We start from the raw sequence: 115,343 nt of genomic DNA on the forward strand, positions 1-115,343 counted from the left end.
TTATTTAGATTATTTAATGTTAAAAAATGTTAATTACATGTTTTTTAAATCATATAAATGATTTATTAGTAATTAATTTAGTAGTGGTCTTTAATTGTTTTAATTAATTATAGCTAGAACTTCATGTCATTATATTGAGAACTAATCTGGAAGAAATTTTGGAATTAAAACAATAAAAACCTCTTGAAATTTTTCAAGAGGTCTGATTAATTACTTTTGATATATTTCTTACTATTATTCGTAAGCTCCAATTTCGGGCATTGCTATATAAGGTTGGGCGTCATGACTGCTATAGAAAACAATACGGAGGTATCTGCAGTTTTCTTTTTGGGCAAATGCGGTATATTGTTTGTCTATGGTATTTGTTAGATTAAAAGTCCCTTGATGTTTCCAGCCGTCATTTGTGGTTGCTCTTGTATATATTACAGTTGTTTTTGCGGTACGCACAAGTCCTTGGTGCTGGGTGAATGATAATCCGGATATCCCTTTGATTGCCCCCATATTAATATCAAAGTAATAAGGAAAATTTTGTGGTTGCCCCGCAATAGGATCGGTTTGTACAGAGCCTGCACTGTAATTGGTATGCCAATAAGTATTGATATTGTCATCAATGGCAAGTGAAGCAGGATAAGCTGCGTATTGAGAACTGCTGCTTACCGTCCAGTTGTCTTTATTTACCGGAAAATTAAGATCAGGTATATTGTTTTTAAAAGTAAATGGAAAGGTAACCCAATTGGAGTTTCCATTAACGAACTGTGCTTGTAATACAAGGCTATAAGTTTTTTCTGTAAAATAAAGATCTGAAACATCTACATAAGTGGAAAAAGTATTTGTACCATCAGTATTGCTTGAGCCTGATACAGCGTGGTAATATGAATCTTTGGGAATGAAATAAGAATTTATTGCATTGATGGGTGCGTCTACACTGTAAGTACCCCAAATATTGATACGCCCGTTTATGTAGCTATGATTGATGCTGGTAATTTTAAATCCATTACTGCCTGTGTAAAAATAACCCGTCGGCTTGGCACTCGTTGAAAACAACTGGGTGTTGTTGAGGATGGCGCAGCTAGCCTTGGTAAGAATAGTAGAAGAGTAGCCGTAGGTTTGATTACCCCAGCTCATAAGTGAAGTGCCGTATCCTGCAACATTGGTAAGGCTTTTTGCAAGTGCATCGTGAGGTAATCCCAGGCCGTGTCCCAATTCATGAAGAAATCCACCCATATAGGCTTTAGCTTGGTTTCCTCTTGCGCTGTTTTCATTGAAATATTGAACATCGCTATCTTCGTTATCGCCAACAAAGAAGTTTCTGCCTAAGCCATAATATGGTATTTCGGTATTTATGGAAGGTGTAGCAGTTATTATTACATTATGGTCACTTGTCTTGTCGGCTGGATGGTTTGCGAACCAAGCATTTACTTCTGATAATATTTGGTTTCCAGATGAGTAAGGATAAGAAGATATAGGCAGAGCTCCGTTAACAATATTTATTTTGATCCTATTGGTTGTGGGATTTTTTAGTAATCCGAAAGTACGATTTCCATAGCCCCAATTATACATCATTTGTCGATAATATTCCTGTGCATGGAGTAGGGTTTCGCTTACTCTTCTTTCGTAATCGGGGCGTGCACTTACATCGGAAGGAATAAAATAAACCACATTTAGGTTATATGGCATTTCAGATTCATATATGCCGGAGGTTACTTTACTCGCTCTCTGGGTTGATGCTACTGGGTTTTCCTGTTGGCTTAAATCTTCCTCTCGGCAGTTTATCAAAAGTAAGATAAGGCAAGTAGTTAAAATGTGTAATTTTTTTTTCATAAGAGGTTAGATTAAAATTATTAATTTGATATTGATGATGTTTTTGTATTACAAACTTAATTTATTTTCTCTTTTGTTTTGATGAATATTTGTTAAATTGTATTAATTACGTATTTTATTAATTGAAAAATTGTATTATTTGTAAATAATTAATATTTTTAACATATTGCTTTAATTATTTATAAGTAAATACAAATGCCAAGTTGTGAGAATGAAATTAATTGAAAATTTAATAATATAGTATAAAAGTAGATTGCAAAATAAAGCCTCCCGAAATTTTTCAGGAGGCTTTTATATTAATAAAAAATCAAATTCAGACTTGAGGAGTTTGATTTTTATGACTTTCTTCATAGAGCTTTGCAGCGCTCCATTTTGCGTGTTTTGATGGAACGATTTTATACCCTTTTTTATACGTGTAGACCTTTGTAAATTCGGCTCCAAAGAAGACGAGCATACAGGAATAATTAATCCACATCATGATCAAAATTACGGTTCCGGCTGTTCCAAAAGCGGAAGTAGGTTTGAAATTTCCAAAATAAAGGCTTAATAAAAATTTACCTAATGTAAATAAAAGTGTCGTTAAAAAAGCGCCTTTCCAAACAGGTCGCCAGCTGATTTGTACATCAGGAAGAAATTTGAACATTAATGCAAACATCAACATTACCAATCCGAAACCGACCCCAAAATTCACTAATTCTACGAGTAAATAAGTCTCAAAACCGAAATATTTAGTAATAATATTATTGAAAACACTTATCAATGAAGATAAAATCATGGTGATCATTAATAAAAATCCGATCATAAGGATCATTCCTAGTGAGTTGGCTCGGTCTAAAAGAAATTTAACCAAAGCTTTTTTCGGAGCAGACTGTACGTCCCAAAGACTGTTCAGTGAATGCTGAAGCTGAAAAAATAGAGTAGTGGAACCAAAAACTAAAGAACCAATACCCACAATTTTCATAAAAATATTTTGTTTATCAATCAAAGCGCCGGCAATCATGCTTTCTACACTTTTTGAAACTTCAGCTCCCATTATTCCGCTGATCTGGTTGCTTATTTCACCACGAATAGCTTCTTCACCGAAGAAATTACCTGCAATCCAGATAATAATAATCAACAAACCCGGAATGGAAAATATAGCATAATAGGCAAGACTCGCAGAATCTCGTGATGCGTTGGAGTTATTCCATTCGTCGAAAGTTTCTTTTAAAACTTCCCAGAAAAATTTTGCGTTTTTTACCATACATTTGTGTTTAAAATATTAAAAATCAGAACCTTAAAAAGGATATCCGATTGCGATATTCAATACAAGATTGTCTTTTCTCCAACTTGGATCTCCGAAATTAATTCTGTCAAATGCCCAACGGTCACCTTTTTCATAATAAGGAACTCTCAAAGGCATTGCTAAGTCTAATCTTAAAACCAGGATAGAGAAATCAAGTCTTAGACCAACTCCGGCTCCAACGGCAATTTCGCTTGCAAAATCTTTTGAAAATGTAGCACCAGGTCTGGAAGAATCATCATTTAAGAGCCAAATATTTCCTGCATCTACAAAAGCGGCAACATTTAAAAATTTATATAAATTAGCACGATATTCAGCATTTAATTCTAATTTAATATCTCCTGACTGATCTAATAATGTTCCTTTCGGAATCGTTCTTGGATCAAAACTTCCCGGTCCTAAAGTTCTTGCACGGAAAGCACGAACACTGTTACTTCCTCCTGAGAAAAACTGTTTAGAGAAAGGGACAAACTCTGAGTTTCCATATGGATAAGCGATACCGCCAATAAACCTGCTGGCAAACGAACTCTTTTCCGTAAACTTATGATAGAACCTGAAATCATTTTCAATTTTCGCATATTGACTGAACGGAATTCCGAAAATCTCTTTCTGTTTATCTTTTTTTACATTAGCTCCCGTTACCAAACCTGTAATATTTCCTGCAAGATCCAACGTCCCTTTATAATAGATCGTATTGGTTTTGGGAAGCATTGTATTGGTGTAGGTATAAGTATAAGTTGGTCCAAAAATTAACTGCTCTGCGACGACTCTTCTTGCAGCGGGAGTTGTTGCCTGATCCCAAAATGCCTGAGTTACATTCGCAGGAGATACAAGAGTGATATCAATGACTTTTAAATCATGCTCTTTTCTTGCATTTTCTTTCCAGACGTATCCGAATGATGCATTAAAATTATTTAACTTATAAAATTCTGTACGGTTTAGCAATTCATACCCTAAAGTAATATTGGTTCGCGGAACAAACGCACTCGAAGAATTAAAACGGAACGGCGCAACAATTCTCGGAATAGAAAGCTGCACATTCGCTCCGGCACGGAAAATATTTTTTGCATTTTCCTGACCTCCCATCTGCACGTCAAAAGCTCCATAAACAGCTGCTTTAAATTGTTCTGCTCCTTTGAAGAAGTTTCTGTGTGTCCAGTTAAGGTTCAATTCACTACCTGCATAATTTGCGGAGTTTGTTCTTCCTAAAGCTTCTAACCTAAGTGATTGAATTTGTCTCGGAGTTAATAAATAGTACGCATCAAATTTATGATTTAAAGAATCTGAAACTACAAATTCATTTTTCACAAATTTGAAAACTCCCAAACTGATCAAACGGTTCAACGTAAGATTATGATTGGAACGGTTGTATAAGTCGCCTTTTTTGAAATATAATGCTCTGTCGAAAATTTTCGGTTTAAATTTATGCTGAGGATCAATTACATAAATATCATCATAAGCATATTTTGAAAGCGAATCCGGATTCATCGGAACGCTGTATTTCCCTTTTTTTACATCCTGAATATTGTAAGTTGGAAAAACAATCACATTATTAATGCTGAATTGTTCTGTTGCCAAATCAGGAGTGTCTTCTTTCAGTTTTACATTCAGTTCAACTTTATGGGTTTTACTCACCGTACTGTCGGCCTGAACAATAATATTGTCCCCACTGAAATAATAAAAACCTCTTTCTTTTAAACCATTATCAATTCGTTCTCTTTCACTTTTAATAACGTCAAGGTCAAAAGGCTGTCCGGCTTTTAAGATGGTTTTATTTGTTAAAGTTTGAATTTCTCTGTTGACAAGCGTAGAATCCTGTTGAAATTTAACATTACTGATTAAATATCTTGCACCAGGTCTTACGGTGTAAATTACCTGTGCTTTTTTATTTTTAGAAACAGTGTCGTAAGTCGCTTTTGCGTTAAAATATCCCTTATTTTCAGAATAATTCTGAATGATATCTTTATTAAATTCACGATCAACATCTCCCAATAAAACAGGTTTTTCACCTACTTTATATTTTAGCCAATAATTAAAACCTTTGTCTTTTTTAGGTTCTTTAGCGATGTTGTAAAAGTATAATTTCGGACGTAATCCTAATATTGTTGAGTTGGGTTTCGGAACTAAATTTTCTTCCAAAGCAGACTGAAGTTCATTTTTTTCCTTTTTCGAAATTGTATCGTTTTCAATCTTTACTTCTGCGCTTGTGTACAACATTTGTCCCTCCTTCAGATACTTGGTATTGCTACACGAAAGACTTATCGCGGCAAATCCCGAAGCGAACAAATATTTATAATATATATTAAATTTACTTTTCATATTTACATTTTAACACTGTGATTAAGTCTAATAGTTTCTACGTCTATTTATTAAATTCTACCACCTGGTTATTTTTATTTTCTTTTTTACGTCTGTCTTTCTTAGCTTTTTGGAAAATCTCACGGAATTTGTCATAATCTAAAGTGATAATAAAACCAACTCCCGTTTCTATGATCTGTCCCTGAAGAGCCACCTGATATTCATCTTTACGATACGCACGAAGCATATATCTTCCGTCTTTTGAAAGGTTATAGTCTACGGTTACATCGCCAGCAATATTAGTTGTACTTTCATTTTGTCGGGCATCACCTTCCAAGGCGAAATTACTTCCAACAGTAACTTTCAGACGGTCGTTTAATAATTTTTTGCTTAAACCAACATTAAGATCGGTTCTTGTATTTTTTTCTCCTGATGAATAATCTTCCGACGAATCAAGACCTAAATCGATATCAACTCCTTTAATAAGCCCTGATGCAAGATTGTTCAACTGCTGTGAAAGAATTTTACTCACACTCTGTCTTGCCATCGCTTCTGCCGACATTCCCGCACCGGATTCGAACGGATTTTCACCAATGAAACGGTTCAGTAAAAGAAGAGCGAAGACCTGTTTATTCAATTCAGATTCTTCAGTTCTAAGCTGGGTAAGTTTAGCATCTACAATATCTGTTACTGTTGATGAAACAGCGTTGTTTTTTTCATCAGTTGTAATATCAAACGAAATTTCAGGTTTCAACAATTCACCTTTCATCTTTAATAAGGTATTGAAAGGAATTCTTTGTTTAAACTGATTCAATATTGAAGCATCTTCTCCGCTTACCTGTTGCTCAACAAGGTCGATAGGAGGGGCTTCTGTTTTATAAACGGCCGTGATGTCCATTGTTGCCGCGGTTGGCTCTCCTGTCCAGGTAATAGTACTTCCTTTTTGGATATCGAATTTACGTTTCAGTAGACTCACAGAAAGTTCGTAAGATCCTTTTTCCACTTCATAAACTCCGACAAGAGTTGTTTTTCCTGATGGATCGACACCGCCTGTTAACTCAGCTTCACCTTGAAGTTTTACAAAATCACCGTTGGCTTTGTCAATAACGATCGACATTTTAGCTTCTTTGCTTACTTCGATATTTACACTTACATCCATTCCTTTGATTCGGCTTTGAGCTTTCAGAGAATCTGCTTTGATGGTTTTGTTTAAAACTACCTGATCCTGATCGATAAACTCAACAATTCCGTCTCTTTCCTGCAATGATGGACTAGTTTGCGGAAGTACAAAAGTGAAATCCGTATCATCAGAAACAGCCAGTCTTCCGTCAACTTTTGGTAAGTCTAAATTTCCGCGAATGTGAAGTCCTGCGTCAATAGCAAGAATTCCGTACATCATCGCATCGTTGGATTTCTCTGAATTTACTACTTTGAAATCTTTCGCATTTACATCTAAATTGAAAGCAAAATCTCTGTAGGTTTGAGTAAGAACCTGTCCGTCCACAACCAATGAATTTCCGTCTTTATCGTTTATTTTAAATTTATCAAACTCAATTCCTCTGCTTGTAAAGTCGATCTCATCATTCAGTTTTCTGAAATCACTTCCTGTTTTTGCGATCTCCAAACCAACATCATTGAATTTTACTTTTCCTAAAATATTAGGTTTGTCGGCACTTCCTGTAATTTTCAGATTTCCTGAAAGATAACCTTCCGTATTGGTAATCGCGTTCATCGAGAATCCTTGTGCAGATTTCATTTGAAGTTTATTGATCGCCATATTCAGGTCAAATGTGCTTGAAGAGGTGTTGTAATCTCCCAAGATTTTCACATCATTATCGTTTCCGGAAAGGGCAATATCAGCATTTAAAAGATTAGGTGAAGTATTGTTGACTTTCACAGCAAGATTTCCAACCGGATTTCCATAAACGAATAAATCTGAAACCGTAAGATCAGAATTGAATGTCATGTTTTTCGTTAAATCTCGAAGCTGAGCGGTTCCGTTAATGGTTCCTTTTGCTAAAACCGTATCTTTTTTAATAATTTCAGTGATGGTTTCAATTTTGAAATCTTTCAACGAAACATTTAGAGGACTGTTTGGAGATTGAGTCTCGGATTGAAGTAAAATTTCACTTCCTCCATTTGAAAGTCTGAAATTATCAGCCAAAATTCCTTTGTTGCTGATCTGGATTTTATTTCCTTCGCCAACGATCCAATCGCTGTAATTTAATTTTAAACCATTCGGATTTAAAGATATTTCTGTAATATCGTTCAGTGATTTTGCATTTCCTGCGATCAGGAATTGAGTCACATCTTTTTCATCTTTTGTTGTAATATTGTAATTGATAATATTATTGGAAACATCCCCGTTGATATTCACTTTGTTTAAAGCTAAACTTGAACTTTTTAAGGCTGCTACACCAAGATTATACTGTAAAGCCTGATTTTCATTCGTGACTTTTAATGAAGCATTTTCAATAGAATTTTCACCATATAACAATTGTGGAATTTGTCCGTCGATCTCAATTTTCTGAGAATCTGCGTCATAATTTCCAACTAAATTGATCGTTTCAAAACTTTTCAGATCCGGAACAAATTTTCTGATCAAATCATCATTTTTAATTTTAGCATTAAAAGTAAAATGTTGTCCAGCATCAATTTTCTGAGCCTTACCGGGTTTTTGAAACTGATAATATTGATTAATTGTATTGGCTAAAGATCCAAAGATCTGAGTCAATTTATATTTTCCTGCAAGTTCAACATCTGCAATTTGCGAGTTGAAAATAATTTTTGTTGAATCATGGGTTGAAGAAGCCCTCAAATTAACTTCCTGAATTGGATACACTTCTTTCGTATCAGAGAAAGCAAAATTTTGAAGATTTAAATATCCATTAAGATTATCAGGATCAAGATTGGTGAAATCAGCGTCAATTTTTCCTCCGATGATCATTTGTTTATCATAGAAACCAAGCTTGTTTAAGTCTAATTTGATGATGTCTCCGTTTACTTTTACAGTAGGATTTTTTTCGTTATAAACTCCGGAAGCGATTAATTTTAAATTAGCATTCGGGTCTTTTGAGTTTAAAACAATATTATAAACGCCACGGTTGATCTTGCCTGTAAGATCCATGTTCTGATAACGGTAACCTTTATAAACTGCCGATGCAACATGACCTTTCAAGTCAGCATTTGCATTTTTGAAGTCAAAACTTTCTCCTTTTGCTGAAATTTGAGCCGTGATTGATCCGATATCTTTATTTTGAATAAATTTTCCGATCTGTAAACCTTGAAGATTGGCTTTCACATCATACAGCTCATGGTTTTTTCTGCGCATATCTACTTGAGCAATAATTGCTGCATTTCCAAGAGTTGAATACAGATTTAGATTGGCATCTACGACTTTCGTTGTGCCTTTTGCGGTTCCTTTTATACTGAAATTTGATGGCAGAGAAATGTTTGAAGGGATTGTATTTTTCGGAACTAAATTATAGATCGTTTTTGCCGATGAAGACAATTCTGCAATTCTCAGATCGTAATACAGATTGTCAGGATTCATCGCGTTTTTAATTCTTCCTGATGCGGCAACTCGCAATTGATCCAATCCTGAAACTTTCAGATCCTGAATCAAAAGATCGTTCACAATTCCTTTTACATTGGCGTTTACACTCAATATCGCGTTTGGATATTTGTTGAATGGAACGGTATTTCTTAACGTCGGAACCAAATTTAAAATATCAGAAAAACCAATCTTAGAATCTTTAATATTCGCTGAAATTTTTACGGTTCCCGGGTTTGAACTTAACTGTTCGATTGAATTATAATTTAAAATAACCTCATCTCTGATAAGCGTTTTTGGAGTCTGTAAGTAAAGATCTTTCAAATAAGCTTCTTTTTCACCATACACAAAATCGGTGTTGAATTTTTGAATATCCAAACCTCTCGCTTCCTGAATTTCCGCTGAATTTACTGTTCCTGCGAAAGTATTATTCTCCATTTTAAAGCTTCGAACCTCAACATTCATTTTAGAAAAATTCATGTGGTTGAAATCCATTCCCTGTTTTGTAGGAGCGATCGCGGTGTTGTTGTAAGCTACTTTTACGTCATTTAAAACCAATTTTCCTAAAAGCAGTTTCATTGCTTTTTCTTTGTCGGGATTGGTTGATGGTTCAGGTTCTTTCGTATTTTTTGGATTGGCATTTTGTGCCGGAAGATATAAGTTGGCGTTGATATCTGCTCCCGAAAGAACTACATTTCCAACGTTATAAGCATTGTTTTCAAGATCAAGTTTGTTGACTTTCGTGCTTAATTCTTTAAATAAAACTTTTGCAAATGTTTTGGTATTGTCGTCTCCGTAATCGATGTCGAAATTGGTTAATTTAATTCCTCTTAACCCAATCTGCATTGGTTTTTGATTGTTGAGAGAATCCACTTTTTTCTCTACTTTTTTGGAAACTTCTTTTACAAGATCTTGTTTAAGTTTTAATTTTAATCCGTCAAGATTAATGTCATTAACGGCATAAGTATTTTTAGTTAAATCGAAAGTTTTAACTCTGGTGTCGAAGGATTTGAAATATAATTTAATGTCATTATTCGATTGTTGATCGTTAAAAGTAACGCCAATATCTTTTAAATTAATTTTATCAAGAGAAATAATGAATGGTTTTGACGGGCTTTCTTCTTTATCAGTTGTCGCAAAAGCATCCATGATATAATCGAAATTGAATTTCCCGTCCGGCTTTCTAATCACATTCGCGCGAACGCCTTCCAGATCAACAGAAGTAATATCTGCAGTGGAATTGATTAGTTTAAGCATATTTAAACCTACATCCAGTTTTTTTACGGCAAGAAGCGTATCGATATTTTGGCCTTTTAAATACAAATTTTCCATAACAAGACTGTTTGGAAACCCTATATAAACCTTTTCTAAGCTTACTTTTGTTTTGATTTTTTTCTCAAGATAGACAACCAATTTGTCTTTGATGAAGTTTTGAACCGCCGGAAGCCTTAAGCTGAATATAAGCAAAGTGAGGAAAACCAATATTGAAATAAAGGTTATTGCAATACGCTTTAGGATCTTTCTTTTGTTAAATTTAAGTTTCAAATGTAAGTGGTTTGTAACAAAGATAATAAATCATTTTTCATTGAATATTAATTTTCTTTGTTGTATTAGCACTTTGCAAGTACAAAAATCCTGCCTTGGCCGACTATTATGGAATTTAGTTTAGCTAGTCAAGTGAATTAGTTGATAAGAACAGCCAAGACATGGATTTAGGTTGATATTTTTAAAAGCCCTCTTTCTAATCATTTTTTTTCGTTGAAAAGGTGTGATGCAAAAATGAAATCAAATGTTAGTTTTTAAAAGAGGGCATGGTTGATATTTAGGTGTAAATTTTATTCGTTATTATTTTCCCATTTTACTTCTTCGCCCTGAGGTGCGGCACCTCCCTGAGCTTCTGTAATAGGCGTTGTTTCCTGATTGATGTGATAAACATACGCCGCAATTTTTTCGGCATCTCTTCCTGTGATCGTTCCTTCTTTGATGAAAGGTCTCATGGTTGGATTATTTGGAGATCCGTTTTCGAGCATCCAGAATACATTTTTAAATAAACTTTTTTCTTTGATGTTGATCCAGTGCGTATCGGTAAGATTCGGACCGATTCCTCCTTTTGCTCCGTCTCCGTGGCAGGTTACGCAATTTGTTTTAAATAATTGTTCGCCTTCTGCGATGTTGTCTGCGCTGTATTTTGCAGTTTCCAGATTGATCTGTGGAGCTGTTTTTTCATATTCTGTGATTGATGCCAACATGGTTTTGGTTTCTTTGTTTAATTCGGCTTCGGGATGGGCGTAATCTGTAAAAGCAAAAGCGAATAAATAGACTGCACAGAAAATACATCCGAACCAAAATAAGCCGATCCACCATTTGGGTAAAGAATTATCAAGTTCTGTGATTCCATCGAAACCGTGATCGATCAGAATATCTTTTTCCTCGGTTGCAGATTGTTTTTTAAAGGCTGAATTCCAAAGTTTTTGATAATAAGGAACATTTTTTTCGTTTAAATATTCTTTTCTCTCATCTTCTGATAACCTGCTGAATCTTTCGTTCTCAACCAAATCTCCAATGGAATTCATGATGAGAAGTAAAATGGTCGTGATCAATATTAATGCCCAGAAAAAAGGTGAAGAAAAATATCCTGAATCTTGAGCAAACATTTCGAATGCCATGATCGTTAAACCAATTGTTGCAGCAATATATATTGAAATTGGGGTTCTTGTTTTCATTGTAATAAAATTTAATGATTACTTTATGCTTGCTGTTTTGATCTCTGTTGTCTTGATATCGGTTCCTAATCTTTGCAGATAGGCGATCATTGCTATAATTTCTCTCTGCTCAAGCGGAACGAATGAAGATCCTTTCGTTGATTTGTCTTTTTCAACCTGATCTCTTACATCGGTAGCTTCAGAATAAATTCTTTTAACGATGGCTTTCGATTGATTATCTGCCCATTTGCCGGCTGAATCTATTTCAGCTTTTGTGTAAGGAACATCGAAACTGTTTTTCATTAATTTCATTTTATCCACCATTTGAGAGCGATCCAGTTTATTGGTAATCAACCAAGGGAAACGTGGCATGATAGAACCTGCAGAAGTAATTCTTGGGTTATACATATGTTTAAAATGCCATGAATCCGGATTTCTTTCTCCTTCTCTGTGTAAATCTGGCCCGGTTCTTTTTGATCCCCATAAAAATGGTCTGTCATAAACGAATTCTCCCGCTTTTGAATACTGTCCGTTTTTACCGTCAAACCTCATCACTTCATCACGGAAAGGTCTTACCATTTGTGAATGACATGAGTTACAGCCTTCACGGATATACAAGTCCCTTCCTTCCAATTCCAATGGTGAATAAGGTTTCACGGCGGTAATTTCAGGAACGCTTTGTTTAAGAGATAGGGTAGGGACAATCTCTATCAATCCTCCAATTGAAATCACTACAAAAGCTAGTATGGATAATAATTTTGGTGTTCTTTCCAGCCAAAGGTGTGCGCCTTCGCCTTCTTTTCTGCTGCTTCCGATATTGGCTAAAGCAGGTGCTTCTGCAGGTACATTTTTTTGGAATGATCCGGCTTTGATTGTTTTAATAACATTCACAACCATTAAGATTGCCCCTGAAAGATAAAGCAGCCCTCCTACAAACCTCATTTTAAAGTAAGGAATAATTGCAGTTACGGTATCTAGCCAGTTTTTATAGAGTAAAGTTCCGTCCGGATTAAATTGTTTCCACATTAATCCCTGTGTAAATCCTGAAATATACATTGGTACGGCATAGAAAATAATTCCTAACGTTCCCAGCCAGAAATGCCAGTTAGCTAATTTTTTAGACCAAAGTTGGGTTCTCCACATCACTGGAATCAAATAATAGATAACTCCGAAAGCCATGAAACCATTCCATCCAAGTGCACCTAAGTGTACGTGACCAATCACCCAGTCTGTGTAATGACCAATTTTATTTAAAGATTTTGTTGCTAAAAGTGGGCCTTCAAAAGTTGCCATTCCATAACAGGTAACGGCTACGACGAAGAATTTAAGGATAGGATTTTCTCTTACTTTATCCCATGCACCTCTTAAGGTTAAAAGTCCGTTCAGCATTCCTCCCCAAGACGGAGCGATCAGCATGATGGAGAAACCTGTTCCCACTGCCTGAGCCCAAGCCGGTAAAGCGGTATATTGAAGGTGGTGCGGACCTGCCCACAGATAAACGAAAATCAAAGACCAAAAGTGAATAATGGAAAGTTTATATGAAAAGACAGGTCTGTCAGCAGCTTTAGGCATAAAATAATACATCAAGCCTAAAACCGGAGTCGTTAATACGAATGCAACCGCATTGTGACCATACCACCATTGAACCAAAGCATCTTTTACTCCTGCATATACAGAATATGATTTCCAGCTTGTGAATGATAACGGAACTTCAAGATTATTAAAGATATGGAGCATTGCCACGGCAATCCAAGTTGCGATATAAAACCAAATGGCAACATACAAATGTCTTACTCTTCTTTTCGCAATCGTTCCAAACATATTGATACCGAAGATGATCCATGAGAATGCGATTAAAATATCGATTGGCCATTCATGTTCCGCGTATTCTTTAGAAGTATTAATTCCCATTAAGAAAGTGATCACAACGCTGACGATCATTATTTGCCAAGACCAGAAATGTAACCAAGATAAAGTATCGCTGTACATTCTTGTTTTTAATAGTCTCTGCATGCTATAGTAAGCTCCACAAAAGAATGAATTACAGACAAATGCAAAGATCACGGCGCTGGTATGAAGCATTCTGATTCTTCCAAATCCCATTGCACCTTGAGTGTTGATCAACCCTTGAATATTTCCGGATGCTAAACTTTTAATCGTAGTATCATCTGTTCCGAATAAAAACTCAGGTAATTCCGGGTAGAAAAGCATTAAAGCAGCCGTAAGACCGAGTAAAAATCCGACCAAACCAAATACAATAGTAGCATACAAGAATGCTCTGACAATATTATTGTCATAATTAAATCTTTGCGTCTCCATAATTCCAATTGTGTGTACCGAAGTGATAAATTTTTCTTTTAAAATGGTTTTATTGGGTAAATTTTTAAACCAAATTTTAGGATGAAATAAATATCATGTAACGTGTATAATGTTTTGCCAAAGGTATTTATTAACTTTGTTAGAGGCTATTAGATAAACTTCTAAAATATACCGAAAACTACTAAAACAAAAAGGATGAAGATATGTGGACAAAACATCAGAAAAATTCGAAGGAGTAAAGATTTTACCCAAGAATATATGGCTTTTGAAATGGGGATTTCACAGAAAGCCTATTCCGATATTGAAAATTCTAAAGTGAAGATTAATTTGGATATTTTAAACAAGATTTCAGGAATTTTAGATATAAAACCTTCAGACATCTGTAGTATTTCCCACAAATGCGGAACAAATGATTTTGAAGATAAATATCACGATCTTGTAGAATATATGAAGAAAAATAATATTGCCATTCCAAAAGAGCATTTATAAACTTGTTAGATATAATATCAAAAAGGCTGCTTCAATAAGAGGCAGCCTTTAATTTTTAATTGAAAATTTTACTTTTTCAATAGTCCCGGATATAAAACTCCGTCTGTTTTCATCGTAAGATGTAATAATTGTGCAATTAATGGAGCAATATCTTCCTGTCCCATTAGAGGTAAAACCGTTCCTTGCTTTATATTTTTACCAAAAGCAACAAATCCTGTTTGAATTTCTTTAAAATCTGTTGGTAGATAACCGTGGGTTCCTCCGTCTGCTGCTTTTAATAATTCTCCTGTAGCGGTTGCTCCAAAACTCACTCCTTGATAGGCTGCTAATGCTAATGATGCGGTCGGATCTCCTTGTGCTTCTGCGATTTGCTGCTTATTTAGAACATGGAACAGTTTTTTGTATCCATCAGGTAAATTGTTAAGAAGTTCGTTTATTTTAGTTAATGTAGCTTTATCATTAGGATTTTTCAAATGTAAAAATGCAGAGCCTCCACTTGCCTGAAAGTAAGCTTTCCAGTCTTCTTTTTTGTCATTATCGTACAATCCTGCTTTTGCGAGCATAGCATTGGGGTTAAACTGAGAATGGATATCCACAAATCCATGATCTCCTGTGATGATAAACGTTGTGTTTTTATCAATTCCTGCTGCTGTTGCGGCATCAATAAGTGTTTTGATAGCTACATCCGCACCAACAACCGCAGAACGAACTTTGTCGCCATCTCTTCCTTCTTCATGTTCAAAGTGATCGACAGCTGCAATATGAAGGGCTAAAAATGATGGCTTGTATCTCTTTAAAATATAAGCGGCCATTCTTGCTTTGTTTTGATCAGTTACGTCATGGTCTAAACTTGCTCCATATTCCCCGAATTTCCCGACTGCATAATCCTGAACTTCTTGGAAAAGCTCTTTAGGTGTTGATTCTAAGCTCATTGCTTTTACTTCATCCTTTTTCTCTCCTTTGTTTTTTGGAAGATAAACATATTCTGGTAAGTTATAAGTGATTGGAGCTCCTACGGTTACAGGCCAGCTTACCCCTGCAGTAGTGAGTCCGGCTTCTTTAGCAACACTGAAAATCGTTGGAACTTTAATATCCTTATAAAACCAAAACCATTCTCCCGTAATTCCCAAAGGCTGAACCGGAGTATTATAATAAATACCATGTTTTGCAGGTAAAACTCCGCTTACGATGGTAGTGTGAGATGGATATGTCACGGTTGGAAATGAACCACGAACACCATTGGCATAAGCTCCTTTTTTCATCATTTGTCTGAGGTTTACCATAGACCATTCAGGGCTCAGATAAAACTCAGGTCTTAAACCATCAATACTTATTAAAACGACATGGTCAGAATTGTTCTGAGCTTTCGCCAATCCCGCTGCCAGCGCAAGAAAAAGGAATATTTTTTTCATTGTAAAAATTTTTGCAAGATTAGGATATTAGTATTAATAGGGTGTGAATAGACTATTAAGTTTACTTTCTTTATTAAATGCTTGTTGAGGATTAAAATTATTAACTCTGTCAATTAACTTTTATAAAGTCTCCAATAAAATCAAGAGCGAAAGTTTTTATATATTTAAGCTATATTTTTTCGATCTATGAACAATGAAAATAAAGAGGAACAAAAAGGTTCTCTTGTCAGAGGGTTAACCAATCGACACATTCAATTAATTGCCCTAGGAGGCGCCATCGGAACAGGATTGTTTCTTGGAATTGGTCCTGCGGCAGTTTTGGCAGGCCCATCTGTTATTTTAGGATATGCTTTGGCAGGGATTATTGCCTTTTTTATCATGCGTCAACTTGGTGAAATGGTCGTTCAGGAACCGGTTTCGGGAAGTTTTAGTTATTTCGCGTATAAATATTGGGGAAAATTTCCCGGTTTTGCTTCTGGCTGGAATTATTGGATTCTTTACATTCTCGTAAGTATGGCCGAACTTACGGCGATTGGTCATTACATCCATTTTTGGTGGCCAGATATTCCTCTCTGGGTTTCGAGTTTATTCTTTTTTATTTTAATTAATGCTTTAAATCTGGCTTCCGTAAAAGTTTACGGTGAAACGGAATTTTGGTTTTCAATTATAAAAGTTGTAGCCATTATTGCGATGATTATTTTCGGTATTTATTTATTGATAAGTGGCACAGGAGGAAGTAATGCAAGTGTTTCTAATCTATGGAATGACGGTGGTTTTTTTCCAAAAGGTTTATTCAATCACAGTGAAAAAGGATATTCAGGGCTCTTTGCGGCTATGGCGATGATTATGTTTTCTTTTGGTGGATTAGAATTGATCGGAATTACCGCTGCAGAAGCTAAAAGTCCCGAAAAAACAATTCCTAAAGCAACTAATCAGGTAATTTATAGAATTCTGATTTTTTATGTTGGGGCGTTGGTTATTTTATTTTCTTTGAGTCCGTGGAGAGAAATTACAGAAGGTTCAAGTCCGTTTGTAATGGTTTTTCAAAATCTGAATGGATTAGAATTTACGATGTTTGGAAAAGTAATTCAATTCAATGTTTTGATTGCGAATGTTTTGAATTTAATTGTATTGACAGCAGCATTATCCGTTTACAACAGCAGTGTTTACAGTAATAGTAGAATGCTTTTCGGATTGGCACAACAAGGTAATGCTCCGAAATTTTTACAGAAATTAAATAAAAATCACGTACCAATTAATGCAATCCTTATATCTTCTTGTTTTGCAGGAATCTGTATTATCATTAATAAATTAGTTCCGGAAAAAGCTTTTGAATATTTAATGGCTTTGGTGGTTTCATCATTAATTATCAATTGGTTGATGATTTGTTATACGCATTTAAAATTCAGAAGAAGTAAAATAGCATCGGGAGAAAAAACGAAATTTCCTTCTATATTTTACCCGATATCTAATTATATCTGCATTTTGTTTTTATTAGCTATTTTGGTATTAATGAGTATTACAGGAATGCAAATTCAGGTGATCTTAATTCCGATATGGGTAGCCTTTTTATTCGTAATGTATAAATTATACAAGCCGAAACAAGGATAATTATATTTTTTAGATAAAAGATATTTTGAAAGGACGGATGTTTATCTGTCCTTTTTTGTGCTTTATAGAAATAAAAAAACCATCCTTAAAAAAGAATGGTTTGTAGTCAACGAGGAACAAATTTCGAATCATTTTATTGATGATTTACGTAAATTATATTTCTTTGGACAATAATAAAATTTATGATTTACTATTTAAAATATGGTAACTATATAATTCGTCACTAAATAAAAATTGTGATATTAAAAGATATCTATAACTTTATCAAACTGATATAAACTCAGTTAGTTTTTTACAACCAGAAAAGTTGGGCCTCTCATTCCGAGAGGTTTTTTATTTATAGAATACTTTAAATTATAAACTATAAACTCGCTAAAAAATAAATCCTGCTGTAACTTGGTAGAAAAATAAAGCTATGGCAGATTTTATTTTGTAGAATTAAAAATTAGAGAATTCATTTAATTCATATTGGCGTAAAATTAGCGGAGTCTGATTTATTTTTCGGCGTTTAGAAAAAAAATTATACATTTGGCCTATAAAAGATCCTTGTATCAGATAGCTTTTAAGAAAAACTGAATTGTCGTATTATATTAATAGTGACTCTAAAGAAGTAATGAGCTAGGTCTACCAGTTGCTGGAGCTAGAATAGACACGGCTGTTATTAATGATTCTCTTCATGGATATGAAATCAAAAGTGCTTCAGACACATTCTAAGATTGCCTTCACAAATTGAAGTATACAGTAAGGTTTTTGATTATTTATCAGTAGTTACTGAAGGAAAATATTATCTAAAATTAAAAAAACAATTCCATCTTGGGTTGATCTAATAATGTGTGATGATAAAAACGGATTGAGGACAGTAGAGCAAGTGAGAAAAATTAGTGCGTAATAAAAACATAAAAGGATTTTATATTGCTAAACTACTTTGGAAAGAAGAATTGATTTAATATTTAACAGAATACCAGATTCCATTTAAAAAGAAAGATAGAACCTGGATACTCTGTGAAATTTTAGAATCTAATTTGGATATTCAAAATTTGTCACTAGCTGTTCGAAATATATTAAAATTAAGAAATAATTGGAAGGAAGTTACCTTTTTTTATAAAAGGCTACATATTATTAAAGTTATATGATGGTTTTTACTGATTTCTACCATGCTCTAGGATTTCGCGGTCTATTATTTTCTGTTACTATTTATGGATTCTTCTATCTCCCCATAAAAAATGTTCGCCTAAATAGTCATGGTACTTACTAAGATAGCCTAAAAAAGGACATGTAAGTTTGCAAGACGATTCAGTTCATACAAATATTGTAGGAAAATTCTTAAAACTCAGTAAGCGGATTGTATAATAATGTTTCCAGAAAACACCTTCAAAAATATGTTGACGAATTTGTTTATAGATTTAACTTAAGAAAAACAACTACTAATGGTTAATGTCTGGCAAAATACTTGTAAAACTAAATAAATTTTCGATTATTAAATATTCAGTATATAAAATTTTTTAACAGAGTTCATTAGTATAAATCTTTTTCCATTTTGTTACAGTGTTTCTACTTAACTTAAAATGCAATGCCAACTGTGAATTATTTAAATTGTTTTCTTTCTGATAAATCAAGATCTCCAAAATTGCATTTCTACTATAAGAATGTCTTTTACTGTTAAACTTCATAGTATCTTTATCAACTTTTCCAAAGATTATTTTATTCAATTTCAAGATATCATTAAATGAAAATTCTGGTTTATTAAGTATAGGGATGCACTGAGGCATCTTATTTGGATATTTTAATAATATCATATCATTGTAAATTTTCTTATAATTTAAATCCATTTGATAATAAATTTGTCTTATTTTTTGAACTTGGCAATCCATTTATATAGAGTTGTTTTGGGAATACCATATTCTTCAATTACTTCTTTTTTTGTTTTTACGTTAGTTTCAATAAGTTCTAGAATAAATTCGATAATTCCCCTTGTATAAAGATTTTTTCGGATGTCTAGAGATCTTATATTAGAATTCTTAATATTAATATTAGTGGTAGATTTGTGAGGCGCAAATATTATAAGATGCTGAGTATAGATCCTAAAAAAATCATATTGTAATAACTTACACCAACATAAAAGTAATTCAGCATCCAAACTTTTTGCTTTGAACATTTTTTTTACTTCTGATCTGTTACAATTCAAAAATTTAGATGTTATTGCAAGATCAATTTTTTTTTCATACCAATTATTATAAATGTATTTTCCAATATGTATGTCTTTATGGTTTTCTTCATGTATATTCATAATAAAAATTTAGTATATATTAAATTAATGGAAGTGAAAATAATATATTTTGAATTAAATACAGTTATCTGTGATATAACGCATTTAAATTTAATTAAGGATGAAATCAGTATTTAGTTTTATCAAATATATCCTGTTTAATAGGAAAAACACAAATATTATTTATAGAAAAAAATAATGATTGTTGTAGAAATTATTCTATATCTATAATAAAATATTTTATTATATGGCGAAAATTAAAATTTTATTTACAGTTGTAATGTATTTATTAAAAATTATAGATTTTTTTAACAAATTATCTTAATTAATAACGTAGATTCAATTATTGTTCTACTTGTTAGTAAAATGTTATGATGATTTATAAAGTAATATTTTATTTTAATTTGCAAATATGAACAAATAACTAATTTTTATAATCTCTTAGTTTGAATAAATTACTTGAAATAATTAACCAAATGTTAATAATATTGTTAACACTTATTTATTTAATAAGAAAAATAAATAAGTGATTCTCTAAATTTCAATGAATTTATCATCAAATATAAATTGTTAATCAACATTGTACTTTGAACCCAATTAAAAAGATGAAACAATAGGAATTTTGTTGTAGAATTATTTTTACGACATAAACGATAAATATCTATAAAAATGATCAGATATTTAAAAATTTTAGAATTAATTTTACTATTGAATATTGATAGAATTTTATGAAAATTAATTGATACTTTTATATTTTCCATATCTTTTTCGTTTTGTATTGTATGCGGGATTAAATTTCCCGCATTTTTATTATTATATTAATTGCAAAAAAATAACAATTTTCTTTTATTATAATTTTAAAAATATAAATATATATTCTTTGTATGCATACTGCTATGATATTAACTTTTCAAAGATAAATCCTTCGAAGTATTTCCGATTTAACTTCTATATATATTAAGAAATAATAAATACCAAAATTATTAAATTATCAGTGTCATTATTTACAGTAGCAATATTTGGACGAGGTGGAGTGAATATGGATAATTAGGAAGGCTTTACTTCATATATATGATCCAAAACACAATTCCGTTACAGATGTTCCTAATGTAGCACAGCCGGTAAATGATCTATGTATAACAGCAATATGTAGGAATAAGTACAATCTTACCATCGAAATGTTATATATTTCTATGGGAAATGTTAATTTACGAACAATTAATTACAATTTAGGAATTGCAGGTACAAGTGGTCAGTAATAGCTAATTAGAATGGTATATTGAAAACAATTGGATTTATCACAAGTTCATTTGTTGCCAAGTGGAATGCTGACCAAACTATTACTAATGGTGTTACAATTTTCTGTACATTTTGTCCCACCATTAGTTACATCTACATACTATGACTCGACTAGGAACTCTCACTTTTAATCAGGTAGGTAATTACATTATAGCTTTGTAGATTAGTTTTACCGATATTTCAAATGGAACTACCGTTTTGGGTGAATGACCAATGTTAAATTGATAATAGAAAATTTCACATCCTGACATTCGACAACTTCCGCGGAACAAAAATGTTTTTTTGTTTAACCTTCGGATTGTCTGTAGTTTATAGATAAATCTACTGACAGCCTGGAGACACTCTTTTAAAAATAAAAAATTAAAATCCTGAATTGTTGATTCATTATTTTGACTGTGCTCCATAACACTTCTCAGATAGATGTTAGAAATATTGAAAAGTTTTTGCATTTAATGAAATAAAACTTGGAGCTTTTCGTCATAAGGCTTCAGACCTCAATAATTTGTAAGTGTTTTTTTAAGAAAGTATCTTTATGCATTTGCATTGGGCCGAATTTTTATTACAAACCTTGATCTTGTGCAATGTATTTTAGAGAAATGGTCAGTAAAATGAGGTGTTATCTGAGACTTTTTTTGTATGACGAGGATTTGATTCTCCACATTAAAATTAATAGGGTCATGAGAATTAAAAAAACAGAAATCCAATTCTGAATTTTGTGATAAATATTAAATATAAAAATCAATCGATTTTAGTGATAAAACCCTATAAGATTTATGGTCTGAATATATGTTAGTGTTTTTATGAATAATAATGAAATTTAAAGATATGTTATAAGTAAATGAAAACCATTTCTGTACATTATAATTGAACAAAATACATACTTTCAAGCTAAAGTATGATATGTTAGTAAAAAATTTTTCCATTCTTAATTCTTACAATATCTTTACTTTGCATTTTTTTAATTGTTCTAATAACAGTTTCCACTCTTAATCCTGTCAGATTGGCGATTTGTTGACGTGTTAATGAAACTTGGTAACTGAATGGATTTTTACAATTGTTGTTTAGTTTAAGATTGTTCAAAATAGCTTGAATTTTATTAATCGAGTCTGCTGATGCAAGATTAAGCATAGTGAAATATTTATCATATAAAAGTGATGAAAAGTATTTGAGAAACATTGATGAGAGACGAATGTTATCTTCTAACAATTCATAAAAGTTATTTTTCCGCAACTTTAGAATTTGACATTGTGTTATAGCAATACCGGTTAAGTTGTAAGGTTTAACATCAAAAAGAAACGTTTCTGCAAAACATTCTCCTGGTGTCATAATATTCTGGATAAACTCTCTACCATCATCAAATAAATTCTGAAGCCTAACAGTTCCTGTGACAATCTGAAAATAAAAATTAGGAGCTGAACCTTCTGAAAAAATTGTTTCGCCCGCCTGAAAATTTGAAAATTCTGCTCCATATTTTAGTAAAAGATCCTGATCGATTATCATAAATAAAAGATTTTAAGTTTAGAGATGTAAAATTAGTATATAATCGGATTCAAAAAATAAAACCATTTTTAGAATAATAAATTAGCTGTAAAAGTTTTGAACTTAAATGAAAACTTTCAAAATAAAAACCAAAAATATTTTTGCTCCAGTTTAATAACTTATTTTGATCTGTAATTTGCATCATTTTTTTGAGTGGTTTGACAATTTTTATTTGTATCCAAAATTTTTGCATCTATTATAGAAGAAAGTGAATTTTTAATTTCATTAATCTGTTTATGGCTTAAGCAAAATACTTTTATTTCATATATGCTATGTACATTTAACTCAAAAACTTTAATGACAATAATTTGATGTCCAAAATTATTTATAATAGTAAAATCATAAATAACTTTTTTAGGAAATTCTATATACGTAGAAATCAATTTTTTTTCAAAAGGGTGGAATATTTTAATTATAACATACTTTCCGTCAAAATTATAGCAAAAAGATTCTAACCGTAAAAAAATCCAACTTAATATTATTATCATTGCAATTGCAGATATTATTAACTGAAGATGGATAAAATCAAGCAGTAAAAGCAGCAATAATAAAATAAAGATTATTAAAACTGTTAAAGCAATAATACTTGCCCTTCTATACATCGGTTTTTTGTTATTTACTTTTATATTCATTAAGAGTAATATTTTTTTTTTAGATTAGATTAACATGGTCTCTGACATTTAAAATCATATTTGTCTTTCAATACTAATCATAAAATACTATATCTAAGTCTAATACGATTATAAGAACTAATAAAGATATTTTAGAGTTTTTTTCAAATAATTTAGCGTACCAAGATAAATTTATTTATAATAATTTTGAATCATAACTTTGTAGAAATAAATTTATTTTAATGTAGAATTTATTTCCAATAAAATTTTTGATATTAAAGGTCTTATTAATCTCCTCATTTTTCATTTGAAAAAATAATTTTCTATAATTAAAAACATTGATTACAGTCAACAATATAATACTTATAAGTACATATAATGTGATGAAACATTATCGGTGATAATAATAAAAACGGACTTAAAGATGAATGTAAAGAACTCCTATGAATTCAACTTTAAACACAAAATACCTGCAATGGTCATGCTAAAAATAATTAATAGAATGAATATATTTGATTTACCAAATACAAATAAGTAGTATTCAACCATTGATCTAATTATACGTTATACGTTAATCCTTGAACTACCACTAATTAGAGATGAACAGTTAGGATGAAAGGGATTTAGTACATTATAGAACCCAAATTATTGATTACTAACAAAAAATAAGGTGTAAATTTGCAAAATATACATAAACACATATAACTGAGATAAAAGGGTTATCGTATCAAAATTAAGGTGGAGTATATATAAAAATATAATTATACCGCTAGAGTCTTAACTGTACTAATTTTTACGTAAATATTTATTTTTTATTTCAATATAACCTTTTTTGCTTTAAACAAACATTATCAATATCTTAATATATTAATTGAATGTTGTACATCTTAACGTTTAAATTTGTAGAAATATTTCTATAAAATACATGAATTTATTTCTACATGATTAAATTGTTTTAATATTACTATAATTATAATTTTGCAATATAAATATAAATGAAAAAAGTGGACTTATTATTTATAACTCTAGTATTATCAGTCTTTATTTTTAAACATATTTATGAAAAAAATATAATGTTCCTTAGCATTTTTAATTAACAAATGATGTGATCTAAAAACAGGAGAATAATTTACATTCTCCTGTTTGATGATCATTTGAATAAGCTAAAATCTAATATATAGTTTCTGCTAAATAAAAATACACAGTTTAGATTGTCCTTATTGTAAATCTTAATACTTAAAGTAAGTAGTATCCAGACATAGTTTTTTGTTTATAATAATATTAAGATAAGATACTTAAGGACAATTTTTTTTTTATAATTTAAAAAAAGATACTAATCATATTGATGTTAATTGCAGGTAAACAATTTTTTGTCAAAGCAATAAAGCTGTTATCAGTGGCTAGATTAGTAAATGTGTAGTGTGAGGATATTCTTATACTCTATACAATAGTGCTACTACAACTGAATACGTTAATAATGGAATTACTATAATGGTCGATCAAAATCGTAATGCCGGAGCTGTACAATATAACTCAAGAGGTGCTATGAATTTTGATGGAGGTAATGTATAGACTTAAATACTAATGGTGGTAAGATCAATTGTCGTTGGGATGTCGGCGCACAAACATCTGGTAGATTGTTAATAATGATAATTAATCCTTTACCAATAACGCTGGAATTTTATCAACTTTTTTACAGCTCCATATTGCTGGAAATTATGTATAGAATAAAGGAACTGGATGCGGCTGAAATGAAGTAAATTTCAATTTTAATGGACGGGCTTAATTGCCTGTGAGATGCAGCTATGCAGAGTGATACTTACAATACTTTAAATAATGATGGATAGGACAATATTGATATTAAAGAAACATAGGACATTTTTCACAGCTCCATATTCTGGAAACTACGAATGAAGTATGTGCTGTTTGGAATTCATAGTCATAGAATAACAGCAATACATTTTATAATGGAGGTATTGCTATGTCTAACAATAATGGTGCGTCTTTTGTAAATATTTTTATTCAGCAACAAGACTGTAGGTGATAAAGGAGCTCACAATACTGCTGCTACATGGAAAAATACCATTTATTTTAATTCTACCGTTGGAGGTACTTCATTTCAATATACATTTGGAAGTGGATGGAGTAATGATCCATCGTGATAAGAAAATTTTTCAGGTACCATTAGTTAGTCTCAATATTTTATAAAGTAATGAATTAAATATAAAATATTCATATAGTATTTAACTTATTTCATAAGTTTAACATCGTTTTAGTTTTTAAAAGCCGACCATAACAAAAAATATTTTAATATAATAAATTTTGGAGTAATGATAAAAATATTATACCTAATATTTTTTTTAATGTTAGAACAGTTTGTTCACAGAATACCGCTGTTACAGGTAGGAATTGTATAATCGTTCAACAGCAAAGCAAATTATTAATAATGGTGTAACAGTAATAGTTGACCAATAACGTAATGCCGGAGCAATTTTTCATGATAGTAGTGAAGAATTCACTTTTTTTAGTTACAAACGGTATTAGTTTTAATAAAAATGATGCAGAAATTAATTGTGGTTGGTATGTTGCAATACAAATTAGATCTGAGTATTATTAATAATAACAGTGTAATGGCAAGCTATGCCCAAACGACTGGTAATTTTTTTTCCAATTTATAGTTTGGAACTTATATTTGAAGAATAGCAGCGGTATGGAATATTACCTATAATTAATGCTGCAATTAATTTCAATGGATTAATTGCTATTTCAAAAAATATTAATAATCTTGTTGCACAAGTTTATAGTCAAGATCACATGGTAATTGTCCATTATTTTAGGATTCAGATAGTCCTGCAATATTGAACAATTCTCATCTTTTGCTGGATATTTTTTTAATATAGAATGTGTACAGAATACACGAATGATTCAATTTGTTTAATAGACTTGTTATTAACTGTAGGTCAGTTACAAATTTTATATGATATTTAATCATTATATCATTAAATTTTATTAATATGCTGAAGGATTACCGTAGCCATAACCAAAGCTACATAAGCTGTTTGGGTTGCTAACTTTGTTAGGACACAAGTTCTGATACTCTTTATCTTTAAGAGTATGAAAAAGATCAGAAAAAATTACAGTTTAGAAATCGCAGATTCGACGTAGTTAATTTAAGATGCAAGCAGTATCTTTAAGTGAGCAGCGATGCAATGTGTTCTCGATAGCTGAAGAATTGGGGATTTGTAAAGAAAGTCTCATTAATTGGCGAAAACTTCACAAGAAGGTAAACTTACCAAGGAAAAACAAATATACTAGAAGAAACAAAACTTGAACGTGATATCTAAAAAAAGGTGGTATGCATCTTCTCCAAGAGAGACGGGTAAAATATAAATTTATAGAACATGCTGGTGTGGGGAAACAAAGACTTTATGAGCAATTTATTTTCTCTTTCTTTTTATAATGTTTATCTGTCGTTAGTTTCTTTACTGTTTAAGATAAAGGTCAGTTTCAACTGACTTAGAAATTTACGTAAAATCTCTTCGGTATAATATAACTTTACAGAAAGAGGGTTAAGTTTATTTTTATAATTATTGAACTCTATTTTATCTGAAAAGACCACCTGTCTTTTATACATAAAGGAGTAATAAACATAAATTTCAAATACCGAATGTCTTTCCGGCGTACAGTACCCTGATGTAGCAATACACCAATCACTTTCAAACATTTTGGATGCATACAGTCCCAACTTGTCAGCAATATGGCTGGATACATAATTAGAATTTTTGACCTCGGAAGCCTCTATCTTTAACAGCTTCACTATTTTATCCGGGCTATGTACCGTGATACCGCCTTTATAAAATAATTTTGAATTAGTCATTTCCGAAAACGCAAGCTGCATCGCACCAGCGGTAACGCTTTCTGCAATAGAAATGGTGTGATCACAACTCATAAATTCTTCATTTATTTGTTCCAAAAGGATCTTGTTAAATTCCATGATACTTTATAATATAGATTTTACATACTTAAAATTGATCTGTATTTCATTAATGTATTAACGAACTTAGGGTAGTGTTTATTCTTTAAATGAAGGCTACTTTATATTATTGAAAACAAGCCATACAGCTGATAGTGTATGGCTTGTTTAAATTTTATCTATTTAATCTTCCTGCTGGGCATCAAAATTAATGTTAGTCTCTGCAATCTCCGTAAGGTTGTAATCTGTATCTTCTTCCTCCTGCAGTGTTTTTTCTAACAGCTCAGCAGCCTTATCGTGTCCCATAGTAATAGCAAGTTGCGTTAGGCCTCCATAGCTTGCGATCTCGTAATGTTCTACCTTCTGCGCCGCGATTATCAGAGCTGCATCTCTTGTCATCGTGCCTTCTTCCGTAGATTTAATGATTTCTCCGCCTTCCTTAATCAATCCATCCATTGCTTCACATTTTTTCTGCTCCGGACTCTCATTAATGAGTTTAAAAACTTTCTCCAAGCGGCTTATATGCTTTTTAGTCTGTAACTGATGATCCTCAAAAGCATCTTTAAGCTCTTCGGTTGTTGCTGCGTCATGCATAGTCTGCAACGCATCTACTAATTTATGCTCAGCGTAATAAATGTCTTTTAGTGCATCTACAAAAAATTTATGCAGCGGAGCATTTTTCATCTCATTTTCTTTTACTGTAGCATTCTCTACTGCCATTTTTTTATCAGCAGCATCGGTTGTCGCATTTTCTGTTGTTTTAGTAGCCATAATGTAATAGGATTTAAATGGTTAAAAGGCTGCCCCCTTTTTAAAGAGGCAGCCTAAAAAGAATTATGAATTTCGTCTGCCTCCAAATCCGGATCTGCCGGATCCTGAAGATCTTCCACCACCATGAGAAGCCTGACCTCCCATTCTGGCTATTCTTGTACGTTCAGATTTACTCATTGAAGCAAAACCTCTTTTTGATGTTCCCCCTCCTGAATTAGAACCTCTGTTGCTACCTCCTGACCCGGAGTTAGAATTAGAGCCACGACTGCTTCCTGAACCGGAGTTTGATCCACGGCTATTTCCTGAACCGGAATTTGAACTACGCCCTCTTCCTGAACCACTGTTTCCGCCCGATCTTGAATTAGAGTTTCTTGAGCTTCCTCCACTGTTTGATCCTGATCTTCCGGATCCTGAATTTGATCTTGATCCTGACCCAGATCCGGATCCTGAAGATCTTCCGCTTCCTCCTGACCTTGATCCAGAACCTGAACGGGATCCTCCACGAGAGCTACTGCCAGAACTTCCTCTGCTACCAGAACTAAATCTTCCCTGACTATCCCTGTTTTGACTTCCGCCTCTTGAACCTCTGCCCCTATTATCGTCGTCGTCATCGTCGTCATCATCATAATCTTCGTCGTCGTCATCATAATCTTCGTCATCATAATCTTCGTCATCATACCCTCCTTCCTCGTCGAAATAGTCTTCAAAATCTGAGAAATCATCATCGTACTCCTCATCCTCACTTCCGTCGTTATAACCATGCTCATAACCTAATTGGTACGCTTCCTCAAGCATTGATTGGTCATCATCTGATGAATTTCTGCCTGAACTTCTGTTGTTTGAATTTCTAGTGTTCATAAATTTTACTTTTTGAAATTAATATTTAGTGATGTACCGCAGTCCTTGACTAGTATCAGACTACAGTCGGTTTATTTTTAATGTTTAGATGATACAATCCCAGCACACCGTAGAAACAGTGTGAAACATAATTGAATAATACTTTTAGTTATTCTATTATTCTGTAATAAGTTAAATTATACGTGTCCTTATTTAGATCTCACGCCAGCTGAGTCCTTCATCTTAATAGTGGCAACACTATCATTTGGATTTCTTGATGTATTATCTGTTGTCTCTTGGGAAGTTGAATTTGCATTCATTGAATCTATAGCAGATGAATCAGCAGTAATTGGTGGTGCTGTTTGTACTTCTTTTTTACAACTGATTGTCAAAAGCCCTAGAAGAAGAGCTAAAGAGATTATTGCTTTCATATAACATATTTTAATTTGGTGTATCAAAGCTACAAGCTCAGGAAGGCAAATCCTATGACAATGATCATAATCGATTCACAAATTTTATTAAATTTTACTTTTCAGTTATTATATTATAAAGAAGGAATAAAATCCTCTAACGTTATTTTAGAGCAACGATTCTTCTTTTAGAAAAACTTAATATAATCTCAATATCTATTTATCAATTGGGTCAGAACTCAATTAGTCCATCTGTCAAAATTTTCCACTGAATTTTTGAGATTCCAACCATTCCACCCAATGCAATAGCTAAATTCCTTGCTTTGTCTGCGATCTGAGCATCCATATTCGGTGTTTCGTTACGTCCGTAAATACCTGTTTTTATAAAATCGTTCCCCCGCGATATGATGAAGGTAGAGGTTGCATCTCCCGTGTAAAAGTGTGCGGTGCGCGCATTTATTGTACCTGGTATCGCTGAGGGCTTACATTCAATAATCAGCTGTTCAAGAATCTCATCATTAGCAGCCAGATTTTCATCCATAGCTGTTATCTCAACCCAATCAAACCCTCTTGCTTCAAAATTGCCGGGTCCAGGAATATCAATCCTGATAAAATCTCTCTTTTCAGGCAATCTTTTTTTTAAATTCCCATTTTTATCATGCAGTTTAAAATCCGCTCCAACTCCACTGGCATAATAATTCCAGTAATTTACCGACAATAGCCGATCTTTTAAAGTCTTGTACAAATCAACTGTATCTTCAAAATCCTTAGATAAACGAATACTTTCCGTATCGTGAAAACTTCCTTTTTCTTGTAAAGGAACACCTGTGATCAATTGAGGCTTCATTTCGTATTTTTTTGGTGTAATTGTTATTTTTACTATATAGCATATTAAATAGCTTTGATTACAGAAAGCCTTAGTTGATTATGACCACGCAGTACAATAACCATGGCAATTTTGCACGAATAATTTTGTAAGTTCATAACCAATTCTACTGATTGCATCGGTGATCAATATGTATAGATTTTTGATTTCTATGTCTTTTACTTAAAATCATTTGATTGAGTTCAAATTTAAAGCATCTGAGAATAAATTCTGCGTATTACAACTAAGCTGTTAAAGCCTTTGTTTATGATGCAGTTGCAATTTTTTGGATAATATAATTCATTATTGTATGCGAATGAAAAATGCATAAAAACTTTTTGATTACATTCTTTTACAGGAATTGCATATCCAGTTTTATATACTCCCCAGTCTATATTAAATAATGCAATTTAGCGCATTTCGTCTGTAACATCCTTAGAAACGCAATTATACTTTATTGCATCCCGCTCATCAACTTTCAAAAGTTTAATTTGTCTTCAAGAGTGTGGCGGTTACAACGTCTTTAGAAAATTCAAAAGCATCTATCATCTGCGAAATGAAAGCTGCAGAAAACCAGCAGTAACACCTTCTGCCACAGAAACAGAGCAGATTTCCTCATTCAATATAATCCAATAAGATTGTTTAAATTTTATAAGAATTAATTTTAATTAGATTAAAAATATTTCTTCTAATACTGTAAAATTAAATTTATATCCAAAGATCAAACATAAGTTATCAAATCCGTTTTTCTTTTTTCAAATATTTCATCCTTTTGTTACTTATTAATTAAGCTAGAGATCGTGTATTATGATATCATCTACTTTTACCCAGTCTGTTTCCATGTATTCTATAAATTTGTAATAATCGGATAAATAAGAGATTGTTTGCTTTAAGCATAATACTTTTATAAAAAGTTGATATACTCAAAATTGTTATAATTCATAAACAAAATCTCTGCGTCTTATACATTCTTACATGCATGTTATACCTTTACAGATATTAATTCAAAATTGACAAACTCCCCTTGCGTAACCAAGCAAATTTCTGTTTGGGTTTAAAAATATGTATGATATATATAATTAATTTGATATTATTCATCTTTCTCATTTCGTCACCAGTATGATTAGTATCTTCAAAAAATGTTATTAGATCCTATTGGTTCTTTTCTTATTTCTTATTTCTTGTTGTTACGATTAATATATGTAATGTTGACATATAAAATAAAGTTGTCAATAAGAAAAAGAGAATCAATAATAAGATCCATACATCGAAAAATCGAACCGAATATCATCTACTTTCTAAAATGTATTATATAAAAATAAGTAGCATTTATTAAGAGGTGTAAGTATTTTACAATTGATGTTCATGTAATTTTATGTATTTCAAATTACAACTCCATATAATCTACTGTATAAGTTAAGTCATATAGCAATAAAAAATAGTACATATAATAAATAAGTGTTTAAAAATAATTGTTAACTTAATATGTGATAAGTTGAAAGACTGTGTTTTTTTGCACCATATAGCAAATTTAACTAAATGCCAAATAGAGTACCAGCAATAAATTACAATATGTTTGATTGAAAGAATTGATAAACTATATTTTCAAGTACTTTTTTTCGATACTTTCATAGAATTTCTATTCTAAGTCAGGCTAAGTGGCAATTTAAAGATAGGTATGGGGCATTTGTTAGAAATATTGGTTTCACTTACAATATTGCTTAAGATAGTCTATTACACAAAATAATTTTAATTATACTTTGAAGATGATAAATTGTTTAACATTACATAATCGTGGCATTTTCTTTGAAATATGTTAAAAAAAAATATAGAAAATATCTATTATCACAGTAAATCAAATCAAAAAAAATGGTTATTTTGATATACAAATCAATTTGTTATCAATATTTTTTTACTAATTATTTTATTGTTATCTTTTAATTGTAAACAATATATTCCATTATTAAGATCTTTTAAGAAAATCTTTTCATTATAATATGATTCACCTTGTAAAATTATTTTACAATCTGTGTAGGTAATTTTGTAATTAAATTTTTTTATATTAACATCTTTGATAATTATATATTCTTTAGCAGGATTTGGCAATATCGGTATTTTCAACTTTATTTTCTGTTGTTGCTAGCGTAATTTGTCCTGTATTAATGGGAGTATTTGGAGTATTTTGATATGCATATGACTTAAATGTAAGACTAGATAAATTAACATACACCCATCCATGATAAATATTTGATCCAACTATGAACTGAACACCAATATATTTATCTCCCAAATTTTGAAAATTTGTATCAGTACTGGAATTTCCAATAAATGGTTCAGGATAATTGGTATCCCAGAGCATAGATTGTCCAATTAATGTATTAGAATTAAGTGGTTGAAGATACTTTTCAAAAGAAAATGTTCCAGAATTTTTAACTGCCATTTTATTATTAATATTGTTGTTAAACATCATATGCAAGTAAAAATTCCCGCCAAAATAGTCATATCGGAAATTATATTCGGCTATCCCATCGTTATTAAAATCAATAGCTAAAATATTACTAATAGAATTGTTTGGAATCATTTTAATAGATACATCTGGAATATCATTATAAATTATTTGAGCATTTAAAAAATGCTATAAAAAGTTCCGATAAAGTAAATTATTTTTTTCATAATATTAAATTTAAATAAAATCAAATATATTATGAAAATATCACAATCTAAATATTATAGTTGTAGAAATAATTTATTTAAAGAATGTATTCTACTATTACCCAGGTATTATTTCTAATTTAAATTATTTACTTGAAGCACTAATCGGTAAAATATATAGGTAAATGTTATGGCTTGATTATTTTATAATATGAACTTTTTAAATAATTACATAATAGTATTAAAAAACAATTCCAAATTTTCATTAGCAATAGCCATTTTAATTAATTTAAATACATTATAAACACATTGTACGACTTTAATTTGTCTAGGAAAACATTTTATTTTTGAGTGCATTTTTATTTATGAGAATTTCAATTTAATTAGGCATAAACTTTCAGATTATGTTTGGAATTAAAAAATACAATGATTTAACCTTATTATTTTTCTAGAATTAGATAGAGTATAAATATGTACCTTCCGATTTATAGCGTAATAATACAAAGATATTCTTGCCGCTTATTTCTTGGGAATTGTGTAAATGTATTTTATATCTGCAAAAATTCTATCATATTCTAATAGCCAACAAATTTACTGATATCCTACATTTGGTGTACAATACAAATCTATATTTGGCATGTGAAAGATGGAGCAATGTTTTTGGTAAATGAGTTCAGATTATAAGTATAGTTTTAAGAATCAGTTATCTACTAATAATACTTGTTATCACTGAGATATTGGAAGTGCATACATTAAAGCTATACATTTCTTTAATTTACTTTTTAATATTGCTTATATTTGACATCTTTTTATTCAATCTAGTGTGAGTTACAACCATCTTCTTTGTAAAATTACTGCATAAAATCTTTGAGCTATAAGATCTCAAATTTCAAAAATAACTTTTAAATTAAAAAGTTAGTGAGTAAATACCTCATTTGTTAATAATATTATATTTATGATATATAAGTTTGGTAAATTTTTATTAAATCAGCAAGATTTGTAGTTTTAAGTTTATTATAAATCCTTTTTTTATATGTGCTTATTGTGGGCATTTGTATATTCATTGTATTTGATATTTCAAGATTACCATAACCCTTTACCATTAACATAAAAATTTCATACTCTCTGTCTGATAAACTTTCAACTGGATTCAGAGACTCTCCTTTAATAGATGCTTTTAAAAAATAATTAACAATTTCTTCTGAATAGTACTTTCCTTCTACAAAAATTTTTTTTACCGCTTCAAAAATTTCCTCATTTTTACTTAGTTTATTAATATATCCATCAGCACCTTCAATTATATATTGTACAGCTACAGATTCTTCATATGCTGAAAAAACTAATATTTTAACTTGAGAATCAATTTTTTTAATTTCAGAAATCATTTTTTTATTTTTGCTGCCAGGCATATTAATATCCAAAAGAATTAAGTCGTATTTCTGATTTGTAAGTTTTAGTAGGACTTCAGGATAGTCTTCTGCAAGATCGATTTTAACATCTTCAAATCTAGATTCCAAAACTAAGCTTGTACCTATAAGTACAACTTGGTGATCATCTGCAATTAGGATTTTTTTAGTCATTTTGTATTTTTTTTTAAAATTAATGTAAATGTAGTTCCTTGTAGTTTATTCCTTGTAAATATGATCTTTCCTTCAATCATTTGAAGTAACTGTATTACGAGATGAAGACCAAGGCCATATTTCTGCAAGAGTAATTTTTCATTTTCAATATTTTCCTGAAGCTTTGTATAATAATCTATTTTTTCTTCATCCATACCAATCCCACTATCCGTTATAATTAAATATATATTATCTTCTACTTCTTTTGTTTCAATCATTATTGAACCTCCAAAAGTATATTTGATCGAATTATCTAATAAATTATGTAATATTGCAGAAAGAATATTCTTGCTTAACTTAATCTTTAAATTAGGATTTACAAGATTTTCAATTGAAGTTTCTTTATTTTTTGCTATTTCATTAAATAGGATCTTTTTTTCTTCAACAACATTTTTGAGAAAATAAATTTCGGTGTCATTGCCTTTATAATTGCTATATATATCAGCATATTCTTTTAATGTTAAACTGAAATTAAAAAGTTGAAAAGAAGATTTGTATATTGAAGTAAGAACCTTTTCTAAAACTTCTTGTTTATTTTCACCCCTATCTAGTACCTCTTTTGCAGTAAAAGCTATAAATTTTACAGGTGTGGTAATATCATGGGTTATTGTTCCTATAAGTTTTTTTTGCTGTTCAACTTCTTTATTAAGTTTCTCTTTTGTAATTTCTAAATTTTCTACTGTATCAGATAATTTTTTTGTTCTAATATTTATTATATATTCAAGTTCCTGATTTTTCTTTTTAAGAAAATTAATTCTCCAAATTATTAAAAGATATAAAATTAGAAGAGCTATAATAACATTAATGATTTTAAACCAAAGAGTTTGATAAAAGTATGGAGGGATTCTAAAGTTTATTTTTTTATATATAAATTTATTATTATCCGAAATCAACAATTTAACAATAATAGAATAATTTCCATGTGGAAGATTTGAAAGTGAAAATTTTAAGTCTTTCCCTATAGCTGTCCATTTTTGGTTTTGAGCACCCTCTATTTTAGCAAAAACAACAACATTATCATTATTTCCAAAATAAGGTGTGTCTATATAAAAATCTAATCTGTCGGATTCTTGATCAATCACCAGATTGTCTTTGTATAATATTTCTTTATTATCAATAAAAACTCTTTCTAAAAATACTTTTTCGGGATAGTGCGCTTTAATTTTTAATGGATCAAAAAAAACAAGTCCTTCAAGAGATGGAAGAACAAATTGTCCGTTTTGCAATCTATTTCCTGAGATATTACCCCCTCCGTTAAATTCATTAGTATTAAATCCTAATTCTTTAGAATATTTGTAATAATTGATAAAAATGTTACTATTTTTGACATATTGCAATAGTTGGTTTTTTTTAATTCTGTATAATCCATTATTTGTAGATAACCAAAAAAAACCTTTTTTATCCTCTAAAATAGTATGTGCAGACGCTAAATTCTTATCTTTATCATAAGGCATTTTTATTAATTTGCTATTTTTTAACAAGTAAAATCCTTTCCCTAGTGTTGTTATCCAAATATTTCCATCTTCAGTCTTTATAATATTTCTAATATGTAAGTCCTGATTTCTAGTTATATTGTAAATCTTATTTTTATTTAAGTTGATCATAAATAAACCATGAATTGTTCCAACTAAAATATTATTTCCAATCTTTTTTATTTTTGTTGGTTCGTGGTTGATATTATATATTTTTTCAACTATACTAAAAGATTTATCTCTATAAACCATCAGTGAGCCCCTGTAACCCGAATTTTTTTTTGGTTTACCTATAATAGCATAATACCTGTTTTCATCATATAAGAAATCTATAAAAAAATTTTTTTTAGTTGCCAATGTGCTGAAGTCCCTGTATTGAGACGATCTTTTATATATGTGCAATATGTTTCCTACATCACGAACAAGGATATTTTTTTTCTCATCATAATCAATGAAATACTTATTAGCACCTTTAAAATTTTTTTTATAAATTAATCCATACTTATTATAAATTTCACCCGCAGGATTAATGACACTTGAACTATCATAATTAAGGGTTGAATAAAAATTAGAACTTTTTGCAATATTAACTTTTTTAGTAGTATAAAAATCAAAAAGATGCAAAATTTGTAATCCTTTTGTAGGCGTTCCAATAAATACTTTATTTACTTTTTCATCATAATATAAAATTAGAGCACCTTCTAAATTATTTGTATTAACATATGCTATTCTTTTAATATCTATCTTATTATTTTTATAAATAAAATTATATAATACATTTTTATTTAATATGAGAACTTGATTATTAACCTTACTCCAATAAATTTTACTATTAACATCTGTCAGTAATGGCTGATCAAATATTTTAATGACTTTTCCATTTTCAATAGAATAAATTTTTTTTGTCCGATAATTTATATATAATAAGAATTGGTCGATTATAAAAACACATAATTTATTTCCATATTTTGGTGTAATGTTTAAATTTTTCGTACTTCTACTACCTTTAGGTTGATAATAAATTGAATCCTCAGTCAGATAATACGTTCCATTTTTAAAAGGTGAATAATAACTTATTATACCTGGAAAAGAATCATATATATAGCTTGAACAATATAAAAAATAATTTAAATTATCTTTTCTGAGTGTGTTTTGAGAGTTTTTTGATATTGTAATTTTAGGAAATCGTTCATTGATTATAAAATATTTATAGCCTCCTGTTGTAAATATACTGTCATTATCAACATTACCATAAAAATTCGTAAATCGTTGATTATTAACTGGAAAATTTTTGTATGTAATAAAATTAGACCCATCAAACCTAACAATACCGTTTTCTGTAGTAAGCCATATAAAACCATATTTATCCTTTGCAATATCTTTAATACTATTCTGAGGTAATCCATTGTCTGTATTATACCATTGAGAAGAATATTCTTGACAATAAATACAAGAATATATAAAAATCACTGATAAATGAAATAAATGTTTAATCAAATTTGCTTTTTTTTATTAATAATACAAATATAAGGGGAAAATTACAGAAAAACAACAATTGTAATTACAATCATTATTTTAAATACTGAATAATTAGTGTTTAAATTAACAATAAAATACACATAAAAAAATTTGTTTTCCAAATATATATTCTAGTATTATTTCATTATAAATTGATTTTATTATATAGTATCTGAATAACGAATGAATGATATAATAGATTTCAAGCTTATTATAATTTGTCAAATTAATTCTACGTTTTTGTTTATTTATTTCTACATTTTTTTTTCATTAATTCTCTTTTAATAGAATTATATTTGTCCTAGCATTAGAAAGTAATATACGGAATATGCATTTCGTTTATTATATTTTAAATTTCTTTTTCATAATCTGTGTTTTTATAGCCTCCATTAAGGAGGCTTTTATTTTCCTATTTAATACTTTTTGTCATTGGAGTTGCTAACTTTGTTAGGACACAATTCTGATACTCTTTATCTTTAAGAGTATGAAAAAAGATCAGAAAAAATTACAGTTTAGAAATCGCAGATTCGACGTAGTCAATTTAAGATCCAAGCAGTATCTTTAAGTGAACAGGCAATATATCCTTGGTGGCTCAAGAATTGGTGATTTGCAAAGTAAGTCTAGTCAATTGGAGAAAGCTTCACAAAGAAGGTAATCTTAGCAAGGAAAAACAAATATAGTAGAATAAACAAAACTTGAACGTGATATCTAAGTGGTAGGCATCTTCTCCAAGAGAGACGGGAAAGATATAAATTTATCAAAGAACATGCCAGTGTGTTTCCTGTCAGGAAGATGTGTGAGGTATTAAAGGTAAGCAGTAGCAGTTTCTATCATTGGAGCCGTGCCAGATATGGGAGCCCCCGGAGTGTCATGGAGCTGGAATCAAAAAGAATAAGGGCTTCTCGCCCTTTTGTTGCCAAACTGATAAGAGAGCGTGACCTAAGGGGTATTGTAAAGAAAAAATTTAAAAAGACTACCAATTCATCTCATCGATACCCTGTTGTTGAAAACTATTTAAATCAGAATTTTCGGGTTAAAAACAGCAGAGAAGTATGGGTTCATGATATTATCTATATCCATACAGGCCAAGGTTGGTTATATCTTATGACAGATATTGACTTATTTGACAGAAAGGTTATAGGGTGATCGTTAAGTGAGACAATGAAAGCCTAGGACACCAGTATTGCTGCCTTGAAAATGGCACTACTTCATCGTCCTTTACAGGATCGTGATAGTTTAATTTTTCATTCGGACAAAGGATACAGTATGTTTGCATAGAATTTACGTCAATAGTCCGAAAAAACATTACTCGAAGTATGAGCGAAAAAGGAAATTGTTATGATAATGCAGTAGCGGAGAGTTTTTCAAGACCTTAAAAATGGAACTTATTTATCAAAATAAATATGAAACTAGAAACCATGCCAAAAACTCTGTGTTAGAATATGTAGAAACTTTTTACATCACGCAAAGAAGGCATTCAGCTTTAGGAAATTTAATCATAAGAGAGTATCAAAATTTAATGTCTAATCAATCTAAAAATTAAGCGCAAAGAAATATATAGATTTTGTCTAAAAAATAGTTTTAAGTTCAGTTTTAGTGGGTTATTAGATAGCATACATTTCGCAATCTATTTATCACAAATTAAGAAATTTACTTTTAGAAATATTTTTAACATTAGATTGCGGTTGTCTTTCTGCACCTATTTTTTATTAATATCTCAAATATTTATATTTTCCTTTAGCAAGAATTTTCCAGATATATGTCCAAAAATTTTTTTATAAGATTTTTAAATGATATGATGTAAATTTTTCCATAGATAGGCATCATATCTTTTTATAATCATTTTTGTAGAAATTGTCCCGATTAATTTATATTTACATCAGAAAGTTAAGTCCTTTTTAAATTTTTCCACTATTATTTTTATTTGTTTAAGACTTCCTTTATTTAAGGAGGCTTTTTAAAACGTATACAAAAATATTTCAACAAAAAATGATTAATTGAAATATTATTCGTTATTACTGTTGATGAATAGTATAACTATCAGTATTTCTGTTTTTTACTGATCACTGAAAACAGTGACAAATTGCTATTTATTTTGTAGAAAAAATTCTACAAATGCTTTTATTTTTTTCTACGCAAATCGGTTGTTTAACTACTGTGCATTATATAATTTTGCCCTATGAAAAAGAATTGATTGATATTTAATGCTATTCAATCAAATAAGATTATCCAAAACGCTACTAAATAAAAGATGAAAAGGTATAACTTTTCAATATCAGATATCTAGTATATTTTTGAGGATATTATTTTTTACATTTCAATTGTCTGTATAGATAAATTAAATATCCATTACAGAATTTGACTCGAAAAAATAATAGATATGAAAAAAAGAAACGAATCTATAAAAACACGTTCTAATGCGAAAATTTTTTAACAACACTTGTACTATGCTGTACTCTCAGCATCAATCTTTGCAGCGACAAAAAAAAAGGCGCATAGGCAATACCATCTAATTTCAGGAATAAGATCCAAAAATTCACTAAAAATCACGTTTAGATTTGTAAGTGCTATAATCCATTACTGGATTTATGATGTCCTTACATCCTAGAAGTATTGTGTCTATGTATACCTCCGTCCGAAAAATACACCCCCTAACAATATAAAACATAAACTTATGAAGAATACCCCTATTTTCGAAAAAGTCATTATCCGAAGTCTCAAGTTGACATTGGAACGACGGCGAAATTCTAATTATAACATAATTGATTCTTTATTTTACACGAACCCAAATATAACAACTAAAAGAAATTACACTTATGAAAAAAGTACTACTCATGATGTATTTAACGATGCTACTTATTGTAGGCACACTGGTCTCGGGACAAAACCGAGATTGCTGTGTGGGCATCAGAACTGCTAATCCAAGTTTTATTTTAGAAATCAACCCAACTCATCTACGCTTTTTTTTTAAGTTTTATCGACATTACCTCTTTAACAACCAATCCATTAGAAGGAATGATTATTGATGACATATCTTAACGTAATTCTAATACTAATATACAATAAAGATTCTAGAAACACAAAAAGACAATGAAATATCCCTCGTTTCTTTGTCTTGCAATTAAGTGTGAGATTTTATTTAAATACACAGCGTATTGATCATACACTTAATAAGGTTTTAATACAAATAGATGAAGTAAAGAAGTAAGGGTGAAACGGAAATCTTCAGAACCTTGCTTCTTACTTTTTAAGCAATCATTGAGATAATGCATATAATGTTATTTTTTACCTTTAGAATAAAGCATTCGCAGGTCCGATTTTGATAATGATACTATCTATAATAAATTACATATATATAAAAACTTCAACTAAAAATGTTAAAATTGAATCATTCTACAATAAGGCATATATTTTTTTCTTGTTGAAACAAGAAATATGAGCCAAAAAAGAAAGTACTCAGTGTCATTTTTTGGGAGATCGTGCGATTTATGATAAGAGAGCTGGAATTCCTGTATAATAATGGAAGGACGGTAAGTAAGTGAGCACTTTTGTACAATATCAAAATTGCTATGCTAAGAAAATACACAAAAAAAGATTAATAAAATACAATTAAGCAATGAAAAATAAATTTATAAAGTTAAGTACAGCAACGGCCATTCTCATTTCTGGAATTGCACTTGCACAATCGGGAAACGTAGGTATCAATACTGCTAACCCCAATTCTACCCTTGATGTAAAAGGATCGTTAGCAGCACAATATAATGCGGTAACGTCAACTACCTACGCAATGACCGCTACAGACTACCATGTTTCTTATAAAGGAACTGCCAATGCAGCCTTCACCCTTCCTGCTGCAGTAGCCGGAACAGGAAACTTCAAAGGAAGAATGTATACCATTAATAACAATACCATATTTACGGTTACGGTAAATGCTGCGACAGGAGAAACCATCAATGGAAGCAGCAGTGTTACTGTGGCTCCAAACCAAAGTGTGCAAATGATCAACACTGGGCTTAGCGGAACGGCTTCCACATGGGAACTTATTGGGTATAGCTCAACTTCTAACACAAGTGGAGTGGGCGGTTCTGTAACCGCTAGCAATGGCCTTACGGCTACAGGGTCAACTGTAATGCTGGGGGGTACGCTCAACCAAGCAACGATCGTAGCAAATGCAGGCAATAACCTGAGTGTAACGGGAACGGGAAACATGGGGATTGGTACAGCAAGCCCTACTGAAAAGTTAGATGTTGATGGTACAGCACGTCTTAGAAATATCCCTTCATCAGGAGGAACAAATATGCTTGCGGTTGATAATAATGGGGTGATTCGCAAGATGGCATTACCTACATCATCTGCGCCAGCTTTATTTGGAACATTAGGTACGGGAGTAACCTTAACTGTTGCAAATTGGAACCAATGGAATGCTACTGGTGCTTCCATTACAGTACCAGCAAATAGTAAATACGTTGTTTATGTAAACTGTATAGTGAGTTCTCCTACCTTTAGTCCAATGGCACCTGTTCCTAATGGATACAGTATTTGGTTAAGATCAACATTTACCGACTCAACTGCAGGTACAATTGTACAATCACCTGACCTGATTGGGAATAAATTAATAAGTGGTGTATTTAGTACAGGTATGTTTTATAACATGATGTCAGGTTCAGTGATTTTAAATAATGTTTCAAATAGTCCTAAAACTTATTATTATATAGTCGGTGCAGTTGATGCAGTAATAGGATGGTCTGCACCGCTCACTAATTTAATGAGCTCATCTGCCGGAGAAAATAATATAACAGCCATACCAACAAATTAATTTTGAGACATAGATTATAAAAGAAAACAACAGCTGTGGTTACTTAATTGACTAAGTGATTCCTTAGGTTGGCTATCCCGTCCCATATCTGGTATACCCCTCCCCCAATAATGAATGGTATAATATAAATTGCATTGAGCCTATATCCATACAAAAGTAATCCACTATCAGCAAAAACAAATACAGATTGATTATCACATGATAATTATCGCATTAAATGAAACAATTATGAAGAACAAATTTTTAAAACTAATTATCACAGCTGCCATTCTCATATCGGGAATTGCATTTGCACAATCGGGAATGTAGGTATTAATAATGCCAATCCTGGCTCTACGCTTGACGTTAAAGGTTCATTTGCAGGGAACTATATTCCTATTATAAGTCCTGTTTACGCCATGACTTCTAACGATTATTATGTGGTATATAAAGGTACTGCTTCTGGTGCACTTACCCTTCCCGCTGCAGCTGCAATTGGTGCCGGGAATTATAAAGGTCGTGTGTATTTAATTAAGAACGGAACTGTCGCTCAAAATCTGGTAGTGAATACTAATGGTACAGAGACTATAGATGGAAATAGCTCTGTAAATATAGGTCCTGGTCAAAGCATTACATTAATCAGTACGGGGCTTACAGGAGCAGCGATCACTTGGGAAACCGTTAATTATAACAACTCCACATCTGTAGGTCCTATTCCAGACTATATCTTTGCTGGGATTTCGACACCAGCAGTTATTAACACAACCGGAAATGTCATTTTCAACACGGTAAAGGCTACTAATAATATTGCGCTAAATGCTACAAATGGGGTTTTTACTTTACAGGCAGGAAAGACATATGAATTGGCCGCATACTGGCATTTTACAGATTTTTCAAATCCAACAGCTGGCGACATTAGGTTAAGATGGTACCAAGGAGCAACGCTTACTGCAATTAATGCAGCCAACCTAACAGTTCTTAATCCAACAACTTTCTCTGGCGGTGCAGGAATTGGAGTTGCGGTTTCTTCAGCAATTTACACTCCAACCACGGATACTACCGTTAGAGTTATAGTTCAACCGGTGGTTGGAAGCGCTACAGTGAATATTGGAAGTTATGTAATTATTAAACAGGTAAAATAAATATTTTAACTGACACATTAATTAAATAAAAATACAGAAAAGAAAAAAAGACAGCCAGAGTTACTTGATTGGCTAAGTGATCACGTTAGGTTAGATATCCCCCCATATATGTAAAAGAGCATGGATCGCCTGATACCAATTATGAATAATATAGTATGGACTACACTGAGCCTAAGGTATATATTCGTATTTATAACAGTTATTTTCGTTTGCCTTTCTTAATTGAAAGGCAATTTTTATAGAAAATATTTTAAAGGATATGCGATTAATCTCCATAAGTTATAATTGTTAACTCCATATTTTAAAGTTTATTTTGAGTCTGGCAATTAGAATTATCTGTTGATCTCAAATCTTTGATTTACGAAGAAAGACAAAATATAAGACATGGGTATTTTAATTTTTATAAATTATCATTTTTTATTTTGTCCTGGTACGGAAATACAATTTCCGTATCAGGACATTTTAAGCAATATATAAAAAATGATATTTTGTAAATGCTGCAGCAGATTATATCTGATATGAGAAACACATACAATGTATATTTTCAAATGATAATGCGAATTTATTAAAGCCTCTTCATTGGAGATTTTTTTTGTAGAAAAGAATTATAACAGTTGGGATAGATTGCTATGCATTATTGTTCCGAAATAGAAATTTTATTTTTGTTAGAGTATATAATAGAGCGGTGACCCTGTGAAATAATATATTTCATTTATGAATAAGTAGTTTACGGTACGGGATGCTTCGATAAATGTTATACGTAATAAATCATATATTTTGCGCTTTCAAAATTTTATGAAAATATATATAAAAATATGTAAATAATTTTTTTTTTCAAATTTATGTTTTACATCTTTCTATATGAGAGCAATTTTTTTGTGAAAAAATTACAGTAGATCCGATTAATATCTACATAATAAAATTGGAATCTGCTTGTTTTCATTCTAATTTTGAAGTGTACAGCAATACTGCAATTGATAAAACAGGGTTAAAGAAGTATTAGTAATTTTATATTAAAATCTTGTATTGAAGGTTTTTTATTCTGACTGTAATTCTAATAAAAACAATAATTTTTTTTCTAAAGGATAATTAGTGATTTCACCCTGGCCTCTCAACTTGAGAGGCTTTTTTGTAAAAAATAATTTACAACACATTCGATAAATATCTACAAGATTTGCTGAAAAACTTTGCAATTTACAACTAACTTTAGACCAGTACAATGATATATAATTTAATGATATGGAGACAGATAGTTCTGAATCGATATCACATAAATGTTGTACTGTTAAAAGCAAAAAACCACAAAAATTACAATTATATGAGAACTAAAATTATTAATCTATCAGTTTTATTATGTTCAATCACGAGCTTTGCGCAAATCGGCATAAATACCCAAAATCCGCAAACAGCATTTCATATCGACGCAGGAAAAGACAATGCCTCTTTCGGAGCTCCCACAGCAGCTCAACAGGCAAATGATTTTGCATTGACAAATTCCGGTAATGTTGGCATAAGCATTGTTGCACCTACAGAAAAACTGGATATAGGGAGTGGTAACGTACGAGTACGTAATATTAATACCAATGTAGGTGTTGCCGGAACAGACAGGATGGTAGTAGCCGATGCAAACGGTATCCTGAAAACAATAGGTTTTGCAACAGGCGATATTTTTCATGCCCGCTTAAATGCTGACCAAACAATTACTAACAGCACGACAATCGTTACACTGCATTTTGCAACCCCTTTGGTTACCTCGGCATATTATACTTATAATACAAGCAACTGGACGCTCACCTTCAACCAAGCAGGAAACTATATCGTTACATTACAGGCAAGCTTCGCCGATATTACCAATGGTGCACAGCTTGTGTTGGGAATACGACCAATTCCGGATAATAACTACCTCGCTAGGGGAAGCCATTATGCCGGAGCAGATACACCGACTTTAACTGCGGGTACAAGAATCGGAGAATTAATGAACTATACTACAATGCTAGTAGTGCCTTCCGCAGGATATCAGGTTCGTTTCACAGCAGCTCCCAATCAGAGCTGCGTTATCCTCTCCTCTGAAATCGGTCCTACCGGTATGGGAAATGTAACGAACGTGACGGTTCAGAAAATATAAAAGGTAAAGGTTGTATAAACGGACATTCTGGATTACTTTTTTGTAGAACCATATATTAATTTTTAATCTTTAATAAAATTATTTAAAAACAAAAAGTATTCTATATCGGAATATCAGAACATTATGAAAAAAATATTTTTCATTATTTCATTCATCAGCCTTATATCTTTTGATGCATTTAATATAAAAAGTTCTAAAAATATATTCAAACTAAGTTCGTACGGAGCAACAGTAGTCATAACTGCCGAATAGAATCAAAAGACACTTCCAGAAGCCACTATTTTATTGACACAGACCTTAATCAGGCAGCCAGTGCCGAAAAAATCGCAAAAGAGATCTTAGAAAACTACGAGAAAATAGATATCATTATTAATAATGCAGGCGCGAATTAGGGCCTGGAGGAAGCTAAATCAAGTTGGAAGATGAAAATTGGTGCAAAAGTTGGGAGCTTAATTTTTAGTCAATGGTTCGAATCAATAAAGCATTTTTACCTGCAATGCTTGATCAGAAAGAGTGTTCGATTATCAATATTCTGCAGGAGCTGCCAAGCTGCCGATCTGGAACATGACATTGTCCTACTCATCAGCCAAGGCAGCACTCAACGCTTACAGCAAGGCGCTGGTGAGCGCAGTAGGATCAAAATGTGTAAGGATAAATATGGTGTCTCCAGAGTATTTAAACACCATCAATGAATGAGCTTGTTGAAAATATTGCGCAACAATCAAAGGTGAGTTTCGATGAGGACTTTCAAAACATCATTGAAACGTTAGGTGTGCCGATCGGATAATAGGGGAGCCTGATGAAGTAGTCAACATCGTTGCTTTTCTGGCATCATCTGAATCCCAATATATTAGAGGAGAACATTTCGGTAGATGGCGGGTCATCACCGACTGTTTGATCTTGCATACTATCAGCTATAAAGTTTTTAATATTTATCATTTTGAACGATGAAAGCATTGATCTGACTAATCAGTCTAATCAGTGCTTTTTTTTATGGACCTGTGTCACTGTTTCAAATAGTGACGACCAAATATATGTTTCAAAATTATAAAAAATCTTTTCGGTACTACGAAAAGGTAGTGATTTTTTGTGATCTGCATATTTCAACTTTACCCCATTAAAAGTTGATCAACTGTTCACATCATTAAAACCTAAAAATCACCGTTATGAATATCGAACGAACAGAATTTATCGCATGGATGGAAAGGATCATGGAACGATTCGACATCCTTAAAGAACAAGTATCATCAAGTCAATCCAGATTCATAGAGATCGACGGAGAGGTATTGCTTGACAATCAAGACGTATTACAACTCCTAAAGATCAGTTCAAGATCCCTGCAACGCTACCGCACCGACAAAAAGCTGCCTTACTATACTATCAGTGGTAAGCTTTACTATAAGCAGTCCGATGTCCATCAGCTCATCAGAGAATGTTTAAGTGCATAATGAAGTAGGACAGAAGCTGCCAAAGAAGTAGGCACAATTCAAGATCAAAGTATCTACCACTCATCCTGCTACCTTCATCATACAAAATATCTGCTATGGAAAATAAGGTACAGAATGAAACCAATGAAACCTATGAGATTAAGCCGGTATCTGACACCCTGCTTGTCCTGAACATCCAAACCAATGCGGTCGAGATGGTCAAAGGGGTGGACAAAGATGGAAATCTGCAAAAGTTACCACCAGACGAGAAGAAAGACAATGACCAGTTGATCCTGGTTGACAAACACGGTGATATCTTCTCTAACTTCTTTTCCAATTTCTACCGGCAGCTGAAAAATCCTTCCCATTTTAACTTCTTCAAGGTCTCGGAATATGATGCGGTCAATACCGCGAAAAACCTTCAGGACTATATTGATCAGGCATCGCCTGAAGAAAAGGAACAGCTGAAAGAATATGAAGTCTTACCAAAAAACACCAACCCATTAAAAAATCAGACTACAATGGAAAACAACACAGACAATCAGGAGTATCGTTTTCAGCCGGAACAAATCGACTGGAAGACGATGGAAAAATTCGGGCTAACCCAAGAAAAGCTTGAAAAGATGAATGCTTTAGATCCGCTACTCAGGGGATTTAAGACCAATACCTTAATTCCCATTACCATCAATCTGGGAAAAGCGGTCAGCAAGATGGATGTCCGTCTATCCCTTCAGACAGCAGACAACGGCGAAGTTGCCGTTAACCTGCACGGCATCCGCAAAGAGCCGAACTACAACCTCAAGTTCCTCGGTCATGAGTTCACCGAAGACGATATAAAGAACCTTAAAAAAAACGGAAATATGGGCAGGGTCGTCGACCTCGTTAATCCTAAGACCGATGAGATCATCCCGTCCGTGATCAGCCGTGACCGATTGACCAACGAACTTGTCGCCTATAGAGCCGAGTATATGAAAATTCCGGATGACATCAAAGGCATCAAGCTGGATGACCACCAAAAACAAACACTGTTGCAAGGGAAGCCACTTTATCTGGAAAGCATGACCTCCAAAAAAGGAGAACTGTTCGATGCCACCGTACAATTCAACGCAGACAAGCGCTATGTTGAATTTATCTTCAACAACAACCAAAACCAGCATCAATCACAACAACAGAATCCATCCAGTCAGCAAAATCAATCCAAAGACGGGGAAGCCCCAAAAGTATTTCGTGGAAAAGAACTGGATGATGCACAATATGAAAAGTTCAAAGCAGGGCAGACGGTCTATGTTGATGGACTTATAGACGGCAAAGGAAAAGCCTATCAAGGCTATATCACCTTCAACAAGGAAACCTCTAAAACGGACTTTTCTTTTACCAACCCTAACAAATTGAAAGAAAAAGCCCAACCATCAGAAGACCGTAAGACCCAGAAAGCGGTCAATTCCGATGGCAAGACCAACGAAGCTACCAAGAATCATAAAGAACCGTTGGAGTCCAAACAGCAGCAGCCTGCTAATAAACAGCAGGAAGAACAGCAGAAGAAACCTGCCAGATCCAAAGGGCGCAAGATGTAATAATCAATTACAATTAAAAACAATTACAACCACAATAAATCCAACCCTATGAAAGCTATCATCGCAGAAAAGCCCAGTGTCGCAAGAGAGATCGCCCAATTGTTAAATGCCAACGAAAGAAAAGACGGTTACATGGAAGGCAATGGTTATTGCATAACCTGGGCACTAGGCCATTTGGTGTCATTGGGAATGCCGGAAGATTATGGTATAAGAGGCTTTGACAAAGCCTCTTTGCCTATCTTTCCAGATCCATTCCTATTGATCCCAAGATCTATCAAAAAGCAAAACCACAAAGGCTATCAGCCTGATCCTTCAGCGCTCAAACAGTTAAAAACAATTCAAAATGTCATCAACCGATGCGACAGCATCATTGTAGCCACCGATGCAGGAAGGGAAGGAGAGCTCATCTTCCGATACATCTACCACTACCTTCAATGCAACAAACCTTTCGAAAGACTCTGGATCAGTTCCCTTACCGAAAAAGCTATAAAAGAAGGGTTCAGAAAGCTCCAGCCCGGTTCAGCGTTCGACGGTTTGTATGAGGCAGCCAAAGCCAGAAGCGAAGCCGACTGGCTGGTTGGGATCAATGCCACTCAGGCATTAAGCATTGCCGCTAATCAGGATGTCTACTCATTAGGCAGGGTACAGACACCAACCCTGGCTTTAATCTGCAAAAGATTCGAAGACCATCAAAATTTTAAACAGAAGAAATACTTCCAGATCCAGTTGAAGCACCGCAAAGAATACCTGGATTTCACCAGTCATTCCAATGAACGATGGGCTGATAAAAAACAGACAGAACAGATTCTAAGAGCCATAGAGCGGGAGGGCAGAGCCACTGTCGAGAATGTCTCTGTCAATATTGTAAAAGAACCATCACCTCTTCTTTTTGATCTGACAGAACTTCAAAAAGAGGCTAACAGAAAGTTAGGTCTCTCAGCTGATGAAGTCTTGCAGGCTGCACAAGGTCTTTATGAGAAAAGATTCATCACCTACCCACGAACCGGCAGTCAATATATTCCCAAAGACCTTTGGGCAGAGATCCCGGAGCTGGTCAGAATTCTCAATACAGTCGATCAGTTCAAACCCGCCATTTCAACCCTTACATTCGGGAACTTCAACAAAAGGATGGTTAATGACCTCAAGGTGACCGATCACCACGGACTTTTGATCACCACAAAAATACCATCCGCACTCACCGCAACGGAAAAAGCCATTTACGATATGATTGCCTATCGTTTACTGGAATCCCTTTCAGAACATTGCAGCAAACAAGTCAGTCATATCACGATTAAAATACATCACTATGAATTCAGCATCAAAGGATCAAAGATACTAAATAAGGGCTGGCGTGCCATCAAAGGGATACTCTCAGACCATAACGATAATAACAAAAATAACGACAGCACATCCAATAACCATAACGTCGAAGAAACACTTATTGACCTGCCAGAAATGAAAATCGGAGATGAACTGAAAATCTCCCAAGCTGTGCTACAGGAAAAAACGACCAACCCCCCAAACTGTACAATGAGGCCGATTTGTTGTCAGCGATGGAAAATACAGGAAGATCACTCGAAGATAAAGATCTGCAGAAAGCGATTTCGAACATTGGAATAGGTACACCCGCCACCAGAGCCTCCATCATTGAAACCCTTCTGAGCAGAAACTACATCATCCGAAAAAGCAAAACGCTTACTCCAACCGAAAAAGGACTTAAAGTTTACCATATTGTCAAAGACCAAAAGATCGCCAATGTACAAATGACCGCAGAGTGGGAGATGACACTCGACAAGATCGAAAAAGGCGAACTGAATTCAAAAAAATTCATTACCGATATCAAAGACTACACAAAAGAGATCACCAAAGAACTATTATCACTCTCAATTCTTAAAGAGAACATTCCCGAACTCAAATGCCCAAAATGCCAACAGCAACACCTCATCATCAAAGACAAGATCATCAAATGCCCTATTGAGCAATGCAACTGGATGCAGTTCAGAAATGTCTGCGGAGTAAAGCTCAGCATAGAACACATCACTTCACTCATCAACAATAAAAGAACACCACTCATCAAAAATATGAAGGCCAAAAACGGCAAAAAATTCAGTGCCTATCTAGTTTTGAAAGATGACCACCAAACCGTATTTGAATTCCCAGACCACTAAATTTATCTTTAAAATAAGTATCTTAGAAATAAAAAAATATGAAAGTGTTTTTATGTTATAAACATTCATCAGTGGAAATCAAATGGGAGCTCCCATTCCTTCCCCGTATTGGAGAATATATTTCAATTACTGAACCTTTATCCGAAAAACAACATAAACGGCTGGGAGCCAAAAATGATTATCTCAAAATCATCAACATCTCATGGTTTCTGTATAAAGATAGTAGAGAGTCTTCTGTAAAAATTTTACTTGAGTAATCTTCATAGAATATTGTGTACAGGCTATATAAATATTAAACATATATTATGGTGTTAGATGATGGTTTACGACTATTTTTATTTGCCCGAGTATTATTATGATAAAAATATTTATTTAATACGTCATAATTTGTCGCATTAGGAACTTAGCTTTGCAAAAGACGATTCTTCAGAAGTTTCTTGTTTAAAGATTGCAGTTTAGCTATATTTGAAATATATTATGAGTACTCTATTAAGTCATAAAAAAACTACAGTTAAATCAACTATCACAAAGGAGATTTTAGCTGTTTTGAATAACAAAGATAAAGACCCTTTAAAAACTTTGGTCAGTGGGAAGGTTATGGCTAAAGCTTGGGCAAAACAATTTGAAGATGAGGTAAGACTCCACACAGTGCAATACTTTATGCAACGTGTTATTAATTCATATTGGAATTCAAAACGAAATTTTTCTTTACAATCTTTTCCGATAAAACTCAGTCGCATTGAGTTTCCTCTTGTTGAATTTGACGATAGTATCAAAGCGGTTGCCAACGTTATTGGCAAGGCTGCCGGTGAACTAGACATAATTAAAGCCTCATATGAATTAGGAAATTTATACACCAGTATCCTTCCGGAAAAAATGAGATCAGATAACGGTGTGTTTTATACTCCACCTGCACTTACGGACAGACTATTAAACGGTGTGGAAAGTGCCGGAGTAGATTGGGCATCTTGCTCTGTAGCCGATCCAGCATGCGGGGGTGGGGCTTTTTTAGCACCGATAGCTCTTCGTATACTCTCTGCAATTGATTATCTATCACCAGAAGAACAACTGCAACATCTGGAACAAAATCTAAAGGGTTTTGAAATTGACCCATTTTCAGCTTGGCTAACAGAAATATTTTTACAAATTGCAGTAAAAGATATTATGAACTTAGCGGGTCGACGCATAAACTCAATGGTAACGATCTGTGATACGATCGCTTTTTTTTCAGATAAAGCTAACCGAAGAGAATTTGATGTGGTCATTGGAAATCCCCCTTACGGTAAACTGACATTGAATAAAGAAGTGAGAGAAGAATATGAGGACAGTCTATTTGGTCACGCAAATCTATATGGTGTCTTTACTCATTTGGCAATCAATCTAGTTAAACCTGGTGGAATTATAGGGTATCTTACACCTACGAGTTATCTTTCTGGTGAATATTTTAAAAAATTGAGAATGTTCATTCGGAAAGAAACTAACCCGGTAACGATTGATTTTGTTGCTGGTAGAAAAGGAGTGTTTGAAGATGTACTGCAAGAAACCCTATTAGCAGTCTATAAAAAGAAAAATCAGTTGTCTGACGAAATTCCAGTTGTAGAGATTAGTGAGATTGCGACCTTACCTAGTGGCAAATTAAAGATTTCTTCAGCTGGTAAGTATGAATTACCTATTGATAAAGGCTCTCCATGGATATTACCAAGAAATATTAAACACGCTAAAATTGTAGCTACAATGTCGGACATGAACAATCGTCTTAGTACATACGGATATAAAGTAAGTACAGGACAATTAGTTTGGAACCGACATAAAAAACAATTATCTGATAAAAAAAACAGAAATTCTTATCCGATAATTTGGGCTGAGGCCATTTCAAAGGATGGAAATTTTCAGTTGAAGGCAGAGAAGAAAAATCATAAAAAATGGTTCCAATCTAAAGACGGTGACGATTTCCTAAAGACCAAAAAATCTTGTGTTTTGTTGCAACGCACCACTTCTAAAGAACAGGATAAAAGATTGATCACATCGGTACTTCCTGATGAATTGTTTGAAGAATATACATCGGTAATTATTGAAAATCATTTGAATATGATTATTGCAACGGTCGCTGATCCTCTTGTAAACCTTAAAACATTATCAACTTTCTTAAACAGCAGGGTTGTTAACGACGCATTCACGACAATCAGTGGGAGCGTTGCAGTATCTGCTTATGAATTAGAATCACTACCATTGCCAGAACCATCAAAATTAAAACGCCTAAATACATTAATCAGTAATAATGCAGATTCTGATCTTATTGAAAAGGAATGCACAAAAATTTACAATAAAAACTAAATGAATCAATTGCCTCCATACGTGACAAGAGAATTAATCCATGAGCGTCTTCCTTTGATATTTCCTGAAGGTACTCCCAACAGAACCTATCTTATTAGGGAGATGGCTGCCAGCACAATCTTCACTATGCTTTACATTGGTGCGATTGATGGAAATGATACTTTTATCGGTCCTGTTCATGTATATAGGATGACAACTGAGCAATCGGTTCTCTCCGATGATGTGAATCGTAAACAGTATGGTACTCAAGCATTATCGAAAGGTTTTCAGCCCGAGGGCAAAAGATGGTATGCAGATAATACGAGAGAACCTATCAGAGACGAGACTTTAAGAGAAGGATTGATTCCTGTAGGAGCGGTTATTACTAGAGCTGGTCTACCTACTACGTCCAGCCGACCTCGCTATACACTTCAGAATGATTTTGCAAATCTCTTCAACCCATCGATTGCGGAAGAGGAATTGGAATCAGAAATCAAATCATGGCAGAATACTAATTTATCAGCCAGTGCAAGAGCGAGATTATCGTTAGCAAGCCGAACCGGAAATGTAACTGATGGGAGAGTTCTTGTAACGTTTCCGAATGGCGAAGCAAGAAACTTAAGTGCTGGTCCAAGTTCGGAAATATCTAAAGCTGTTGTAGAAGTTTTTGCCAAAAAATTTTTAAAAGAACCAGCGGTCTTATGGCTAAGCACAAGTGACGCTAAAGTAACATTTATAGATGATGCTATTGCTAAAACCATAGGCCTTGAAATCGAAGCAGATAAAAATTTGCCCGATCTGATCTTAGCAGATCTGGGTACACCAGATCCGCTTTTGGTATTTGTGGAAGTTGTTGCCTCTGATGGACCAATTTCCGAGAGAAGAAAAGAATCTTTGTATGAACTCAGTGACAAAGCTGGTTTCAAACGACAAAATATTGCATTCGTTACTGCTTATAGGGATAGACAGGTACAACCATTCCGTAAAACTGTTCCTGAATTAGCTTGGGGGAGTTTTGCTTGGTTTATGTCTGAGCCCGACAACCTTATTTTCTTAAGTGACAGTGAGAGGAAATTGTCAGAATTTTAATAAATGCCACTAATACTTATTTTGATTAAGATTTACATTGTCTCAACGAATGTTCTACAATAGTTATATGGTTTTTTACTTTAATTACGGAAACACGTAAATACTGATAATGTATTTTTAATATATTTGGCAATTATGTTATAAATCATAACATTAGCAAAAATTATTAACCATAATACATTAAAATTGTATTTCATTCAATTACTCAAATGGCAGACAATAACGATTTACAGCAGGAAGCTGCTTTTCCACAGCGCGACCTTCAGATTCATAGCATCGGTTCATATACCTTGGATTTAGAAGCTAACAAGCATACAAGTTTAGAAGCAACGGATAATGAAGCGGATTACATGAATTTTATTCAGGGTATTGTTCATGAAATTTCAACACAAGGAGGTAGACAGTTCATATGTAATAGCACGCATACTGAGGTTATTAATATAGTCAGCCAAATTGTTAATAATGGTATAGATTTCAGTGAAGTAGAAGCAATTGCCGACAGATTATTGAGAATTGAAGTTGAAGCCCAGGAAAAAATTTCAAGATTAGGTAAACAACTGCATGAAGGCTTGCTTATCATTTCGCATATTACCGATCGAAATGTTGAAAAAATTATCATATGCAAAGCTGAAACTCTTTCATATATAGAAAGGACAACATTTACTCAACAAGATGGATTTCCTTTAAAGAAGAAGATTTTTAAATCTGTCCAAATCACTTTTGACAATGAAAAAAATATAGAAGATATTTATGTTAATGATATTAATGAATCAATATCAAAATATTGGTGGGATAGTTTTTTAGAGCTTGCGAAAAAATATGAAGATGAGGAAAATACAAAAAAGGCTTTTACTATTATTGAATCCAAAATTCTTAATGCTATAAGAAAAGAATCCAATATTGATTTTTGGAACTTAAGAAATACTACCATTCATTATTTTCGTTCCAATGAAGAATTCGAGATGGAAGATTATATTGAAAAATGTTTAAATGGATATGTTCCCGAAAAAGAAGGTTTAGATATTGACAAGTATAAAGATAAAGCCAGGGAGCTTCCAGCAAAATTTGCTTTTGATCCACAATTTAGCTTAGTGAAAAAAGCAATCACTGCTAAAATAAAAAGAACTATTACTTTACATGAAAGTATCGATTTGGTTCTGAAAGGAGAAATAAATCCTGGTACAATAGAAAGTGCTCGAAATGACCGACAAGAAAAAGGTATATTTATCAAGACCTCAACAGGCTTTGAAGAATTTGGTGGTTAATATGTAAAAGTATGAGATATAATGCTTTTTTAAATAGTATTGGAACTCCTAATGAGATTGAAATTTTTGAAGAAGATTTCAGTGAATTTACTGTAGGATATTCATATCCTACAATCCTAACGCCTAAAGAAGAGAATTTCAAAGATATTTTTGCGGAAGTCAAAAATTCTGATATTTGTTCTGTTTATTTCTCTATTGATCAGGGTGATTCTGTTGTGATCAAAGATGATAGTAATTTTGCATCAAGTCTTAACGATCTAAATAATTTACTGTCAAGTCATGAAGAGGGAGAAAAAATCAATGTTAAAATCAATATTTATAAAACTCCAAACGATAATCAATTCCTTTTTTATGCAAAAGACTGTTTTTTTAATTACATAAAATCATTTGACAGTCTAAGTTTAGCAAACTTTTTCTCAAGCAGTATTTTTGATCATACTTCAAAGATTTATATATTAATAAATGACTTTGTTGGTACATTAAATAGTAGTAAATTCTTTATTGCTGCTCAATATCAACCTACAGAAGATAATTTTGATTATCGTGAAAAAAGAATTAGTAATATAGTTTCTAATAATCACTCATCATTTTTTGGAAAACTACATGTTCTGCCAGAAGATTTTATTTTCGGTGGTAACGGTGAAATTGATTTGTCAACATTGGAACGATTTCAAAGGTTAGGCAAAATTCTTCTATTATCATCAATTTTTGATATTACTGATCTAACAAAAGAAAGTTTTTATTATAAGTTAAATGGTTATAGGTCAATCAGTGAATCCATAGATGCAGATAATATTACCATTAAAAATTTAGATGATTTTTACAATATATATTTATGGATATACAGTAGCGGGAACATTTTAGATAAGATTGGTTTAGCTAGAAACTTAATCTCGTTACATTTAAAAAAGAACTCTAGTTTAGAGCTTGAGGGAGATGTATTTGAATCTTTAAAATCCAGCTACAAAATTTATGAAAAACAGAATGTAAAACAATACATTGAAGTTAGAAATAAAATGTCCGACCAAATTTTAGATTATGGCAAGCGCGTAGCAAGTTTTACAGATAATTTTGCTAACGGATTTCAAAAGTCTGCACTTTCGTTAGTTACATTTTTCTCTTCATTGATAGTCACGAGAATTCTTGCTACACCAAAAAATAATTCTGATTTTATCTTGTATAGTACTTTAATAACATTTGTTTTTATAGGTATAACGCTGGTTTATATGGTAATTTCAAGATTGGAACTTACTGAACAAGAAAGCAGGTTTAAAAAGAGTTACAACCATTTTAAAATAAGATATACTGATCTATTAACAGAGGAAGATATTGCTCGTATTCTTAATAATGATGAAGAACATAATTCGGATCTACTATATATAACAAAGAAGAAAAAATGGTATACGACTCTTTGGATTGTAGTGCTCCTTTTAATATTAATTGCTACAATTGCATATTACATTTATGGAAACACTAATCATACTTTACCAGAAAACCTAGTTCCTATTCCGAAATTTATATAACTTAGTTTTGATATTCTAGCTTATATAAATTTCATTTTTTTCTATATCATTCCAAATATTTTGATCAGAAATTGTTTTACACTGATTTTTAATATCTAATAACTTCTGACTAAACTCTAAAACTTCAAATTTTTCATGATAAATTTTCCAAACATCGAAATATCTTTGTTTAATGGTAAAGGTTACGAATTGAAGTGGAGTTAAAATTATTGAAGACGGAATTCTAAAGTTTTCATTCAAGCCAATATGGATATGCGATTGGGAATGAAGTAATGGTTTATAGCCTTTTTTATCATAATCATATCTAATGTATGTTAAATTTGAATTTACCTCCTGCTCAATTAAAAATTGTTCAAATTCATTTTCATCTAAAAGCTCATTAACATCTTCTTCACTAAAATCCAGAATTTCATCTTCAGTAAAACTAAATCTTAAATAGTCATACTTTGTATATTTAAAATTCGGATTTTCGATATATGAAAACCTTAAGTAGTTATCTAATCGACAAAATTGAAAAAAGGAGTCATCATTTAGAATTATTTCATAATCAAGATTATCTCTAATAGCATTATAAATTTCTATATGTTTATTTCGTCTTGATATTTTTTTAAATTCAGATGAATAGTCCCCTATATTTTTAGGACCTTTTCCTTTATATAAATTTATTTCTGTTAACAAATTAATAGAATTGGTTAGAGATATGTTGAAAACAGCATCATTTATCATTTTTTCTGATTTTGATTTTCAAGGGTTTTTAAAATTTCCTCTAAAGAAAGACCCGTTTCTTTTGATAATTTTTCTAATGTCCTTGATAGAACATTCAGTTCTGACTGCATTTTATCTAATCCTCTATAAATTGTACGAGTTTCTGTTTCACTTGGTTGAGTGAAAATAAGCTTATATTTATTTTTCTTTAATAAATTTAATTATATTCATTTATTTATAAGGTTTGGTAAGAATTTCCACTAAGCCCAAATATACATAATAATTAGAATTTCAATAAAAATAATGCTACGAGATATTTAGAAGGTTAAGATTAAAAGTTAGTAATTTTTATCTCTTTATTTACAAAAACCACAAATATGAAAACATCAAAAAATCTATAGTGCAATCAACAATCATAATCATTACTTTGTGTATAGTACTTTATCAAAGTGATGCAAAGCTTACTGCTTCTATGGATTCCCTAAAGCAAAAGAAAAATATACAACAAAAAGAGAGATTTATAAGAGAATCTGAGGGAGTTCTACCGCAATGTTATGATATATATTACAGCGAAATTAGTAAATCGAAGTGAAATGTTTTATGAATTTTCATTCAGATATGTTTTTATTTCCTCATCTAAAATACTGTCAAACTCTTTACCAAAATCACTCATAGTAAATTCCATAGCCTCAACAATACTTATCAAAGTAGTAGCTTTCGGTGATGTAATACCATTTAAAGTATCATTGATTGTTGCTTTTCGCAGGAGTGCATTAGAAGCAACTCCATGGTAGCTGTATACAACTTTATTATCCTTAAATTCCTTTTGCAGACTTTTACCTCTCTCCAAAAGTTTTTTTAAGGAAATGATGATCTTAATTTTGTAAATATTTTGTTCAGTATTCACAAGTGCAATTAACAATTTCAAAAAAATAATATCGTTACGCTATGCCGTACCGATATTTTTTTATATATTTGAAATTATGTTAACAATATAAAAGTTTGTTAACTTTGCGATACTTCAAAGAATATTAGAAGCTATTGCTTAGAATCTCGCTATTGAAAACTGGTACTTTAAAGCAACGAGAGGATAAGTAAGCGGCTCACGACCTAGGCGTGGGTCTCTTCCTCTTATCTGTTGCACGGTATACCAGTACCTCAATAGTAGATAATGTAGAGTCCACGCTGTTTTTTTTCTTAATGCAGTTCGCCCACATCTACATATAAATCTAAGCCCGCTTCCTAAAATATAGTATCAGATTACAGGATACAATAGGAGGGTACAACCTATTGCGGCTTTCAATAGCTCACACGGGACACAGATTTCATTCATATTAAATTCTTTCCGGTGCCTTGCGGTCACTGCTTTAGATCCTCACAAGTCCTTTTTCATACCAAAGGGCATCAGGAAAGTTTTTATCCATCGATGAATCCATCACATTAATTACAAAAAATAAAAAAACAAAAAAGCCCCTTCCCATACAGTTTGACGACATAGGGAAAGAGCAGATCAGTAATTAATTTAACGATTAAAAACCTTTTACAAATCTATGAAAAATTCCTATTACAAGATAGGAGGTATTTTCTTTGGCCTTATGCTGACCGCTGTCAGCACCAACACAAAAGCCCAAACACGCACCATTTCTGGTACCGTTACTGCATCCAACAAACCCCTATCAGGAGTAACCATCTCCCAAGAGGGCAGCGATCAGGTAACGACCACCAGTGCAAACGGAACCTATACATTACAGGTTTCAGAAGAAAATCCCATCCTATTGTTCAGACATCCTGATTATGCTGAAGAACGAATCACAGCCACCAATCAGACCGTCGTCAATATCAGCTTAGAACAACAAGTAAAGGGAATCGAAGAAGTTATTCTCAACGCTGGCTACTATAAGGTTAAAGACAAAGAAAGAACCGGTAGCATCGCCAAAGTTTCAGCAAAAGACATAGAAAACCAGCCTGTGACCAATGTCCTGTCAGCAGCACAGGGTAGAATGGCAGGAGTCAGTATTACCCAAAACTCAGGTACGCCGGGTGGTGGCTTTGATGTTCAGATAAGAGGACGAAACAGTCTTAGAAATCTGACCAACTCAGAAATTGACGGAAATCAGCCTCTCTACGTAATTGATGGCGTTCCGGTAGGCGGATCAGTGACCTCATTATATACGGCAACCATATTTCCTGCGAGAAGCATCAATCCTTTAAACAGCATCAGTCCGAACGACATCGAAAGCATCGAAATCCTTAAAGATGCAGATGCTACGGCGATTTACGGATCAAGGGGAGCTAACGGAGTAATCCTCGTTAATACCAAAAAAGGTAAATCCAAAAGACTGGTCACAACGCTCAACACCAATTATGCTCTGAGTTCAGTCGCTTCCCGAATGAAGATGATGAACACCGCGCAGTATCTGGATATGAGAAAACAGGCCTTCTCAAATGACGGAACCAACACCTTTCCTGTCAATGCCTACGATATCAATGGCTCCTGGGATAAGAATCGGGACACCGACTGGGCAAAATACCTTCTGGGAAATACTGCTTCGTCGTATACCACTCAGCTATCCTTGAGTGGTGGAAGTGAAACCACTTCATTTTTACTAAGTCTCGGACATAGCGAGCAGGGATCTATTTTCAGAGATGATTTCAGATACAGAACCAACACCATAAACGGGAGTATTTCTCACCAGTCTTTAGACAAAAAGTTTCAGCTGACGCTGTCCAATATTTTTTCAAAGATTGATAACAATGTGATTCGTGAGGACATCTCACGTCCCGCTTATTTACTATCTCCCAATGCTCCGATGCTGTACCAGAATGACGGCAGCCTGAACTGGGAGAACAATACATTCAATAATCCGGTTGCCCTATACAACAGTACCTATGAAAATGACAACCTGCAGTTTATCTCAAACCTTAATGTGCAGTATGAGTTGCTGAAAGATTTGAGGATCAAACTGAACGGAGGAATCAATTACAATACCTTTGAAGAATGGGCATTTCAGCCGAATACGATCTATAATCCAGCAACCGCAACAGGACAGTCGAGTATTTATTCAAGAACCTCTAAGAACAATCAGGACCGATTTTCCTACATTCTTGAACCTCAATTGGAGTGGAGCAGGACAGGGGAGAACCATCAGATTTCTGTACTCTTAGGCAGCAGTATTCAGAATGAGAATAATAACTCAGGCTCTCTCGTAGGAGTAGGCTTTGACAGTAATCTATTTATGAATAACATCAGTGCTGCCAAAACCAGAACCATTGGCAATCAGATTACTGCCGAGTACCGATATGCCGCTGTATTCGGAAGAATCAATTACCAGTACCAAAAAAAATACATCCTTAATCTAACCGGACGAAGAGATGGCAGCAGCCGGTTTGGTCCTAATAACCGATTTGCCAATTTTGGAGCGATTGGGGCTGCTTGGTTAGTTTCAAATGAGAACTTTTTAAAGGAATCGAAGTGGATCAGTTTTGCCAAATTACGCGGAAGTCTTGGAACAGCAGGAAGTGATAATATCGGAGACTATCAGTATCTGGATAATTATACCGTTTCTACACTCATCTACAATAATACAGCAGGATTGCTTCCTTCAAAACTTTTTAATCCTGATTTCAGCTGGGAAAAAACAACTAAGCTGGAAGCAGCCATAGAGTTAGGCTTTTTAAAAAATACCATTAATCTTACTGCGGCCTGGTATAGAAACCGATCCTCCAACCAATTGGTCGGAATTCAGCTCCCTGCCGTCACAGGTTTCAGCTCAGTATTGGCTAATCTAGATGCTACTGTTGAAAACAGCGGATATGAATTCGAACTGGGGGCAAGACCTTTCCGAGGAAAAGATTTTAGCTGGGAAACCAGTTTCAATATCAGTTTTCCTAAAAACAAACTGTTGTCTTTTCCGGGATTGGAGGGGTCAACCTATTCCAACAGATATGTAATAGGCGAGTCTACCTCGATCGTCAAACTATACCAGTTTGAAGGCATCAATCCTGCCACTGGTCTGTATCAATTTACGGACTACAACGGCGATGGAAAAATATCCTCACCCAATGATAATAAAGTCATCGGCGATACGGATGTGAAGTTTTTCGGAGGTTGGAACAACAGTTTCAGGTTGAAGAACTGGGACTTTTCATTTCTGTTTCATTTCGTCAAAAGGGATAATTTCAACTACAACAGAACAATGCTGATGCCCGGAAGTATGAACAATCAACCTGTAGAAGTTCTTAATGTATGGTCACCTTCCAATCCGCCAGGAGTATATATGCCGTACAGCTCAGGAGTAGACGGAACCAAAGCTTCACTGCATACGTATTTCCAAAACAGTACGGCTTCGCTTTCAGACGCATCTTTCATCAGGTTGAAAAATATTCAGATCGGCTATACACTTCCTTTGGAGTCAGAGATTTTTAAAAGTGTGAAAATCTATCTTCAGGGACAGAATCTCCTGACGATAACCAAATACTTTGGAATCGATCCTGAATTTATAGCCTCGGGATTTCTGCCTCCGCTTAAAACCTATTCCATGGGTGTACAAATCAGTTTTTAACTTAAATCTTGAATAATGAAAAATTTACATTATAGATATATCATTGCAGTGACTTTGAGCATTTACCTCTCACTGACTTCATGTGAAAATCTGGTTGAGGTAGAAGATCCTACCAATCAAATCAGCACCAACCTTGTATTTGAAGATATTCAGACTGCCAATGCTGCGTTAGCAGGAGTATATGCCGGCTTATGGGAAGATTCTCCCATATCCGGAGGGGCTAAGGGTTCAGGACCTCTTCTGGGAATTTATGCCGATGACCTTGATAATTTTGCATCTTCCATTACCAATGCAGAATACGATCTGTACCAAAATATTCATATTGACAACAATAGTGCGGTATTGGCTTACTGGACTTCTGCTTACCAAAAAGTATATCAGGTGAATGCCATTTTAGAAGGGGTAGAAGTATCTTCAGGAATCAGCCAGCAAAATAAGCAACGGCTGAAGGGAGAGGCATTAGCGATTCGCTCTGTCCTTTTTTTCTATCTCCAGCAGACCTTCGGAGCTATTGCCTATCCGGTAACGACCAATTATCAGATCAATCAATCCATTTCCAGAACAGCATCTGATGAAGTATTAGAAAGACTGGAAAGCGATCTGAAAGAGTCGATCAGCCTCTTATCAGATCAGTACAGAGAACCTGAAAGAATTGTTCTGAATCGGAAGGCTGCTGAGTTTATGCTGGCCAAAGTATTAATGACGCAAGGAAAATGGGGCGAAGCTGAAATTCTTTTAAAAGGAATTATTTCTGATCCACAGTACCAATTTGAGAACGATCTTTCCAAAGTGTTTTTAAAAAACGGAAAGCACATCCTATGGCAGCTTAAACCCAAAAACGCTGTTGATCCGACAAAGGAATCGACGTTGTATTATTTTGTCAATTCTGCGCCATCTATTCATGCCCTTTCTACTGATCTGATCAATAGTTTTGCTTCTGGTGATCTTCGGAAGAGTCAATGGATCACAGGAGTTACTTTTAATCAGGTTACCAAATACAGAGCCTCAAAATACAAGGCCACAAGCAATAACAGTACAGAGTATTCAATTGTCTTCAGACTCGAAGAAGTTGATCTGCTGCTGGCTGAATCTTTAGCTAATCAGGATAAAATGTCGGAAGCAATTCCATTAATTAATAAGACCAGACAAAGAGCGGGCTTAACTGCATTGCCATTGATCCTCTCGAAACAACAAACACTTCAGGAAATTACGGCAGAAAACAGAAAAGAATTTTTTGCCGAGATGGGAAATCGTTTCATGCATCTGAAAAGAAGAAATCTTTTATCGGAACTCGTTTCGTCTAAACCCAATTTCAAGATCTTTCATCAAGTATGGCCAGTTCCGATTAAGGAACTGCTGTTGAATAAAAATCTTTATCCTCAGAATGAAGGCTATTAAACATCTCATCATGCTTTTGGTTGCTATACTTTCATCATTAATGAATGGCCAAATAAAGAAAACCCCAAAATCGCCGGCGCCTAAACTCGCCGGCATTTCTGCATCGGCGGAACAGTACAGAATCAGCATAGCAGGTCAATCTACCGATATGGAGTGGGTAGCTGTACGAAAATGGTATTATAAAAACAGTGATACCATACTGGTTTTTAACAGACACATAGTTCAAAAGCATGTATTGACACTGACTAAGATAAATTCAGTGGAATTTTTAGGAAATAATAAATTGCTTGTATCAGGCGAAGGAAAAGCATGGTTTTATGATTTAAAAATGAAAACCAAAAAGGAGTATCAAGATGTAATACAAGTTGAAGTAAACGAGCTCAAGGATGGAAATTCAATGTTTGCGATATTTCATAAAGGTGGTATTTTGGAAATCTATGACAAAAATGGGAGTTTAAAAAATAGGTTCAAGGATGTCATAAGCTTTCAGGCTCTTAAAGAAACAGGTTTTTTGATTCGTCAGAAAAACAATTCAATCACTGCAGTCAGTTTGGTCAAAAACTCCGAAGTGCTTCCGGTATTCAACACCTCGGAATTGATCAGTCAGCTTAAAGTTTCAGATGACAGTACTGTTATCATGATCAACGAAAGTGACGGACATAGTATCGATGGGGACAAACAAGTTTCGAGAAGCAAAATACACATTGTTGAACTCATTTCAGGCAAATCTGTAGAGTTTGACTTCAGTAATGAAAAAGATTTTACCGATTTAACCATGTCCAGAATTGGTATCTCCAATTCATTTCTGTTGGGTCTGCATAAAAAGACGGAAGCAGACAATCAATTGTTGGAAATATGGTACAGCAATGAGAGCAACATAAAATCTGTGTATCAGGGTAAAACTTTAAAAAAGTTTTATATTCTCAATTTAAATAACGAAACTGCTGAAAAATTAAATAATTATTCAGAAGAGATGTTTATGACATTCACCAATAACCGCTATTTATTAAGATACCATCCTCATCAAGGTCAAGATTATGTGTTCTGGAAACCAACAATAAAAATCCATCTGTATGATATCGCTTCTTCAAAAGAAACTTCTCTGGGATATTTTGGCGGAGTTGATTACAAAGCACCTCAGATCATCTACAGCCCGGACGGTCAGTTTATTTTAGGAAGTGAGGACAGAAAAAAATGGAAACTATGGAATATCGAAAATTTATCAAAAATGGAAATTGCTGCTGAGGATTTAAAAGTTCCTGTTTTCACAGAAGACGGTCGGTCTGTTTACTTTAACAGCAGTAGCGGCATCCGGGTATTTGAGCTTGCATCACGTAATCTTACCCGATTGAGAGAAACAGAAGGAGAAGCCAACTTGGTTAATATTAAAATCAACCGCCAGTTCAACGAATATCATTTTGCCTGCCAGACCGTAAATCCTGAAAAACCGTTGTTGGTCAAAACTGTTGATCCGAAAAATAATGTAGTAAAATATGATGTTATTAAAGGCTGGAAAAAGACGAGTATCATTTCAAAAACGAAGGATAAACTGTCAGATTTATCATATAATCCATCGTTCAACCGATTCTTTTTTCTGGCAGAAAATTATAATAAACCTCCGGAATTGTACAGTCAGCAAAATAGAGAAAATCCTAGAATAATTTACAGTTCCAACAGTACTGATAAAATTGCAAGTCAATTTAAACAGGAGATTATCAACTATTTTAATTCTACAAGTCAGCCATTGAAAGGAACTTTATATTATCCACTGAATTATGATTCTTCTAAGAAATATCCTATGGTCGTTAAGGTATACCAGAATCAAAGAGCCTATGCAAAAGAATATTTGATTAAAGGATATGCCAGTTATGTAGCATATGATAAAAGATGTCTGATTGAAAGAGGGTACTTTGTTTATGAACCCGATATTGTATTTGGAAAAAAGGGGACAGGGATTGATGCTTTAGATTGTGTTAATCATGCATTAGACGCACTAACAAATATAAGTTCAATAGATTTCAAAAAAGTAGGTTTAATCGGGCATTCACATGGAGGATATATCACGAATTTTATTGCAACGCAGTCAAACCGGTTTGCGACTTATATTTCAGGAGCAGGAAACAGCGATATTATAAGATCTTATTTTTCATATAATAGAAACTTTCATACCCCATTTTATATGCAGTTTGAAAGCGGTCAGTATGAAATGCCGGCAACATTCTCTGAAGACAAAGAATTGTATGTCAAAAATAATCCGATCTATTATGTAGATCAAGTTTCCGCACCCATATTGTTATGGGCAGGAAAGAAAGATGAAAATATTTTCTGGGAACAGGCTCAGGAGTTTTATATCGGATTAAAGCGAAATCATAAAGATGCAGTCGTATTGTTCTACACTAAAGGAGATCATTCGTTAAGTATGAGTACGGAAGAAAAAGAGGATCTACACAATCGGTCAGCAGAGTGGCTGGATTACTTTCTGAAAGATCAGATAGATGTAGAATGGATTGATAAGCAAATGAAGAATGAATTAATTCCAGATAGAAAATCTTCAACAGATAGATAGAGCAAACACTAGTTCACAATAATAGTATTTTATAAAATATAATTTTTTATAGGTGGTTTTGTGAGATTTTTAAAGTGGTCGGATATGATCAATTTATTTTTTTTATATATTTTCTCAAAATGTCATATCACTAAACAAAGTTTGATAAATTTACATGGTATGAGTTTAATGTAACAAATTATGAAAATAGGATATGCCCGGGTTTCAACTAAAGACCAAAACTTAGATTTACAAATTGAAGCTCTTGAAAAAGCTGGCTGCGAAAAAATTTACCAGGAGAAAATTTCCGGTACAACAAAAAATCGTCCCGAACTGGATAAGATGATCGAACAGTTTCGAGAGGGTGATGAATTATATGTCTGGAGGCTGGACCGATTAGGGAGAAGCTTAAAAAACATTATAGATCTTGTCCTAAGTTTAAGTAATAAAGGTATTATTATAAAAGGGATAACCGATGGAGTAGATACTTCTACGATGAATGGCAGACTCTTCTTAAATATAATGGCATCATTATCTGAATATGAAAGAGAATTAATAAGAGAAAGAACTAATGCCGGTCTGCAGTCTGCCAGAGCACGAGGTAGATTAGGAGGAAGACCAAAGGGATATACTGCGGAAACAATTTCCAAACTGTTACTCCTGCGTTCTATTTATAAAGATGTCACAAAACGTCCGGAAGAAATTTATAAACCTTTTGGACTCACCAGGGCAACATTTTATAGGTATGCTAAAATTTTGGATAACCATACAGATACAGAAATAAAAGAAATGTCAAATAAACAATCACAATTATAGAAATGAGTTTCAATAGCACATGGACTTACGAAAAATTGTGGGTGAAAGGAAAAAATTACATCGATAAAGCACTTCTGCAAGATAGAGAGAGTGAACTGTTTCCTTTTTTTGCGGCAATTGCTTTAGAATTTATTGCTAGGGCTACCTTGGCAAAAGTACATCCCGTACTATTAGCTGAGTCAAAAGATGGCGAAAATATTCTATATGCTTTTGGTTTCCAGAAAAGAACTCATTATATACCGATTTCAATTCCAACAAAATTGGTTATAGAAAGATGTGAAGTAATTGTGCCTAACTTCACAGAAACCGAAAAAGCATTTTGTAAAGATATTACTGTTAAAAGAAATGAAGAACTCCATAGTGGGAATTTGGGATTTAACAATTTTCCAACAAAAATTTGGCTTTCTAAATATTATAAAACTTTGAAAATTTTATTAGAGTTCCAAGATAAAACGTTATCAGACCTTTTACAGAGTAGTGAGGCAGAAGCAGCTGAAGAAATGATAATTGAAAGGGATGCGGACCTTGAAAAAAAAGTTAGAGATAGGATTTCGCTTCATAGAAAAACATTTAGTTCTTTAACTGTAGATCTACAAAACGAAAAAATAACAAATTCTACACAAGATAAGTGGTTTGGTAGCCGCGTGTATCGTAAAGATGAGATATGCCCTGCTTGTGGAAACATCGGCATTCTAACAGGTAAATTAATTTCCGTTTCAGAAGGTAAAGCAAATGAGTCTGAAATTACTCAGAATATAAATGTTCTGCCAACTCATTTTTTCTGCTTCTGCTGTGATTTTGAGTTAGGAAACCATCAAGAATTAGATTCAATCGAGCTTGGAGGCCAGTATAAAATTGAAGAAAATTTTAGGCCATGGGAGTTTTTTGAAACTGATGATGTTGAATGATATTACTAAAAACGAAGAAAAAAAGATTTTTGTGTAGATCTTAAAAATTTTTACTAATTTAGCGATGGGTATTTCTTACAGTCCCTGCCGTCCACCAATAGCAAAGCTGATAAGCACTGTAATCAAATTAATTGAATAACTTTTGTTCCATACACAAAGGTAGTGGTTGGTGGATGACATTTATCTGTTGTGGATTAAAAGAAAAGTTCAATGAAATTACAAAATCATACAATCAATTTTTATAAGTTACAAGCTAAAAGGCTTAAAAGAGAACTTAATATTAAGCACACAGATGCTTTAAATATCGTAGCAAAAATTTATGGATTCGCCAATTGGATCGATTGTCAAAGAAATATAAGTAATAATACAAAGTCTTCTGTGACTACAACTGTTCCACTTAATTTTACGAGCTGGCTGCGTAAACAAATAAACAGGAATTCTCCATTAGGCGATTTAGCTAGAGATGTGGAAAAAGATAATCAATGGCCATTATATGATGATCTGGAATCGTATAATATATATCTGCATTCTAAAGGTGTTTCCGGCATTGTCTTTATTGTTTTGAAAAATGCATGGAAAAGTTTTACCGCTTATTTGAAGAGAAATTTACTTCCAAAAGAAAAAAATGATTTTAAAGCTTCAATCATAAATTCTGATCCTAGAAGAATAACAATAGTGAAAAATATTAAGCCGAATCATTTTGATAAAAGAACGAGTGAAAAATTTAATGTCGGAGATAAAGCTTGGATATCATGGAATGGCAGAAAAGCTCTTCCAGTAACAATTACAGAAGTAACCGACCGGAATTACTCATTTAATATTGAAAGACCATTAAAGTATAAAGGAAATAATCATTTTCTTTTTCTAGATGAAGTCCGTAGCACTCCAGAATTAGCTTGTATTAATCATGTAACGTTATAAGCAACATAAAAGTAGATATAAATTATTATCATCCTTGGCTTTTGCCGAGGATTTTTTGTAATATTTCATAATTTATTACAACTTGTAATCTTTATATTTGTTGAATAAGTAAATTTTTAGATATAGTTGCTTTTTAATCCCAGAAAGCCCAAAACGTTAGCGAAAATTTTATACAAACGGAATGGAATATAATTTTAAGGATAAAAAATACAAAGTTTCAGGTTTCGAAACTTTCTTGACAAATCAATTAAAAAAACAAGATATTGAAAACGTATATCAATTTTTAAATGAATTTATTGAAAAAAATAATTTTGAATATAAAGACATATTTTCAATTTTAGAAAGATATATTGATTATTCGAAAAGAATTGGAATTGAAAAAAACAAAATTTTAGAAAATGTAAATAATAATTTCGAAAAATTTCAAGAAATAAACTTGATAGATTCAATTCTACCTCTTTCAAACTTATTTTCCAAGATAGATGAAGAATATGCTTTGAATTTCCTTGATAGTAAACTTAATCTTGTTCCCAATAATACTAAAGAAAAGATTAGTCTATTATTATTTAAAGCAGACATACTAATCTTAAAAAAAGAGTTTGATAAATCTTTTTCCATTTTAAGAGACTGCTCAAATCAAAGTTATGATTTATATATTTTTGATTCATTAGAATTAAAAAGAATAATTTTTGAAAAAATGTCAATTATAGGAGAATTAGAAAATAAAAGTGACATTGCAGTTAATTATTTTGTTTATTATTGTGCATTTCAAGCAAGTTTAGAATTTATGCATTTTCCTTATTTAGATTCATATAGAAACTTTAGATTAAATTATTCAATTCTCGAGAACTCAGAAAGTGAAATAATTCAAGTAATGGGGCACTTAGAAAAATTGAATATAGATGCTACTAAATTGAATAAAATTCTACAAGCAATTTACGAGTACGAAATTCCTAAAGCATTCAAATTAGAAAATATTGACATCCGTAAATTTAGCGTTTCGGATTTGCCAATTAAAGAATTAACATACTATTCAAATTATAGTATGAATCTTAAAGTGAATAAATTAATTTCAACAATTGAATTTTTAACTTCACAAAAACTAAAAAACTTTTACTAACAAGGATTTGCCAAATGCAAGGTTGAAATGTTCCCATAAAATATTTGTGCAAAGTTCAACAACAGTAATTCTATTGAACTTTTGTTCTAAAATCTCCGCCTTCGGAAAGCTTGACAATATTGATAAAAGATATAAGTAAGTCTCAAAAAACGATTATTAAGTAGGCTCAGTCCTGAATCAAGTTTGATATCATGTCCGAGTATTGTCTCACCATTCTCTGCTTCGCAGATATAATATCGGGCATGCACATCGCTCCGGCACTAGTGCCAGCAATCATAAAACCTTCCTCGTTTAGATATTTTTCTTTAAGCTTACTGGTAATATCTGAGTTTTGCAGATGTTTACAAATCCTGTTCTGATCACACCTGTAAAAAACACTGTTTTGGAATCGGATATTCGTTAACAATCAATCAGAGAATCAGTGAAAATTTTCCACTGAATTTTTGACATAGCGGCTATGGCCAATAATGCCGTAAAAGTATTTTTGATCTTGTTAATAAAACCTGTATTGAGATTTGCAGTTTCATTTCTTCCATATACTGCAACTTTTATATGTCTGTCCTTTTTTGAAATCATAAATGTTGATGAAGAATGTTTGCTGTAAAAATGTTCTATATGCTCATATTGACCATGGGGTTCATAAGAAGGCTGGAAAATAATATAAAGTTTTTCAATATCATAATTCAAATGAACGATATCCTTTATCCTGACCCAAAATGAGGCGAATCCAGATCAGGAAATGCGGTAATATTTATTCTTACGAAATCACCTTTTTTAGGGTTACGAAAGGCGGGTTCACCCTTACAATCAAAAAGTTTAAAATCTGTAAATGTATAATTATAATACTCTGCCCAGTTGTAGATATTTAGAAATTTTGTTCTGATTTACTTCAAATGCTTTGGTCGCAATGTCGGTGTCCTCAAAGTGTTTCTCACTTTCAGTGTCGTGGAAAGCTCCCTTTCTCTGCCTAGGAAGTCCGTGAATCTTTTTAGCTTTTAAAGATGTAAACAAGGTTATTTAAATGAATACCAAAGTAAGATGTATTTTTATAAATGGTATGACTAGGGTCAGCGACTTATTTGGCTGCAAGTTTTAATTTGTAGATAAGTTTTAATTACTAATGAAACCGAACCGATTGATAAGCAATAAAAAAAGCAACCTACAGGTTACTTTTTTTATTGCTTATGTTATCTTATTTATCGTCTTCTTCTGCAGCTTCAAGATTAATTTCCGAAATTGCCAGGTCTGTCAATAATGAATCACAAGATTTTTCTTCATCCAGTGTTTGTTGAAGAATTTTCATTGCCCCGTCTTCTTCCAATAATTGGCAGTATGCAACTAGAGTTCCGTATGAAGCAATTTCATAATGTTCAACCTTCTGTGCAGCTGCGATAATCGCTGCATCACGAACAGCACCAGCCTCAGTTTCTTCCATAATACCTTCACCTTCCTTGATTAAGCCTTCCATGGCATCACATTTTTCCGCTTTAGCTTTTTCATCTAAAATTTCAAAAACTTCTTCAAGGCGGTTGATCTGTACATTAGTCTCAGATTTGTGGTTATTGATTGCATCCTTTAGTTTTGGAGAGGTAGCATTTTTTTCCATCTTCACCAGCGCTTTTGATAAATGCTTTTCTGCCCAATACAGATCTTTGAGCCCATCTACCAAAAATTCTCTTAAATTTTCAGCGGCATCGCTTTTTGCCTTAATCTTTCCGCCTGTCGTACTTTTCTTTGCTGTTGTTCCTGATTTTGTTGGAGTACTTTTACTTGTCTTAGGTTCTGTTGAATTTGCCATAATAATATTAAATTTGGTTTAAATTTTCACATCTAATATTGAGCCAATTTTTCATTTTACCAACATATTTAATGTTTAATGTTGAGTTTAAAATGAGGTCATGGTCAGAAATATTGAAATTTCACTACACTAACAGCATCAATAATTCTCGATCGATACCTACTAGCCTTCAGTATTTTATATCAGAAACAATCCTGCCATCAAAAGGGTTACTCCAAAAGACAAATATTTTATCGTCGAATCATTTAATTTCTGCTTGTAGTGGACTGAATTTACCATCGGGTAGTAACTCTTCAACAACTATATCTATTCCGTTACCTATTTGATCTTTATCAAATTCGACACTGTATCTTCCATCATCAGTTGCAACGAAATCTTCTTTTTGAAAAATGTAATTATTCATAATATTTTATTTTTTAGCAAAAGATTTTACCATTCTCAATTTTTACAGCATCATTATTTTGCATTTTTTTAATAGACCTTATTACGGTTTCCACTCTCAATCCTGTCAGGTTGGCTATTTGCTGACGTGTTAAGGGAACTTGAAAGGAAAAGGGGTTTTTACAATTATTATCTCGTTTAAGGATATTTAATATTGCTTGAATTTTGTTAATTGGGTCTGACGCTGCAAGATTAAGCATCATAAAGTACTTATCATATAGACAAGATGAAAAGTATTTCAAAAACAAAGAAGAAAGATGATCGTTGTCCTCTAACAACTTATAAAAGTCATTTTTCCGAAGCTTTAAAATGAGGCATTGAGTTATAGCAATACCTGTAACATTGTAAGGTTTAATATCAAAAAGGAATGATTCTGCAAAACATTCTCCAGCTGTCATAATATTTTGAATGAACTCTTTTCCATCATCAAATAAATTTTGCAGTCCAACAGTTCCAGTAACAACCTGAAAATAAAAATTAGGTACTGTACCTTCGGAAAAGATAGTTTCGCCTGATTGAAAATCTGAAAAATCTGCTCCGTATTTTAATAAAAGATCTTCATTAATTATCATAACTAAAAGAATTAAAGTTTAAATATGGTAATATTAGTTTTTGGTAGAATCCAAAAACTAAACCATTTTTGCAGTGAATATGATAAAAATATTTTATTATTACATTTATAAAGTTAAAAAAATATCTGTTAGTTAATAATCAAAAATAATCTCACAAAACGATCATCTCTTTTTTGATTATTAACGTCTTTCGACTTTCGAAAGATCCTCTATTATAAATATGTTGTTTGTTACCAAAAACTCACTTTTTATTAATTATTTTTACAAAATTTATTAGAATTTTTAAATTTTCAGCTATCCATTTTGATATTAATTATACTGTATTTTTTGATATAGCAGCATTCTAAAAGGGCTATTATCTAACTAAGGACTAGCTAGTTTTGCAGATGCGACTTTGCGAATTGAGAAGCTCAAAAGCGTGTTTTTTAACAAGATGTATTTTTTAATTTATTACTCATTTATTTTTAAATTTTTAAGGAATTTGCCTCGGCGAAGTTAATTTTTTTAAAAAAATAAATAAAAAGATGATTAAATAGCGAATTTGGAGGAAGTTTCAGATACGGCAGATTTGCAAAAGGCATAACGCTAATCAGCAAAAAATGAAGCCTTAGTGAAAGAGAAGGAACTTAAAAATAGAATTTTAAAAAGTCAAAAAAAAACAAACCGTTAAGCTCTACAGAAAAGAAATTTATTAAACTCGTAGACAAAGTTCGTTAAAAAGTATAGCACATTTTTGGGAGTAGGAGTACTTCCTGATATAAAGGTATTGCAAAGTGCATACTCAAAATATAAACCTAAATTGATTGTTGGCACTTGTGCAATGGTCTTTCTTTTTAAGTATAAGCTCAAGGCTGTATCTATCTTTAAAAAAGACTCCTGCTGTTATTAGGAGCAGGGTCTTAACATTTTAAAAATCTTATCTCTTACTGCCAAGTTGAGCACGAGCTGCGGTGTAACTATATAATCAAACTTACATAGTCTAAATAGACACCTCTTAAACAAGCTCAGTGCAAAAATAAGTGATTATTCTTTGATGCAACGCACAACGTATCCAGTAGCACGACTTACGTCAATACCACCGGTAAGTTGATAAGGACCAACACCATAAGGAGCTGAACCAGTATTTCTATCTCTTACAAAATTAAACTTACGTGCATTATTACCTGAACCAGTTGTAGAACTCATATAAATACCAGAGGCATCACGGTTAACTAAGGATCCATTAGCTGGATTACGAAGGCCAGCAGCTGGTAATGTCAAGGTTATTATACCACCTGTTCTGTACGTTAAAGCTGAAGAAAAGCCTAAAGGAGTAAAATTCCCAAAATCATTGGCAGAAACATTAATTGGGGTATTGTGAAATGTACCAGCTGGTGGATCACCCGCTATATTTCCTATCACATTCTGCCATTGTGCAATTGTTGGTACTCTAAATCCTGCTGGGCATGGGTCATTGACTGTTTTGGTAATATCATTCAATAAATTATTAGCAGGAACAGTTGTATTCCAAACACCAATAATAGCCGTCTGTGTAGCAACTGGCGCAACTCTACCCCACTGGTAGTAATTACCGTGTATTTGTTGTGTTGCAGCTATTAGTAAATTAGGATCTTTTGTATAGTCTGCCCCAAGGTTGTGGCACATGAAATTTTTCCAAGAGGTTTGTCCTGCACCTAAATAAGCACCACAAGTTTGTAAAGTAAAAGAACAGGTTTGTCCTCCAACAGTGATGGGGAACGTAGCAACAGAACCTATATTTGGTGTTCCCGATATTGTAAATACTAAAGAACCAGCACCAATTGCCAAGGTTCCTGCTGGAAGAGTTGCAGTAAGCCCCGTAGTACCTCCATTAGAACCAACTACACTGTTAACAGATATTGCAGGGTAAGCACCACCGTTTCCACCTGTATAATTTACTGTAACTGTTCCACCTGCATATAATCTTCCGGGAATAAAATTATAATTACTGACAACTGCATTGGTACAATCTAAAGCGCCAATAACAGGTGGTGTCGCAACAGCCCCCATACATTTCCAAAGTGGAGCAGCTGGTGTTCCGAAATTAGTACGTAAGCATTGTAGCGTAGTGTCATAATATGTTAATCCTTTAGCAGGAGAAGAAACTGGGGCAGTCGCCAAATTTACAAACTTAACTCCTTTAGAAGAACTACTGATCTCTAAACTAGAATTTGCATTTGGAGTTGCTGTACCAATACCTATTTGCGCAAAACTTAGGTTTGCCATAAGTAATAAAATAAAAAATTGTATATGTTTCATTTTGTTTTAATTAAAATTTATTTAATGTAATCCAGCTAGTGGTAAATATTTTCACATCATCAGATGTTGAGTTGTAATACATCATCCCTGCAACACCTGTAGGGTCACTAGCCAAGATTGGCAATATAATCCCTTTTGTAGCAACGTCTAACGCAGCATTACCATCAGGATTGGAAGTACCAATACCAACATTACCACTCGCAGGAGCAGCGCCAGCTGTTTCAGTAATTTCAGTACCTGCTAGGAGATTAAACCATTTATCGTTACTGCGTGATACTTGTAAACTATTTGCTGCGGTATCATAAAACACAATACCGTCTGTTGGTGATAAAAAAGACGTAGTTCCACTAATTCTAGGAAATAATAATGGGCTTCCTACTATATGAAGCATTGAAGATGCGTCTGGAGTGGCTGTGCCAACGCCCACTTGTGCTTTGGCGGCAAACCCAGAAAGTACTAATGCTGCTGTGTAAAGTAATTTTTTCATAATTAAATGATTTTTAATAATATATTAATTGTAATAAAGTTATAAGTTTTTGATTGTCAGAAAAAATGCCAGGTTACCTCTAGACTCACAATGACTAAAATTAGCTTTTTATCTTCTCTTCTTCTGTTGAAATAAATTTAGTTATACTCTAATTGTTTTCCTAATGCAAACATAGGATGACTGAAAATTAAAACTACCGACTGAAAACGGCAAAGCGAATTTAGACGGTTTCAACTCAATATGTTTTGGATAAGATTGGAAAAAAAATGTTGGTGGTTTAGAGAACAGTGCATAGTCAGCGGAGTGCTGCACGCAGTTGTTGTAGCTATAAATAAAGTAGTTACTTGCTACCGAAAGTGCTTTCTCCCCTAATGAACAAGCATAAAATTGCGAGAAATTCGTTACCGATTTTGTATGTTTTTTTTGCAGGCTAGTGTGCGAAGTTGAAATTACCATCCAACAGGAAAATTGCATTTTTAATATTGCATTTTCCTTAGATAATCTTGTTTTTATGACGATCGCAGATTGTTGAACTTTAGCATTGGTTCTCGCTATTTCTCTCAACTGAAAACGTACGGTTTGTTTTGTTTTTTTTGCTAAAAGTGAAGTTGTAGTGGTTTTATTTCTAATAGGAACATGCACAATAGAAGCATTACTAGTGCCATTTAGAATTACAGCAGTATTGCCTAGAATATACAGTGCATTATCGGTTGGGGAGGCAACATGTATGTTTTGCGAATTGCTAATTACCGTTCCCGAGGCAATATAGAGTACAGTATTTTTTTGAGAAAAGTAAAATGCACTATCTTGTGATTGGGCCGAAACTGAAAAACACCCTAATATAAAAAACAAGAAAAATATGCAACAGTGTTGCATTGCATTGCATTGCATTGCATAGGGTTTCTTTCTATGTACATATGAGTGCATTCATAATTGTGTGTAGATCGGGTCAGAGTTCATATAACAATTTCAACTTTGGTAAAAGATGTTTTCCATTTGCCAAAGAGAAATTACTAATAATTGCTTTTTTCATTTGTAGTTTTTAGAATCTTAATCCAAATTTTTACGAATTATTTATTCCAGACATGTAATGACTCAATTATGTTTTAATGAGTGGGGAATTTAATTATTATTGAGCCATATTGAAAGTAAGGTGGAAACAGAAATAGTATACTAACTTTTACATTAGTTTTTGTCCTAAAGACAATATTTTCTAAGAAGGGAGTAAAATTTTTCCATGATTAATTTTGTATTATTATGTATTGCATTGTTTTTTATAAATTATCTGAAACTAGCCTCTTTAGAAAAGAAAACCCTTTTGATTTTCAGAAAATCAAAAGATTTTTTTTTAATTTGCTGACCTCTAATGTCTAAAGTTGAACCAGGACTGGGTGTATTAACACCGATATTGCCTGACTGAGCCATTATAATACCAAAGATAGGCAGGGGAATTGAAAGCCAAAGCTTTTTCATAGAATGAGAGTTTTTAAATGTATGTAAAGATAGCATTTTATTTTTTATATAAATTAACATAAATTAATATTATTTTGCGTAATAATTAACATAATATATATTAAATGTTAAAGTTAGCAAATACTAAAAATGAAATGTAAATCTCAAAAAAACGATATGATGGCAGAAAAACATTTATACTCTGCAAATGAAGTTCAAATAATTTTGAAAAATACTATTGAAGCTACTTCTAAAGGTATTTTTGAATTTATAAACAATGAAAGTGTAGTTGTTGAAATTTTACAAAATTGAAATTCCCGGAGCTATTGTAGAAACTAATTATTCATCCCAAAAGAAAGTTTTTCAATACATAGATCAAGACTTGCAAAAGTCGGAATTATCTATAATAAACAATCTTAAATCTCAAAAAACGATCGATTGAACTATAATTTTAATGTTATAAAATCTTTTATAAGAAGAAACTGATAAAATGTAGAAAGGCATAACAGAGATGAAAGTTGATTTGAGTAGAAATTTTACCTTTTTTACTGATACCTTTTTTCGATATCCGAGATTGATATAGTAGTTTGAAAAGCAAACAACAGTAACGTAAGTCAGAATAACCAGTAATTTAGGTTTTAAAGTCGATGCTAACTTTTCATCAAATACAATTCTAAACTTCAGATTTTGTAAATTACTATAAAAAAAGAAGGGATGTTTTTACATCCCTTCACTCTGTTACTGAGGTTGAATTTCGAACAAGGTATCACCGCAAGAAGTTTCATCCAGCTGTCTTAAGGTTTGTCCATTAAAGGTACAGACCTCAGTTCCATTGGTATCACAACTTTTCGGTGTATCCACGCAGGCTGCTTCGCCCATGTTACCTAAACGGTAACCAATTTCAACAGCTTTCTTGCTGTCACTTTTTTTCGCTGCAAAAGCAGCTCCCGTAGCCATTGCCATAATGACTGCCGGCATAATGAACTTTTTCATAATAAAAAATGTTTAGTGTGTGCCTACTCTGTAAGGTTTTCGGCTTTCCCTTTATTTTAAAGCTTTAAGGAGACTTTCCCTGAAGCCGTAAGAAATGATTTCAGTTCCGATGATTGCATACAAGTGATCTTCTGTAATCATTAAGCCGCTCACTTTTTTATGATTGCGATCCGGAATATAAACACTACCCACATAGGTGTGATTCTCTATGTTGTAGATATCAATAATACTTGCTGATTTCCATTTTTTCTGGGATTCATTTTTTCCCATGAGATTTGAGTTGTTAAACAGGTATTTTTTATAAATCGCCTGCAGCTTATTCACTCTGTAAGAAGGTGCACTCATTTTTTTGCGCCCGTCAGATAAGGTGGTCGTTTTTATCTTTGCAACAGAAGTCGTATCTATGGTATTCTGGATGAGATGATCATTAAGATTTTGATTCATCAAAATCAATTGGTTTCTGTAAGTGTAGGTATAAATCATTCTTTGTCGATCTGATTCTGATATCAATAAACCATCAGAATCAAAGATTCCATCCATCTGTTTTTTCAGTATTTCAGGATGGAGCTTTACTTTTTTTTCATCATTCAGATCCAGAATTCCCAATGTAAAAGCTTTCGTTTTACCACTGATTGTGCGAAACACAAATCTTGTGCTGTCTAAGACAGCAAGCTGATCAAAATAAGCATCTTTATAACTTATATTTTCAGCGGCAGGATTATTAATTACCCCTCTGAAAATAACCGGCACGCTTCCATCATGTAAGTAGTAATATGGTGATTTGATTTGTAATCTTAAATTCTTATACAGGTAAACATAGGTGTCTAATTGTATTTTAAAATCTGAGGATGAGGAAAGATTTTTGGATAGAATTTTCGCTTCTAAAGGACGGGTAATATTTCCTAAAAATATGTCGCTTTGATCTTGGCCCGCAAAATAATAAAAGTCACTATCGAGTTCTCTCTTTTCCTGCTCGATCAATCCATTGGGAAAAAATCTTCGGGTAAAATTATTCTCTTTTTTAATGATATGTTCTGATGAAATGAATAGGATAATAACTAATGCAATACCCGATAAATTGCTGATGATGAGGAAATAAATACTTTTCCTGCGGGATAAATTTCTGATTTTATTTTCAACGTAAATAGCTACAATTCCAATTACAACGCAGGTTATATTAAATATGAGATGTTCCGTCCAGTTCATTTTCTCAAGAATACCTCCGCAGGAGCAGGGAACAAATTCACTGTAGTTTAAGATCAGGAAAATATAGATGGTAAAAGCAGACATCAAAGCAGTGGAAGCGTAGAGGCCCGATAATCGGGTCAGCGGAATCGTGAGCAGTGCTACGATTATGAATTCAATAGCGATGACACCATAAGAAATGACCCCTGCATAGGCCGTCAACAAAGGAGACTGTCCAATCTGAACCTGAAAGTTTTCAAAATCCAGTATTTTGCTGATTGCGGCATAGCAAAAAAGCAGTATAAAAAAGTAGGTGATCACTTTAACGATTATAGAATATGTCTTTCTCATGGTAGATAATTATAAATTTTAACAGACTTGAATCAATCTCCATTTGATTTTCCTTCCACAATAGTCAGGCATTTTCTCACCCTTAAATAAGGTGATTGTCGTTTTAAAATTCCCCATACTTTCCCAGATACCGCTTTCCGGACATGGTAAGCCTGTGACAACTGATATGGAGGTAAGGGGAATCATAGGTTATATAATTTGATTATTTATTTGGAACAAGCCGCCAGTTGTCACCATCTCTTACCGGCGGGTCTGGATCTACAATATCTTCTGATATTTTGGCAGAATCTCCTTTCATCATCATTGTTTTTTCTATCAGATCAGATTGATCATCACGTTCATTGATTTCATCATCTCGATGGGTACAGTTTTGCATAAAAACTGAAGCGACCGTTACACTAAAAATTGGGATTAACTTTTTCATTTTTAATTTTTTTGGTTGGTTATCCCGGCCGGATTGTATTAGAATTCTGAAGCCAAAGTTATCCGGCTGAAGCCACGAAAAAAACTACTCTAAGGACCCATTTTAAAATAGATACGTCTCAATTTTAAAATTGATACAGGGATAAACTTCCCCTAAAGCCTTATAGATAAAAGGATTTTGGAATACTGCTGCCGATAAGCTTCCAATTCCCTTAAAACTGCTTTATTTAGACACAAAATGTTTAATTTTGAGATGGTGAGGTTCTAATAATCAGTATATGAAAAAGTTAAATTACTTTTTCGTTGTATTTTCTGCATTTTCACAACTGCTATTTTCCCAGCAAAAAAAAGAAACAACTTTCAGTGAGATCAGAAAAAACTACGAAAAAATGACCATTGACGATATGGATGCAATGCCATATGTCAAATTGTACATCAAGAAAGCAAAAAATGAAAATAATCTTCAGAGATTAATTCAGGGATATAGGGACGGAAGACAGTTTGATTACCATAATAAAATCAAGTATGCTGACAGTGCTATAGCGGTCAGTATAAAGTACGGAACGAGTGATGATATAAGTAAAGATTATCTAAGTAAAGGAATCATCTACTATTTCTATCAAAAAAAATATAAGCTCGCCTTGGATCAATATCTAAAAGCTCATCAATATTCAAAAGGATCAGAGGATCAGTATCATCATTATAAGGTCATCTATCATTTGGGGATCGTCAAAGAACATTTGGGGTATTATGACGAAGCCCTTGAACATTTTCAGGACTGTGTTACTTTTTATTCGTCAAAACCAAAACATATCCTTCATGATAATGAGATGTTCAATTACAAGAAGGCCTATCTAAATAGCCTTCACCAGATGACCATCGTCAACAGGTATCTTAAAAACTTCAAGAAAAGTGACAGCCTTAGCCGGTTAGGATATCAAATGACCTTAAATGATCATGATTTTGTACTTGAAAACAGCTATTTCCTTAAATGCCTAGGCATCTCAAAATTTCATAATAAGAATTACGCTGAGGCAGAGAAAGATCTGGAAAAGGCATTGCCTGTGATTTCAAAACGTAATGACTTTGCGTGGGCTTCGGTGATTTACTATTATCTTGGTAAAATAGCCGAAGCACAAAATGATATAGATCAGGCGATCCATTACTACAGTGAAATAGATACGATCTTCGAAAAGCATGAATTTATACTACCTGAAGTTTACAGGAGCTATAATTTTTTGATTGAACATTATAAAAATAAAGATATTGATGAGACCAAACAGTTGTACTACACCAATCAACTGCTTAAAGCCGACAGTCTGATCTCAAAAGATTACCCATACCTGTCTTCAAAGCTTCATAAAGATTATGACCGCAGAACATTGATCGAGCAAAAGGACGATTTGGAGAATACCAGCACAAGAAAAATGAGGTTCGCAAAGATTATGATATTCTCTGGAACAATAGTCCTTGGTCTTTTTGTCGTGCGCTATATCAAAGACCGGAAAATAAAAAAACAATATGATCTGCTTCAAAATAGAATATCTGACGGGACTTATATTGTCAAAGATATTATACAAGATGAAACTATTGAAGACGCATCAAGGAAAACCACTTTAACACCAGAAATGAGCCTTGAGATTAGGGAAAAACTGGAAAAATTTGAACTTGAAAAGCAATTTTTGAAGAAGGGATTGACCGAAAAGGACGTTGCGGTGAAGCTGTCAACCAATTCCCACTATCTGTCAGTCTACATCAATGAACACAAGGGAATGAATTTCAATAAATATATAGCGGAGCTCAGGATCAACTATATCACCCATCTTCTCAATACCAATAACATGTACCTCCGCTTCACCATTGAGGCGTTGGCAAAGGAATGTGGCATCGCATCCCGCCAGAATTTCTCGAATCTTTTTTTTGATATTAATGGCATACGTCCGACTGATTACATCAAGAAGCGCAAACAGGAATTGGGAATCGGTTGATAGTGGTATGAATAGACGATTTTTTGTAATTTTCTGAAAAAAGGACATGGTAACAAGAACTATTTTTAGAAAGATCGCTCAATTGTATGAAGAATTAGAGTTAAGGATCAATGAAGTGTATGACGATGATGAAGACATGGTCAAGGTTGCAGAGGGGGCACTGATACTGATCGATGAATCCATCAGAAAGCTAAAGGAGATGATCACCAACCATCATTTTGAAACTATCGCCGAAGAGGTTCATTTCTTCAAAAAACTAAAGCCTCAGTTCATTTCAAAATTCATCTACTATTCCACAATTTTAGACCTCGAATCCCATAAACCGAGTGCCGGGGACAAGACTCTGAAAAAATATTATGAGGCAGAGCAGGAGAAACTAAAAAACTTTTATGTTGAACAGGCGGAGTTTTATGGCTATTACCGTAGGGAGGCGACCTATCTCGACCATAAGGTGTTTGTCAGGAATTCATACGATCTGAAAATGAAATTATCATTCGGCTTTTACAATTTTGACACCAGCTTCACCACTTCTCACGATCATCTGATAGCGAGATTCATGGCCAGTCAGCAAATGGACAAATACCTAAAAAAGCAACTTGAAAACTTAAGTGATAATGTCAGTACTAAAACTTTGTCACCATTGGTATGGTCTGCATCGAAGGTCGGACTGATCGAGCTCGTGTACGCCCTATATCAGATGCGCTGTTTCAATGGGGGTAATGTCGAACTCAGTGAGGTCATCAAATTCGTGGAAAGATCGTTGGACACGGACCTGGGCAACTTTCACAAAACGATTTTTGAGATCAGGAACCGCAAACAGGGTCCAACGAAGTTTTTGCATCTGGTCAGTGACCATCTCAATCAGTACTTCCTGAACACTGAAGGGGAGTAATTTTTTTTAAAACCTTAAATGCCTCCTAATGTCATTTAAGGTTTTCTTTACTCTTTATTAATCAGATGCTGTAGATCCGGATCATTTGAAATTCTTTCCATTTCATTACTGATAATCATAAGGACATCAGCTTTGATGTTTTTATAGTTGGCTGTAATTTCTTTCTGCATGCAGTCGATTCCTTGCTTGTCGACAAATGAACGGATTTGAGGTATTTTTTGATAATTCTTTTCCTGGGCAGAAAGTTTAACGGTATCAACGACGATCTCTGAATGAAAAATCTTTTGTTCTATTCTTTCATCGAAATTATCTGAGACCGCACCAACAAAAAATCCCTGTGTCAATGTTGAGATCTTAGAGGCCGGTATCAGACTGTCCAATTGCGTTGAAATGGATGTTGAAGTGTCATTCCTGTTGATGGAAATGCTCTGTCTTTTCTGCAAGACCTTACCGAATCTTTCTGATAGTAACTTTGCCGTTTCGCCCACCACCTGTCCACTGAAAATATTCCCAACGGTGTTTTGGATCACTTTGCTTTCCTTATCGCCATAGTCCCTTGTCAACTGTGAAAAATCCTGAAATCCCAGGCAAACAGAAACCTTGTTGCTTCTGGCGGTTGCGATCAGATTATCTAATCCTCTAAAATAGATGGTCGGTAGCTCATCAATAATCACTGAACTTTTCAGTTGACCTTTTTTATTGATCAACTTAACAATTCTTGAATTATAAAGCCCAAGTGCAGCAGAGTAAATGTTCTGCCGATCGGGATTATTGCCTACACACAAGATTTTAGGCTCTTTCGGATTATTAATGTCCAACGAGAAATCATCTCCTGTCATTACCCAATACAATTGTGGGGAGATCATTCGGGACAAGGGGATCTTTGCTGAAGCAATCTGTCCCTGTAACTGATCCTGTGCGCCTCCCTGCCAGGCATCCATAAAAGGGGACAGGTAGTTTTCCAGTTCGGAGTACGAGGTCAGGATTGTAAAGACATCCTCATATTTCTTATTCAGCAGTTCGATGGCGTGCGGAAAAGTGCAGTACGTACCATCCTTATAGATCTTCAGAAACCAAATGATCGCAGCCAAAAGGATGATAGGGCTTTCCACGAAAAAGTCACCCTGCTTTTGGATCCAGCTTCGGTTAAGATTCAGCATAATGGTATAGGCTGCTTCATACGCATCAGAGATATCCGTCATAAAGTTCGGGTTTAGGGGATTGCAACGATGACTTTTTCCGGGATCATCAAAGTTGATGATATAGAATTTAGGTTTTATTAAATACCCCTCAGAATGATGTAAAAGATGATTGTATGCAATGGTCGAAAGATCATCAAATTTAAAATCATAGATGTACATTGAGAATCCTTTTTCAATATGCTGTTTTATATAGTTGTTGACTACAGCGAATGATTTTCCTGAGCCTGGCGTACCTAAAACAATGGTGGCGCGAAAGGGATTCACCACATTGATCCAGCCATGATGCCATTTCCCCTGATAGTAAAATTTGGTAGGCAGATTGACTGAATATTCATTGTACAACAGTTTTATCTCCTGTTGAAAACTTTCATTCTCGTTATTGAATACATCATCCATTAAATGATTTTTCAAAAGACGGCTCATCCAAACCCCAGCCATCAGTAAAGTAATATATCCTAACGAGATGGTAAGGATATAGAGAAAGATGCCAGTTTCAGAGGGTAGCTTTAATAAGGGTTCGTTCAAAAAGAATAGTATAAATCCAATGCTCGAAACCACGTAAATTTTGGACCAGGTGATCTTCTCGTTCTTCACCCCTTTTGTGCCCAAACAGCTCAGCGCCAATAGTACCAAAGCAAATATCTTGGTATTCAGTGTATGAGAAAAAAGACCTGCGGTCTGCTGAAAGTTATCCAATATCTTGTTGATCAGTTCCATTGTCCAGCCGCGTTCCATAAAAAAAACATAGCAAAACCAATAAACATGCATCAACACCAAAATAACACTTATGGCCCGCATAAATGCCATAATCTTGGCAAGTCCTCGTAGATCATCTTCTCCGTGCATTATTTATTTTAATTTCTAGTGTTGTCCTGTGAAATTAAAGGCTCTAAATAGAGAACATTAAACTATGGCACTCCATGGCGATGAATGGCGGTGTTTGGAATAATAATATTAGCGATTCAAATTTTCAGCGATGTGAGTTCTTTACCATCACTTCTGTGGGGGTCAGTCCAAATTGCTTTTTAAAAGCAAATGAGAAATGTGATAAGTTTTCAAAGCCTGTTTCCAAATAAACTTCTGCGGGCTTTCTTTTTTTTTCGGATAGGTGATAATATGCCAATTCCAGACGCTTTTTTGTCAGCCAGCGTTGTGGTGTTGTGTTAAATAATTTACTGAAATCCCTTTTAAATGTAGTGAGGCTTCTCCCAGTGAGATAAGCGAATTTTTCCAGGGAAAGGTTAAACATAAAATTCTTTTCCATGTAGCCTGCCAGATCGATTTTTCCGGGATCTTCGAAATTGGCTAGTATTTGGTCTATACCTATATCGATGGTTCTCAGTATGCTGATTGCTTCTGTAATTTTTAAAGATGCAATATTCCCAGGCAGTTCCTTCATCTCAAAATATGGAATCAAGGAAGACAGGCAGCTTTCCACTAAAGGGTGATTACTGAAATGATATATTTTCTGCGATTCAGTGGTTGTAACCTTTACATCAAGCTTTGCATAAAAATCTCTCAATATTGATGTAGAGAGGTGCATTACAACTGTTTTGTGGGGCTTACCGTCCTTGGGATAATTGATGATAGTGGCTAATTGATTTCTTGGAATCAGGAAAATATCGCCCGTCTTGAAGATATAGGTGGAATCCGCCTGGACAATTTTTGTCTCTCCCGAAATGAACCAGATCAGCATGTGGTCCGCAAAAATAATGTCTGATTTGAAAAACTTATCCTCATAGCAGGAAAGCTTGATCTCATCCGTTATATATTTTGCCTCGTATTGCATGGGTTTGTTTTTATTTCTCCTTTAAGAAACTATACCGTAAAGATAAAAATTCCTAGATATCATTTTGTTAAAAGTCCGCTTATGCTTAAAAGAACGGAGTACGTATCACATTGACCTGATTTCCAAATTAAACAACTTGAAAAACCCCACCGATGACCTCTTCGCTCCATTTCCACAGTCGATTGGCATCTTTCTCGTCAAGAGAATGGGATTTTACCCCAGTCGATATGTCGCTCCCGGATGCTAACGGTGCAACATCCACATCCTCACAATACACACCTCCAATATGATCAAGCAATGGGGTAGTAGCACACCACACGGTAGTGGCAGCGCCCTGTGGAATGGTTTTGAGCGATGCGAGAACTTCGGGAAGCATATTGCCTTTTCCATCTACAAAACCCATTTTTTGGAAAAGTTCCTGCGGGGCCTCTCTTCCCAGTTCAGTTCCGCCGATGGAACCAGGGTGAAGGCTATATGCCCTTACATTGAAAGCTTTTGCACGGTTGTCTAACTCAAGAGCAAATAAGTTGCTTGCTGTTTTGGATTGACCATATGCTTGTAATGTGTCATATTCACGGTTCTGAAAATTTGGATCATCAAAATTAAAGGTTCCGAACTGATGACCTTGGGAAGATATATTAATAACCCTCGCTCCGTTGGCTTTTTTAAGTGCGGGCCACAGTCTTGCAGTTAATTGAAATTGTGCCAGATAATTGGTTGCGAGTTGTGATTCGATACCACGTATGTCGCTGCGCAGTGGTACCCACATAATGCCTGCATTGTTGATCAACAGGTGAAGCGACCTCCCTGATGTTAAGAATTTTTCAGCAAATGCATCAATAGAAACAGGATCCATTAAATCCATTGGTTCTATCTCAATATTGGCGATTCCATCCAGATTTCGTTCTGCTTTTTTTACATCTCTTGCAGGGACAATTACGGTTGCTCCTGCTTGTGCCAGGGTTTTGGCGGTTTCCAGACCGATGCCTGTATTTCCGCCAGTCACAATGGCTGTCTTTCCACTCAGGTCAATACCCTTGATTACATCTGTTGCGGTTGACATTGAGTTAAAACCCGAATCAATCGGTTGTTGCAATGCTCCCTGATAATTATTCTGTTCCATGTTTTGAATTTAATTTGTTATTGATGAAACAAATATAGAAAGGATATAAGTGTATTTCTTTGTTTAAACGTCCGAATTTGCTTTGTTTAAAAGGCTAAATCGAAGAAGCCTCCGAATATTCTCATTTTTGCATACTTTTCTTTTTCTTCTTCATTTTGTTGGCAAAATCCTGTTCCTCGTAATCTTCGCCCTGTGCTTCGGGCAATAGACCGCCAAATGCTTCAATCAAACCGTCTTTGAGTTTTGCAGTAGTTAAAAAGTCGAATAAATGATGTGGTTCTTCTTTAGGTAAATTCTCATTAATGTAGGACTGTGATTCTTTTTGTTGTGGCTGCACAGTTTCTTTAATGTAGGGTTTGGTGTTATTGTTCCAACAAGCATTAAATGTATTGGCAGAAAGTTCCTTTGCCAATCGTGAACCGTTCCACACCGTCTTAGAATAGTGGTCTATAAAAGTTATTCCATAAATACGTCCTGCATTATTCCGGCGTACTACGACGTCAATGCCCTTTTCCATCAATTGCTTTATAAAGGTCTGCTCATCTGCTGTGGTTTGCAGGGCTAGGATAATGGCTGATTTTAGGGTTTGTTTGATCGGGGAATCTTTCAAAGCTTTTTTACATTTTATAAAATGCTGTTCCAAAGCATGAAGTCCTGCATTTTTTCCGAATAAGGAAGCCTTGAACGGGTTTCCTGCTTTTTTGGCTTTCTCATTTATAGGAACGTACAATAAACCCTGCCAATACTTTCCCAACAATTCACCCTCCAGTTTTTCAGTGGTAATATTGAATAACGAAAGCAGCGCATTATACTCCCCCAAAGTCTGAAATTGGTAGTAGTCTGACACATGACGAACGACGGCAGCTATCTGACTTTTCACATCACCAGTCTGGTAATTTACCGGGCGGAAAATTTTATTATCCCCCTGATGTATTTTACTGATTGCGGATATTAGATCGAATTTCTTTTCTAGTTCTCGGCAGGCTTTCATCGAACGAATGTTTTCAAATCGATCGGAGATTTTTTTTCCTTCTTCATCTATACAAACCGAAACAATATGGATATGACTACGGTCAATATCGGTATGCTTAAACACAATGAAAGGCTGATCGCCATAACCCATTTCACTCATATACTGCTCAGCCATTTTTCTAAATTTCTCATTAGAAACTTTATCTCTAGGATCAGGATTTAGGGAAATATGTAGCGTATGCTTTTCGGTATTTCGGTTTGCTAATAGGTAAGACTTAAATGATTTTGCTAGTTGAGCAACAGAATATTTCCCGTCAGCGGTTTCAATCATTTTGTTGGTCATCAGAATCTCTCCCTTATCCTGTTCCATTTTTGAATTATTATAGGACAGTGTGCCAAAAAGATTACTGCTTCTTCCAATTTTTGCGATCATCCTATTCTTTATTTTTCAAATGTTTTTGATCAAATTCTTCTGTGAGCTGCATCACTTTTTTGAAGATATCGACCATTTCTAAGGTCTGTTTTTCCAATTTGTAAAGGATAGCTGCTGCTTTTTTCTCTGAAAAATTAGTGTATAACAGTTTCACCATCTGATTATAATTGACCCCAACAGCCCGGAACTGGCTATGAAATGAGGTCAGTCTCATATAAAAATCCACCGTTCCCTTATCCAATTTGATAGTCTTGATCGTCTTTTCAAAAATACACGATGTGATAAAATGGGCCTTAACGTTCATTCCCGACTGGTCAAAAAGTTCAAGAAAGCGGGAATGTTCCACCTCGTTAAACGAGATCGTATATCGAATCTTGGCAGGATCCGCCTTTGGACGGCGTCCTGTCTTTTTCTGTGGTTTACCATTAGGTTCACTCATCATTTATCCAATTAAATTTACAAAACATCGACTTCGGAGACTGTTTTTGCCTCCTGCAAGGGCAAGTTGTTTTGCGCATCCGAAAACGTTTCGAGATGCTCAAAACACAACTTGCCCCTTTCTGGTGAAAGGCTAAACCCACAATACAATATTTCAATCCAGCTTTACAAGTGCTTCTTATGTTTAAAGATGATGAGCTTTGATCCATACAATCTCCCTTTGACAAAGTAAACCACAATGCTTCACAGATCCTCTGATGTTCAGAAGGCCAAACAAGACCACTGCGAGTCAAAGACAACCACTTAAAAGCTAAGTGCAGCCGGATGTTATTTATTTGTACCAGAATGTCAGCGGGACTGATGGATGGCAACATTGTTTGAGATCTTGAGGGTTAGCATTTCAGCATTCAGGAATTCAAGCTTGCCGGACATCCTGAAAGCCCGAAGGAAAGAGATCAGTCAGGAATTACAACCTGACGGAAGAACGGGATCTATTCAAGACAGACCATCTCACTGATTGAAAGATTACTATAATTCCTGAAGTCAGATATGCTTTCAGTTGTCCAAGATTTAAGAAAAGCTGGAAGTAGCGCAATCCTTCTCTCCATCAGCCACTCTACAAGTACCATTAACTAATGTTCAACTATAAAATTAAAAAAAATGGAAACAAAAAAACAACCCGTAATTATCGCCTTTTCCACTCAAAAGGGAGGGGTGGGAAAAAGTACCTTCACAGCACTGTTGGCAAGTATCCTTCACTACCGTTTAGGATATCAAGTCGCTGTGTTCGACTGTGACTTCCCACAGTACAGTTTGATACAGATGAGAGAGAGGGACCTGAAAACAGTGATGCAGAATGAGGTATTAAAAAAAATGGCCCATAAGCAGTTTACAACCATTAATAAAAAAGCCTATCCTGTTTTCCAAAGCAAGACTGATACGGTTTTGCAAGAGCTTGAAGCGTATGTTAGCAGTTCCGAAGTTGTGCCGGATATCGTTTTTCTGGATCTACCGGGAACAGTTAATACAGCGGGTATCTTGAGTACACTTGCCAATGTTCACTATATTTTTTCTCCAATTACAGCGGATAGGGTTGTTCTTGAAAGCACTCTGAGTTTTACGGATGTTCTGACCAATATCCTGATGAAAAAAAAACATACCGAGATCAAAAGCATACAGCTGTTCTGGAACCAGGTCGATGGCAGGGAGAGAACACCATTATATAAAAACTATGAGAAAGTGATCAAAGATCTGGGACTTCAATTGATGGAAACATCCATCACAGACAGCAAGAGATTTCGGAAAGAAGGGGAGACGGTCGCCAAAACCGTTTTCCGCTCTACATTACTGCCAGCAGACCCTAAGTTGATGACATTATGCAGGTTGGATCAGTTTATGGATGAGTTTTTACGAATTGTAAAATTGTGAAAAAATGGACACTGATAAAAAGAAGAGCGAAGACAACAATATCGATGAACAATATTTGATGTCTATCATGGCTGGCAACACAAAGAAGGAGCTGCAGAGTGAGGAACTATATTCCCAAAAGGAAAAGCCAATGACGAAGCAAAAAATAAAAAGCAAAAAAATCAGTGAAATTACCTATGCTGAGCAGTTTTTAACCCATCATACAATGACTAAGCGCGGTGATAAAAGTATTTACATCCGTCCTGAATATCATGAACGACTGTCCCGAATCATTCAGATTATTTCAGATGATCAGATCCCTTTATATGCCTATCTTGATAATATCCTGACATATCATTTCGAGACTTTCGAAAAAGAAATCACCAATGATTTCAACAGCAAATACCGTCCAATCTTTTAATCTTTCATCATATGGAACAATTAATCATCATAGGGTTATTACTCATTATCATCCTACTACTGTGGGATAAGAAGTTTACAAATCAAAATCAGCATTCTCACGAAAAGAGTGCCGAAGATCACTGGAATGTGCCCTCTATTATGGGAAAAACAAAGACAGAAGAAAGAAAGTTAAAGCCATCTGATGTCGATCAAGGCCAGGGCGAATCTATCTTACTAAAAGCAAATAATTTTGATTTAGAAACCAAGGAGGAGGTATTTGAAAATATGGCTTCGAGGAAAGAACTTGACGATATTCTTGTCAGAAATAATGATTGGGATGACGAGGAAGAAGACTGGCAGTACCAGGATGATTCTAAAATAGAAAGCGGGTTTGCCACAGGGGTTACCTTTCAGGAATTGAGTACTGCGGGACAGCTGCTTCAACAAGATGCGCTGGAGCCTGACCTTGAACAACAAGCAGTTCTCATCATTCAAAAAATTCATGGAACCGAGCTTTTTGATCTTTTAGAAAATTCATTAGGTGATGCTTCAAAGCGAATTGCTGCTCTGCTGAGCCAGAGTATTTCGAATGAAGATGATAAAATTTCTTCTAAGTGTAAAGATGGTGCAGAAGGTTTCGACATTGGGGAATTTGTTTAGGCAGCTTCCCCTTTTGTATTATCTGGTCATTTTATAGATAATGTCAGTGCAAACTTAACTTTCCATATTTTTCATAAAGATGCATGTCTGGTTCCTAATCAACGACTCTTGAGATTTTATAACTATCAGACGATTGTTTGTGCACAAACTTGCATGTTGCGCAATTGGTTAAGGGTTTTGTTTTCCAGGCAACAAAATTGATAGAGTCCTGTTTGTATGACTTCGTTAGCTTTAATCGGATATACTTCTGCAATTTCTGGTATAAGAATTCTTCTGTTGTATGAGTAATTTTTAGCGACTCTCGTAAAATCATCAATGGTTTCTTCATATCCTGCCAATCCGCCAACATCATTAAAGAATTCAAGATTTTTAGTAAAATATTTTAAGTGTGTTCATCTCCGCCGTTGGCGACATTAAAGAGCAAGCTGTCCTTCTTCTAATGATAGAGTACATAAGATCAGATGTTTTATTTTCGTTTTTTAAATAAATTTCGCAAATTATAAATAAACTGTTTCTGCATGTTTACGCAATCATGTGTATCATTTAAGATACTATGTTATAACCATTCGGTTTATAAAATTAGGTAACTACGACATACGACTTTACACTAAGTATCAAAAAAATAATCCCCACTACAATGGTGGAGATTACTTTTTTAATTATGGCTTTCAATTGCAGATCTAATATCTGTTATTTCTAATGCTATTTTTTCCAGTGGGGAAGTTTTATCGGGATCAGCACCTTCATCAATACCTCCGATATTTAGAAGGGAATCATATAGTATTGCATTTCTTTGAAACTCTAATGCTTTAGTAAGGTAAAACTGATCAAGAGCGCCTCCCTTAGCAAATGGCACCTGACTATTGTCAAATTCCCGTACAAGTAGTGCTTTGATTTCTATCAAGTCTTTTAATAATATTTCTTTAGTGCTTTTCTTTAACATGTGCTTTATATTTATTTGTAACTAATATACAAAAAATCCGAAAACGGCATAAAATTTGAAAAATGAAAATTAATCACATCCACTATATATCTTTCAAATCACTTCCCTGACTGCGGTCGGGGATTTTTACTTTTTTATTTTCAGGAAATTAGAAAATAATTTACCTTTACAAATATCTCTTGATAGAGATATTTTTTTCATCATTTGTGTTAACCTCTCGCCCCTGAGAGGTTTTTATTTTGTATAAAATTCAATTCAGATATTTTTAATATCCAGGAAATTTAGATCTCTCATTAAGGGAGTTTTTTTATAAACTACAACCAACAATTTGTCAAAAAATAAATACAGCCATAGCTTAGTATAAAAATAAAGCTATGACAGGTGAAAAATAAACTTATAAGTTTTAACTTTTCTTTTCAATGCAATATTCTCTACTTGTAATTGTGCAAGTTTACTTTGTTGTTAGAATAATCGCAAGATATAAATAGGGTATTAGTTTGACTAAAATAATGTTGATTTCATGTTATTTATTTTTATGATTTTCAAAACTTTGTTTATAGTTAATTGTAAATATTTTATTATCATTAACTTGATATAAATCTTCTGTTGCTGTGTTAACTAAAGATGAATTATCACCAGAATACTTAAAAAAATATCTTCCAGAATTAGAAGTGCATCTTCCAAGTAAAAACCCGATCATTAATGCAACGAAATAGTAATTCTTATCAATAAGTACTATTTCATTTGTTATAAGTTTTGCTTACTCAGTGCCAAAATGAAAGGTTTCAATAAATTGCTTCATTTTCCAGATATTTTTATCCTAAAACTTTTGATCTCAGACTTATCGATTTGATGAATTGAGACAGCACTTTGACCTCAAATTGTTCCATTCAATTAACGTACATTGTTAGTTAAAGCCAAAGGATTCCCCATGCCGCCATTCTTCTAAAGTAATCCCAAGACCCTGACATCTTTGTCCCATAGTTCCGCAAAGTGCGGCACACCATAACAAATTGATGTGTTTCAATTATGAGAAAACAAAGAAAAAAACTACTGCTATCAACTCTGACCATTTTAGCAGTAACGGGTGTCTTTGCCCAAGGCAATGGTACCGCAGGAATCAACGAAGCGACCCAGATGGTCACCTCTTATTTTGAGCCTGCAACGCAATTAATTTATGCGATAGGTGCGGTCGTGGGACTGATCGGCGGGGTCAAAGTCTACAACAAGTTCAGCAGCGGTGATCCCGACACCAGCAAGACCGCTGCCAGCTGGTTTGGTGCGTGTATTTTTCTGATCGTGGCAGCAACGATCCTTCGTTCATTCTTCCTTTAAAATGATAATTATGAAAACCTATCATATCAACAAAGGTATCGGAAGAACGGTAGAGTTCAAAGGACTCAAAGCACAGTACCTGTTCATTTTTGCAGGAGGATTATTGGGGATACTCGTATTCGTGATGGTCATGTACATGGCTGGCGTCAATACTTATCTCTGCCTCACGATTGGCGCAGCAAGTAGTGCCATTCTCATCTGGCAGACCTTCTTACTGAATGGGAAATATGGCGAGCACGGACTGATGAAATTAAGCGCTCAAAAAAAGCATCCGAAGTATATCATTAGTCGAAAATGCATCTATCGCTACCTAAAAAGCAACCTTCAAAAAGCTTCAACATGAGAAATACCTCCAAAGCCGCAACGCTGCAGAGCAAATTTCCACTGCTTGCGATAGAGAACGATTGCATTATTTCAAAAGATGCGGATGTCACGGTCTGCTTCAAGGTCAGACTACCTGAACTATTTACGGTGGCATCGGCAGAATATGAAGCGATCCATTCAGCTTGGTTCAAGGCCATCAAGACCATGCCGGATTTTACGGTCGTCCACAAACAGGACTGGTTTATCAAAGAAAACTATAGCCCGGATCTGTCCAAAGAAAACCAGAGTTTTCTTTCCAAATCCTTTGAGCGTCATTTCAATGAACGACCATTTCTTAACCATTACTGCTATCTGTTCATTACAAAGACCAGTAAAGAACGAATGCGGATGCAGAGCAATTTCTCATCACTCTGTAAAGGCAAACTGATCCCCAAGGAGATCAAGGACAAAGAGGTGATCAGCCGTTTTTTGGAATCCGTCGATCAGTTTGAACGAATTATGAACGACAGTGGTTATGTCCATCTGGAAAGAATGACCGAAGATGAGATCTCAGGAACCGACGACCAGTCGGGAATATTGGAACAATACCTGACCCTGTCAAGACAATCGAATACATCCTTGCAGGATATCAAGCTCGGATCAGAAGAAATGCGTATCGGAAACAATAGGATATGTATGCATACCTTATCTGATACCGATGATCTGCCCGGTACGGTCTCATCACACAGCCGATATGAAAAATTAAGTACCGACCGAAGTGACTGTCTGCTGTCTTTTGCTTCTCCGGTAGGACTTCTGCTAAGTTGCAATCACATTTACAACCAATATTTATTTATTGATAACAGCGATGAAAACCTGAACAAATTCGAAAAGTCTGCCAGAAACATGCATTCATTGGCAAGATACAGCAGGGCGAATCAGATCAACAAAGAATGGATCGAGAAATACCTTAATGAAGCCCATTCCTATGGTCTCCAGTCCATCCAAGCCCATTTTAATATAATGTCGTGGTCGGACAATCCTTCTGAAATCAAACAGCAGAAAAATGATATAGGCAGTGCTTTAGCCTTAATGGAATGTAAGCCCAGACATAACACCACGGACACGGCAACCTTGTATTGGGCAGGGATCCCAGGAAACGCCGGTGATTTTCCTAGTGAAGAAAGCTTTTACACATTCATCGAACCGGCATTGTGCTTTTTCACCGAAGAGACCAATTATCAGGACTCTCCTTCACCGTTTGGGATCAAGATGGCCGACCGGCTGACCGGAAAACCCATTCATCTGGATATCTCCGACCTTCCGATGAAACAGGGAATCATCACCAATCGAAACAAGTTTATATTGGGGCCTTCAGGAAGTGGAAAATCCTTTTTTACCAACCATATGGTCAGACAATATTATGAGCAGGGTGCTCACGTGTTGCTGGTCGATACCGGAAATTCCTATCAGGGATTATGTGAACTGATTAGAGGAAAGACGAAGGGGGAGGATGGCGTGTATTTTACCTATACTGAAGATAATCCAATTGCTTTCAATCCATTCTATACCGATGACGGCGTCTTTGATATTGAAAAAAGAGAAAGCATCAAAACCTTAATCCTCACGTTGTGGAAGCGGGATGACGAACCGCCGACAAGATCTGAGGAAGTGGCCTTATCCAATGCGGTGAGCGGATACATTGAACAGATCAGGAGCAAAAATTCCCATCCCTCATTTAACGGATTCTACGATTATGTCAAAGATGAATACCAGAAAGTTCTGGAACAAAAAAAGGTCAGGGAAAAGGACTTTGACATTGCCAACTTTCTCAATGTATTGGAACCTTATTACAAAGGCGGTGAATACGATTACCTGCTGAATTCAGAAAAGCAGCTTGACCTTTTGTCCAAACGTTTCATTGTGTTTGAGATCGATGCAATCAAAGACCACAAGATCCTGTTCCCGATCGTGACTATCATCATTATGGAGGTTTTCATCAATAAGATGCGGAGGCTTAAAGGAATCAGAAAACTCATTCTCATTGAAGAAGCCTGGAAAGCGATTGCCAAAGAAGGCATGGCAGAGTATATCAAATACCTGTTCAAGACGGTGAGAAAGTTCTTCGGAGAAGCCATTGTGGTAACGCAGGAAGTGGATGACATTATCCAGTCACCGATCGTCAAGGAGAGTATCATCAACAATTCAGACTGTAAGATCCTTTTGGATCAGAGAAAGTATATGAACAAATTCGATGATATCCAGGCAATGTTGGGATTGACTGATAAGGAAAAATCTCAGGTGCTTTCGATTAATATGAACAACGATTCGAGAAGATTGTACAAGGAAGTCTGGATCGGGCTGGGCGGGACACACTCTGCGGTCTATGCCACGGAGGTCTCCACCGAGGAATATCTGGCTTACACCACTGAGGAAACAGAAAAGATGGAAGTCATGAATCTCGCTTCTGAACTTGACGGCAATGTGGAACATGCCATTAAGAGGATCTCTCTCAAGAGAATCAAATTGACCAAAGACAATTAATTCAATCATTTAAAATTTACAACAATGAAAAATTTGATCATTAAAACAGCAATGGTAGTGCTTTTCGCTACCTCAACATTCGCAAAAGCACAATTCGTGGTAACCGATCCGGCTAATCTCGCATCAGGCATTCTGAACAGCGCCAATGAAATAGTGCAGACCTCATCAACCGTTTCCAACGTCGTCAAGAACTTCAACGAAGTAAAGAAGGTCTATGAACAGGGAAAGGAATATTATGACAAACTGAAAGCCATCAATAATCTGGTCAAAGATGCTAGGAAAGTGCAGCAGACCGTTCTGATGGTCGGCGACGTCTCAGAGATCTACGTCACGAATTTCAGTAAGATGCTCAATGATCCCAACTTCAATGCGCAGGAACTGACAGCGATCGCAAACGGTTATTCAGCCTTGCTGACGGAAAGCACTGAACTTTTAAAGGAACTCAAAGAGATCATAACGGCCAATGGGCTTTCGCTCAATGACAAAGAAAGAATGGACGTGATCGACCGTGTTTACAAAGAAGTGAAGGAATATCATAATCTGGTGCGCTACTACACCAACAAGAATATTTCTGTCAGCTACCTGAGAGCAAAAAAACAGAACAACACCCAAAGGGTATTGGATCTTTACGGTACTTCAAACCAAAAATATTGGTAAGATGGAACCCACTAATTTACACGAAGTCCTTCGTACGGTTTATGATGAAATGATGCCATTATGTGCGGACATGGCTGCCGTTGCAAAGGGCGTAGCCGGCTTGGGCGCACTGTTCTATGTGGCCATCAAGGTTTGGCAGTCACTCAGCCGCGCTGAAGCGATCGATCTGTTTCCGATGCTCAGACCTTTTGCCATCGGTATCTGTATCATGTTCTTTTCAACATTGGTACTGGGAAGTATCAATGGCATACTAAGTCCCATTGTGCAAGGAAGCCATTCGATGCTAGAAGATCAGGTTTTGGATCTCAACGATTTGCAACAGAAGAAAGACCTTTTGGAGCGGGAAGCCATGCTCAGAAATCCAGAAATGGCCTATCTGATATCGGATGCGGAATTTGATAAAAAACTTGAGGAGCTGGGATGGTCGCCATCAGACCTGGTAACGATGTCGGGAATGTATATTGAAAGAGAAATGTTTGATATCAAGAAGCAGATCAGGGATGGTTTTCGTGAATTTCTGGAAATTCTCTTCCAGTCCGCCGCGTTGGTCATTGATACGATCCGGACCTTCTTTCTCATTGTACTTTCCATATTGGGACCCATTGCTTTTGCCATCTCAGTATGGGATGGTTTTCAGAGTACACTGACCCAATGGCTCACGAGATATATCAGTGTCTATCTGTGGTTACCGGTTACGGATATTTTCAGTTCAATCCTAGCCAAGATACAATCGCTCATTTTGGAGCGGGATATTGAGATGCTGGCAGATCCGAACTTCATCCCAGATACTTCCAACACAGTTTACATCATCTATATGATCATCGGGATCATTGGATATTTTACGGTGCCAACCGTTACAGGATGGGTGATTCAAGCAGGAGGCGCAGGCAACTTTATGCGCAATATCAATCAGACCGCTACAAAATCAGGCAATGTTGCAAGTGCGGCAGCGGGTTCCGCAACAGGGAATATCTCAGGCAGATTATTAAAATAAAAAAACAATCCTATGGAATTTAAAACTTTAAGAAATATAGAGAGCAGCTTTAAGCAGATTCGTTTATTCACCTTTGTTTTTGTAGTGCTCTGCTTTGCGGTGGTGGGCGTAGTTGTTTTTAAGTCCTATCAGTTTGCAGAGCAACAGCGTCAGAAGATCTATGTTCTGGATAACGGCAAATCATTGATGGTGGCACTATCACAGGATATGTCGATCAATAGGCCTGTAGAAGCCAGAGAGCATGTAAGGCGTTTTCACGAGCTGTTCTTTACCGTGGCACCGGATAAGAACGCCATTGAAAGCAATGTCAAAAGAGCCTTCAATCTCGCCGATCAGTCGGCTTTCGACTATTACAAAGACCTGCAGGAGAAAGGGTATTACAACCGGATCATCTCAGGCAACATCCAGCAGAGGATAGAGGTTGACAGTGTTGTGGCAGATTTCAATAACTATCCTTATGCGGTCAAGACCTTTGCAAGGCAGTTCATTATCCGGTCAAGCAATCTGACGATCCGAAGTCTGATTACCAATTGTTCATTAGTGAACTCCGTGAGGTCAGACAGCAATCCCCAGGGATTTACCATTGAAAAATTCAATGTTCTTGAAAACAAAGATCTTGAAACTGTTGAACGTTAAAAGTCAGAACAATGAAAAAAATCAGAGATACCATTGAAAATTATGTTTTGCAGGCAGAAGGACGATGGAATGCCATGCCGACAAAGCGGCAACGGTTTTTTACCAAGCTTTTTTTTGCGGGTTACATCGTGCTGACCGTAATCGTTATGATCAGTATATGGATGTCTACTGCCAATAAAACCAACACGATGTTCATCGGCCATATCAGTACCATTTCAGATCATAGTTTTTCGAAGAAAGCAGCTGAGGATCATGTCAATTTAACCATTAAAAAATAAAGCTATGAGAGATTCAGATAAAATCAAAGTCACCGAAAGCGAATCGTCGGAGTCGGAAAACGAACTGAAGGGGATGAATAAATTACACTGGGAGCGATTGAAGAAACCGGTCATTTATTTTTTAATGGCAGTGGTCTGCGCCTGTAGCCTCTATCTTATCTTCAAGCCACAAGAAAACAAGATCATTGAAGAGTCAGGGTTTAATGCAGGGATACCACAGGCAAAGGATGACCAGCTGCAATCTGATAAACAGAAGGCCTACGAGCAGCAACTGTTGGAACAAAGGAATGAAGAGAAAAGAAATGCGATCATTTCATTGTCTGATTACTGGAATGATCAAAAAAATAACGGTCAAAATTCATTAACAGGCAAGGGGGATGCACCAGCTCAACCGGATCAGAATGCAGTGAACAGCTATCGCCAGGCACAGCAGACCTTGGGTTCTTTCTATAGCAGGGATGAGCAAGAGGTCAATAATCTCAGAAAAGAGATTTCGAGACTTAAGAATGAAGCGGTACAGAACAGTGCTGTTCCGGCCGGTCTCGGAATGAATGAACAGTTAGAGCTGATGGAAAAATCCTACCAGATGGCTGCGAAATACCTTCCTCAAAGTAATAAGCAGGAAGAATCTGATTCGAATACAGCAGACGTTAAAAATCCCTCTGAGAACAAAGCAATGCTCACGGCAGTAAGACCAGCTCGTCAAAATATCGTCTCCTCTTTATACAGGGAGCCATCAGACAGTGCCTTTTTGGCAGGTCTCTATGATCATCGGTTTTTAGGAAGCATTGATAATAGTGAGGGTTTTAATCAATCCAAAAATGCAATCAAAGGTATAGTGCAAGAGTCAAAGACGATGACCAATGAAGCTACATTATCGATCAGGCTGTTGGAGCGCATGCTCGTCGTAGGTCGTACAGAAATTCCAGCCGGAACATTGCTAAAAGGCAATGGTAAATTTCAGGGAGGGAGACTGCAATTGAAAATTTCGTCGATAGAATATCAGGGCAGCATCTTTCCTGTAGAGATCAATGTTCATGACAATGATGGTCAGCTCGGCTTATATGTTCCGTACTCACCGGAGCAAAATGCAGTCACTGATATTGTAGGAAATATGAGTCAAAGTTCAGGAACCAATATAATGATGACCCAATCGGCAGGTCAGCAGATCGCGGCGGATTTAAGCAGAGGCGTGGTGCAGGGGTTGTCAGGCTATTTCCAGAAACGGGTCAGACAACAAAAAGTAAAGGTAAAAGCGGGCCATCAGGTTTTGCTTGTGCCAAAAAAATAACCAATTAAAAAACAATAAAATGAATAAAATAAAAAGCCATTATCTATTGATGATCGTGTTTCTGCTCTTTTCAGGCAAATCACTGGCTCAGGATTCCGCTGCTTCCTATCTTTCACTGGAGGAAGCTAAGTTGGAACCCTACAAAATGCAGGTCACCTACAATAAAACCTCGCACCTGCTTTTTCCTTCTCCAATCCGATATGTCGACTTGGGGAGTGATCTGCTGGTCGCCAATAAGGCAGAACCTGTTGGAAATGTTCTTCGGATCAAATCGGCAGTAAGGGATTTCGAAGAAGAGACTAATTTTTCGGTCATTACCGAAGACGGAAAGTTTTACAACTTCGATGTTTATTACAGTTCCTATCCGCAAACACTTAACTACGATCTGCTAAAACTGCAAAGGGCAGATGAGCTCCGATATTCTCCCGATGTCTTGTTTGAAGACCTGAAAGGAAGTTCATCCTCTTTGACGGAACTGATCTTGGAAAACCTGTATGAAAAAAGCAACAGAACCATCAAACACATATCTTCCAGAAGCTTTGGAATTCAGTTCTCTATTCGAGCATTGCACGTCAACGACAATAAGTTCTATTTTACCTTACAGGTCAAGAACAGCAGCAATGTCGCATTTGCCATCGATGTAGTGAATTTCAAAATTGTTGATAAGAAGAATTTAAAAAGAACAGTGATTCAGGATAAACTGTTAGAGCCGGTTCGAATCCATTTTCCGGTGATGACCGCAATTCATCATTCCGATATTTTGGGAGTTTATTTGTTGGACCAGTTCACCCTTTTAAAAGATCAGGTGTTGGAAATTGAAATTCTTGAAAAGAACGGCGAACGTCATCAGAAAGTTCAGCTTGAAAACGAAGATCTTAATGCAAAACTCATCAACAGTCTAACCATAAAAGCGAAGTGAAATGCAAAGGATATTTTTAAGTATGCTGTTATTATTAATAACAAGCATCAGATCAAATGCTCAGCAGATGATCCCGAAACAAAGGGGATTTGAATTGACATATTCAGTATTTCCGCAATCTCCTGAAAAACAGAATTACACTTTTGGTGCAGGTCTCATTTCTTACGCTAAGAATGGTCATTATTTTTTCGGGCTAGCCGAATACAGTAGAAAGTATTACGAATATGCCAGTTACAATATTCCAATAGATACCTTTTTGTTCAACGGAGGTTACAGTCTTTATCTATGGGGAGGTGCGATGAGAAACGTCAACATCAATATAGGATTAGGCGGAGTTGTCGGTTACGAACAGTTAAATAGGCGTGAAGAGATGATCGATGATGGAGCTATGATCAGTACCACTGAAAGTTTCATCTGCGGTGCATCAGGCAAGCTGTCATTAGAGAGCTATCTGACAGAACATCTGGTGTTTTTAGTGAACGGACAACTGCGCTTTTTACTAAACAGCCAGTTAGGGGAGTTTTACGCTTTGTTTGGCTTTGGATTAAGGTTTAATTTTTAAAAACAATTGCTATGAAAAATCTAATCAAGAAAAAAGCCAAATTGATTTTCAGATATTCTCTGCTGCTGTATTTATTAGCGTTTATTTTAAATTCTTGTCAGGATACTGAAATTGAAATCCACCAGGACTTTCCATTTGAGGTAAAGGTTATGCCTGTTCCTTCAAAGATAGGAGAGGATGAGACCGTAGAGATCCGCATCTCACTTCTGACAGATTCAGACTTTAATGGCACCACGTACAGCATCCGATATTTTCAGTATGAGGGAGCAGGACAACTTCACTATTACAGCGATCCGCCTTATCTGCCGAATGATGAATATCCACTTCCACAAAAAGTGTTCAGGCTTTACTATACTTCTACATCTTCCGAATCCCACCAATTCAGTATTTGGATCAAAGATAGTTTTGGAAATGAAAGAAGAGTGGATTTTGAATTTGACAATGCATCTTAGAATTTTTAATTGACTTCCAGCGGCTTGGTTTTATACCAAGCCACTTTTTCATAAGGACATTCATAGAAGATCAGGTCAATAAAGGGCTAAACAAACGATCAAGATCATAAAACTGAAGATTACCAATAGCAACCACCGAAAATATTCATTAAACTAAATATTATATCTTTAAACGCAAAAAATAATTAGGAGTTGATTCGAATGAATTTTTCTAATTCATCACGATGGTCTTCACCCCATTGAGCAGTGAATGTAATGACTGGAATTAGTGTTTTACCCAATTCAGTCAGCTCATACTCAACTTTAAGAGGAAGTTGATCGTAAGTGGTTTTGCTGATAATTCCATGATCTGTCAATTGCTTTAATTGAGTGTCCAAAACTCTTCTGGATGCCTTTGGCATTTTACGTTGTAGTTCGCCAGGGCGTTTTACACCAGAATAGATACACCAAATGAGGCTGATCTTCCATTTGCCATTCATGATCTCCATAAAAAGATGCAGTCCGCAATCCAATGAAACCGCTATTTTTTTCTTGTACATTATCTGTAATTATAATCCAAATGTAAGTAATAAAAAATATTTCTGATATGGCTAAATTCAGCCGTACTTGTATGTTTTACCTACTGTCATTAATTTTGGCATAGTAATAATTAAAGAAATGAAATATAATTTATTTGGAAAAAAAACAGGACTGCATGCCAGCGAAATTATCTTGGGTGCTGCCAGTTTTGGAACTAGAACAGGCTATGGGACAGAACCTGAAAATGCGAAAGAAATTTTAACTGCTTTTGCAGATGCTGGCGGTAATTTTATAGATACTTCCGATGCTTATCAATTGGGACAATCCGAAGAGATCGTAGGAGATTTTATAAAGGGTCAACGTCAAAATTTTATCATTTGTACAAAATATACACGTAGTTACGAGGCTGAACCCCATGTTGCAAATTTTGGAAATCACCGCAAGGCCATGAGACAGTCTATTGAAGCAAGTCTCAAAAGATTAAAGACAGATTATATCGATGTCTATATGCCACATTATGACGATGGCTACACGCCATTTGATGAAATTGCCAGAGGGCTTGAAGATCTTGTAAGCAGTGGCAAGGTCTTGTATACAGGATTGTCAAATTTTCCAGCCTGGAAGGCTTCGGCAGTTGCATCTTCTGTAAAATTATCAGCAATACAGATTGAATATAATTTGCTACAACGAACCGCTGACCGCGAATTCATTGCGATGGCGGATCATTTTGGTTTGGGCACCATGATGTATTCTCCTTTAGCAGGAGGACAACTTACTGGTAAATATAGAAATGATGGTACAGGTAGAATGACTCTTGGTTCCACTGACGATTACAAGGAAAGTAAAATTGCAGAAAAAATTATTAATGAACTTTTTGTAATTGCAGAAGAACTTGAATCGACACCTGGGCAAATTGCTTTGGCCTGGATGTTATCAAAAGATGGTTTTCCTTTGTTTGGAGCCCGTACTATCGATCATTTTAATGACGCTTTAAAGTCAACCACAATAAAATTATCTGATGAACAAATTCAAAAATTGGATGATCTAAGTACAATTTCGTTAGGCTATCCTCACGAGCTTCTTAAAAATGTTAGAGGATTTTAAATTTCATAGAAATATCTTTTATGTTCAGCGCTGATTTAGATCTTAAAAGATTTATTACCAATGCTTCATCAAATCTTTTTTGTGTCTCAAATATTTATTAATTGAACATTTGTAATGAGGGATGATTTTCTGACAACATTATTTAATCGATTATTTAACTGCTGCAGTGAAGATTTTTAATAATAACATTCTCTCAATAAGAAGTATTGATATCTTTATCATTTAATTAAACATTAAATCTGTAAAAGCTCACAACTTTTATGAAGTGTTAGGCTTTTAGGGATATGATCATAGGAGTTGTATCATTCTAAACTGCGAAAAGACGTTTCCGACCACCAGAAGGAATTGTCTTTTCGCCCGATTTGAAACTACACGACAATTCAAATATTGTCGTGTAGTTTGTTTAATAATATGAATTCATTTATAAATGACCTTCGTCGGCAAATGATAAATGATCGGTTGATGTCAGAATAAAATGATCAAGTAATTTGAGATTTAAAAATTCTGATGCGCTTTTAATGTTCTGCGTAATTTTTAGATCTTCGGCGGACGGTTTCAAATTTCCGGAAGGATGATTATGTGCCAATATTACAGCTGAAGCGTTACAAAGCAGTGCCGCCTGCATGATGATACGAACATCGACCACCGTAGAAGAGATTCCCGATTCAGAAATTTTCCTGATCCCTAAAACCTTGTGAGCCTGATTGAGATACAAGGCAAAAAAAGATTCTCTATAATCCATTTCATCTGCATCAAAATGCTGACGGAAAACTTCCACCGCATCCCGTGAACTTCCTACCAATTTCTCAGAATTTCCTTTTCTGGAATAACTTAATTTTATCTCGTTGACTATATTAAATTTCATTGATTTTGCTCTTATACGGCAGAGACTTATTTTTCCCGTACTTATTAAGTTGGTTTTAATAAGGCAACCACCAGAAAAAGTGGTTACCTTATTTTTAATTCAGATTGAAAATATCCTGTCCAAACTTTGCAAATCCAGTACACAGTTCAAAAGATTTTTGTGATTTTATCTGCGCAGTACCGCCCATTACAATTGACTGTAATTTCGCTTCATCGTCTTTGTATGTTTTCACATTCTGATAATAGCCTGTTACCGCATTATATGCCCCGAACAAAGTCCCTTTTGTAGTTTCCATCTGTTGGGTGTCGCTCACCATCGCATAGGCAAAAGCATCATCAACGATATTTTTAAAAACGGTTGATAATTCATCAGAATTTCCTTTCTGCAAATGATTTAAGGTTTCCTTGTTGGAGCAGAGTGCCAACTGAATCAGTTTTTTCATTTCATCGTCATCAATATTAATATTTGCCCAATGATTAAAAGTGTTTTCTAATTCTTTACTCAATGTATTGGCTAATGCCATCACTTTGTGAGCATCTTCCAAGCGTTGTTTTGCTCCTGCGGTATGTCTGATTCTTACAACATTGCTCATGCTTTTTAGAGAAACATTTAGGGTGTTTTGGCAAACGATGCGCAAAGGCGTAAATGCAGCGGTGATGCTTCCGCTCCCATCGTGGGAGGTAGTTAGGAAAATATATTTTTCCGTAATATCGTCACCATTTCCAACACGGATATAATCAGGTAATTTAGCCGTGATAAAAATGTGTTCCCCATTCCCCAAAGCTCCTGCAGTCTCGTATAAGATTCCATTTCCACCGCCTACAATGGCATCAAAAAATGAAAAGGCTTCACGGTTTTGTACGATATGGTAATCTTTTCCGACTACGCCTAAAACGGTGTTATTATCGGTGCGGATATTGGCAAAGTAGTTGGGAACTTCCAATTCTGAATCGATCATTTCTATTCCGTTGGTATTTTCGATAATGCCTGCACCTTTTGTAAATAGGGGAGATTTTTCGACCTCGTAGTCAAGTCCTGCAAATTTGATGGCTTCTTCACTTCTAGGGTACTCCTGTACGATCTGCCCCAAGTTGTGCCATGCTTTTTCCTTTACGCTGAAAAATGAATATTTTCCTGTTCTGTTGTTGAAATTTAAATTATGTGCCATGATGTTAATATTTAATTGTTAGAGAATTCTGTTTAATGATTTTAAAATGGTAGGTCATCATCCTTGTCGCTGTCGTTGGAATTAGAATTAGAAATTTTCTTCTTATCTTTTTTATTCGATTCAGTAAACTTGTTTTCAGTTCGTTTACCACTGCTGTGAACTTTGATCTGTGAGGTGTGGAAATTCAAACCTGCATGAGGCTCTCCGTCCTAACCTAACCACGCAGAGGTATAGGCTCTTCCGCTTAATTCTACCAAAGTGCCTTTTGTTAGAAAGTCAGCAACTTTTGGAGAGATCCAGTAGGCGCATTCAAAATAGGTGGTCTGTTCGATTCGTTCGCCTTGTTTGTTGCGATAGTTGTCATTCGTAGCAATTGAAAAATTAACTACTTGTTTTTCATTTGACAAGTTGCGCACTTCTGCATCCCTTGTCAGTCTTCCAATAATGTTCATAATCGTAGGTTTTTAAGATTGTACATTTTAATTTGTTCTCAATCTCTTCCCCGACCCATCTCCTAAAAGCCTTTGGGGCTTCGCTGAATATTTTTCAAAAGAAAAACCGGAAAAAAGAAAGCAGATAATCTTAGCGGGCAAGGGGAAAAGCCAAAAGGAAACGGAATAATCGGAGGGTACCTTCAGGGAGGAAACCGTTTATGCCGTAGTCTTTTGGCTGGGTGAAGAAATGGATGACCGCTCTACCTTAGCTGCCTTTTATCGGTTTTTTTTAAAAAAAATCAGTTATATGTAATATTTAATAATTCTTCCTGATGCTTAATTTTAATGTTTTCAATTTGTATTTTACATACTAAATTACACTATATTTACATTATTCATTTAAATCTTGAAGATCTATGCAGATCAATGCTTTTAACGAATACTACGGTAAGCTTACAAACGTTAAGAAGAAAAATTGTCAAAAGGTGGCTTATATATATTAATTATAAAATCATATTCTCCATGCATATTAACGTGTTACCATGTCAATATAGAACTACTCTTCATTAACTCTACATTTTTTTACTTGGTCTTCATTTTCAATTTCAGATAATTTATTTGATATAAAAAGGTAATTTCACAAGATAATTGTATTTTGAATCAAGTATCTATATACTAATACAATTTCTTGTTCTTGTTTTGTTTCATATTTAAATTCATGATTATTTCCAAAAAAATAGCTTTAGCAATAAGATAAGATAGTTAAATTTTATTTAATTGCTTTTCATATTTTGTCGCAAATGGGTTTCTATTTTGTAGAATACTTTTGATCATATAAAATAAAATCGCCTCAAGCAAGCTTGAGGCGATATATAATTTAATCTTTTAGATATTATTTTTTAACAATAACTTTAGAAGAAGCATCAAAGCCAAGACCTTTTATCTTCACCATATACGTTCCGTTTACTAATTTATCTGTAGAAATTGCTTTTTTAGCATCCGGAGAAATTTTATCTTCTGAAGAAACTAATTTTCCGGACATATCATAAATTTCAACACTTACTTTACCAAGAGTATTGCTTGGGAAATTGATAAAAAACTCATTTTTAACAGGATTTGGATAAATTAAAATCGAATTTTTAACTGCTTTTACATCATTTGTTGACAATACATTACATTCTGTAGGTACAGTAAAGTCTTCTACCTGATCATTAATATTGGTTTTAGATCCTGCGGTCGCGTTAATACCTAAACCTCTTTTTGCAAAGACATTCCAAATCATACATTTGTCTGCACCTCCTGTTGTAGCTAATTCAGCAGCTAAGATTGCATTTCTTCCGTCAATAAATGTAGGATTGCAAGCTTGAAGTTTCAATGCGTCGGTGACCAATTGTAAAACTCTTGAGCTACCATTAGTCATATTAGCTATCACATTAGAAGAATATCCATATTTTTGGGCATACTTCCAATGTAAATCCCATAACATTGTTGCCCAAACAAAACCAATAGAATGTTCATTTGGTACGAGAACTCCATTGGAGAGAGATTCCATTCCATTGGTTTTACCATATGTATAATTATTTATAGCAAAATTAGTTGAATATTTTGCACGTCTAACCCCAATTCCCGTGCTAGGTTCTCCTATTAAATATGTTCCGATCCCTCTAGCTGTATCAGCGTTATATTCAGGTCTGTTGGTAAACATCATAGCGTAAAAATCAGACCAACCTTCGCCCATTTGCTCTGCTGAAATATTTTCATCCAGGCAACTGTATCCCGTTCCCGTTAATCTATTCGATAAACCATGAATATATTCGTGCATTACAACCACATTATCAAATCCTAAATTCTTTTCTTTTGCTAATGATGGATCATTTTTCAATGTGATATTAACTGGTATAGAGTTATTTAATAAATTTTTTATATATTCTCCTTCTGAATTTAAAATTTTAACCCACGGAATTGTGATACTTGAATCACTACCACTTATATTAGTCAAATTTTCGATATTTGAAGCTTCATATATGACGGCCGCAAGTGCTCCTGCATTTTGTGCATTTTTAGCTTTTATCGCATCAACACAATTACCGGATTTTATCAATCCTATTTTATTATTTAAAGATCCGACCGGTAAAGGAGTACAGCCATCGATTACATTTGTAGTCACAATATCAGCTGTAATACCTGTGACATTTAGTTGAGAACCGCCTCTAGTTCTTACATTTCTACTTTGTGCAATACCCGGTGAGTTATAGTAAAGATATGCCGCTTCATTCCATAATTGTACAGAAAGTTCTCCAGAAGTCCCGTCGGGATAATTTATAAAAGTTGCGTTATTAGTCGGTAAAGGTAGAACAATACCAGCTATATTATCATTATCCATACCTCCATTTCCAAAGTTGTTTTTTTGAAAATTTCTTGAAGACTCTGTGAAGCCAAATTGATAAAGGATATCATGTGCCATATTTACAGAATAAAACAAATTTACCACAGCCGCATTTATATTGTCATCCGTAGTCGCATTATCATTAAAGGGGAAATTAAAATTTCTATTGATTCCTCCATCTGGCGAAATCAACATGCTGAAATCCGAATTCAAAAATCCAGCTGTTACATTATTTCCGTTGGTCTGAGTAAAATGATTAGTTCCATCAGAATGCCATCCTTCAGGTGAAGAAGAAAGATTCCACGGATTAGGAACATTAATCCTTACACCAAAATTAGGAGCTTCTATAGGTAATTTGAAAACATTATATGTTGCATTATCAGCAGTTAAAATACTAAAATTCGTACTATCAGAAATATAAAATTCTTTATTTTGAGGAAAGGAAACTATATTTTTATTCCAATAAGGAGCTTCATTAAAATGGCAATAGTTTACTAAGCTTGACTTTTTTATTATTTCACCATTTGAAGCATTAATAAGAATATTATAAGCTTCATTTTTTTCTGATATAATAAATTCATAGCATAAGACAAGATTATTATTGTGTTTTGTATAAACTAGTCTTTGTTTGGCTATTTGCTTATTTTTAAAAGATGTACTATTATCAAAATTCAATAAAGTGTATTTTGAACTATCTTTTAAATCTAATGCTTGAGCTATTTTTTCAAAAGCTTGTTTACTATTAAGAGCAGGTGTGGCATTATCTGCAAATTGATAATCCTTTTCGAAAGCGTCTAATAAATAAACTATTTTTCCATTTTTTATCAATGCTGTAGATATTCCATTAGTTATTGGAAAACCATTGTAAGTTTGTAGAAATTTAACAACATTTCCGTTTAAGGATTTTGAGTTATCTTCATTATCAATAATGAAATTAGTAAGATCAGATTTTTTATAATCTTTAATTTTATGTTGGGAGAGATAAATTTTGATCAGTTTTTCATTTTCTTGTCCAAACATAGTAGAAGAAATTACTGAGAAAGTAAAAATAGAAAATAAAATAGGTAGGGTTATATTTTTCATAAAAACTTTAGGTTATAATTTACAATTATTTCTGATAGCATCTGCTATTTATTAAGCATATTTTTAATATACTTATTTCTTTTTGCACCGTATTTTTAGAATAATCAGTTAATTTTGAGATTTCAATAATACTAGCACAGTATTTAGGTTTTTTTTTAAATAATTAATGACTGTTAGATATTTAGATAGAAATTACTTAATTGATTCAGTGGTATCCTTAAATCTCCTAATGGACTTTTATGTTTACTTAAGCCTTATGAAAGAATTAGAATATTTTTCAATTGATTTATGCTTTATCTGCAATTATAAACACAGTATCTATTTATCTATAAACAGGTAATATGTTTTTATTAATCACTACATAATGAACTATGTGAGAATTAGTATTCGTAAAACTACAATTCTCAGAAAATGTTACTTATGAAACAAATACTTTATGAAGTAATAAATGAAAAGTTTAGTACCCGAACCATTCAAATGGATTATGTTTCTAATACTATGTTGGGTAATCCACCTGTTACTGATTCACAAGTTACAATAAAGCAACTTTATTTACAGGTACTATACTTGAGAACAATTATATCTACTTACACTTTTGTATAAGGATTGTAATTCATAATTATTAACTTCTGTACTTAAAGTTAATATTTTTACAATTTTAATTTAAAAGGTTGGTTTATTAGTAAACCTTTCTTTTTTTATAAATTATTAAAAATTCCAAAGAGGTACAATTTGTTAATTGTTAGCAAAATGATGTCCTCTTAAGATCTGCAGATGACAGATACAGATCCAAGTCGTTAGCAAAACAAAAAGCCAGGTTTTTATCCCGACTTTATTTTTTGTTAGCTAAACTAATTGCTTAGATGAACTATTTTTTATATACTTAAACCTTTTGTAACAACTGAAGTTTAAATTGAGGATTGACAAATTTAACTAAATCGTAATTAAATTCTCACCCTAAATTTTCCAAATTCGTAGATTCATTTACTTTTATAATTAACATATCTAGAAAGAATAACGGACCTATAATGGTCAAATATTATGATATTTGTAGAAATTACAAGATAATTTACAATAATGAATTCATGAATAAGATTGAATTTTTTTGGTAAATAAGATCTAACTTTTCAATAGTTTTAACTATCTGCTCTTTCTTGATTTTCTAACATTTCATGCACAACAATTGTAAGCAGAAATAGAAAGATTCCAATCACTTAATTAAAGATACAAATCTTTACGATATCTTACTTCAGAATTTATATTACTATGGGCTTATAAAATATATAACATAATCATTTTGCCTTATTCCATACTCAGAATTCGTTGCGGACATAATGCCAAAGTATCAAATAATCCAGCTGGGATTTATGCACTTTGAACCCCAGCTAAATATTTTAATTCTAATAGCATTTGGTATTGTTCTAATTTTTTCAAATAATGAAAATATTAAATATTATTTTTCAATACAATCAATAAGATAGATATTTATGAACACAAGTGTATATACTAATGCGCTACTGAGAATCATTTGATCATATAATTATACCATACCTTTCCCGGTACAAAATTAGAACGCATTAATTGTTTTTGTCCATTGGTGAACATATATCTGGCAATATCTGCGGTAGATTCCATGTAATTCATTGTCATCTCAACTGGACTATTAGGACAAGTCCCTGCGAGAGGAAAAAGAGGATTGTTAAGTACATTATATGTTGAATTAATAGGAGTATCAGCTATACCATCATCACGGCAGTCTTCACCACCATATAAATGTGTTAGACCTAACCAGTGACCTACTTCATGTACTGCTACTTTTCCTTTATCTAAAGGAGCCCTAACAGTTCCCACCCTTCCAAAACAATAATGAGAAATTACCGCCCCACTCATATGTAAATCTCCTTCATTTGCAGGAGGAGCATCAAGAGCAAATAATTCATCATAACCAGAAAGAGGCAAAGCAAAATTTGCTTTCATTTTACCCACTACGTGTATATTAAGTTTTCTTTCAGGGTCGGTAGGATCTAAACCTCCCATAGCTGTACTTCTTATTTTTATTTGTGCATCAACGGTAGTGTCATCAAAATCCCACTCGACCACATTGGTTTGTCGTCTATATACTGCATCAAGTACAAATTCTATTCCAACATTAGCTTTAACATTTTTAAATATATCAGGAACCAAATTAAAATCAGGGTTTTTTGCATTAAAACATTCATTTAATACATCAATCTGCGATTGTATCTGTTCCATTGAAATGTTTTCTTCTGGAGTGTGATACACAACATTAACAACTACTGGGATTTTAATTTTCTCCTCGGGATCACTTACTATATCTTCATTTTTATCATTACATGATATCAATAAAACTTTTAACAGAACTAACAATAAAATTTTCTTCATAAGTTTTTGTTATAATATATTTAAATAAAATTACTTCATCATATATTTGGCAATACAAAAGTCATGCCAATTGAATGATTAAATATACCTACATCAGCTGAAAAAAAAATCTAACCTATTTATAAGGTTTATTAATGATATATGGATTGTGATTTCTATTTTATATACCATTACTATTTATAGCTATGATAATAGTTATTATTAATGTTAACAATGAAATTAATGAATTTAAGATAATCTCTTAAAAATTCCTCATTTAACAGGGTTTTTAGGTGGATCAAAGTCTTGAAAATTTTCAATGGATAAATACATGAAGTACAATCGCATCGATTTTAATCATATTTAATGGTGCTTTCTTATAATAAACACGCTGCATCTATAGTACATTTAACTTAATCAGTGATGTTGAAGTCAGTGATTTAAATCCTAAAGAATATATAATTCCATTTGCCAATTTGGAAAGATTTTCTTCTATGAAAAATTGTTCTTGAGTATGTCATAACTTTGTAAATTGTCAGCAAAAAGTAGACATTTAATATTAGAAATTTAAGTGTTTCATAAAAGATTAATTTTAACTATGGCAACATCAAAATTTGTAAAAGATATTCGTCAAAACATCCGCAGAATATTTACTGCAGAGCAAAAGATTATAATTGTATGGAAAGTCTTCGAACTGAGACCTTTGTAGCCGAACTTTGGAACCATAACATTGCACAATCGCAGTTCTATGCTTGGAACAAGGAGTGAAATCGGTTTGAAGCGAACCTTGGAAAGTTTTGGAATTGCCACAAGTAGTTTTATAAATGGTGTCAAAGCTAGCTCTAATACAGCTATGATAGCCTTGAAACTTAGAAAAGGACAAACACAAGACAATGTAAAGCATTACTGAAAGACAGAAATATTTGGTGATAGAAATCGCTTTGGAACACACCGATTGTCTACAAGGTAACTAGCCTACAAAATTACCGATGAACAAGTTGTTTTATTTAATAATCCAGTGTTTAACGTATTTTGAAGCAAATAGACTAATCCCGGCACCGAATCATTTTCTTCTTTCAGCAGCAAATGAGTTCAAAGGCAAAACGGAATTTGTGCATTCAAATGTGGCAAACAGATTTTACTTATTTCAAGATCATTTAGTAGGGATGGTACTATTTAAGCATGATTTTGGACGACTACAGTCGCTACATCATTCACTTGCAGCTGTGTGACTCGATGAAAGCCGAAGTGTGAAACCAACGTTGGACACAGTCATTAAAAAAGCGAAATTGAAGACCAAATCTAAATCTAAATCGAAACCGAAACTGAAACTGAAACTGCTCTCAGATAACTGTTCTTAGTACGTCTCCAATGAGCTGAAACCTATCTTAAAGATAATTTAAAGATGTAACAGATTTACGAAAAAACCAATGTATCCCCAATGCCAAGGTAAAATTAAACTTTATTACACAACTATAAAAATGTAGTGAAACTAAATCATTTTTATTATTCCGAAGAGCTTATCCAGACATTGGAAAAATGTGGGAAAACTACAATAAAAAAGCTATGACGAGTAGATAAATAACCTAACTCCGAGTGATATATACTTCGGGAACATCAGAACAGATTTTGGAAAAAAGAAAGCAAATAAAATAAAATCCATCCGTAAAATAAGAAAAATATATAAAAAAAAATATCTAGTTTGTAAAACGAAAATCCTCCTTAAAAATTTAAACTAAAATATCTAAATTGGTTTGAAGACATACAAAGTTTGTAATTAATAAATTAAGGTACTGTATTAAGCACTTAAATTTGTCAGAACTAAAGTAAAGCACTAATTGCTAAAAATTAAAAAATATTTACTGTCGTTTTTATGAATTATATTAATAAACAAGAAATTGCAAATGCAATCTTATAGTAATTCTTTAAACAGCTAATTTTTCATTTTTTGCAAATTAATCTTACTGATATTGTAATCTGTATCAACTTTCTTATTTACAGCAAATCCCTGTGTAGCCAAAGCCATGTCCATATTGACGATAATTAATTCATCTCCTCTTAAAGCGACTTCCGCTGGCTGATCCAGTTTACCATCTTTACCATTGGTATCTGCATTCTTTTGCAGTATGGTGACTTTTCCGTTTCTGTCAATTGAATACACTGCATTATTAAGAAAGTCTGCAACATAAAATTTATTATAGATTGTACTGAAAATTAATCCATCCGGGCCTTTCATAAACGGAGCACTTGCAAATAGTTCTGTTTCTACTGCTTTATTGTTGTGATCCAATTTTGAACGAAAAATTTGGCCTTTCTCAATTACTGTGGTGTACAAAAATCCCTTATCATCAAATGTTAAACCATCAGCTCCAAATCCCATATGATTATCGGATTGGAAAGATTCTACCAAATGGTTATCTCCCTTACCGTTTTGATATGGCTGTAATCTTATGGGATGTTTATTTTGTAACTCTTTAAGCGAAAAAGCATATACCCCACTGAGCAATTTTTTATTCTGAGCTTCCAAAATCGACTCAGTTACAAAAAGAAAATCTCCCTGCCAAAAAACCCCATTGGACGCGATAAAACCTTCTACAACAACATCCACGCTTGTAGCCTTGCCATCAATTATATTGATTCTTAAGATCCTGGATTTATGGTTTTTATCAAAAAACACCTGCATATCAGCAATATATAGATTTCCGTCCGGACCAAAATCACTGTCCATAGGACCAACTTTTCCTGTGTCTGGGTGCAAATCCTGTGGTTTGAAATCATACCAATGAGAAATAGAATTATCTTTTCCTATTACAGCCATAAAAGGATTGGAATATTTGCTAATCATTCCATTTTCTATTAAATATTTATTGTTGAAATTAGGAACTGAGAGAATCAAATTCCCATCCTTGGCTATAGCTAAACCATCAGGTGTATTATATTCAGCCGGAAGATTAACAAAAGGAAGAGAATTTTCTGAAATATTTTTCATTTTATCCTTATCGTTATTTGATGTGCCTGATTGATTCGACCCAGAATTACAGTTTATAATTGAAAGGCAGGCAAAAGCCGAAATCCAAAATATTCTTTTCATCTTTAATTTTATCTTGTGTTATGTAAATATATAATTATTTTTATTACTGTCAAATATTTAGAGGTCTTATAGCCAAAAAGAAAGTAAATATCTAAATTTCACTTATTCAATAAGGTTGTTGAGGATTTATCTAATATTGGACTATAGTTATGAGGTAGGATCAGAAGAATAAGCAGATAAATATTATAATTTAGTAAAAATCTTGTAAGAAATATCGGAAAGTCCAAATATAGGAAAAAATGTAAACGTTCGTTTTTATAATATCCGAATTCGTTGTTTTCCGCATATTTGCAGAAACAACCTCGTATTGATCTTGGAATGCAGCTTACAACTGTATCAATTTCATCTGCAAATTGTTTAACCTCTTCTGGTAAATAATCTGCTGAAATCCAATAAT

At 34.0% G+C, this 115,343-nt stretch carries 87 protein-coding genes and 3 pseudogenes; 42 read left to right on the forward strand and 48 right to left on the reverse strand.

Translation table 11 applies throughout. The features are described 5' to 3' along the window. Positions 1–234: 234 nt before the first annotated feature. The 6 genes from AC1Q7L_RS15545 to ccoN all read right to left on the reverse strand — a co-directional run bounded on the left by AC1Q7L_RS15545 (position 235) and on the right by ccoN (position 13,975). The gene (locus AC1Q7L_RS15545; RefSeq protein WP_492306828.1) at positions 235–1,821 is read right to left on the reverse strand and encodes a discoidin domain-containing protein; all 1,587 of its coding nucleotides are present in this window, start codon (positions 1,819–1,821) and stop codon (positions 235–237) included. Positions 1,822–2,134: 313 nt separating this feature from the next. Then, a complete protein-coding gene (locus AC1Q7L_RS15550; protein ID WP_492306827.1) occupies positions 2,135–3,064 on the reverse strand; it encodes a YihY/virulence factor BrkB family protein in 930 nt (309 codons plus the stop codon). Positions 3,065–3,097: 33 nt separating this feature from the next. Then, a complete protein-coding gene (gene tamL / locus AC1Q7L_RS15555) occupies positions 3,098–5,422 on the reverse strand; it encodes a translocation and assembly module lipoprotein TamL (RefSeq protein ID WP_492306826.1) in 2,325 nt (774 codons plus the stop codon). Between the two features lie 43 nt (positions 5,423–5,465). After that, entirely contained in the window at positions 5,466–10,499 is a 5,034-nt protein-coding gene (locus tag AC1Q7L_RS15560) for a translocation/assembly module TamB domain-containing protein (protein WP_492306825.1), read from the reverse strand. 290 nt (positions 10,500–10,789) lie between these two features. Then, positions 10,790–11,677, reverse strand: coding sequence for a cbb3-type cytochrome c oxidase N-terminal domain-containing protein (locus AC1Q7L_RS15565; protein ID WP_492306824.1), 888 nt, complete (start codon positions 11,675–11,677; stop codon positions 10,790–10,792). Positions 11,678–11,695: 18 nt separating this feature from the next. Then, a complete protein-coding gene (gene ccoN, locus AC1Q7L_RS15570; RefSeq protein ID WP_492306823.1) occupies positions 11,696–13,975 on the reverse strand; it encodes a cytochrome-c oxidase, cbb3-type subunit I in 2,280 nt (759 codons plus the stop codon). A 195-nt stretch (positions 13,976–14,170) separates the two neighbouring features. On the opposite strand from ccoN, the gene AC1Q7L_RS15575 reads away from it, so the two are divergent. Next, positions 14,171–14,464 carry a helix-turn-helix domain-containing protein gene (locus AC1Q7L_RS15575; RefSeq protein ID WP_492306822.1) on the forward strand — a complete coding sequence of 98 codons (294 nt, stop codon included), beginning with the start codon at positions 14,171–14,173 and terminating at the stop codon, positions 14,462–14,464. A 68-nt stretch (positions 14,465–14,532) separates the two neighbouring features. Here the strand turns inward: AC1Q7L_RS15575 and AC1Q7L_RS15580 are convergent, their stop codons facing one another. Then, on the reverse strand, positions 14,533–15,876 hold the full coding sequence (locus AC1Q7L_RS15580; protein ID WP_492306821.1) for an alkaline phosphatase family protein: 1,344 nt from the start codon (positions 15,874–15,876) through the stop codon (positions 14,533–14,535). Positions 15,877–16,062: 186 nt separating this feature from the next. Between AC1Q7L_RS15580 and AC1Q7L_RS15585 the strand changes: the two genes are divergently transcribed. Next, positions 16,063–17,487 carry an amino acid permease gene (locus AC1Q7L_RS15585; protein ID WP_492306820.1) on the forward strand — a complete coding sequence of 475 codons (1,425 nt, stop codon included), beginning with the start codon at positions 16,063–16,065 and terminating at the stop codon, positions 17,485–17,487. A gap of 1,342 nt (positions 17,488–18,829) precedes the next feature. Next, positions 18,830–18,922, forward strand: a complete 93-nt coding sequence (locus AC1Q7L_RS15590) for a hypothetical protein (RefSeq protein WP_492306819.1) — start codon at positions 18,830–18,832, stop codon at positions 18,920–18,922. Between the two features lie 411 nt (positions 18,923–19,333). On the opposite strand, the gene AC1Q7L_RS15595 is transcribed toward AC1Q7L_RS15590, so the two are convergent. The 3 genes from AC1Q7L_RS15595 to AC1Q7L_RS15605 form a co-directional block, all read right to left on the reverse strand. After that, the gene (locus AC1Q7L_RS15595) at positions 19,334–19,774 is read right to left on the reverse strand and encodes a transposase (RefSeq protein WP_492306818.1); all 441 of its coding nucleotides are present in this window, start codon (positions 19,772–19,774) and stop codon (positions 19,334–19,336) included. A gap of 2,181 nt (positions 19,775–21,955) precedes the next feature. After that, positions 21,956–22,552 carry a Crp/Fnr family transcriptional regulator gene (locus tag AC1Q7L_RS15600; protein ID WP_492306817.1) on the reverse strand — a complete coding sequence of 199 codons (597 nt, stop codon included), beginning with the start codon at positions 22,550–22,552 and terminating at the stop codon, positions 21,956–21,958. Between the two features lie 158 nt (positions 22,553–22,710). Continuing rightward, entirely contained in the window at positions 22,711–23,223 is a 513-nt protein-coding gene (locus tag AC1Q7L_RS15605; RefSeq protein ID WP_492306816.1) for a hypothetical protein, read from the reverse strand. 3,154 nt (positions 23,224–26,377) lie between these two features. Between AC1Q7L_RS15605 and AC1Q7L_RS15610 the strand changes: the two genes are divergently transcribed. Next, the gene (locus AC1Q7L_RS15610) at positions 26,378–26,533 is read left to right on the forward strand and encodes a hypothetical protein (RefSeq protein ID WP_492306815.1); all 156 of its coding nucleotides are present in this window, start codon (positions 26,378–26,380) and stop codon (positions 26,531–26,533) included. A gap of 132 nt (positions 26,534–26,665) precedes the next feature. Here the strand turns inward: AC1Q7L_RS15610 and AC1Q7L_RS15615 are convergent, their stop codons facing one another. The 9 genes from AC1Q7L_RS15615 to AC1Q7L_RS15655 form a co-directional block, all read right to left on the reverse strand. Beyond that, the gene (locus AC1Q7L_RS15615) at positions 26,666–27,196 is read right to left on the reverse strand and encodes a CinA family protein (protein ID WP_492306814.1); all 531 of its coding nucleotides are present in this window, start codon (positions 27,194–27,196) and stop codon (positions 26,666–26,668) included. A 162-nt stretch (positions 27,197–27,358) separates the two neighbouring features. Then, on the reverse strand, positions 27,359–27,946 hold the full coding sequence (locus tag AC1Q7L_RS15620; RefSeq protein WP_492329389.1) for a ferritin-like domain-containing protein: 588 nt from the start codon (positions 27,944–27,946) through the stop codon (positions 27,359–27,361). Between the two features lie 63 nt (positions 27,947–28,009). Next, a complete protein-coding gene (locus AC1Q7L_RS15625; protein WP_492329390.1) occupies positions 28,010–28,804 on the reverse strand; it encodes a KGG domain-containing protein in 795 nt (264 codons plus the stop codon). A 188-nt stretch (positions 28,805–28,992) separates the two neighbouring features. Further along, positions 28,993–29,214, reverse strand: coding sequence for a hypothetical protein (locus AC1Q7L_RS15630; protein WP_492308048.1), 222 nt, complete (start codon positions 29,212–29,214; stop codon positions 28,993–28,995). A gap of 211 nt (positions 29,215–29,425) precedes the next feature. Then, positions 29,426–30,040, reverse strand: a complete 615-nt coding sequence (locus AC1Q7L_RS15635) for a hypothetical protein (protein ID WP_492307654.1) — start codon at positions 30,038–30,040, stop codon at positions 29,426–29,428. Positions 30,041–31,948: 1,908 nt separating this feature from the next. Further along, a complete protein-coding gene (locus AC1Q7L_RS15640) occupies positions 31,949–32,179 on the reverse strand; it encodes a T9SS type A sorting domain-containing protein (protein WP_492307655.1) in 231 nt (76 codons plus the stop codon). Then, the gene (locus tag AC1Q7L_RS15645) at positions 32,148–32,639 is read right to left on the reverse strand and encodes a hypothetical protein (protein ID WP_492307656.1); all 492 of its coding nucleotides are present in this window, start codon (positions 32,637–32,639) and stop codon (positions 32,148–32,150) included. The genes AC1Q7L_RS15640 and AC1Q7L_RS15645 overlap by 32 nt, the downstream gene beginning before the upstream one ends. Positions 32,640–33,663: 1,024 nt before the next feature. After that, complete coding sequence (locus AC1Q7L_RS15650) at positions 33,664–34,290, reverse strand: response regulator transcription factor (protein ID WP_492307657.1); 627 nt, start codon at positions 34,288–34,290, stop codon at positions 33,664–33,666. Further along, on the reverse strand, positions 34,287–37,298 hold the full coding sequence (locus AC1Q7L_RS15655) for a sensor histidine kinase (protein ID WP_492307658.1): 3,012 nt from the start codon (positions 37,296–37,298) through the stop codon (positions 34,287–34,289). The genes AC1Q7L_RS15650 and AC1Q7L_RS15655 overlap by 4 nt, the downstream gene beginning before the upstream one ends. A gap of 1,393 nt (positions 37,299–38,691) precedes the next feature. Between AC1Q7L_RS15655 and AC1Q7L_RS15660 the strand changes: the two are divergent. The 12 genes and pseudogenes from AC1Q7L_RS15660 to AC1Q7L_RS15715 all read left to right on the forward strand — a co-directional run. Then, positions 38,692–38,862, forward strand: a pseudogene (locus AC1Q7L_RS15660) (IS3 family transposase); the annotation flags it as partial. A 2,073-nt stretch (positions 38,863–40,935) separates the two neighbouring features. Further along, entirely contained in the window at positions 40,936–42,135 is a 1,200-nt protein-coding gene (locus AC1Q7L_RS15665; RefSeq protein WP_492307659.1) for a hypothetical protein, read from the forward strand. Between the two features lie 398 nt (positions 42,136–42,533). Then, positions 42,534–43,256: a hypothetical protein gene (locus AC1Q7L_RS15670; RefSeq protein WP_492307660.1), complete on the forward strand. Its 723-nt coding sequence runs from the start codon at positions 42,534–42,536 to the stop codon at positions 43,254–43,256. 1,318 nt (positions 43,257–44,574) lie between these two features. Beyond that, positions 44,575–45,381 carry a hypothetical protein gene (locus AC1Q7L_RS15675; RefSeq protein WP_492307661.1) on the forward strand — a complete coding sequence of 269 codons (807 nt, stop codon included), beginning with the start codon at positions 44,575–44,577 and terminating at the stop codon, positions 45,379–45,381. 203 nt (positions 45,382–45,584) lie between these two features. After that, entirely contained in the window at positions 45,585–45,773 is a 189-nt protein-coding gene (locus AC1Q7L_RS15680; RefSeq protein ID WP_492307828.1) for an SDR family NAD(P)-dependent oxidoreductase, read from the forward strand. Between the two features lie 774 nt (positions 45,774–46,547). Continuing rightward, positions 46,548–46,829 carry a helix-turn-helix domain-containing protein gene (locus AC1Q7L_RS15685; RefSeq protein WP_492307662.1) on the forward strand — a complete coding sequence of 94 codons (282 nt, stop codon included), beginning with the start codon at positions 46,548–46,550 and terminating at the stop codon, positions 46,827–46,829. 95 nt (positions 46,830–46,924) lie between these two features. Beyond that, complete coding sequence (locus tag AC1Q7L_RS15690) at positions 46,925–48,382, forward strand: DUF3945 domain-containing protein (RefSeq protein ID WP_492307663.1); 1,458 nt, start codon at positions 46,925–46,927, stop codon at positions 48,380–48,382. A gap of 48 nt (positions 48,383–48,430) precedes the next feature. Then, positions 48,431–50,550, forward strand: a pseudogene (locus AC1Q7L_RS15695) (type IA DNA topoisomerase). Positions 50,551–51,027: 477 nt separating this feature from the next. Beyond that, positions 51,028–52,884: an HsdM family class I SAM-dependent methyltransferase gene (locus AC1Q7L_RS15700; RefSeq protein WP_492307664.1), complete on the forward strand. Its 1,857-nt coding sequence runs from the start codon at positions 51,028–51,030 to the stop codon at positions 52,882–52,884. Further along, positions 52,885–53,952 carry a BsuBI/PstI family type II restriction endonuclease gene (locus AC1Q7L_RS15705; RefSeq protein WP_492307665.1) on the forward strand — a complete coding sequence of 356 codons (1,068 nt, stop codon included), beginning with the start codon at positions 52,885–52,887 and terminating at the stop codon, positions 53,950–53,952. Positions 53,953–54,161: 209 nt separating this feature from the next. Next, positions 54,162–55,217: a hypothetical protein gene (locus AC1Q7L_RS15710; protein WP_492307666.1), complete on the forward strand. Its 1,056-nt coding sequence runs from the start codon at positions 54,162–54,164 to the stop codon at positions 55,215–55,217. Positions 55,218–55,228: 11 nt separating this feature from the next. Then, positions 55,229–56,740 carry a hypothetical protein gene (locus tag AC1Q7L_RS15715; protein WP_492307667.1) on the forward strand — a complete coding sequence of 504 codons (1,512 nt, stop codon included), beginning with the start codon at positions 55,229–55,231 and terminating at the stop codon, positions 56,738–56,740. Between the two features lie 15 nt (positions 56,741–56,755). On the opposite strand, the gene AC1Q7L_RS15720 is transcribed toward AC1Q7L_RS15715, so the two are convergent. Both AC1Q7L_RS15720 and AC1Q7L_RS15725 read right to left on the reverse strand, forming a co-directional pair. Further along, on the reverse strand, positions 56,756–57,466 hold the full coding sequence (locus tag AC1Q7L_RS15720; protein WP_492307668.1) for a DUF2290 domain-containing protein: 711 nt from the start codon (positions 57,464–57,466) through the stop codon (positions 56,756–56,758). A 577-nt stretch (positions 57,467–58,043) separates the two neighbouring features. Beyond that, entirely contained in the window at positions 58,044–58,352 is a 309-nt protein-coding gene (locus AC1Q7L_RS15725; protein WP_492307669.1) for a hypothetical protein, read from the reverse strand. A 643-nt stretch (positions 58,353–58,995) separates the two neighbouring features. Here AC1Q7L_RS15725 and AC1Q7L_RS15730 point away from each other — a divergent pair. The 7 genes from AC1Q7L_RS15730 to AC1Q7L_RS15760 all read left to right on the forward strand — a co-directional run bounded on the left by AC1Q7L_RS15730 (position 58,996) and on the right by AC1Q7L_RS15760 (position 69,715). Beyond that, the gene (locus AC1Q7L_RS15730; RefSeq protein WP_492307670.1) at positions 58,996–62,007 is read left to right on the forward strand and encodes a SusC/RagA family TonB-linked outer membrane protein; all 3,012 of its coding nucleotides are present in this window, start codon (positions 58,996–58,998) and stop codon (positions 62,005–62,007) included. A gap of 15 nt (positions 62,008–62,022) precedes the next feature. Continuing rightward, complete coding sequence (locus tag AC1Q7L_RS15735; RefSeq protein WP_492307671.1) at positions 62,023–63,405, forward strand: RagB/SusD family nutrient uptake outer membrane protein; 1,383 nt, start codon at positions 62,023–62,025, stop codon at positions 63,403–63,405. Further along, positions 63,392–65,971: a S9 family peptidase gene (locus AC1Q7L_RS15740; protein WP_492307672.1), complete on the forward strand. Its 2,580-nt coding sequence runs from the start codon at positions 63,392–63,394 to the stop codon at positions 65,969–65,971. The genes AC1Q7L_RS15735 and AC1Q7L_RS15740 overlap by 14 nt, the downstream gene beginning before the upstream one ends. Before the next feature lie 180 nt (positions 65,972–66,151). Continuing rightward, positions 66,152–66,766, forward strand: a complete 615-nt coding sequence (locus AC1Q7L_RS15745) for a recombinase family protein (protein ID WP_492307673.1) — start codon at positions 66,152–66,154, stop codon at positions 66,764–66,766. Positions 66,767–66,768: 2 nt separating this feature from the next. Then, positions 66,769–67,674 carry a hypothetical protein gene (locus AC1Q7L_RS15750; protein ID WP_492307674.1) on the forward strand — a complete coding sequence of 302 codons (906 nt, stop codon included), beginning with the start codon at positions 66,769–66,771 and terminating at the stop codon, positions 67,672–67,674. A 210-nt stretch (positions 67,675–67,884) separates the two neighbouring features. Beyond that, the gene (locus AC1Q7L_RS15755) at positions 67,885–68,595 is read left to right on the forward strand and encodes a YozE family protein (RefSeq protein WP_492307675.1); all 711 of its coding nucleotides are present in this window, start codon (positions 67,885–67,887) and stop codon (positions 68,593–68,595) included. A 181-nt stretch (positions 68,596–68,776) separates the two neighbouring features. After that, positions 68,777–69,715, forward strand: a complete 939-nt coding sequence (locus tag AC1Q7L_RS15760) for a hypothetical protein (RefSeq protein ID WP_492307676.1) — start codon at positions 68,777–68,779, stop codon at positions 69,713–69,715. 166 nt (positions 69,716–69,881) lie between these two features. Here AC1Q7L_RS15760 and AC1Q7L_RS15765 read toward each other — a convergent pair whose 3' ends face one another. From AC1Q7L_RS15765 to AC1Q7L_RS15805, 9 genes are all read right to left on the reverse strand, one after another. Next, positions 69,882–70,121: a Type 1 glutamine amidotransferase-like domain-containing protein gene (locus tag AC1Q7L_RS15765; RefSeq protein WP_492307677.1), complete on the reverse strand. Its 240-nt coding sequence runs from the start codon at positions 70,119–70,121 to the stop codon at positions 69,882–69,884. Continuing rightward, positions 70,115–70,402, reverse strand: coding sequence for a hypothetical protein (locus tag AC1Q7L_RS15770; RefSeq protein ID WP_492307678.1), 288 nt, complete (start codon positions 70,400–70,402; stop codon positions 70,115–70,117). The genes AC1Q7L_RS15765 and AC1Q7L_RS15770 overlap by 7 nt, the downstream gene beginning before the upstream one ends. 505 nt (positions 70,403–70,907) lie before the next feature. Next, entirely contained in the window at positions 70,908–71,513 is a 606-nt protein-coding gene (locus tag AC1Q7L_RS15775) for a YciE/YciF ferroxidase family protein (protein WP_492307679.1), read from the reverse strand. A 241-nt stretch (positions 71,514–71,754) separates the two neighbouring features. Next, the gene (locus tag AC1Q7L_RS15780; protein WP_492307680.1) at positions 71,755–71,916 is read right to left on the reverse strand and encodes a hypothetical protein; all 162 of its coding nucleotides are present in this window, start codon (positions 71,914–71,916) and stop codon (positions 71,755–71,757) included. 13 nt (positions 71,917–71,929) lie between these two features. Beyond that, positions 71,930–72,526: a Crp/Fnr family transcriptional regulator gene (locus AC1Q7L_RS15785; protein ID WP_492307681.1), complete on the reverse strand. Its 597-nt coding sequence runs from the start codon at positions 72,524–72,526 to the stop codon at positions 71,930–71,932. Between the two features lie 1,023 nt (positions 72,527–73,549). Further along, a complete protein-coding gene (locus AC1Q7L_RS15790; RefSeq protein ID WP_492307682.1) occupies positions 73,550–74,803 on the reverse strand; it encodes a phage tail-like protein in 1,254 nt (417 codons plus the stop codon). A gap of 10 nt (positions 74,804–74,813) precedes the next feature. Further along, a complete protein-coding gene (locus tag AC1Q7L_RS15795; RefSeq protein WP_492307683.1) occupies positions 74,814–75,290 on the reverse strand; it encodes a phage tail-like protein in 477 nt (158 codons plus the stop codon). 141 nt (positions 75,291–75,431) lie between these two features. Then, positions 75,432–76,181: a hypothetical protein gene (locus AC1Q7L_RS15800; protein WP_492307684.1), complete on the reverse strand. Its 750-nt coding sequence runs from the start codon at positions 76,179–76,181 to the stop codon at positions 75,432–75,434. A gap of 390 nt (positions 76,182–76,571) precedes the next feature. After that, positions 76,572–76,763, reverse strand: a complete 192-nt coding sequence (locus AC1Q7L_RS15805; RefSeq protein WP_492307685.1) for a hypothetical protein — start codon at positions 76,761–76,763, stop codon at positions 76,572–76,574. A gap of 159 nt (positions 76,764–76,922) precedes the next feature. Here AC1Q7L_RS15805 and AC1Q7L_RS15810 point away from each other — a divergent pair, with 159 nt between their 5' ends. Then, on the forward strand, positions 76,923–77,054 hold the full coding sequence (locus AC1Q7L_RS15810; protein ID WP_492307686.1) for a hypothetical protein: 132 nt from the start codon (positions 76,923–76,925) through the stop codon (positions 77,052–77,054). A 426-nt stretch (positions 77,055–77,480) separates the two neighbouring features. On the opposite strand, the gene AC1Q7L_RS15815 is transcribed toward AC1Q7L_RS15810, so the two are convergent. The 4 genes from AC1Q7L_RS15815 to AC1Q7L_RS15830 are packed head-to-tail and all read right to left on the reverse strand — an operon-like array spanning position 77,481 to position 79,695. Next, entirely contained in the window at positions 77,481–77,735 is a 255-nt protein-coding gene (locus AC1Q7L_RS15815; protein WP_492307687.1) for a DUF6520 family protein, read from the reverse strand. A gap of 51 nt (positions 77,736–77,786) precedes the next feature. After that, the gene (locus tag AC1Q7L_RS15820) at positions 77,787–79,271 is read right to left on the reverse strand and encodes a MauE/DoxX family redox-associated membrane protein (protein WP_492307688.1); all 1,485 of its coding nucleotides are present in this window, start codon (positions 79,269–79,271) and stop codon (positions 77,787–77,789) included. An 18-nt stretch (positions 79,272–79,289) separates the two neighbouring features. Further along, a complete protein-coding gene (locus AC1Q7L_RS15825) occupies positions 79,290–79,457 on the reverse strand; it encodes a hypothetical protein (RefSeq protein WP_492307689.1) in 168 nt (55 codons plus the stop codon). Positions 79,458–79,473: 16 nt separating this feature from the next. After that, complete coding sequence (locus tag AC1Q7L_RS15830) at positions 79,474–79,695, reverse strand: hypothetical protein (protein WP_492307690.1); 222 nt, start codon at positions 79,693–79,695, stop codon at positions 79,474–79,476. A gap of 277 nt (positions 79,696–79,972) precedes the next feature. Between AC1Q7L_RS15830 and AC1Q7L_RS15835 the strand changes: the two genes are divergently transcribed. Both AC1Q7L_RS15835 and AC1Q7L_RS15840 read left to right on the forward strand, forming a co-directional pair. Next, positions 79,973–81,682, forward strand: coding sequence for a tetratricopeptide repeat protein (locus AC1Q7L_RS15835; protein ID WP_492307691.1), 1,710 nt, complete (start codon positions 79,973–79,975; stop codon positions 81,680–81,682). Between the two features lie 46 nt (positions 81,683–81,728). Beyond that, complete coding sequence (locus AC1Q7L_RS15840) at positions 81,729–82,574, forward strand: RteC domain-containing protein (protein ID WP_492307692.1); 846 nt, start codon at positions 81,729–81,731, stop codon at positions 82,572–82,574. A gap of 47 nt (positions 82,575–82,621) precedes the next feature. On the opposite strand, the gene mobC is transcribed toward AC1Q7L_RS15840, so the two are convergent. From mobC to mobA, 5 genes are all read right to left on the reverse strand, one after another. Next, positions 82,622–84,622: a conjugal transfer protein MobC gene (gene mobC / locus AC1Q7L_RS15845; protein WP_492307693.1), complete on the reverse strand. Its 2,001-nt coding sequence runs from the start codon at positions 84,620–84,622 to the stop codon at positions 82,622–82,624. 124 nt (positions 84,623–84,746) lie between these two features. Further along, a complete protein-coding gene (locus AC1Q7L_RS15850; protein ID WP_492307694.1) occupies positions 84,747–85,565 on the reverse strand; it encodes a helix-turn-helix domain-containing protein in 819 nt (272 codons plus the stop codon). A 127-nt stretch (positions 85,566–85,692) separates the two neighbouring features. Then, on the reverse strand, positions 85,693–86,688 hold the full coding sequence (locus AC1Q7L_RS15855) for an SDR family NAD(P)-dependent oxidoreductase (RefSeq protein WP_492307695.1): 996 nt from the start codon (positions 86,686–86,688) through the stop codon (positions 85,693–85,695). Positions 86,689–86,809: 121 nt separating this feature from the next. After that, positions 86,810–88,093: a conjugal transfer protein MobB gene (mobB, locus tag AC1Q7L_RS15860; RefSeq protein ID WP_492307696.1), complete on the reverse strand. Its 1,284-nt coding sequence runs from the start codon at positions 88,091–88,093 to the stop codon at positions 86,810–86,812. 1 nt (position 88,094) lies between these two features. Beyond that, on the reverse strand, positions 88,095–88,532 hold the full coding sequence (gene mobA, locus AC1Q7L_RS15865; RefSeq protein ID WP_492307697.1) for a conjugal transfer protein MobA: 438 nt from the start codon (positions 88,530–88,532) through the stop codon (positions 88,095–88,097). 363 nt (positions 88,533–88,895) lie between these two features. Between mobA and AC1Q7L_RS15870 the strand changes: the two genes are divergently transcribed. From AC1Q7L_RS15870 to AC1Q7L_RS15885, 4 genes are all read left to right on the forward strand, one after another. Beyond that, entirely contained in the window at positions 88,896–89,048 is a 153-nt protein-coding gene (locus tag AC1Q7L_RS15870; RefSeq protein WP_492307698.1) for a hypothetical protein, read from the forward strand. A gap of 143 nt (positions 89,049–89,191) precedes the next feature. Further along, on the forward strand, positions 89,192–89,959 hold the full coding sequence (locus AC1Q7L_RS15875; protein WP_492307699.1) for a ParA family protein: 768 nt from the start codon (positions 89,192–89,194) through the stop codon (positions 89,957–89,959). Positions 89,960–89,963: 4 nt separating this feature from the next. Beyond that, complete coding sequence (locus AC1Q7L_RS15880; protein ID WP_492307700.1) at positions 89,964–90,359, forward strand: DUF3408 domain-containing protein; 396 nt, start codon at positions 89,964–89,966, stop codon at positions 90,357–90,359. Between the two features lie 11 nt (positions 90,360–90,370). Then, entirely contained in the window at positions 90,371–91,000 is a 630-nt protein-coding gene (locus tag AC1Q7L_RS15885; protein ID WP_492307701.1) for a hypothetical protein, read from the forward strand. A 94-nt stretch (positions 91,001–91,094) separates the two neighbouring features. Here the strand turns inward: AC1Q7L_RS15885 and AC1Q7L_RS15890 are convergent, their stop codons facing one another. Then, positions 91,095–91,364, reverse strand: coding sequence for a hypothetical protein (locus AC1Q7L_RS15890; RefSeq protein WP_492307702.1), 270 nt, complete (start codon positions 91,362–91,364; stop codon positions 91,095–91,097). Positions 91,365–91,655: 291 nt separating this feature from the next. Beyond that, entirely contained in the window at positions 91,656–91,943 is a 288-nt protein-coding gene (locus tag AC1Q7L_RS15895) for a hypothetical protein (protein ID WP_492307703.1), read from the reverse strand. 1,029 nt (positions 91,944–92,972) lie between these two features. Here AC1Q7L_RS15895 and AC1Q7L_RS15900 point away from each other — a divergent pair. The 11 genes from AC1Q7L_RS15900 to AC1Q7L_RS15950 all read left to right on the forward strand — a co-directional run bounded on the left by AC1Q7L_RS15900 (position 92,973) and on the right by AC1Q7L_RS15950 (position 101,914). Then, positions 92,973–93,278, forward strand: a complete 306-nt coding sequence (locus AC1Q7L_RS15900) for a DUF4134 domain-containing protein (RefSeq protein ID WP_492307704.1) — start codon at positions 92,973–92,975, stop codon at positions 93,276–93,278. Between the two features lie 10 nt (positions 93,279–93,288). Continuing rightward, positions 93,289–93,621 carry a DUF4133 domain-containing protein gene (locus AC1Q7L_RS15905; RefSeq protein WP_492307705.1) on the forward strand — a complete coding sequence of 111 codons (333 nt, stop codon included), beginning with the start codon at positions 93,289–93,291 and terminating at the stop codon, positions 93,619–93,621. Continuing rightward, positions 93,618–96,125, forward strand: a complete 2,508-nt coding sequence (locus AC1Q7L_RS15910) for a TraG family conjugative transposon ATPase (RefSeq protein WP_492307706.1) — start codon at positions 93,618–93,620, stop codon at positions 96,123–96,125. Before AC1Q7L_RS15905 ends, AC1Q7L_RS15910 begins: the two co-directional genes overlap by 4 nt. 24 nt (positions 96,126–96,149) lie before the next feature. Then, complete coding sequence (locus tag AC1Q7L_RS15915) at positions 96,150–96,782, forward strand: DUF4141 domain-containing protein (protein ID WP_492307707.1); 633 nt, start codon at positions 96,150–96,152, stop codon at positions 96,780–96,782. Position 96,783: 1 nt separating this feature from the next. Next, a complete protein-coding gene (traJ, locus tag AC1Q7L_RS15920) occupies positions 96,784–97,776 on the forward strand; it encodes a conjugative transposon protein TraJ (protein ID WP_492307708.1) in 993 nt (330 codons plus the stop codon). Between the two features lie 12 nt (positions 97,777–97,788). Then, positions 97,789–98,412 carry a conjugative transposon protein TraK gene (gene traK / locus AC1Q7L_RS15925; protein WP_492307709.1) on the forward strand — a complete coding sequence of 208 codons (624 nt, stop codon included), beginning with the start codon at positions 97,789–97,791 and terminating at the stop codon, positions 98,410–98,412. 11 nt (positions 98,413–98,423) lie between these two features. Beyond that, positions 98,424–98,690: a hypothetical protein gene (locus AC1Q7L_RS15930; protein WP_492307710.1), complete on the forward strand. Its 267-nt coding sequence runs from the start codon at positions 98,424–98,426 to the stop codon at positions 98,688–98,690. 4 nt (positions 98,691–98,694) lie between these two features. Further along, on the forward strand, positions 98,695–99,981 hold the full coding sequence (traM, locus tag AC1Q7L_RS15935) for a conjugative transposon protein TraM (RefSeq protein ID WP_492307711.1): 1,287 nt from the start codon (positions 98,695–98,697) through the stop codon (positions 99,979–99,981). A gap of 19 nt (positions 99,982–100,000) precedes the next feature. Continuing rightward, positions 100,001–100,900, forward strand: a complete 900-nt coding sequence (gene traN / locus AC1Q7L_RS15940) for a conjugative transposon protein TraN (RefSeq protein ID WP_492307712.1) — start codon at positions 100,001–100,003, stop codon at positions 100,898–100,900. A gap of 67 nt (positions 100,901–100,967) precedes the next feature. Beyond that, positions 100,968–101,462, forward strand: a complete 495-nt coding sequence (locus AC1Q7L_RS15945) for a conjugal transfer protein TraO (RefSeq protein ID WP_492329391.1) — start codon at positions 100,968–100,970, stop codon at positions 101,460–101,462. Positions 101,463–101,473: 11 nt separating this feature from the next. After that, positions 101,474–101,914, forward strand: coding sequence for a TraQ conjugal transfer family protein (locus tag AC1Q7L_RS15950; RefSeq protein WP_492307714.1), 441 nt, complete (start codon positions 101,474–101,476; stop codon positions 101,912–101,914). 185 nt (positions 101,915–102,099) lie between these two features. On the opposite strand, the gene AC1Q7L_RS15955 is transcribed toward AC1Q7L_RS15950, so the two are convergent. Next, a complete protein-coding gene (locus AC1Q7L_RS15955; protein ID WP_492307715.1) occupies positions 102,100–102,453 on the reverse strand; it encodes a winged helix-turn-helix transcriptional regulator in 354 nt (117 codons plus the stop codon). A 118-nt stretch (positions 102,454–102,571) separates the two neighbouring features. Here AC1Q7L_RS15955 and AC1Q7L_RS15960 point away from each other — a divergent pair, with 118 nt between their 5' ends. After that, positions 102,572–103,537, forward strand: a complete 966-nt coding sequence (locus tag AC1Q7L_RS15960; RefSeq protein ID WP_492307716.1) for an aldo/keto reductase — start codon at positions 102,572–102,574, stop codon at positions 103,535–103,537. A 421-nt stretch (positions 103,538–103,958) separates the two neighbouring features. Here AC1Q7L_RS15960 and AC1Q7L_RS15965 read toward each other — a convergent pair whose 3' ends face one another. The 6 genes and pseudogenes from AC1Q7L_RS15965 to AC1Q7L_RS15990 all read right to left on the reverse strand — a co-directional run bounded on the left by AC1Q7L_RS15965 (position 103,959) and on the right by AC1Q7L_RS15990 (position 114,946). Further along, positions 103,959–104,402 (reverse strand): JAB domain-containing protein, encoded by a 444-nt coding sequence (locus AC1Q7L_RS15965; RefSeq protein ID WP_492307717.1) that lies wholly within the window; start codon positions 104,400–104,402, stop codon positions 103,959–103,961. A gap of 94 nt (positions 104,403–104,496) precedes the next feature. Then, positions 104,497–105,570, reverse strand: coding sequence for a DUF932 domain-containing protein (locus AC1Q7L_RS15970; protein WP_492307718.1), 1,074 nt, complete (start codon positions 105,568–105,570; stop codon positions 104,497–104,499). Between the two features lie 41 nt (positions 105,571–105,611). Next, positions 105,612–106,022: pseudogene (locus AC1Q7L_RS15975) on the reverse strand (single-stranded DNA-binding protein). A gap of 874 nt (positions 106,023–106,896) precedes the next feature. Then, positions 106,897–109,473: a T9SS-dependent M36 family metallopeptidase gene (locus AC1Q7L_RS15980; protein WP_492307719.1), complete on the reverse strand. Its 2,577-nt coding sequence runs from the start codon at positions 109,471–109,473 to the stop codon at positions 106,897–106,899. Positions 109,474–110,997: 1,524 nt separating this feature from the next. Then, entirely contained in the window at positions 110,998–111,756 is a 759-nt protein-coding gene (locus tag AC1Q7L_RS15985; RefSeq protein WP_492329392.1) for a M43 family zinc metalloprotease, read from the reverse strand. Between the two features lie 2,032 nt (positions 111,757–113,788). Beyond that, positions 113,789–114,946: an SMP-30/gluconolactonase/LRE family protein gene (locus AC1Q7L_RS15990; protein WP_492307721.1), complete on the reverse strand. Its 1,158-nt coding sequence runs from the start codon at positions 114,944–114,946 to the stop codon at positions 113,789–113,791. Positions 114,947–115,343: the final 397 nt, after the last annotated feature.

This window comes from Chryseobacterium sp. GW823-FHT05E08 (assembly GCF_058795655.1).

Bases quoted from the DNA above. Each gene is read 5' to 3' on its own strand.
- AC1Q7L_RS15545 (WP_492306828.1), bottom strand. From the start codon at position 1,821: ATGAAAAAAAAATTACACATTTTAACTACTTGCCTTATCTTACTTTTG.
- AC1Q7L_RS15550 (WP_492306827.1), bottom strand. From the start codon at position 3,064: ATGGTAAAAAACGCAAAATTTTTCTGGGAAGTTTTAAAAGAAACTTTC.
- tamL (WP_492306826.1), bottom strand. From the start codon at position 5,422: ATGAAAAGTAAATTTAATATATATTATAAATATTTGTTCGCTTCGGGA.
- AC1Q7L_RS15565 (WP_492306824.1), bottom strand. From the start codon at position 11,677: ATGAAAACAAGAACCCCAATTTCAATATATATTGCTGCAACAATTGGT.
- ccoN (WP_492306823.1), bottom strand. From the start codon at position 13,975: ATGGAGACGCAAAGATTTAATTATGACAATAATATTGTCAGAGCATTC.
- AC1Q7L_RS15575 (WP_492306822.1), top strand. From the start codon at position 14,171: ATGAAGATATGTGGACAAAACATCAGAAAAATTCGAAGGAGTAAAGAT.
- AC1Q7L_RS15580 (WP_492306821.1), bottom strand. From the start codon at position 15,876: ATGAAAAAAATATTCCTTTTTCTTGCGCTGGCAGCGGGATTGGCGAAA.
- AC1Q7L_RS15585 (WP_492306820.1), top strand. From the start codon at position 16,063: ATGAACAATGAAAATAAAGAGGAACAAAAAGGTTCTCTTGTCAGAGGG.
- AC1Q7L_RS15595 (WP_492306818.1), bottom strand. From the start codon at position 19,774: ATGAATATACATGAAGAAAACCATAAAGACATACATATTGGAAAATAC.
- AC1Q7L_RS15600 (WP_492306817.1), bottom strand. From the start codon at position 22,552: ATGATAATCGATCAGGATCTTTTACTAAAATATGGAGCAGAATTTTCA.
- AC1Q7L_RS15605 (WP_492306816.1), bottom strand. From the start codon at position 23,223: ATGAATATAAAAGTAAATAACAAAAAACCGATGTATAGAAGGGCAAGT.
- AC1Q7L_RS15610 (WP_492306815.1), top strand. From the start codon at position 26,378: ATGCAAGCAGTATCTTTAAGTGAGCAGCGATGCAATGTGTTCTCGATA.
- AC1Q7L_RS15615 (WP_492306814.1), bottom strand. From the start codon at position 27,196: ATGGAATTTAACAAGATCCTTTTGGAACAAATAAATGAAGAATTTATG.
- AC1Q7L_RS15620 (WP_492329389.1), bottom strand. From the start codon at position 27,946: ATGGCTACTAAAACAACAGAAAATGCGACAACCGATGCTGCTGATAAA.
- AC1Q7L_RS15625 (WP_492329390.1), bottom strand. From the start codon at position 28,804: ATGAACACTAGAAATTCAAACAACAGAAGTTCAGGCAGAAATTCATCA.
- AC1Q7L_RS15630 (WP_492308048.1), bottom strand. From the start codon at position 29,214: ATGAAAGCAATAATCTCTTTAGCTCTTCTTCTAGGGCTTTTGACAATC.
- AC1Q7L_RS15635 (WP_492307654.1), bottom strand. From the start codon at position 30,040: ATGAAGCCTCAATTGATCACAGGTGTTCCTTTACAAGAAAAAGGAAGT.
- AC1Q7L_RS15645 (WP_492307656.1), bottom strand. From the start codon at position 32,639: ATGATTCCAAACAATTCTATTAGTAATATTTTAGCTATTGATTTTAAT.
- AC1Q7L_RS15650 (WP_492307657.1), bottom strand. From the start codon at position 34,290: ATGACTAAAAAAATCCTAATTGCAGATGATCACCAAGTTGTACTTATA.
- AC1Q7L_RS15665 (WP_492307659.1), top strand. From the start codon at position 40,936: ATGAAAAATAAATTTATAAAGTTAAGTACAGCAACGGCCATTCTCATT.
- AC1Q7L_RS15670 (WP_492307660.1), top strand. From the start codon at position 42,534: ATGACTTCTAACGATTATTATGTGGTATATAAAGGTACTGCTTCTGGT.
- AC1Q7L_RS15675 (WP_492307661.1), top strand. From the start codon at position 44,575: ATGAGAACTAAAATTATTAATCTATCAGTTTTATTATGTTCAATCACG.
- AC1Q7L_RS15685 (WP_492307662.1), top strand. From the start codon at position 46,548: ATGAATATCGAACGAACAGAATTTATCGCATGGATGGAAAGGATCATG.
- AC1Q7L_RS15690 (WP_492307663.1), top strand. From the start codon at position 46,925: ATGGAAAATAAGGTACAGAATGAAACCAATGAAACCTATGAGATTAAG.
- AC1Q7L_RS15700 (WP_492307664.1), top strand. From the start codon at position 51,028: ATGAGTACTCTATTAAGTCATAAAAAAACTACAGTTAAATCAACTATC.
- AC1Q7L_RS15705 (WP_492307665.1), top strand. From the start codon at position 52,885: ATGAATCAATTGCCTCCATACGTGACAAGAGAATTAATCCATGAGCGT.
- AC1Q7L_RS15710 (WP_492307666.1), top strand. From the start codon at position 54,162: ATGGCAGACAATAACGATTTACAGCAGGAAGCTGCTTTTCCACAGCGC.
- AC1Q7L_RS15715 (WP_492307667.1), top strand. From the start codon at position 55,229: ATGAGATATAATGCTTTTTTAAATAGTATTGGAACTCCTAATGAGATT.
- AC1Q7L_RS15720 (WP_492307668.1), bottom strand. From the start codon at position 57,466: ATGATAAATGATGCTGTTTTCAACATATCTCTAACCAATTCTATTAAT.
- AC1Q7L_RS15730 (WP_492307670.1), top strand. From the start codon at position 58,996: ATGAAAAATTCCTATTACAAGATAGGAGGTATTTTCTTTGGCCTTATG.
- AC1Q7L_RS15735 (WP_492307671.1), top strand. From the start codon at position 62,023: ATGAAAAATTTACATTATAGATATATCATTGCAGTGACTTTGAGCATT.
- AC1Q7L_RS15740 (WP_492307672.1), top strand. From the start codon at position 63,392: ATGAAGGCTATTAAACATCTCATCATGCTTTTGGTTGCTATACTTTCA.
- AC1Q7L_RS15745 (WP_492307673.1), top strand. From the start codon at position 66,152: ATGAAAATAGGATATGCCCGGGTTTCAACTAAAGACCAAAACTTAGAT.
- AC1Q7L_RS15750 (WP_492307674.1), top strand. From the start codon at position 66,769: ATGAGTTTCAATAGCACATGGACTTACGAAAAATTGTGGGTGAAAGGA.
- AC1Q7L_RS15755 (WP_492307675.1), top strand. From the start codon at position 67,885: ATGAAATTACAAAATCATACAATCAATTTTTATAAGTTACAAGCTAAA.
- AC1Q7L_RS15760 (WP_492307676.1), top strand. From the start codon at position 68,777: ATGGAATATAATTTTAAGGATAAAAAATACAAAGTTTCAGGTTTCGAA.
- AC1Q7L_RS15775 (WP_492307679.1), bottom strand. From the start codon at position 71,513: ATGGCAAATTCAACAGAACCTAAGACAAGTAAAAGTACTCCAACAAAA.
- AC1Q7L_RS15780 (WP_492307680.1), bottom strand. From the start codon at position 71,916: ATGAATAATTACATTTTTCAAAAAGAAGATTTCGTTGCAACTGATGAT.
- AC1Q7L_RS15785 (WP_492307681.1), bottom strand. From the start codon at position 72,526: ATGATAATTAATGAAGATCTTTTATTAAAATACGGAGCAGATTTTTCA.
- AC1Q7L_RS15790 (WP_492307682.1), bottom strand. From the start codon at position 74,803: ATGAAACATATACAATTTTTTATTTTATTACTTATGGCAAACCTAAGT.
- AC1Q7L_RS15795 (WP_492307683.1), bottom strand. From the start codon at position 75,290: ATGAAAAAATTACTTTACACAGCAGCATTAGTACTTTCTGGGTTTGCC.
- AC1Q7L_RS15800 (WP_492307684.1), bottom strand. From the start codon at position 76,181: ATGCAATGCAATGCAATGCAACACTGTTGCATATTTTTCTTGTTTTTT.
- AC1Q7L_RS15805 (WP_492307685.1), bottom strand. From the start codon at position 76,763: ATGAAAAAGCTTTGGCTTTCAATTCCCCTGCCTATCTTTGGTATTATA.
- AC1Q7L_RS15810 (WP_492307686.1), top strand. From the start codon at position 76,923: ATGGCAGAAAAACATTTATACTCTGCAAATGAAGTTCAAATAATTTTG.
- AC1Q7L_RS15815 (WP_492307687.1), bottom strand. From the start codon at position 77,735: ATGAAAAAGTTCATTATGCCGGCAGTCATTATGGCAATGGCTACGGGA.
- AC1Q7L_RS15820 (WP_492307688.1), bottom strand. From the start codon at position 79,271: ATGAGAAAGACATATTCTATAATCGTTAAAGTGATCACCTACTTTTTT.
- AC1Q7L_RS15825 (WP_492307689.1), bottom strand. From the start codon at position 79,457: ATGATTCCCCTTACCTCCATATCAGTTGTCACAGGCTTACCATGTCCG.
- AC1Q7L_RS15830 (WP_492307690.1), bottom strand. From the start codon at position 79,695: ATGAAAAAGTTAATCCCAATTTTTAGTGTAACGGTCGCTTCAGTTTTT.
- AC1Q7L_RS15835 (WP_492307691.1), top strand. From the start codon at position 79,973: ATGAAAAAGTTAAATTACTTTTTCGTTGTATTTTCTGCATTTTCACAA.
- AC1Q7L_RS15840 (WP_492307692.1), top strand. From the start codon at position 81,729: ATGGTAACAAGAACTATTTTTAGAAAGATCGCTCAATTGTATGAAGAA.
- mobC (WP_492307693.1), bottom strand. From the start codon at position 84,622: ATGCACGGAGAAGATGATCTACGAGGACTTGCCAAGATTATGGCATTT.
- AC1Q7L_RS15850 (WP_492307694.1), bottom strand. From the start codon at position 85,565: ATGCAATACGAGGCAAAATATATAACGGATGAGATCAAGCTTTCCTGC.
- AC1Q7L_RS15855 (WP_492307695.1), bottom strand. From the start codon at position 86,688: ATGGAACAGAATAATTATCAGGGAGCATTGCAACAACCGATTGATTCG.
- mobB (WP_492307696.1), bottom strand. From the start codon at position 88,093: ATGATCGCAAAAATTGGAAGAAGCAGTAATCTTTTTGGCACACTGTCC.
- mobA (WP_492307697.1), bottom strand. From the start codon at position 88,532: ATGAGTGAACCTAATGGTAAACCACAGAAAAAGACAGGACGCCGTCCA.
- AC1Q7L_RS15870 (WP_492307698.1), top strand. From the start codon at position 88,896: ATGGCAACATTGTTTGAGATCTTGAGGGTTAGCATTTCAGCATTCAGG.
- AC1Q7L_RS15875 (WP_492307699.1), top strand. From the start codon at position 89,192: ATGGAAACAAAAAAACAACCCGTAATTATCGCCTTTTCCACTCAAAAG.
- AC1Q7L_RS15880 (WP_492307700.1), top strand. From the start codon at position 89,964: ATGGACACTGATAAAAAGAAGAGCGAAGACAACAATATCGATGAACAA.
- AC1Q7L_RS15885 (WP_492307701.1), top strand. From the start codon at position 90,371: ATGGAACAATTAATCATCATAGGGTTATTACTCATTATCATCCTACTA.
- AC1Q7L_RS15895 (WP_492307703.1), bottom strand. From the start codon at position 91,943: ATGTTAAAGAAAAGCACTAAAGAAATATTATTAAAAGACTTGATAGAA.
- AC1Q7L_RS15900 (WP_492307704.1), top strand. From the start codon at position 92,973: ATGAGAAAACAAAGAAAAAAACTACTGCTATCAACTCTGACCATTTTA.
- AC1Q7L_RS15905 (WP_492307705.1), top strand. From the start codon at position 93,289: ATGAAAACCTATCATATCAACAAAGGTATCGGAAGAACGGTAGAGTTC.
- AC1Q7L_RS15910 (WP_492307706.1), top strand. From the start codon at position 93,618: ATGAGAAATACCTCCAAAGCCGCAACGCTGCAGAGCAAATTTCCACTG.
- AC1Q7L_RS15915 (WP_492307707.1), top strand. From the start codon at position 96,150: ATGAAAAATTTGATCATTAAAACAGCAATGGTAGTGCTTTTCGCTACC.
- traJ (WP_492307708.1), top strand. From the start codon at position 96,784: ATGGAACCCACTAATTTACACGAAGTCCTTCGTACGGTTTATGATGAA.
- traK (WP_492307709.1), top strand. From the start codon at position 97,789: ATGGAATTTAAAACTTTAAGAAATATAGAGAGCAGCTTTAAGCAGATT.
- AC1Q7L_RS15930 (WP_492307710.1), top strand. From the start codon at position 98,424: ATGAAAAAAATCAGAGATACCATTGAAAATTATGTTTTGCAGGCAGAA.
- traM (WP_492307711.1), top strand. From the start codon at position 98,695: ATGAGAGATTCAGATAAAATCAAAGTCACCGAAAGCGAATCGTCGGAG.
- traN (WP_492307712.1), top strand. From the start codon at position 100,001: ATGAATAAAATAAAAAGCCATTATCTATTGATGATCGTGTTTCTGCTC.
- AC1Q7L_RS15945 (WP_492329391.1), top strand. From the start codon at position 100,968: ATGATCCCGAAACAAAGGGGATTTGAATTGACATATTCAGTATTTCCG.
- AC1Q7L_RS15950 (WP_492307714.1), top strand. From the start codon at position 101,474: ATGAAAAATCTAATCAAGAAAAAAGCCAAATTGATTTTCAGATATTCT.
- AC1Q7L_RS15955 (WP_492307715.1), bottom strand. From the start codon at position 102,453: ATGTACAAGAAAAAAATAGCGGTTTCATTGGATTGCGGACTGCATCTT.
- AC1Q7L_RS15960 (WP_492307716.1), top strand. From the start codon at position 102,572: ATGAAATATAATTTATTTGGAAAAAAAACAGGACTGCATGCCAGCGAA.
- AC1Q7L_RS15965 (WP_492307717.1), bottom strand. From the start codon at position 104,402: ATGAAATTTAATATAGTCAACGAGATAAAATTAAGTTATTCCAGAAAA.
- AC1Q7L_RS15970 (WP_492307718.1), bottom strand. From the start codon at position 105,570: ATGGCACATAATTTAAATTTCAACAACAGAACAGGAAAATATTCATTT.
- AC1Q7L_RS15980 (WP_492307719.1), bottom strand. From the start codon at position 109,473: ATGAAAAATATAACCCTACCTATTTTATTTTCTATTTTTACTTTCTCA.
- AC1Q7L_RS15990 (WP_492307721.1), bottom strand. From the start codon at position 114,946: ATGAAAAGAATATTTTGGATTTCGGCTTTTGCCTGCCTTTCAATTATA.